The following is a 95833-nucleotide window of genomic DNA, read 5'->3' on the forward strand; positions in this document are numbered from 1 at the left end:
TACTGTCCGAATTTGCGGTAAGGGTCAACAAATGTTTACCACCTTTTTCAAAAATATCAACTTTTTTTGGTGAAGCCCCCAAATTGATTTGGGCGGCATCTCCCACAACGGAATCTTGTACAAAAATGGTTTCGAGTTCACTCACTTTGGAGGTATTGGTCAAGGGACCAACACTGGTTTCGGTAATCAGGAATGTGGTATCCTTTTGGCACGATTGCATTACGGCCAAACCACAGATGAGGGCAAAGGCCCAATTTCTCTTTTTCATATAATTAGCTATCGGATCACTTTTTTTAGAACACCCAGAACTCCACGTATAAATGTGGCACTGGTCAAGACTTTCACAACAGGGTTCATTCGGGTGCTGCGCCTGCTCGAAGAGCTTCGGGTTGTTCTTTTTTCTTCTTTTTCTTTCTCGGCCTCTTTTTCGGCCCTTTCAATTTTTTCCGTCAGGATTTCGTAAGCACTTTCGCGGTCGATTTCCTCATTGTATTTTTTGATGAGCTTGGAATTGTCCAGAACCTCTTTAATTTCATTATCCGTCAAAATGTCCATACGGCTCATGGGCGCACGCATCATCGTGGCGGCTAATGGTGTGGGTCGGCCTTTTTCGTCCAGGGCGGAAACCAATGCTTCTCCAGTACCTAGAGAGGTAAGTACTTCGGCGGTATCGTAAAATTCCGTGATGGGATAATTTTGGGCCGTTAGTTTGATCGCTTTTCGGTCCTTTGCCGTAAAGGCCCTCAGTGCATGTTGGATTTTGAGTCCCAACTGGGCCAGCACATCGTCCGGCACATCGGTGGGATTTTGGGTCACAAAGTAAAGCCCGATTCCTTTGGAACGTATTAGTTTTACGATGCTTTCAATTTGATCGAGCAGTGCTTTGCTGGCATTGTCAAAAATCAAATGGGCCTCATCAATGAACAATACCAACTCGGGGCGTTCGCTGTCGCCCTGCTCCTGGAAGGTGGAATAGATTTCAGCCAAAAGACTTAGCATAAAGGTGGAAAATAGTTTGGGTCGGTCTTGAATATCGGTCAAACGGATAATATTGATGTACCCTCTGCCATTTTCATCAATGCGCACCAAATCGTCCACATCAAAGGACTTCTCCCCAAAAAAAAGGTCGGCACCCTGTTGTTCCAATTCAATGATTTTCCTTAAAATAGTTCCCGTGGAGCTTGTGGAAATGCGACCGTATGCTTTTTGAAACTCATCCTTGCCTTCTCCCGTGGCGTACTGCAGCACTTTTTTGAAGTCCTTAAGATCTAAAAGCGGCAGCTTGTTATCGTCACAATATTTGAATACCACGGCAACAATACCTTCTTGCGTAACGCTCAGGTCGAGAATCCGTGAAAGCAGTACAGGTCCAAATTCAGAGACCGTGGCCCGTAAGCGGACACCATTTTGCTCGGAGAGCGATAAAATTTCAACAGGAAACCCCTTGGCTTCGAACGGGAGTCCAATTTTTGCATGGCGTTCATCGATTTTGGGGTGTCCGGGACTTGGTTGGGCTATACCACTAAGATCACCTTTAAGGTCCATTAGCAGTACAGGTATGCCTTTGTCAGACAGATTTTCGGCCAATACCTGCAAGGTCTTGGTCTTTCCTGTACCCGTAGCCCCTGCAATAAGTCCATGGCGATTCATGGTTTTGAGCGGAATCTTGACAAATGCGTTGGTCATGGTTTCCCCATCGAGCATTCCGGCGCCCACGGTGATAAAATCACCTTTGGTGGCGTACCCTTGGTCGATATGTTCGATGAACTGTTCTTTGTTGCCCATGCTGTTCAATTTCCGATAAAAATAGGGTAATTTTAAGCAAAACTAAAAACTGGATTATGAAACCTTTTCGATATGTTATTTTGATTTTTCTGCTGGGAGGCTCTATCTCAACCGCTTGTGCCCAAGAAGATACTGAACTGATTTTTCACCCATCACACGAGCCCAAAAAGCAAAGTGCTCCTTTTAGCGATGTGGTGCAGGCAGGAAACCTGTATTTTTTGGCCGGACAAATAGGTATGGACCACAGCACACGTACTTTGGTTTCTGGAGGGATTCAGGCGGAGACCCAACAGGCGATTCAAAATATTTCGGAGGTTTTGGCCCAGCATGGTTTAACCTTGGACCATGTGGTGAAATGCACGGTCATTTTGGCCAATATCGAAGATTTTTCGGCCTTCAATGAAATTTATACCCAATACTTTACCCGAAAACCGGCCCGGACCACCTTTGCCGCAAAGGACATTGCTGCCAATGGGCAAATCGAAATTGATGTGATTGCAGTAAAATAAGTGGTACAATTGATTTATCGAAGATATGGGGCAATCGGCTTTAAAATTGAAGCCATTCCTTAAACTGTAAATATCTTCATGGATTCAGAAATTAAGGAATGCCGGAACGCTATTTTTTAAAACATATTTGTAAGGAAACCAGAAGAAAGCTTGGTCTTTTCATCTGTTTCCTATGTTTTGTTCCATATGTGCTGTGCTCCCAAACCAATGTGGCACCTGAGGTAAATGCAACGGGGGACCAAATTTATTGTCCGCTGACTTCAATTCGGGTTGCGACTGCATTTACGATTACAGACCCGGACGATACGGAAATAGACGCTTTTTATATTCAGATATCAACAGGCTATGAACGGGGATTGGATACCTTGCGTTTGGAAAATAATCACCCAAATGTGGCAGCAACATGGAACAGTCAGGAAGGAAAGCTCACACTTACCGGGGTATCAGGGGGTGCAGTTGCCTATGTTGATTTAATTGCCGCGGTAAATGACGTTGTGTTCGAGAGCAGTTCCACATCGCCAACCGAAGAAAAGTTCTTTTCATTTACCATAGGTAGTGCCAACTATTTGCCCGAAACGGGGCATTATTATGAATACATTGAAGCTTTTGGGATACGATGGGACGATGCTAGGGCAGCGGCAGAAAACAGGAGCTTTTTTGGACTCCAAGGCTATTTGGCCACCATAACCTCCGATGCGGAAGCCCAACTTACAGGAGAGCAGGCATCGGGTACAGGTTGGATTGGCGGAACGGACAGTATGAACGAAGGAGTTTGGAGGTGGGCCACTGGTCCTGAGGCAGGAACCATTTTTTGGAATGGAGATGCCAATGGCACTTCCTCAAATTTCGCATTTTGGAACACCAATGAACCCAATAACCTTAATGACGAGGATTACGCGCATATCACCGCTCCGGGAGTTGGAATCTCGGGGTCGTGGAACGATTTGTCCATAACTGGAGACCCTACGGGCGATTATCAACCTAAGGGATATATCGTAGAATATGGTGGGATGCCCGGAGATCCGACGTTAACACTTTCGGCAAGTACCAAAATAACTACTCCAAAAATCTTCACTGCCAACCCAGCGGTTATTTGCGGTGCCGGAACCATAACGCTGAGCGCAGAGCCAACTTTGGGAGAGGTAGTTTGGTTTGATGAGCCAACAGGTGGCAACCCTGTGGCCACAGGCAATGTTTTTACTGCCGACATAACTTCCAGCACCACATTTTATGCGATAGCTTCCTACGATGGATGCCTCAACGGCGAACGAATTCCCGTTGATGCCCAAGTGCAAATTAAACCACAGGTGAACAGTGATTTTACGGTGGCCAATTGTGGTTCAGGACAAGATGTGTTTTTCAATCTGCCACAATACAACAGCTTGATAATCGCGAATTCCGATAATTACACCATAACATTCCATCTTTCGGAAAATGATGCAGAAAACAACACCAACCCTTTGGATAACGAAATGTTTAGTATTTCCATTGCTGATGAGGTGTTTTTTCGGGTTGAGGGGACAAGCGATTTCTGTTATTCGGTCGGAAGGATGTTTTTGGAGGAAAGCACTACCTCTTTGCCTGCAAATTACGTATTTGAACAAGAAAAATGTGATGAAGGAGCAATGGACGGTATCGCTTCCTTTGACTTGCAAGAGGCTAGCAATGCCATTCTTTCGGAGTTTCCCACAAATCAAAATCTGTCCGTCTCGTTTTATGTCAGTGAGGGTGATGCTTACCTTAGCCGGAACGCCATATCTCAAAGTGCTAATTATACCAATGCCACACCTTTTGCCGAAACACTCTTTGTAAGGGTAGAGGACAATACTTCAGGGACTTGCTTTGGGGTAGGTCCAAACGTATTGCTCAGTGTGAATCCCATTCCGTCCTTTTCTGTGGAGGACGACTATATCTATTGTACCGGAGAGAGCGTATTGGTGGAACCATTTGCTGCCAACGGCGATTACACGTACGAGTGGTTCAATGAAGCAGGTCAGGTGGTCGGAACAACAGCGAGGATACGTATTTCAAAACAAGGAATGTATAGTGTTATCGCCACCTCGGAATCAGGTTGTGTGGGAGAGCGGCAATCGTTTCAGGTGACCGAATCTGGACCTCCTGCCTTGTCGCCTCAGTTTATTCAAGTTGAGGATGACGGCGAAACGGGAACTATCACCGTGAATCATCAAGATGGGCAATTGGGTATTGGGGAATATGTTTTTGCCTTGGATGACCCTAACAATGTGCAGCAGGAAGGTGTTTTTACCAATGTAACCCCCGGGCTCCATACCTTATATGCCATGGATTCGAACGGTTGTGGCATGGATGAAATTAGCGTTGGTGTTATTGGTGTCTCCAAATTCCTGACCCCAAATAATGATGGCATCAACGATACGGTGAAAATTTTAGGGGTCACCACAGCATTTTATGAGCAAGGCACTTTTTATGTGTTTGATCGCTATGGTCGATTGCTCGCCCAAACCAACCCTTTAGTGGCTGGCTGGAACGGCTTTTTTGATGGCCAACCAATGCCTCCATCCGATTATTGGTATGCATTGGAACTTAGGGATGTAAATGGCAAGGTGCATCTTAAAAAGGGACACTTTACCTTGAAGCAATAATTGCCAAGTTTCACGATCATACAATTTCTTCGTAGTATCTTTGCACCATGGTTGAAGAAAACGTGATGGATTTGGTAGAAAAGGGCCTGATGCTGCCTCTGATGGAAGAGTTTTACACCATTCAAGGAGAGGGCTTCCACAAAGGAGCAGCCGCTTATTTTATAAGGGTAGGTGGCTGTGATGTAGGATGCCATTGGTGCGACGTAAAAGAAAGTTGGAACGCCGAAACCCATCCACCAACGCATATTGATAGCATTGTGGCCAATGCCGAAAAGTATTCCAATACCATAGTGATTACCGGTGGGGAACCGCTCACTTGGGATATGGGACCGCTAACAGAAGGATTGAAGGCCAAGAACATGAACATCCATATCGAAACCTCTGGTGCTTATCCGTTGACCGGGGTTTGGGATTGGATTTGCCTGTCCCCGAAAAAGAACAAATTACCCGTGGGCGAAATCCACAAAAAAGCCCATGAACTCAAGGTAATCGTTTACAATAAGCATGATTTTATCTTTGCCGAAGAACAAGCTGCACAAGTGAGTGAGGATTGCATCCTGTATCTACAGCCCGAATGGAGCGTGCGGGACAAAATTATGCCGCTTATTGTGGATTATGTCATGAAACATCCTAAATGGAAAGTTTCCTTGCAGACCCACAAATACTTGAATATTCCTTAGAAAAAGAGGCTTATCGACCTCCGTATTTCTGAAGGTCCAAAATGCATTCAGCATCCAAGTTGGGAATGGTAGCCAGTCCTTTGGAGGCATTACTTTCCATTTGCTTCAATAACGAAGAACCAAATTCCAGTTCGGAACGCATCAAACAGCCATCAACATTACAATGGTTATTGCCTTCTTCCACACCTTCCTCATTAACGGTGGTCTCTTCGTGGTCGTTCACCGACTGTGTAGAAAGGTTCACCAAGCCGAACAAATGCCCAAATTCATGTATCAAAGTCGCTGTTTCCACATCTTCGGTGCTGACAGCTGTACTGCTATTGGCAATCTCTTGGATGGTGGATTCATAAATGACCATGGAGGTGTTCCGGTACACCGCACCAAGGGTCACTAGATTGTTTTCTTCGTCATCGGTTTCGGCAGGTGCATCGGCAAAATAAATGTGTACCGTAATGGTAGACCCGCTGTTATATTCGTCCCTATTCTCCCTTTCCAGCTCTACCACCTCTTCGAGGGTCAGGGTTTGTTCATTGGGAGAAGCTAATGCGGTATATATAAATTCAATATCTTCCTTAAAGGTGTGATGCCTTAAAAATTCTTCAAAATTGGCGATAGCCTCTGCGGTTGGGGCGAACCCGGTTACGTAATCAATTTCGATCAAAAGTTTATCGTAAACGTCGTTAGAAAGTAAGTCCCTGGCCGAAGCACCTGTAGATAAAAGGTTTCCCGCCCTCAGATTGGCGTTGGAATCCGTGGATGTCGGGGTCGAATCCTTGGAGCAACCCATAAGTAACCCAAGGCCAAACAAAGTGTATAGCGCAATTTTTTTCATAGCAATCAGTATAAACAAAAAACGTTCCTTGCCGGAATCTATTATGTTTTTAAGGTCAGCTTTGCTAAATAGTCGAAATGCTCGCCAGAAATTACAAGCTCGCAATTGAAACCATTTGACTCGCAGGCGTTTTGCAAGGTATCAAAATCTACGTAAACCCAATCAAAAGGTTCACTTTTTTGCCCCTTATATTCCATTTCAAATTGGACTTCACCATAATACGTCCCATCATTGGGAATCCAATAGCCACCATCTTCATCCTGTTCAAACATGTAAATGATATCGCTGGAGTCCAGTAATATTTGACCATTAGGCCGCAATAATGAGGCTAAATGCGGAAAAAAACCACTCAAATTTTTAAGTTGGCCCGCCAATCCAATACCGTTCATCAGTAAAAGGAGGGTGTCATATCTTTCTTCGGAATAATCCAAAATAGGACTGCATATGGTTGATGCTACCCCACGTGCTTGGCAGACTTCGATACAGCCTTTGGAACTATCCAAAGCAGTTACCTCCAATCCTTTGTTCTGTAGGTAGAGTGAATGACTTCCTGCACCCGCACCTACATCCAACACTTTTCCGCGCGCCAATTGCAACGCTTTTTGCTCAATTTGGGGCATTTCACTAAATGTTCGGAACAAATAGGGCAAAGGGATGACGTCCTCCTCATCCAAAGAGGAGTAGGTTTTGATATCCTCGGTGTATTGCCCTTTTTGATAATCCTGCAATGCCTTTCCAAAAATGTCGGCCATATGGGGAATGTTTTTGCAAAGGTGTGACTTTAATTGTTAAAATGGATAAGTTTGTGCATTATGGATGAACAACTCCGGGAATTGCCCCAAAAAGCAAGGGAAAAGCATTCCGAGAATAAAAAATTCTTTGCCAAGTTAAAAAAACGCCCTCCCAAGGATTTGGATTACACTATGCAACAACTGCATAATGCCGAATTCGAGCGGACGGACTGTCTTTCTTGTGCCAATTGTTGCAAGACCACAGGCCCCTTGTTCACCAACGCGGATATTGAACGGATTGCCAAACATTTTAGGATGAAGCCTTCCCAATTTATCGATGCCTTTTTACGAGTCGATGAGGAGAATGACTACGTGCTTCAGTCTGTGCCCTGTACATTTTTGGGCGAGGACAATTACTGTTCCATTTATGATGTACGCCCCAAAGCTTGCCGGGAGTTTCCGCATACGGATAGAAAAAAGTTCCAGCAAATCTCCAATCTCACCTTAAAGAATGTAGCAATCTGCCCAGCGGCCTTTAACATCGTGGAGGAAATGAAAAAGGCAATAAAATTTTGACGATTTATTATATTTGGGAGTATGGAGCAGCTTATTTCATATTTCGAGACCATTCCTTCCTGGCACCGTAGTTTGATCTTGGTGGGAGGAATAACTTTTTTCTGGATTTTGGAAGGAATTGTACCCTTGTTCAACGTGCCCTACAAAAAATGGAGGCATTCGGTTCCCAATTTCTTTTTTACAATGACCACGATCATCGTTAACTTTCCGCTGGCGTTCTTGCTGCTCAAGTCATCGGATTGGGCGGTTGCCAACGATTTTGGTATTATCAATTGGCTGCCGGAGATGCCACTTTGGCTTTATGTGGTACTAGGGGTCATGTTTTTGGATTTGATAGGGGCTTACACAGCACATTGGGTAGAGCACAAGGTAAAACCCCTTTGGATGGTCCATTTGGTACATCATTCCGACCATAATGTGGATACCACAACGGCCAACCGCCACCATCCATTGGAAAGTTTGATACGTTATTTCTTTACCTTGGTAGGGGTTATCATAGTTGGTGCGCCTATTGGCATCATCATGCTGTACCAGAGTTTGTCGGTGGTGTTTTCACAATTCAACCATGCCAATATCCGTTTGCCGAGAAAGGTGGACAACGCGCTAAGTTGGATTATCGTGAGCCCGGACATGCACAAAGTGCATCACCATTATCAATTGCCCTATACCGATTCCAATTACGGGAATATTTTCTCCATTTGGGACCGATTGTTCGGTACTTATATGTCCATGGACCCCAAAAATATCGTTTATGGAGTCGATACGTTTCCTGATGAAAAAGAAAACAGTAGCATCAAAGGACTGCTAAAACAACCTTTTCATAAATATAGAAGGCCTACAACGGAGGGATAAGGTGTCTTAAAATAAGTGGGCATTAAGAAGTTAACCATTAACAAATAACCAAATCCTCCAAAAGTCAAAGTCGAGATTCAATAAAAAAGACATCAGACAACAAGCAAACATTAACAGTTGCCAATTGTCAGTTCGAGCGCAGTCGAGAACCTTTTGCCATTGATTTTTCCCCCTTCACCTATCAACCAAATACAAATAACCGAACAGCTCAAACTATTCAAAGATTAATCATAAATCAAATACTTTTCCCGAATTTTCTTGAAGCGGGCCAAATCATCCTGCCAAGATTCCTTTATTTCATCATTGGTCATGCCCTGTTCAATCTGTTGTTGTAATAGCGGTGTTCCGGCGTGTTTGGTAAATCCGTCCGTTAAAAAGAATTTGGATTTGTCCAAGGTATTCTTGTAGGCGTCGATGACCCATTCCATGGAAACTTCGCTCATTCGTGGCACATGGGACAAATCACGCCCATAGCAAGTTTTTCCTTCCTCCTTTGGGTATTTGGACCCAAAGTTGGGTTCGGGGACATAGCTAAAATCATACTTGGTACTGTCCATAAACGAAGCGCCATATCGTTGGAACTGAAATTCAGTACCACGCCCAGCGTTTACATTAGTGCCTTCGAACAGCCCTAAACTCGGATATAGGTTGATGGACGTATCATTGGGTAAATTGGGAGAAGGACGTATGGGGAGGTGATACTCGGATTTATGGGTGTAGTTCTCCAACGGAATCACGGTCAAATCTGCTTTGTTTCCACTCTCCAACCATCCTTCGCCGTTGAGCATTTGGGCGTATTCGCCCATGGTCATCCCATATACCAAAGGAATGGTGTTCATGCCCAAATAGCTGGTATGTTCCTTTAGCATCGTGGGGCCATCCACATAGTGTCCGTTTGGATTGGGTCGGTCCAAAACGATTATCGGTTTGTTGTTTTCGGCGCAGGCCTCCATCACCAACTGCAAAGTGGCAATGTAAGTGTAAAAGCGAACCCCCACATCCTGAATATCAAAAACAATAATATCCAGATCGTTTAATTGCTCCCCCGAAGGTTTTCGGTTTTTGCCATAAAGCGAGATAATGGGAAGCCCGGTCTGGGTGTCCACACCATCTTTCACATGCTCTCCCGCATCGGCCGTACCTCGAAATCCGTGTTCTGGGGCAAAGACTTTTTTCACTTGAATCCCGGAGGTGAGCAAGGAGTCCACCAAATGGGTGTATCCTTTTTTATGGAAGACAACAGTGGTCGGATTGGCCACCACGCCTACGTTTTTCCCTTGTAAGTGGGGTAGGTAAGCTGCTGTCCTATTGGCGGCAACGATAATCGGTGCTGGTGCATCTGTTTCGGCCAGTGGGGTGGTCTCGGCATCTTTTTGTTGTCCCTTGCAAGCGGAAAACACCAAAAACAACAATAAAACTGTACTTTTGAACTTAGATAAAATGGGCATTCGTTGAATTTAGAATTGTTTATAGCCAAACGCCTGGTGACAGGGAAGGAACATAAAATTAGTATTTCCGCCCCGATAATAAAAATTGCCATCGCCGCGATCGCCATCGGTGTGGTAATGATGCTTATTGCCATTGCCACTGGTGTTGGCCTCAAGAACAAAATTCGCGAAAAAGTTGCTGCCTTCAACGGCCATATCCAAATTTCCAATTTCGATAATAATAATTCCGAAGTCTCCCTCACCCCGATTTCCATCAACCAAGATTTCTATCCTGAGTTTAAAAATGTGGAAGGGGTAAGGCATGTGCAGGCAGTGGCCACCAAAGGTGGGATCATTCGAACTGCAGATACGTTTGAGGGCATGCTCGCCAAAGGAGTGGGTACCGATTACGATTGGAGCACTTTTGAGGAATATTTGGTGGACGGTAGGTTGCCCGATTATAGCGGTAAGTTGAATGAGGAAGTACTCATATCCAGTTTAATGGCCAACAGGCTGAGGTTGAAGGTGGGCGATAGCTTTTTTTCCTTTTTTCTAAGGGATGGCGACGCCTCTAAACCCCCGAACAACCGTAGGTTCGAAATCGTGGGCATCTATGATAGCGGTTTTGAGGAATTTGATGAAACCTATGTGTTTGTGGATATTCGTCACATCCAATTGATGAACCGATGGGAGGACAATCAAATTGGAAACTTTGAGGTGTTTATTGATGATTTTGACCAGTTGGAGGAAAAAAGCAATGAAATCTATGGGAAAACGGTATCCGTTTTGGATACGCAGAATATCAAAAACAAATATTTCCGCATTTTTGAATGGATAGGCCTTTTTGATTTCAATATTGCCCTGATTATTGGGATTATGATTATTGTAGGCGGCATCAACATGATTACCGCCCTGCTGGTCCTGATTTTGGAACGTACCCAAATGATAGGAATCCTTAAGGCTCTGGGATCTGCGAACTGGAGCATCCGAAAGGTGTTTTTATACAACGCTGCCTATTTGATTGCCATTGGGCTATTTTGGGGAAACCTGATTGGGTTGGGCGTCATCTTTCTGCAGGATAAGTACCGCATGTTCAAATTCCCAAACCCGGAAGAATATTATATCGATTACATCCCTGTGCACATGGATTTGATTACGATTTTACTCTTGAATTTGGGAGTGATGTTGCTCTGCTTGTTGATGTTGTTGGTGCCCTCTTACATCATCACTAAAATAACTCCGGTAAAGGCCATTCAATTTGAGTAGGGTTGCGAAGGAATCATGATTTATCATTCTAAATTGATACCTTGTAGCACAAAATAACCAACCATGATTTTCAAATATTACATGACTTTAATAGCTGTATTGCTTACAGCTTCCATTTCAGCACAAAAACTTTCCAGAACCGAAAAAAAGATTGTTTCCACCATCGAAAAGAACAATGCCGAGGCCATTGATTTCTTGGAACAGGTGGTCAATATCAATAGTGGTACCCTTAATGCCAAAGGGGTTAAGGAAGTGGGAATGGTGTTTAAGGATGCCTTTGATAATATTGGATTTGAGACCAAATGGATAGAGATGCCCGAAGAAATGAACCGTGCAGGTCACCTTTTTGCCGAAACCAGCGGGACCAAGGGAAAAAAGTTATTGCTGATCGGTCACTTGGATACCGTTTTTGAAGAGGACAGTCCATTCCAGACCTTTGAAATGGTAAACGATAGCGTTGCCCATGCCCCGGGCGGAAATGACATGAAGGGAGGGGATGTCATCGTGCTATATGCGCTCAAGGCACTTTCGGATAACGGCTTGTTGGATGATGCCCAAATTATTGTGGCCTTTACCGGGGATGAGGAAAGTACGGGTAAACCCTTGTCGATAAGTAGAAAAGACTTGATCGATGCCGCCAAGCGAAGCGATATTGCGTTGGGCTTTGAAACATCAACAGGGTTCAACTATGCAACCGTGGCCCGAAGAGGCGCTTCGGGCTGGGCAGTGGAAGTGGAAGGAAAACGGGCCCATTCCTCAGGTGTGTTCAGCGAGCGTACCGGTGCTGGTGCCATTTTTGAAATGTCCCGAATCCTACATCAATTTTATACCGATGTAAAAGGGGAAGATTTGCTGACCTTTAACCCTGGCGTTTTGCTTGGAGGCACCTTTGTCAATTTTGATGAAAAGACCAGCAAGGGCGATGCCTTTGGAAAAACCAATGTTGTGGCCCAAAAAGCGGTGGTAAAGGGAGGACTTCGATTTATATCGGAGGAACAAAAAGAACGGGCAAGGGCCAAAATGAGGGAAATCGTGGCCAATAATTTACCACAGACCTCGGCCACCATCAGTTTTACGGATAGCTACCCTGCCATGCAGCCCACGGAAGGAAACCTTGCTCTATTGGGTACTTTGAACCAGGTGAGTTTAGATTTAAATCAAGGTGAAGTCTTGGCTTATGACCCTGGAAGACGCGGGGCGGCAGACGTATCTTTTGTAGCTGAATATGTAGATGGTTTGGACGGATTGGGAACCATGGGCTCCGGTGCACATACGCCGCAGGAGACCGTTAACCTGAATACCATCGAGGCTTTGACCAAACGCACGGCCATCTTAATTTATCGATTGATCAACACTAACTAATGGTAATACTACATAACAAAAACGCCACCGTAAAGATTGACGCGGGCGAACTGGTGGGCTATCAAGTGGATGGACATGAATTTATCCACCAAAAGGGAAGCCCGGGATGGAGCAGCGCCGATACTGAAATGTTTCCTATTATCGGCCCGGTCAACGAGGCTGGTTTTCGTGTAAAAACTCCGAAAGGAGAGGCCGTGCAAGACCAACATGGACATTTGCGCCAAATGGAATATCAGCTGACGGAACAAACAGAAACCGCTGCCGCTTTTGTGAAGCAATACCATTCGGGCACTGAGGTAAACAATTCCAAGTTTCCCGAAAAATCTACGGAAGAAGCCCTTACCTGGCCTTATGACTTTCGGTTTGAGAAAACTTTTTTGTTGACCGATTCCAGTCTGGAAATCAATTTCAAAATTACCGGTGAAGAGGGAATGCCGTTTATGCTCGGGTACCATCCTGCCTTTAAACTCCATACGGAATCTCCTGTTATTTTGGTCAATGGCAAAAAGATTTTGCTGGATGAGGTCTTGGCGGTGGGCAGTAGGGCACTCCAAATTTCAGATTGTACCTCCGTTACACTAAAAGATGAGAAGGAAATCACCATCGAAACCGAAGGTTTTGGCAACTTTATGTGTTGGACGGAAGTAAGAAACATGGTTTGTATCGAACCGATTTCATTTTACCCGTATGCCGTAAAACAATCGGATTTGCACCAAGGCTTTGAAAAGCTAAAGAATACGGCCGAATTTAAAGTCGTTTTAAAGCCAGAAGTATAAACTGCCTTTAGGATTACACGAGCACCTTACTCTTGTTTTGTTTGAGAAAATACTGTGTCAAAATACTTTCTGTTTCCAAAGTATGTTTTTGTGGGGTGATAAAGGCCTCCACATCTTCAAGATTGGATAGCTGCGTCTCGGTATCGACAAAACCAAAACCCTTGTAAATGCCATCGGCAATCAAAATGATAGCATGTTCATTTTCATTTCGGCCTTTTTCTTGGATAACCCTGATTTCCGAGGAGAGCATTTTCATGTGGGCGATGGCCTCTTCGACTTTTTGGTTATAAGCGTCTATTTTCTCCTCCCCCCGGCAGATACCTTCGCAGCTATTTATTTCGTGATGGGAACAGGCCGATGCGGTCTGTTGCAAATGACAGTAACGGGGACAGAGCAAGAATAACCTGCATACCTCTTCTAAATACGCCCGGCATTCCGTTTGGTTGTGGAGTATTTTTAACGGGTTTGGTATCCCTTTGATGGTATTGTAGGCCAGGTGGGTAATCCCATTTCTATCTTCGTAGGCAAAAATGGCGTACTGCTTGGCCATTCTTTTTTGGGCGCGGTTATAGGGTGGGAACAACCGTTTGATTTCTGCGGATTCCATCAAAAGTGCGACCAATTCGCTGCCAGAGAGTTTGAAATCAATGTTGGCCGTCTCGCTGCACATTTGGATTTCCTTTCTGCTCTTGTCGTAAAAATGGCCCAACACCCGTTTTTTTAGGTTGATGGCCTTTCCCACATAAATAATCTCCCCTTTTTGATTCATAAAATAATAGATGCCCGGTTTTTGGGGAATACGGTCAAATACTGATTTGGGCAAATGGGGTGGAAGGGTAGCTTCTTGGCTTCTGGCGTTCAAAAACTTTTTGAAAATGGTATCAGCCTCAGGCTGTTCCAACAACTTCTCAAACAAAAGTACGGTGGCATGGGCATCACCTCGGGCACGGTGCCGGTCCACCAAAGGAATCTGTATGGCCGAGCAGAGTTTTCCCAAGCTGTACGAACGCAGTCCGGGAATCAATTTTCGGGACAGCCTTACCGTACACAGCTTCTTTCGGTTAAAATCAACCCCGATTTGTCGAAATTCCTCCTTGATCACGCCATAATCAAAATTGACGGAGTGCGCCACAAAAATACACCCCTCGGTAATGCGTTGGACCGCATCGGCAATCTCGTGGAATACGGGAGCATTTTGCACCATGTGGTCATCGATGCCCGTTAGTCCCGTAATAAAATAGGGGATGGGACATTGTGGATTGACAAGGGATGTGAATTCGTCCACAATTTGATTGCCATCATATTTAAAAATGGAAATCTCGGTAATCTTGTTGCCCTTGATTCCGTTGCCCGTGGTCTCTATGTCGATGATGGTGTACAAACGCTGTGCGGCTTAGTAGGATTGAAATTATGGATAAACGGCCCGACATCCAAGTGCTTTGCCCAGATATATCAAAATTGATGGCGGTATTGCGTTGGCGTGCAGTGCTTGAATTCCTTGAACTTGCGGTTAAAGTTGGCAATATTGTTGAAACCGCACTGTTCAGAAATCGAAGCAATGGAGCGTTCGGGATTTTTTAAGAGGAGCTTACAGGCATTTTCAATGCGTATTTCGATTAAAAATTGGAAAAATGTCTTGTTGGTCCTTTTTTTAAAGTATCTACAGAACGCATTCTTCGTCATGTTGGCCTTTTCTGCAATTTCTTCCAAAGTGATGGGCTCCCTGTACCGTTCCATCGCATAATCGTATACCTTGCTCATCCGTTTGCCCTCATCATCCGTGAACGATTTGCGATACACAAAAGCGGAAAGCGGTACTGTCTTGGATTTGTTGATTTGGTCGATGATCAGCAGCAAGGATGCAATTTGCTCCACTTTGTTTTGTGCTGAAAGCGCATGGAACAATGGAACGATCTTGCTTTGTCTTGAAGTGATGCGCATTCCAAACTCTGCCTTTTTAAAGAATTGTTGGATGGAAGAAAGGTCTGCCAGTTGGAAGAATCCTTTTCCAAAGGAATCTTGGTCAAAAAACAAGGTGTGCATCAACGATTCTTCCTTGATTCGGGTGTCGCTTCGGAATACATGCGGGACAAAACTACCAATGACCAGAATGTCGCCAGCCTTGTATTCATTGATGCTGTCCCCTACAATCAGTGTCCCGGCACCTTTTTCCACATAACTGATCTGAATTTCCGCATGTTGGTGCAACTGATCGTAAAATACCTGCTCGCGGTCAATTTGGTACACCAGCGCCTCATGCTGTGGTTTTGGAATTTTAAAAGGGAGCACCTTCATGGATACGCCTAAATTATTTAAAAAATTGATTTTGCAGCTAATTTAGGGTAATATACTATCATAATAGGCTAATAATCGAGCAAAAGAAAAAAGGGCTCCCTTCGTAATTTTAGAAAGGAAAAAATTAAGCTTACATTATGGTAAAATGGGAAGGCGTAATGCCAGCGGTAACTACAAAGTTTACCAGCGACGATACCTTGGACCTTGAAATGTTTGAAAAAAACATACGAGCACAAATCGATGCAGGGGTACACGGGATTATTCTAGGGGGTACCTTGGGAGAGGCGAGCACCTTGGAACAAGAAGAAAAGGAGACCTTGATCAAAACGTCGATTGCTTTGGCCGACGGAAAAATTCCGGTGATAATGAATGTGGCGGAACAAAGCACCAAAGGTGCTATTAAAGCCGCCCAGACTGCGGAAAAAGTGGGTGCCCAAGGATTAATGTTGTTGCCGCCCATGCGCTACAAGGCTACCGATTATGAAACGGTCGCCTATTTTAAGGCAGTGGCCAAAAACACCTCTTTGCCGATTATGCTGTACAATAATCCAGTAGATTATAAGATCGAGGTGACTTTGGATATGTTGGAGGAATTGATTGCGTGCGACAATATCCAAGCCATTAAAGAATCTACCCGGGATATTACCAACGTGATCCGAATCCAGAATAGGTTTGGCGATCGTGTAAAGGTTTTCACGGGAGTGGATACCTTGGGATTGGAAAGTTTGGTCATAGGCGCCGTAGGTTGGGTGGCCGGACTGGTTTGTGCCTATCCTGCCGAAACGGTTGCCATTTATGAGTTGGTGAAAGTTGGCAGGATTGAGGAAGCCCTGAAGATATATCGATGGTTTATGCCCTTGTTGGAGTTGGACATTAGTTCGCAATTGGTACAAAACATCAAACTGGCCGAAGTGGCCACAGGAATTGGCACCGAACATGTGCGAGCACCCCGATTGCCCTTGCAAGGCGCTGAACGGGAACGTGTTTTACAAGTGATTGAAACCGCAATGAAACATAGACCGGAGCTTCCGGACTATAAAAACATAAATAACGAAGTATGATGACAGGTAAAAACTGTATTGGAGGACAGTTTAAGGCAGATGGTTCCGTAGAATTCAGAACGGTAGACCCCAAAAAAAACGTTCAGAACCCGACGGTATTCGTAGAAGCCACTAAAGATGAAATAGATACGGCCGTGGATATGGCTTGGGAGGCTTTTAAGGTATTCCGAACGATGCAAGGCAAACAACGGGCTGATTTTTTAAATACCATTGCTGATGAAATGTTGGCCTTGGACCAAGAATTGATCGATACCTACATGTTGGAGTCGGGTTTGCCCGAGGGCAGGGCCATTGGCGAACGGGGACGAACTGTTTTTCAGTTGCGTTCGTTTGCCGAACTGGTTGCCAACGACGATTGGCGCGAAAATACATTTGATGCGGCCCAGCCCGATAGAAAACCGCAGCCTAAACCGGATTTGCGAAAAACCATGATTCCCTTGGGACCAGTGGCCGTTTTTGGAGCCAGTAATTTTCCGTTGGCGTATTCCACTGCAGGAGGCGATACAGCAAGTGTCTTGGCGGCAGGTTGCCCCGTGATTGTAAAGTCCCATCCCATGCATGCGGGAACCAATGAGTTGGTAGCTTCGGCCATTGTTAAGGCCGCCGAAAAAACGGGAATGCCCAAAGGTGTTTTTTCAAGCATCAATGGTTCGGTACAGGCCGGAATCGATTTGGTGAACCATCCAAAAGTGAAAGCGGTTGGTTTTACGGGAAGCATCGGAGGAGGCAGGGCACTGTTCGATTTGGCAGCCAAAAGAGAGGAACCTATTCCTGTTTTTGCCGAAATGGGCAGTATCAATCCTGTGATCATGACCGCGAGTGCCATTTCGAAAAGAGGAAGTGAACTCGCCAAAACTTACGCAGGGTCCATTACCTTGGGTACGGGACAGTTTTGTACCAATCCAGGGCTTTTGTTGACGGTAAAGTGTGAGGATACCCATAGTTTTATTCAAGAGTTGGCCAAAGAAACCGTCTCCATAGCCCCGCAAACCATGTTGCACCCCAATATCAAAAAAGGGTACATCTCCAAAGGAGATGCGGTAACAGGGCAAGAAGGTGTTGAGGTGGTGGCAACCTACGATGGGAATTTGGATGCCAATGAAGCTGCTGCGACCATTGCCACTGTTTCAGGTAGGGCATTTTTGGATAATCCGAAGATGCACCAAGAGGTTTTTGGTCCCTTTTCCATGGTGGTACAATGTGAGGACGAAGCGGAATTGATTCAGATTATCGAGGGGTTGGAGGGACAATTGACCGGCACCCTCATCGCAGAAAAGAATGATACATTGAATTTGTCAAAATTGGTTGATGCGTTGCAGCACCGTGTGGGACGAATCATTTATAATGGTGTGCCTACCGGGGTGGAGGTATGTGCGTCCATGCAACATGGGGGACCTTACCCGGCGTCTACCGATTCTAGGTTTACCGCAGTTGGGGTGCACTCCATCAAGCGTTGGGTGCGCCCGATCAGTTATCAATCATTTCCTATGGAATTGTTGCCAGATCATTTAAAAAAATAGCGAGTGGCCAGAAAAACATTTTTTTGTGTGGATGCCCACACCTGCGGAAATCCAGTACGGGTTGTAGCAGGGGGAGGCCCTAATTTGATGGGCAAGGACATGAGCGAGAAGCGCCAGCATTTTTTAAGGGATTACGATTGGATTCGAAGGGGGTTGATGTTTGAACCAAGGGGACATGATATGATGAGCGGAAGTATTTTGATGGCACCCCATGATCCAGAGAACGATTTTGCCATTCTGTTTATAGAAACATCAGGTTGCCTGCCCATGTGTGGTCATGGTACCATCGGAACCATTACAGTGGCCATAGAAGAAGGCCTCATCGTACCCAAAACACCCGGAAAAATACGGATGGAGGCACCTGCAGGCTTGGTGGAGATCGAATACCAATTGACAGGAAAAAAGGTGGAATGGGTAAAGTTGGTCAACGTAAAATCCTACTTGGCCGCAGCAAATTTGTCCATTGACTGCCCGGGTCTTGGTGAAATCCATTTTGATGTGGCCTATGGGGGTAATTATTATGCCATTGTGGATCCACAGGAACATTATACGGGATTGGAGGACTTTACCGCTGGACAGATCATCCAGTTTTCACAAGTGGTGCGTAAGGCCATCAACGAGAAATATCCCGATTACTTTGTGCATCCGGAAAACCCAACCATACGGGATGTGAGTCACATGATGTGGACAGGAAAACCTTTGGATGCCACTTCATCCGGACGAAATGCGGTGTTTTATGGCGATAAGGCCATCGACCGTTCTCCCTGTGGAACAGGAACCTCTGCCCGCATGGCCCAATTATATGCGAAAGAAGCCTTGAAGGTAGGAGAACCTTTTGTGCATGAAAGCATTATCGGGAGCAAGTTTGTGGGGAAAGTAGAGGCTGAAACCACCTTGGACGCAAAACAGGCCATCATCCCCAGTATTCAAGGATGGGCACAGGTTACGGGTTACAACAATATCATCATAGATGACGACGACCCCTACGCACATGGATTTCAGGTGCTTTAGAAGGCATCAGAATTTGAATGGGCGAGGTGCAAAATAGAATGAGATAACCAATCATTACCTTTAGGTACTGAAAACTAAATACAGCAATATGGGCTTACAGAAATTAAGCATCGCTCTGGTTGCCATAATAAGTACATGGGCTACGGCACAGCATAGTCAATTGGCGGATATGGTCACCGAATTTGAAATGGATAACTGGGCATTGGAACGCACCTACACAGTCGACGAGTCAGAAGAGTATTACCAACGGTTTTTGAGGTTTTACTCGAACTGGGAAGATAAAATGGATGCCGTTGACTTCGCTTCCCTTTCACAACAAGGAAAGGTAGATTATGTACTGCTGAAGAACCAAGTAGCCAAAGGCAATTACTTTTTGAATCAAGACTATAGCGCGTATAAAGGAGTAAAGGAAGTGGGTGATTTCGCGAAAGCTATTTTCCCTTTTATACAAGAACGAAGAAGGGGCAAACAACCCGATGCAAAACAATTGGCCCAATTGTTTCAGAATGCTACCGAAGCGATTGCTACCGAGATGGAAACTTGGAAATCCAAATCCTTTAAGGATTGGCAAACGGCTGAAAAGGCTTCGGAAGTGGTTACCTCATTCCAAAAAGCGTTAAAGGAGTCCTATGAATTTTACTATGGCTACGACCCGGATTTTACATGGTGGATGGAAAAGCCCTATCAAAAACTAAACGAAAAGCTCACTGCCTATGCCGAATTCCTGAAGGAAAATTATGCTGAGGATAGTGTAAAGGATGATGGTAGCGGCATTATTGGAAAACCTATCGGGGAGGAGGCGCTGAAAGAAAGTTTGGCCTTGGAATTTATTCCCTACACGTCTGCTGAACTCATCAAAACAGCGGAAGAACAATTTGAATGGTGCAAAAATGAAATGATAAAGGCCTCAAGGGAGCTGGGCTATGGAGATGACTGGAAAAAGGCTCTGGAGCACGTGAAGAACACCTATGTTCCTGCGGGACAGCAACCACAGGCCATCATGGACCTATATTCCCATTCCGTGGATTTTATTGAAGAAAGGGATTTGATCACGATACCCGAATTGGCCAAGGAGACCTGGGGCATGAAAATGATGAGTCCCGAACGGCAAAAGATTAGTCCCTTCTTTTTGGGAGGTCGCGATATTATTATTTCATACCCTACCATGGAGATGGACCATAACGACAAGTTGATGAGCATGCGGGGGAATAACCCCAACTTTTCCTTTCCGACGGTGCAGCATGAATTGTTGCCGGGACATAATTTGCAGTATTTTATGACGAGTCGCCACAAAAGCTATCGCCGTCCGTTTTCCACACCGTTTTGGACCGAGGGATGGGCCTTGTATTGGGAAATCATCCTCTGGAACAAGGAGTTTCCCCAAACACCGGAACAAAAATTGGGCATGTTGTTCTGGAGAATCCATCGATGTGCGAGAATCATTTTTTCCCTAAAGTTCCATTTGGGAGAGATGACTCCTCAGGAATGTATCGACCTTTTGGTGGATGAGGTCGGCCACGAATACGCCAATGCCGAGGCGGAGGTGAGAAGGTCCTTCACCACAAGCTATCCGCCGTTATATCAACTGGCCTATATGATGGGAGGACTTCAGTTTTATGCCTTGCGCAATGAAATGATGGCTCAAGGTTGGACAGAAAAACAATTTCATGACCGGGTGATGGTTGAGGGTAGAATGCCAGTGGAACTGTTGCGAAGCCTGCTGCAGGAATTGCCCCTCAACAAAAACTATAAAACCAAATGGAAGTTCTCCACGGATTTTAAGGATTGATGTAGTTTCTCGATAACAAAGCGGTGAAAGTAGGGGGCGGGTCTATATTTTGAAGATGAACCCGTCTTCCTCTACTTTTTTTCGATATTTCTCCTTGTCAAAAACATAGAGGTATGCCCCTTTTCGGGAAACGCTCATATCTTTTTCGTCCAATTTGATGAGTACGTCTAGTGAGTTGATTTTATTGATGAAGTTGCGCTTGTCCAGCTCCTTGTCCAAAATGGACTCGTACAAGTTTTGTAATTGCCGCATGGTAAATTTTTCGGGAAGCAGCTCAAAACCAATGGGCTGGCTCAGTGCTCTCCTTCGTAAACGCACCTTTGCCTTTTCCACCATTTCGTTATGGTCAAAAATCAAGCTGGGGGCTTCCTTGATATCAAACCATTGGGCCGTATCTAGCTGTACCCCATCGAATTGATGGCTGTCCACATCGATCAGGGCATAATAGGCCACGGAGATGGTACGCTGTCCAGGGTCTCGGTCAATTTTACTATAAGTGTGGATTTGTTCTAGATAAATATCGCTCAAACCTGTTAGGTTTTCCAAAACTCTTGCCGCAGCTTGGTCCAAATCTTCGTTTTTTTTGAGGAACCCACCGATGAGGGACCATTTTCCCTTTTCGGGCTCAATAGGTCTTTTGATCAATAATATGTTGAGATTTTTCTTGTCGAACCCAAAGATGATGCAGTCGACCGCCAAAAGTACCTGATCTTCTTTTTGATAAAAATTGAGTTGTTGGTTGGGGGGTGATGCGACTTTTATGTTATTTTCTGCCATGGTATAGGATGCAATTTCAAGGATAAAAATAGATAAACTATTCCCTAAAATATCCATATCCATTTTATAATTGGTTTATCGTCAATTAAAAAATTAGGAAGGCACGACTAAAATTGGTTCCACATTTGGCCTTTTCATATTGACCAAAATCATTTTCTAGCCATTTGCATCCCATTATATTTGGAAAAAGTGTTTTGTGATGAAAACCATATTGATTCCCACCGATTTTTCTAAAAATGCCCTACATGCCCTAACCTATGCCAAAGAATTGTACAAGTGCGAGCGGGCTTGTTTTTTTGTGCTACACGCCTATGGTGAGGAGGTGTACGGACACTATAAAACAACTCCGAAAGAGGAGCTCGAAAAAATGAAGGAGGAAAAACGGGAGGAAACCCAAAAGAAATTGGATGCCCTCATCGATTTGGTAGTGGGCGAACCCCCCAACCCTTTGCACAATTTTGAGACGGTGGCCAAATTGGACAATCTAGTGGATGCCGTGAATGATTTTGTGGACGAGATGAACATTGATTTGGTAATCATGGGTACCAAAGGCGAAACCAGCGATCATAAGACCACCTTTGGGAGCTATACCATTGAGATTTTCAAATATGTAAAATGTCCGGTTTTGGCCATTCCCGAAGGTTTTGAGTATAGGCAACCCAAGGCCATCCTTTTTCCAACAGACTATATGTTGCCCTACAAGCGAAGGGAATTGAAGCTTTTGGGCGATTTGGCGGGCAAGTTCAAGTCCAAGATACATTGTTTGTACATCACCGATTTCGACGAGCTCAGTCCACGGCAGGAGGACAACAAGTTGTTTTTGGAAGGCACTTTGACCAAACCTTATTTAAGTTTTGAGACCGCTCCCGTTAAGAACAAGGCGGAAATCATACTGGAACAGATTGAGCAAAAGGAGGCCGGTATGTTGGTAATGATGAACTCCAGACATTCCTTTTTTGAGGATATGCTCTACCGGTCGACAGTGGATTTACTGGGGCTCAAGATCAAAATACCGTTTATGGTGATGCAAAACATAAAACGATGATGTTATGAAAAGGAAACGAATCATATTACCGACAGATTTTTCCAAAAATGCTTGGAATGCCATTGTATATGCCTTGACAGTTTTTAAGGACGACCCTTGTGATTTCTTTATCTTGAATTCATTTCAGGTGGGTGCTTCCGGACTTTCCACAAAAATGGCGAGATATAATGATACCCGTTTGTACAATTTGATGAAAGAACAATCGGAACGCGATTTGAAAAGGGAGCTGGAAAAAATCAACGCATTGGACAAAAACCCCAATCATAATTTTATTGCCCGTTCTGAGCAAGCTACTCTGGTAAATGCCATCGGAAAAACGGTTTACAAGGAAGAGATTGATTATGTCATCATGGGAACCAAAGGGGTTTCTGGCTTAAAAGAGGTCTTTATGGGGAGCAATACTTTTCAAATCATCAAGGAAATCGACTTTTGTCCCATTATCGCAGTTCCTGAGGATTATCAGACGGACGGAGAACTGGATTCACTGATGCTGGCCACAGGCTACGAGCACCTTTTTGAAAACTATGAACTACAGCCCTTGTTGCACCTTCCAGTCAACTTTAAGGCCAAATTGCGGATTGTTTACGTAGGCAACCCAGCGGATTTGAACGAGGCACAAAAAAAGTCCAAGGAAGCACTGGAAAAGCGATTGGACTCCATTGAGCACGAGTTTGTGGAGGTCGAAAAGGATGGGTCGGTCACCAATACCATTCAAAAAATGGTACAGCAGGACGACACCATCGATATGTTGGTGATGATCCATCAGGACCATTCATTCTTCGAAAAATTGACCAGGGAACCAGTAATCAAAAAAGTGGCCTTCGCCACCCGCGTACCCTTTATGGTTGTTCATCTATTTGAATGATGCTACAAGAAGGATTTGGCCAATTGAACCAATTCTTGTTTTTGAAGTACGCCCGATTTTCTCCAGAGCTGTTTTCCGTTTTTGAAGAAAATTAAGGTAGGAACGCCCCTTACCTGGTACGTATTGGCCAAATTTTGGTTTTTGTCCACGTCTATTTTTACGATTTTCAAATCTTCGCCCATCTCATCCTTGACTTGCTTTAAAATGGGAGCCAACATTTTACAAGGTCCGCACCATTCTGCCGAAAAGTCGATAAGCGTTAATTGGTCGCTATTGATCAAAGCTGCAAAATTTCCTTTCATCGTTTCCAAAAATTAGTGCCTGCAATGTACAAACACTGTTGTTTTTGCAAAGTGACCTAAGTCACCTTTTGGAACCAAGGCCTCAATAAGTTTAAGGGGCATGGTCGGATTCTTTTGCTATCTTTATTCGCTGCACAACTAAACAAAACTGATTGCACATGCAAAAAATTATCACTGGATGTATGCTGACACTTTTCCTATTGGCATCCTGTAAAAACGAGAAGAAAAAAGATGTTGCCGAGACGTGGCGTACCAAAAAGGCTGCTGTTGAGAATGCCGTACACAATCAGTTGTTGGAGGTGGAAAGGGAAGCAGGCTGGGAGTTGCTGTTTGATGGGGAAACCATGAACGGTTGGCATTTGTACAACGATGCCGGTTCGCAATCTGTTTGGGAAGTGGTGGATGGTACCTTGCACAGCAACCCCAATGATGAATCCTTGACGGCAGGTGATCTGGTGACCGACAAGGCCTATGAAAATTATGAGCTATCCCTGGAATGGAAAGTTATTGGGAATGGCAATAGTGGCATCTTCATCAATGTGCAGGAATTGCCCCATGTTCCTACGGCTTGGCAGAGCGGTCCAGAGTATCAAATATTGGGTGCTGACCACATGGACTACGATGTGCCCGAGAAAAGACCGGGTTGTCTTTATGTTTTCCTGCCCCAACAAAACAATGTGGAAATCAAGCAAGGGGATTGGAACAAAACAACCATCAAACAAAAAGATGGTAAAATTGAGTTCTACCTCAATGGTGAGCTTACCGCAGAGGAGGATTTAACGACTCCGGAATGGAAAAACAAAGTAGCTGCATCCCATTTTTCCAACTATCCAGAGTTTGGAAAAACAACCGCAGGGCAAATTGCGCTGCAATATTGGTATTTTGAAACCTGGTTTCGGAATATCAAGATCCGTGAATTGTAGTATATCGTTAATTGATCAAATTATCCGATGGATAAACTACATCTAATCGGATTTGCTGATTTTTTCCAGTAAACCTTCCAGAATCTCATCCGTTTCATCCAATAAGTGATCTTTGATGAAGATATCCGGGACAACGCCCTCTTCTTTGGTGCTTCCACTTACCCGGACCATTTTTCCTTTGGAAACACTTACCGGAATTTGTGTATTGGGTAGTTTAAATTCGAACATGGAGGCGTAAAGTGAGGCATATTCCCCAGTTTCTTCGCCAACAATGGTTCCGAAGCCGTAATCTTGTATTTGCGCAGCGGTAACCGTGGCTTGTGAGTGTGACTGTCTGTTGACCAACACATAAACGTTGCCAGAAAATCGTTTGGATGGTGGTTGTGGTTGATAATCGCCAAAATCGTAGTTATAAATTTCTCCGTTTTCACGTGAAAGTGCTTCTTTCCAGAAAGTAGAAGTGGTGTCGTAGTGTTGTCTGGCGTGTTCCTTTAAGAATTGACTCGTTTTCAGTTGGTAACTGGAATTCCATCGAAATGTATTGTCAGCAATATAAGAAACCAGATAGTCGCTGAACGCATTGTGGCCCCCGCCATTGTTTCTTAAATCAATGATCAGGTTCTTGCTCCTTCGCTCCTTAATTTGTGCAAACGCCGAATCAACAAAACTCTTGAACTTTGTTTCATCACCACTAAAATCACCTGTGACAAGGTATGCTGATTCTCCTATAAATTGAAGCGACCTTTCCTGATTGAACAATTCGGTTCGCTTCATTTCGTAGCCCTCAATCAAATCCACTGCGCTAACCGTTTGGGTTTTTATAATGTTATTGGACTTAAACTTGATTTCAAAACTTTCTTGCTTCCCGTATAGCTGCCAGTAAAGTCGAGGGAAGGAGTACAGTTCAATCTTCGCATTTTTAAAATAAGGGCGTTCAGCGGAAATCAGGGTGTGCATTTCAGCTAGGATTTTTGAAATGGGAATGTCATTAATGCTCAGTACTTCAGCTCCTATGGGGATGTCGTTGCCCGACCAATTTTTACGGACCAATGCTTTGCCCTGTTCGAGCGCAAGTTCCAAAGGAAATAGTGTCCCACCATTGTAGGCATAGTTGCCATAGGATTTTCCGGGGAACCCGATTTCAGTATGGCCATTGTCCGCCTTTGAAATCACTTTTTGAAAGATGGAAGTCGCCTCCAGTAGACTTAAACTGTCCTGAGTAATGGAATTTTTGACTTGGAGATAATTTTTTTCAAATTCTGCCTTAGATGTATAGGCATACAAATTGTAATGAGCCTCTTCCAAAGATGACCAGAGAAACGCCATATCCTCCAACATTTCATTTTTGGTGAAATAGTCTTGGGCATGCAGCAAGGTGCCGGATAAACTGGTCATCAAGCAAATTTGGAATAGAAGGACTCTAGGGTTGAAAACAGCTTTCATCAAGTTTAAATTTTCCGCAAAACTAAGCGTGCTCGTCCTATGAAACGACCGACTGCTTCCTTTCGGACTTATTTTTGAGCTGCTTCGCGTATTGACTTGGGGTTTTTCCGGTTGATTTTTTGAAGACATCGTTAAACGTGGACTTGGAGTTAAAACCACATTCAAACGCCAGACCGAGCAGGGTCAATTTTTTGTTTTCCGGTTGGGCCACCAATTCTTTAAAAGCTTCGATGCGGTAGCTGTTCACATATTCGTAAAAATTTTTGGAGAAGCTTCGGTTGATGGTTTGGGATACCTGTTTTGGACTTACTTCCAGCAGCTCCGCCAAGGTATTGAGGTCTAAATCGGAATTGAGATAAGGCTTCTTTTTTTCCATTAATTCTGTGAGTTGCTTTGCCAAATCTGGATTTAGGTCATCCAAAGAGGGTTTTGGCTTTTGTGAGGCATAGCCAGAGGTTTCCTTTTGGGTTTTTAGATATCCCTGAAAACCAATCCAACACGTTACAATGGCCAATCCTACGAAGGTGGGAAGGATGTAATACTCCTTCAGGGATTTGTCAAAAAAGTACTTGTCCACCTCTGCAAAGAAATTCCAACCAATCCAAAACAGCGCATAAATGATAATGGGAAGTTGCAACCATCTCAGCGATTTATGCTCCAGATTGGAATAACGCTGTTTTAGCCAAGATTGATACTGGAACAGCAGCCATAGCGATATGATGGCATAGCTCATAATCGAAAAACTGCCGAGCCATTGTTCCGCCAAGTAAATCTTGGTATACGGATGCGTCGGTGTTTGATAGAGCCCGTCCGCACCCAAGCGGTAAAATGCCGTTCTGTAAAAAATAAACTCCAGTACCACCGGAACAAAATGGATAGCATCGCTTTTTGAAAAGACGAATTCCTTATCGGTCACACTTTTGGTGTAGAAATACAGCGCAGGGCCAATACCGTAAAGGAGCTCCAATTGCATATACCGAAAAACGTCTATCATGCCACGGCTCCACAGTATGTTCACCAAACCAATGTTGAGCGCCATCAGTGCAAAAAAGAATATGAGAAGCGATAGGAATATGTTGGACTGTTTTCGTGGCCGTTTGGTCACCAACAAAACCCCAAGCAGGATCGCTTGAAAGGCAAAAACAAAGATGATGGTGGACAATATGGGGTTGGGCGAAGTCATGGCAATGCGAATTTAGCTAATTTCAGAATAGTCCTTTTACCCATCGGCATTTGGCGCATCCTTTCAAGAGGTTTTTACAGGTCGGTCATCAACGAATTCCATTTTAGGGAAGAAACCTTAATTTTCATTGTCTTGGACTTTGTTCAAAAGTTGGGAAAAGGTAGTATCTTAAGGCACCTTAACGCTATGAAATTATGATGAGGTACACACTTTGTTTGCTTTTATTCTTTTCACAATGGCTTTTGAGTCAGGAACTACCGCCAATTCAGAACTACACTCCTTCGGACTATCAGGCTGAAAATCAAAACTGGGCTCTTTCGCAGGCCGATGATAAGGTGATGTATATAGCCAATAACAAAGGCCTTCTGCAATTTAATGGGGCCGATTGGACCTTGTTCCCATCACCGAACGAGTCCATTATGCGTTCGGTAAAGGTGGTAGGGGACCGGATTTATACGGGCTGTTACATGGAGTTTGGTTATTGGGTGCGCGATGGTCAAGGAATGCTTCGCTATACTTCCCTATCTGCCGATATGCAAGAAGATTTGTTGGAGGACGAGGAGTTTTGGGGCATTTTTAATTTGGAGGATTGGATCGTGTTCCAATCCCTAAAACGCATTTACATTTACAATATTCAAACGGAATCCATCAACAGTATTGATACGGAGGATACCCTTTTCCGAATGTTCAAGGTATCCAATGAGATTTATTTTCAGGAAAATGGCAAGGGAGTTTTCAAAATAGACAATGGCAAGTCGAAACTGGTTTACGATGATGAGGTGGTGCTCACGGATGAAATCATCAATATATTTCAGGAAGATGAAGAACTCTACATGCTCACCAAGCATAACGGCTTTTATAGGGACAACAACGGTGTATTGGACAAATTCCCTACGGGTCTGGATGATTTGCCCAAAAAAATAACGGTGTATAGTGCCATTAGATTGAATGATGGCAGCTATGCTTTGGGTACCATTTCCAACGGTCTTGTTCTTTTGGATGCGGATGCGGCCTTGCTCAACCATATTGATCAAATCAAGGGCCTGCGCAACAACACGATTCTTTCCTTAATGGAGGATATGGACAACAATATTTGGTTGGGGCTCGATAATGGGGTCAGTTATGTGAACCTAAAATCACCTATAAAGGTATATCGTGATAATAAAGGGGTGGTAGGCAGTATTTATGCAGCGGTGGTAAAGGATGGCATCCTGTATCTGGGGACCAATCAAGGCTTGTTCCATAAGGAGTTGGACAGTGACTCCGATTTTACATTGATCGAAGGTACCCAGGGCCAAGTTTGGTCGCTCCAGGAAATTGACGGCACCCTTTTTTGTTGTCATCATTCGGGCACCTACATTGTGGAAGGCAACGCGGCAAAAAGGATTACCGATGTGGAAGGAGCCTGGAAAATCAGCCCTTTGCCCAAGCATCAGGATTTGCTGTTGCAAGGTAATTATGATGGTCTTTATGTGCTGGAAAAAGTCGAGGGCAATTGGAAGCTTCGAAATAAGATAGATGGTTTTGGAAATTCCTCACGCTACTTTGAAACATTGGGAAACAAAGTTTTTGTGAACCACGAGTACAAGGGCATCTTCAAGTTGGATGTGGACAATGATTTCTCCCATGTGAATACAATTTCCATGGACACCTTGATCAAAGGTTCGGAATCGGGTATCATTAAATATCGCGACAATGTGTTCTATGCATATCGGGAAGGGGTATACAAATATCAGTTGGAGTCGGATGCTTTTGTTAAGGACAGCTTATTGAGCAGTATTTACAATCAAGATGAGTACGTTTCTGGAAAAATGGTCTTGGACCAAAACGAAGAGAATTTGTGGCTGTTTACCAATTCCAATATCAGTTTGCTATCGGAAGGCTCTTTGGCGGATACTTTATTGGTAAAGCCCATTCCATTGACGGAAGATATGAGGGATGGCATTGTTGGCTACGAGAACATTGCGAATCTGGGTGAGGAGGGCAAGTACCTTTTGGGGACTACTTCGGGCTACATTACCTTGGATGTCAATGGGTTCAAGAATAAGAATTTTCGAGTTCAGATTGGGAGGATTGAAAAATCCGATAAGCAGAGTCGGCAGTGGGCCTTGGTGGGAACTTCATCAAACGCCGAATTTGACAGTGCCGATAACCATGTTCGCTTTTCGTTTTTTACGCCAGAGTATTATAAGTTGTTCAAGCCCCAATATCAATATCAATTGGAGGGCATTTACAACAATTGGAGCAATTGGTCCGAGTCATATACCACAACTTTCGAAAATTTGCCCCATGGTGACTACACGTTTCGGGTCAGGGCTAAAATTGGCGACCAGATTTCCAACAATGTTTCAACCTTTACATTTTCCATAGCCCGGCCATGGTACATTTCCAATGTAATGTTGGGACTTTATCTCTTGGCATTTATCTTGGGTTCATTTCTGATACATCAGGCTTATCGACGTTACTACCACAAACGACAGCACAAGCTCATTGAAAAGAACAAAAGGGATATGGAATTGGCCAAGGCCCAGAATGAAAAGGAAATCATCAAAATAAAGAATGAGCAATTGCAGGAAGAGTTCAGGAGCAAGAGCAATGAACTTGCCGCATCTACCTTGAGCATCATCCGAAAGAACGAGCTGTTGTCCAAGGTAAAAGATCAACTATTGTCAAGTGTCGATGATACGAGTTCCATAAAGCCTATCATCAAGGTCATTGATAAGAACATTACGCAGAACGATGATTGGGAACTCTTCAAGGAAGCATTCAATAATGCCGACCGTAAGTTCCTGAAAAAGCTCAAAAAGGCACATCCAAACCTGTCTCCCAACGATGTTCGATTATGTGCCTACCTACGTTTGAATTTATCTTCCAAGGAGATAGCCCCGCTCTTTAATATTTCGGTGAGAAGTGTGGAGATCAAGCGGTACCGTCTTCGAAAAAAAATGGATTTATCCCACGATGACAACCTTGTTGATTACATCTTGAAACTATAATCCTATACGAAACTAGTTTTATACCTCAACATTACCTCAACATTTATACACAACACTTCTAATATACCGATTTAACATACTTTGGTGAAGTCACTGTTTTAGCGGATTAAATAAAGATTTGCTAATTATTGACACATTATTTTACAATGTATATTTTTTGTTGAGGCAGTTTTTAAGGAATTCACATTTTGTTAAGTTAAGTTTAACCTTCTGCAAAAAGCAGCTATCACAAAATGCACTTTGTGCGCATACCTGAACCAAAAGAATTTTGGTGATGTGGTAGGGTTTGATGTAGGACTCAACTAAAACTAAACAACACTATGAAAAACTGGCTGCACGCACTGTTCCTTTTATGCTTTGTTTTTGGGGCAACTGCCCAAACGCCTAAGGTAACCGTAGAAAGCAACGAGGCAGGAATGAAATTGGTCGTGAACGGAGAGGACTTCATGATCAATGGTATGAACTGGGATTACATACCCATTGGAACCAATACGGTAAACGCACAATTCTGGGAAAAATCCGATGAAATCATTAAAGCGGGTCTCGATACCGAGATGTCGCTTTTAAAGAACATGGGGGTTAATGTAATCCGACAATATACTGGTGTTCCAGCCAGATGGATACGGTACATCTACGAAGAATATGGCATCTACACCATGTTGAACCACTCTTTTGGGCGATATGGGCTTACCATTGACGGGGTTTGGACACCCGTTACCATCTATGATGAGCCAAAGACCCAAGCACTTTTGATGTCAGAATTGGAAAATTTGGTACGGGAGTACAAGAATACCCCCGGTCTATTAATGTATCTCTTAGGAAATGAAAACAACTACGGTCTGTTTTGGGCCGGAGCGGAAACCGAAGACTTCCCGGATGATCAGCAGCGGATAGACTATATCGGGGAGAGCCGCGGACGACCTATGTATCGCCTGATGAACGAGGCTGCCAAAATGATGAAGGAGATGGATGCCTCCCACCCCGTAGCCATTTGCAACGGGGATGTACTTTTTATCGACATCATCGCCGAAGAATGTCCGGACGTGGACATCTACGGAACCAATACCTATAGGGGTGTCTCCTTTGGAGATATGTTCCAAGTGGTAAAGGATAAACTGAACAAGCCGGTCATGTTCACTGAATTTGGAGCGGATGCCTTCAACGCCATCGATAACAGGGAAGATCAGTTTTCCCAAGCTTACTATATGGTGGGAAATTGGGAAGAAATCTATGAAAATGCTGCAGGACTGGGAAAAGCGGGCAACTCTATCGGAGGATTTACCTTTCAATTTAGTGACGGATGGTGGAAGTACGGTTTTGATGACCGCGAAAATGCCGATATACACGATACCAACGCCTCTTGGTCCAATGGCGGATATTCGAGAGACTTGGCCGAGCCCGGTGCAAACAATATGAACGAAGAATGGTTTGGGATATGTGCCAAAGGTGCCACCGATCCAAGAGGGCTCTACGAACTATATCCAAGGGCTGCTTACTATGCCTTGCAACAGGCCCATCAACTGGACCCTTACGCCGATGGTGTGGACTTGAATTTTGTCCAGAATCATTTTGATAATATTCAAATCATGGATGCGGTACTCAAGGCAAGGGGGGATAAGGCGGCCTTGCAGGGCGAACAAAGCAATTTGCTCCGCATCAGTAATCTAACGGCGAAATTCTCCACTTTTAGCACGGGAGGTAGTTTGATCACTACACCAGAAAACGCAGATCCCGATGATCCCAATACCTTTCCGAACCAATTGGGCTTTGACCATATGCAATCCTATTTTGTGGGAGTGGAAGGTAATCCTGCACCCAACATGCGTGCCGAGGTCAATTTTAACGTGGTCGGTAATGTGGCCCAAAACCCGATCAATGAAATCTTCTACGAAAACAATTCACGTCCCATTGAAGTCAACACGGACCAGGGCAATGTATTGGTTCAGGATGTGAACCGTATTCGGGTTTACCAAGCGGAATTTGAATGGAAAGCCAAACAATTTGATTTAAAAGGATTTTACAGGACCGGACATTACCATTGGGGCTACGAAGGGGATTTCTTCGGGTTCTATCCGGAAGCTAACTACGGACCAAACTTGGATATTTACAATGGTGAGATACTGGGTATGGAAATAGACGGTAAGGGCATGTTTGACGGTTTGAAAGTGGCAATAGGACCACAATTGTGGTGGGGGGCCAACCCAACAATGTTGTTTAAGTACAGAAAAAATATAGCCAACTTCAATATTACCGGTATTTATCATAGGGATTTTCAAACTGATATTGTATTGGATGAAAATGGACGTCGAGTTTTAGATATCAACCAAGTTCGTAGTGGTGTGATACCACCCTGGCCAACCGAGAGAGCGGCCATTGCCATAGAGCGCGAAGTTGGAAAATTTGGATTTGAAGTAGGAGGAATATGGTCAGGAAGTCCGCTCAATGGAATTTCCTTCCAGGATGTGAGGGGTACTCCGGGCAACTATGTGGTATTTGAGGATAGAATTCAAGCCAGTGATAATTGGGGAGGAAAATTCAAGGTCACCTACGAGGGAGGAAAATTTAATTGGTATGGTCAAACCGCGGCCATGGGATTGATCGCAAATGGTGGTGCCGATCAGACGTTGACCTTTACCGGCTGGAAACTTAGGGATACCGGAAGCGGTAACCAAGTCAATTTTTTAACGGGATTCACCTATTCTTTTGACAATTTTCAGATAGCCCCCAACTTTATGTGGCAAGAGCCGTTGGTAGACGCGATGCCCAATGATGTGGGAGGTCCCGGACGATTGAGAAATATTATAGACGATCCTTTTGCCGTAAGGGCGAACAGGAAAACTACTGCAGGTGAAATTCTATTGACCTATGATCCTACCCCGGGTACCTGGATGTACGAGTGGGACAACGATAGGGCAGAAGACGCCAAATTCGCCATGAATTTGGGCTTTGTATACCGCCGTCTACCCACAAGGATGGATGCGCATATCGGTTTTAATGCCAATCGGGAATTTTTTGCATTTCCTAATTCTGCACCAGCGGAAGATCTTTGGGAAGTACACTCACGAATGGTTTCCAAGCTTGGACCGGATTTGGGCATCATTGGTAATTTCTACTATGGAAATGGACAAGGTAATGGTGATTCCGATCGTTTGATCCGGCGTTTTGGAGGTGATGTGAGGATGCTTTACAAGAATTTCAAAATACAGTACACGCAAAAAATAAACGATTGGGGTCCTTATGATTACCACAGGGATTTCAACCTCACTTTCCCCGTACAGTTGATGCTGGATATTTCTACCACATTGGGCAAACCCGATTGGTTCATTCTTCCAAGCACACAAGTTGGAATTCGTGGAATTTGGAGATCCTTGAACGAATTCTCACCACGATATCTGCCCAACGTGGCGCAGGAATTTGCCAATGAGCCTATTTTGAGTCCAGTTGGTTTCGACAACGGACATGAATGGGAGATTATGACTTATGTGCACATTAATATCGGGAAATAAAAAGATTGAGCAATGAAAAACTACAAGACAATAAATTTCCGTTCCATACTTCTTTTGAGCCTTGCATGTACACTTATGATGGGCTGCGAAAGAGAGTTTTCAGAGGATGTAGAATTCGCATCCTTCCCGCCCAATGGCGATGTGTTTCTCGATACCTTTTCTGCCGGGCTCAACTATTTCCCATTTGTGGATGCAGGGGCAGACCCAGAAGCTTTTAGTGTAGACACCAATGAGGCTTTCGAAGGAGAAGCTTCCATGCGATTCGATGTGCCAGCTTTTGGTAACGGTTTCGTAGGAGCTACCTTCAATACCACAGCTAGGCGAGATCTTTCAGGTTTCGATGCCCTGACATTTTACGCGAAGGCCTCGCAGGCAGCAAGTATTAATTCCATAGGGTATGGTATCTCTGGAGAGACCAATAACAAATTTCAGGTGACGGCCAATAATTTGAATGTAAGTACGCGATGGGAGAAATATGTGATTCCCATCCCGGACCCTTCAAAACTGATTAATGAAACAGGATTGTTCTGGATTGCAGAAGGGGCTTCTTTTGAGGGAGACGAAGGCGGCTACGTGCTCTGGCTGGACGAAATAAAGTTCGAAAAGTTGGGAACCGTTGCACAGCCACAACCTGCCATATTGGGAGGTGAAGCAATCTCCGAACAAACCTTTATCGGTTCCAGCATTACCTTGAACGGACTTACCCAGACCTTTAATCTAGCTGATGGGACCAATCAAACCGTAAGTATTGCACCATCCTACTTCAATTTTGAATCATCGGATATTGGAGTAGCAACTGTAAACGAACTTGGACGAATAAATGTTTTAGGTGAGGGTACTGCTAACATTACCGCTATTTTGGCTGGGGTACGTGCAGAGGGTTCTTTAGAAATCGTATCAAATGGTGTCTTGCAGCCCGCCCCCACACCAACACAGCCACAGGCAAACGTGGCATCGATATTTAGCGATGCCTATGCGAATGCCACTGAGAGCAATTTTTCACCTGGTTTTGGTGGGTCTACCACAGAAACTTCAATTGCAACACTTAATGATAATGCTGTGGTGTCCTACGTGAACAACAATTTTACAGGAATCATATTTAATAGTCCTGTAGATGCCTCTGGTCTATCCTTTTTACATATCGATGTGTATGTTCAACAATCGGGCACCGAAGTAGGCATTCAAATCAGGGATGTAGGAGCCAATCAAACTATTGAAACAGATGTAAACACTGGACTTCCCATAGGCGATGATAGGGACTTGAGATTTGACCTGACCAATCTCGCTGTTGGACAATGGACCTCGTTCGATATACCACTCGGTGGAGATTTGGCAACTCAAAAAAATAATTTGGGAGCACTGATTTTGGTGGGCGGTCCCAATTTCATCCTGGATAATATTTATTTCTACACAGAATAACAATGTCCTACCATCAACTAAAAAAAAATGACAATGAATACGAAACATAAGCACCTTCAATCCAGTAGTCATGTATTTTTCAAATACACCTTGCTGGTCTTTGCCATTGCTTTATTAGGTTGTGAAACCGACGACCAACAGACCGTGGCCAGATTTACCGAATTGACGCTCTCCGAAGAGTTTGATACGGACGGACAACCAAACCCTTCCATTTGGGGATACGAAATCGGCACCGGCGAAAATGGTTGGGGCAATCAAGAATTGCAGTACTACACCGATAGGTCCGATAATGTAACGGTCCAGAATGGTGTATTGCTCATTACAGCAAGAGAGGAATCCTTCGAGGGCTCCGCTTACACTTCGGCCAGACTGATAACAAAGGATAAGTTCGAGCAACGTTACGGCCGTTTTGAGGCGAGAATCCGTTTGCCTTACGGTCAGGGCATATGGCCTGCATTTTGGATGCTGGGCGCCGATATTGATGAAAATCCATGGCCCGGAGCTGGAGAAATAGATATTATGGAGTATCGCGGTCAAGAGCCAACCGTTTTGATCGGTAGCATGCACGGCCCGGGATATTCAGCAGGGGAAGCCATTTCAAAGGAATACGAACTGACCAATGACCGATTCGATACAGGCTTTCACATTTTCGGTATCGAATGGGGACCGGAATACGTCAATTTTTATGTGGACGATGTCCTCTACAATCAAATCACCCCGGAGGACGTACCAGGGCCTTGGGTGTTCAATAAGCCATTTTACATCTTGATGAACGTTGCTGTTGGGGGCACTTTCGTAGGCTCACCCGATGAAGAGACCGTATTTCCACAAACCATGTTGGTGGACTACGTAAGAGTATATAAAGAACTAGAAATAAACTAAACTAACTATTGATTATGAAGCAGTTAACAACCAAATTCAAGCTGGTATCCGTGTTTGTACTGGCCTTGTTGCTCGGGTGTGAGTCGGACGACAGTACCCTTTTGCCGACCATACTGTCCAATTTTACCTTTACGCTCGATGAAGATACCGGAACGGTGGAATTCATCAACATTTCGGAAAAGGCAACCTCTTATCAATGGGATTTTGGCGATGGCGATACGTCCACCGAGATTAATCCGATTAAGACCTATACGGCCAGTGGAACCTATACCGTGGTTTTAACGGCCAGCAATACGGCAGGGGCAACTTCCACCTTTGAAGATGAAATCACTATCGTAATCAAAGAACCTATTACCCTGCCCATAACCTTTGACAACAACAATGTAAACTATGACTTGGGGGTGAGCACATTCAATGGTGCCGCTTTCGAAATTTTGGATAATCCTGATGTATCCGGAACCAATGACAAGAGCTCAAAGGTTGGAAAGATAACCAATAGCGGAGCAGCTTTTGAAGGCATCTTTTTTGACTTGGGAACACCGGTCGATTTATCCACAGAACAAACCATAACCGCAAATTTCTGGTCAGAGGAGCCCATCGATGTCTTGATGAAATTGGAGCTTGGAACAGGAAGCGATACCGAAGTATCGGCAAGCCATGGTGGAACAGGTTGGGAAACGGTTTCCTTCAATTTTGCTTCTACGGAGAGCTACTCCAGAATAACATTGTTTGTTGACGGCCCCGGAACCACCGCAGGTGATTTCTTTATTGATGATGTGCAACAGGTCGAAACCGCTACAACGCCAAGTGGATGTGTGGACACACCAGTGGCCGCGACAGCACTTCCTGTGGACTTTGAAGGTTGTGAAACTTTTCTTTCTTCGGAAAACTTTGGTGATGGTATCACTTCAGGCTTGGCCGAAAACCCTTCCAAAGCTGGCATAAATACTTCAGATTTTGTCTTACAAGTCGACAAACCTTCAGGTTCCAGTTTCTTTGCAGGGATTCAAAATACCTTTGAAAACAATTTTGACCTTACCACTACAGATGTCTTTAAACTAAAAGTGTACTCTACCAAGGCCAATGTGGTCTTCCGTTTTGAGCTGGCACTGAACCCACAAACCGATCCGGTTACTGGAAACCCTGCGCCTGTATTTGTGACAATACCCAACGCAAATGAATGGACAGAAGTAGAGTTCACCTTTACCAACCTGCCTGGAGGACCAACGGCTTATAACCAATTGGTCATTAAGCCCGACAACGATGAGGTGGATAGCGCAATCACCGAGGGAGGAACATATTACATAGACGACCTTACTCTAGGTACTTCCGGAGGAGGAAGTGGCGGTAGTGGATTTGATGATGGATTGTTGACCAATGGTGACTTCGAGAACGGAAGCGCCCCATGGATCTTGGGTGTGGACGATGCCGCTGCGGCACCTGTCACCACCGAAGGTGGTAACTCTTTTTACTCCGTGAACGTCACGACTCCAGACCCGGGTCAACCCTTTTTGGTGAATTTGAGCCAAAAATTGGAAATTATACAAGATGAGACCTACACCTTGACATTTGATGCGTGGTCCGATACCGACCGTCCCATCATTGCCGGGATTGGTTTAAGTGGTGGTAGCTTTGCGAACACTACAGAGACTGTCAACATCAACACAACGAGACAGACCTATTCAGTCGTACTGACTGCTTCAGGCTTTGGTGCCCCGGATGCACGTGTACTATTTGATTTGAACGGAGCAGCCGGCTTGGTGAACATTGACAACGTTTCACTGGTTGTGGGAGGAACAGCAGCAGAAGATACCACCCCGCCGGTGATTACCCTTAATGGAGACGCCACCGTAGATTTAAATGTGGGCGATAGCTATACAGAGGCAGGGGCAACCGCCACCGATGATACCGATGGGGACATCTCGGGTAACATTGTGGTAGGTGGAGATACAGTGGATACCAGCGTTGCAGGCACCTATATCGTGACCTATAACGTAAGCGATGCAGCAGGTAATGCTGCAACCGAAGTAACCAGAACAGTAAATGTAATTGCCTTTGATGATGGACTGTTGACCAACGGAGACTTTGAGAACGGAAGTGCCCCTTGGATATTGGGCGTGGATGATGCTGCTGCGGCACCTGTGACCACGGAAAACGGAAATTCATTTTACTCCGTAAACGTAACCACCCCAGACCCTGGTCAACCATTCTTGGTTAACCTAAGTCAGAAATTGGAAATCATCCAAGATGAAACCTATACATTGTCATTTGACGCATGGTCGGATACCGATAGGCCTATCATAGCCGGGATTGGCTTGAGCGGGGGCAGTTTTGCCAACACTACCGAGACGGTGAACATCAATACAACCAGACAGACCTATTCAGTTGTCTTGACAGCGACGGGCTTTGGTGCCCCAGACGCACGAGTGCTCTTTGATTTGAATGGAGCAGCTGGATTGGTGAATATTGATAATGTCTCTCTAGTTGTAGGAGGTTCAGGCGGTGGTGGCGGTGCCACAAGTGGCTGTACCGGAACTCCCGTGGCGGCAACCTCATTGCCTTTGGATTTTGAAGGTTGTGAAACCTTTTTGAGCGCCTTCTCCAGCATCGGTGATGGTGGTGTGGTGCCTAGTTTGGCAGTAAATCCCGATCCATCTGGTATCAATACATCCGACAATGTGTTGCAGGTGGTACGTGCCAGTGGTATCAATCGTTGGGGCGGAGTTCAAAATTCCTTCCCTGCTGGAACCATCGATATCACTACCCAAACCTTTAAGGTGATGGTGTATTCCAGTGTGCCGGACGTCACTTATCGATTTGAATTGGCGCTCGACCCACAAACCGATCCCGTGACAGGTAATCCTCCACCAACCTTTGTACAGGTTTCGGGAGGAGCGAACAGTTGGACGGAAATAGAATTTACGTTTACGGGTCTACCCGCCTCACCAACAACCTACAATCAACTGGTCATCAAACCGGATAACCCTACGGGGTCAGATGGCGAGTTGACCACGGAGGAACGTATTTTCTACTTTGACAATTTAAGACTGGACTAAAAGTTTCGGATTGAGAAGGAAAGGCTGGCAAAACCATTTTTACTTGCCAGCTTTTCTACATATATCAGAACTAATAAAGGTGTGATGGATTTATGGACCAAAAGGATATGTACATAGCAGGAACAAAATTAAAAACGGAAGCTAAAGCTGTGGAAGGTTCATCGGTGACCTTGGGTGATGAGGCTTACTATAAAATTTCCAACTGCGACGCAATGCGCCCATTTTTTATGAGCATTGTGAGCCATTCCGATCACTGGATGTTTATTTCCAGCAATGGTGCACTTACGGCAGGACGCAAGAATGCCGAATCGGCCCTTTTTCCATATTACACAGACGATAAAATCACCGAATCCGCTGCCATCACAGGAAGCAAAACCATCATACGGGTTCGGTCAGAATCAAAAAAATACCTCTGGGAACCGTTTTCCAACTGTTTTTCAGGTCAATACCAAATCCAAAGAAACCTTTACAAGAGCAACTATGGGAATAAAATCCTTTTTGAGGAAATCAATAACGATTTAGGGCTTACGTTCCGATATCAATGGAGCTTTAGTGAGACCTATGGATTTGTAAAGAAATCACATTTGATCAACCATGGAGACCACGAGTTGTCCTGTGAGTTGTTGGACGGTATCCAAAATATATTGCCCTACGGTGTGCCTTCTGCCACCCAAAATGGCAGTAGTAATTTGGTCGATGCCTATAAGAGGAACCAACTGGAACCTGACGTTGGGTTGGGGATTTTTGCCCTGAGTGCCATCATTGTCGATAAGGCGGAGCCCAGTGAAGCATTGAAAGCCACAACGGTTTGGTCCGTAGGATTGGACAAGCCAAAGCATCTGGTTTCTTCACTCCAATTGGATGCCTTTAGAAATGGAATGCCCTTGGAAGAGGAAACCGATGTAAAAGCAGAGAAAGGGGCTTACTTTGTGAACACGGATATTCATTTACATCCCAAAGAGGAGAAGCAATGGATGTTGGTTGCAGAGGTCAACCAATCCCGAATGGATGTAAGTGTTATTAAACAAGACCTAAAAAAGGAAAGCAAGCTCTTCGACAAAATAGAAGCCGACATTGATAAAGGAACGCAACAGCTCCTGCAATTGGCAGGCGCATCCGATGCCATTCAGTGTACGTCTGATAGTATGCGGGATGCCCGTCATTTCTCCAATACGCTGTTCAATATCATGCGGGGCGGTATTTTTGATAACGGTTACCAAATGGAACGTGACGATTTTAGTTCCTATATCCGCAAAGCCAATAAGCCGCTTTTTGACCTTAAAAAGGAATTGCTGGAGCGTTTTCCCGAAGAATTTTCATTGGCCTTTTTACGGGAAAAGGTCGGTACGGATGACAACCCCGATTTTAAGAGGTTGGCCATGGAATACTTGCCGCTCAAATTTAGTAGACGGCATGGTGACCCGAGTAGGCCATGGAACAAGTTTTCCATCAATACCCGCGGGGATGATGGTAAAAAACTCCTGGATTATGAGGGCAACTGGAGGGACATTTTCCAAAACTGGGAGGCCTTGGCCGTTTCTTACCCCGGCTTTTTGGAAAGCATGATCTATAAATTTTTGAACGCTTCCACCTTTGATGGTTATAATCCCTATCGGGTAACCAAGGACGGTTTTGATTGGGAGATCATTGAACCGGACGACCCTTGGTCCTATATTGGATATTGGGGCGACCATCAAATCATCTATTTGCTCAAATTATTGGAGTTGATGGAAAGCCATTATCCACAGACCCTTGGAAAATCTTTTAGCGAAAAAATCTTTGTGTATGCCAATGTGCCCTACAAAATCAAATCGTACGAAGAGATTTTGAAGAACCCGAAGGATACCATCGTATTTGATGAGGATTTGGACCATCACATCAACAAGGAGCGAGAAAGGATTGGAGCCGATGCGGCCTTGCTAATGGGTAAAGAAGATAACATCTACCACGTGAATCTGCTTGAGAAAGTATTGGCGACCGTACTTTCCAAAATGTCAAACTTTGTTCCAGAAGCGGGTATTTGGATGAATACCCAACGACCGGAGTGGAACGATGCCAACAATGCCTTGGTGGGCAATGGGGTATCTATGGTAACACTGTATTATTTGAGACGTTTCTTGAAGTTTTTCCAAGGAATGGTTGCCAATCTTGAAGAAGCGGAATTCAGCGTTTCGGAAGAACTTGTAGTTTTCTTTGAATCCGTGACCCAGACCCTGTTGCAAGGCCACAACAAACTGAAAGCTAACCTAAGCGATACAGATAGAAGGGCGATAATGGATGGGTTGGGCATTGCAGGAAGCAGATTCCGAAGTGCCGTCTACAACAATGGATTTCAACAAAAGAACAAACCAATTGATAAGGCCAAACTCGGGACCTTCATAGAAGTATCCTTGGAATATTTGGAGCATAGCATACAGGCCAATCAACGGGAAGATAAGTTGTACCACGCCTACAATTTGATAACCATCAAAAATGATAAGGAGGTTTCCATTTCCTATCTGTCTGAAATGTTGGAAGGGCAGGTCGCTGTGCTCAGTTCGGGCTATCTTGATGGAAAAGCATCCCTTCAGGTGCTGGATGCCTTAAAAAGCAGCGCGCTTTTTCGGGAAGACCAATACAGTTACCTGCTTTATCCTAACAAGGAACTGCCCCGATTCTGCGAAAAAAACACCATTCCGCCGGAAAAAGTCAAACAATCTGATCTCCTGCAGAAACTGGTGGAGGATGAAAACACAGCGGTCATCGGCAAAAGTGTGGAGGGAACTTATCATTTTAATGGAGGTTTCAACAATGCTGAAAGCCTTAAAGCAGCCTTGGCAGCGTTGCCTGAAGAAGCATATGGGCACTTGATCCAAAAAGACCGTCAAAAAATATTGGATCTATTCGAGGAGTTATTTGACCACAAGTCCTTTACAGGTAGATCAGGAACATTTTATGGCTATGAAGGACTAGGTTCCATTTACTGGCACATGGTTTCCAAATTGCTGTTGAGCGTGGAGGAAACCTGTCTGCGGGCTATCAGAAACAATAATGATGCGGTCACCGTTGGCAAGTTGTTGGAGCATTTTTATGAGATTATGGAGGGAATAGGGGTCCATAAGCCACCCAAACTTTATGGGGCATTTCCAACCGATCCCTATTCACACACACCGGCAGGTAAGGGAGCACAACAGCCTGGAATGACAGGTCAAGTGAAGGAAGATATTTTGAGCCGTTTTGGGGAGTTGGGTGTTTTTGTTTCCGATGGACAACTATTTTTTGACCCTTGCATGCTTCGAAAGACGGAATTTTTGGAACAGCCTGCAGATTTTGAATATGTGGATTTGGACGGGAGTACGGCGCATATCCAACTTGAAAAAAACTCGTTGGGCTTTACCTATTGCCAAGTTCCAATCCAATATGTTATTGCGGAAAAGGAAGAAGTGCAATTGGTGTTCAGAGATGATTCACAAATGAAACTTGACGGTTTGACTTTGGATAAAGAACATAGTTCGGAACTATTCGGCAGGACTGGGCACATCAAATTGATCAAGGTGGGCATCACTGAAAAGCGATTAAAATAGCAACATCATCCATTAACTATAAAAATATGATTTCATGGGAAGACAATTAAAAACAGGCAGTTTGATATTGATGGTTTTATTGTGCTTCGCATGTAAAGATCAAACCAAAACAGCAGATAAAGACAATACAGTGAACCAAGAAACAAAACTGACCGCAGCGGATATTCTGGGAAACCCTGATTATACGGCCATTTCGTATGGTGGCTATCGCAAAACTACAAGGGAAGCCCAGCCTACCGTGGCAGAGCTTAAGGAGGATATGAAAATATTGGCCGCTATGGGCATCGGAATAATCCGTACCTATAATGTGCAACTGCCGCACGCCTCCAATGTACTCAAAGCTATTCGAGAACTCAAACAAGAAGATTCCAACTTTGAAATGTATGTGATGTTGGGTGCTTGGATCGATTGCAAAAACGCTTGGACAGGGCAAGAGCCCGACCACAATGTGGAAAGCGAAGCCAACGCTGCCGAAATTGAACGGGCGGTGAATTTGGCCAATCAGTATCCGGATATCGTCAAAGTATTGGCTGTGGGCAATGAGGCCATGGTCAAATGGGCAACAAGCTACTACGTGCAGCCCGATGTGATCTTAAAATGGGTCAATTACTTGCAAGAACTTAAAGCCAAGGGTAAACTTTCCAAGGATTTATGGATTACCAGCTCCGACGATTTTGCATCATGGGGTGGTGGTGATGCAGCATATCATACCCCCGACCTAGAGGCGTTGATCAAGGCGGTGGATTACATTTCCATGCATACCTACCCATATCACAATACCCATTACAATCCTGAATTTTGGTTGCAGGACGAGCAGCACTCCGAACTTTCTGAAAAGGAGCAAGTGGACGCGGCCATGCAACGTGCCCTCGAATTTGCCCAAAAACAATATGACAGTGTTTCCAGCTACATGAAAAGCTTGGGCGTGGATAAACCCATACATATCGGTGAAACAGGTTGGGCCTCGGTTTCCAATGGTTTTTATGGGCCAAAAGGTTCCAGGGCGACGGACGAATACAAACAGGCCATGTACCATAAGTTGATGCGCGACTGGACCACAGAAGCCAACATATCCTGTTTTTATTTCGAAGCCTTCAACGAACCATGGAAAGATGCACAAAATCCGAATGGATCGGAGAATCATTTCGGGTTGTTCACGGTTGATGGAAAAGCGAAGTATCCGCTTTGGGATATGGTGGACCAAGGCGTTTTTAAAGGGCTCACTCGAAATGGCAACCCTATTGTCAAAACCTATGATGGCAATTTGGAAGCTTTAATGGAAACCGTTTCTGTGCCGCCAACAAAGGCAGAGATGGAGTCACATTAAAATCAAGTTATGGAATTGGGAAAACACTACATATGGGCGGTTATGATAGCACTTGTACTGAGTTGTGGAGAGAATAAGAAGCCTTTGGAGGTAGAGATTATCGAAACCTCGGCCAATGGAAATAAGCTAGCTGCGGTTTCCATGGATGAGGTAGTTGAACCCAATGCACAGATCCGCATTCTTCCCGAAGAGAAGTATCAGACCATAACCGGTTTTGGAGGTTCTTTTACGGAAGCCTCGGCCCATTTGTTGAACCGTATGGGAACAGATAATAGAAAGAAAATCTTGGAAGCTTATTTTGGCGAAAACGGGGCAAGATACTCATTGACCCGAACCCACATCAATTCCTGTGATTTTTCCCTTGGCAATTATGCCTACGCCAATGTCCCAGATGATGTAAACTTGGAGCATTTTTCCATTGATGAGGATAGGGACGACCTCGTGCCCATGATCAAAGAGGCCATGTCCATCTCTAAAGATGGATTCAAGATTATCGCCTCACCATGGACGGCACCGCCTTGGATGAAGGACAACAACGATTGGAGAGGGGGAAAGTTGCTGCCCGAATACAGAAGCACTTGGGCACTTTACTTTTCAAAATATGTGGAGGCTTATGCCATGGAAGGCATCCCTATCTGGGGAATTACCGTGGAGAACGAACCCTTGGGCAACGATAACAACTGGGAGAGTATGCATTTTAGCCCAGATGAAATGACCGCATTTGTAAGGGATTATTTAGGGCCACAATTGGAAAAGGATGGACATCAGGTCAAAATATTGGGGTATGATCAGAATAGGGAGCATTTGGATACTTGGGTAGACAGTATGTATCGTGACGAATCCACTTCCAAATATTTTGATGGGACCGCCATACATTGGTATGCCAGTACCTACGAAGTGTTTCCAGATGCATTGCAATATGCCCATCAAAAGGCACCTGATAAGCATTTGATTCAAACCGAGGCCTGCGTGGATGCCGAAGTTCCCAAATGGAAAGACGATGCCTGGTATTGGAGCAAGGAGGCAACGGATTGGGGTTGGGATTGGGCCCCAGAAAGCGAAAAGCATTTACATCCCAAATACGTTCCGGTATTTCGCTACGCCCGGGATATAATCGGCTGCCTGAACAATTGGGTGGACGGTTGGGTAGATTGGAACATGGTTTTGGATAGGCAAGGAGGTCCCAATTGGTTCGAAAATTGGTGTGTGGCCCCTGTTATTGTAGATCCTGACCAAGATGAGGTTTATTTTACGCCCCTGTTCCATACGCTACAACATTTTAGTAGGTATATCCGTCCCGGAGCCTTCCGTATTGGGTTTGAGAATTCCGATGAAACCTTACAAGTAACAGCAGCACAGAATCCTGATGGGTCTATCGTTGCTATAGTACTCAACCAAACTTCCGAGGAGAAGCGGTTTGCGTTATCCTTAAACGGAGCGAGCAAAAATATACGTATTTCAGCCAATGCTATACAAACACTGACCATCAATACAAAACCACAGACAAGCACAAAAACTGACTAAACCAAACAATCATGGAAATCGTAAAAAAACTTTCAAAGGACAAAGTCCCGGTAGGGCAAAAGGCCGCTTTCGGGGCAGGTCATTTCATCTTGAATATCCTACCGGGTACGCTAGGAGTGTTCATACAGTTCTTTTTGTTGACCGCGTGGGGGGTAGACCCCTTATGGGCCGGACTTTTAGGAGGTCTACCGCGAATTTTTGATGCGATTACCGACCCTATTATGGGATTCATTTCGGACAATACAAAATCAAAATATGGAAGACGCCGGCCTTATATTTTCTTAGGAGCCATCATCAGTGGTGTGCTTTTCTTTTTAATGTGGCAGTTGGATGATAATGCCTCCCAAACGTACATAATCTGGCATGTTATGGTCATTCAAATACTGTTTTTGGTTGGAAATACCATGTTTGCTACCCCACTGGTGGGTCTGGGCTATGAAATGACCTCCGATTACAACGAACGCACGAGGTTAATGAGTTTTGCCAACAGTATGGGTCAGATTGCATGGATGATTGTTCCATGGCTTTATGTCATCATTCCTGACTCCAATACCTTCAATACACAGACAGAGGGCGTAAGGACCATGGCATTGATAGTGGGGACCATGTGTGTGGTGTTCGGCATCCTGCCCGCTTTGTTCTGTAAGGGGATTGATGCGGCCCACATGGAAAACAGAAAAGAAATCAATTTTAAAACCTTGTGGTCCAATATGAAAGAACTGTTCAGGGGTATAGTGCAGGTTTCGAAAAACAAGCCCTTTATGAAGTTGTGCGGTGCCACATTCTTGGTTTTTAACGGTTTCCAATTGGTAGCCGCCTTTGGGGTTTTTATCATCGTGTTCTACATGTACAGTGGGAGCTACGAAATGGCAGGCACTTGGCCAGCTTGGTTCAATACCATTAATGCGATGATCACGGCGTTTTTGGTGATACCCATTATCACTAAAATGTCCAACAAATGGGGTAAAAAGAGAGCTTTCATTATTTCTACCGCATTGTCGGTTGTTGGCTATCTTTTAAAGTGGTGGGGATTTGATAAAGAACTGAACAATCAATTCAATGAAACAGGCTTTGGTAAAAGCTTGACTGCGGGAGTAGGGTCACTTTTTGAGTACCTAAACCCTATATTGAACGATGTAGGAATGTCTTGGTTCTCCATCAACCCCGATAACGATATCCCATGGCTCATCTTTGTACCCATACCTTTATTTGCCTTCGGAATGGGGGGACTCTTTACCTTGATGATGTCCATGACCGCCGATGTATGCGATTTGGATGAATTGGAAAATGGTATGCCACGTAAGGAAGGCACCTTTGGTGCCATTTATTGGTGGATGGTGAAACTCGGACAGGCCATTGCCCTAGTGTTGGGCGGTGTTATCCTAAAAATCGTGGGCTTTGACCCGAATATTACAGAACAGACTTTGGAAACCATGAACCGACTGAGGATTGCCGACATCATTATACCGTCATCCACGGCCGCACTTGCCATTTGGGTGATGTTGAAGTACAGTTTATCCGAACAGAGAGCCAAGGAAATCAAGGAGCAGCTTGTAGCCCGCAGAGGCGAACTCTAATCAAAAAATAGCATATGTCATACAGAAAGGAACATCAATTTTCGTTGTCCAAAGCCGGGTATACCGACGGTTTGGGACTGGATTTGGATAAAATAACCGAAAAGGAGCTTAGGGAGCTGTGGTTGGAAACAGTGCAGAGCGGAATGCACGGGCTTTGCTTCAGTATCTACGAGGACGGACAAAGTCCCGGTGATATTATTTCCAAGGAACAGGTTAAACGGAGGATGCAGATCATAAGGCCATATACCCAATGGGTACGCTCGTTTTCCTGTATTGAAGGGAATGAGCATGTTCCCGTAGTGGCCAAAGAATTGGGCATGAAAACCTTGGTGGGCGCCTGGTTGGGCTCGGATATGGAATTGAACGCCAAAGAAGTGGAAGGTCTCATTAAACTGGCCAAGGAAGGTAACGTGGATATCGCTGCAGTAGGCAACGAGGTCATGTATCGAGGTGATTTGACGGAGGAGCAATTGCTGGAATACATCCACACGGTAAAAGAGGCACTCCCGGATGTCACCGTGGGTTATGTGGATGCCTACTACGAGTTTTCCCACAGACCGAACATTACCAACGCCTGCGATGTCATTCTTTCCAATTGCTACCCCTATTGGGAAGGCTGCCCCATTGAATATTCCTTGAACCACATGCAACAAATGTATGGTCAGGCCTCGGATGCAGGTCAGGGAAAAAAAGTGATTATTACCGAAACAGGATGGCCCAGTCAAGGTGAAGGACTCAAGGGAGCGCAACCCTCCGCGGCAAATGCCATGAAGTATTTTATTGACACCCAAGTCTGGTCACAAAAAAACAATATCGAGGTCTTCTATTTTTCTTCTTTTGATGAAGCTTGGAAAATTGGTGACGAAGGTGATGTGGGTGCGTATTGGGGTTTGTGGGACAAGGACGGGAAACTTAAATTCTAATTGGGATAGTACTCGGTTTAGCGGTCCAAAATTCCAAAGTATCTTTGTCTGAGAAAAGGATTTCAATCGATTGGTGAGATCATATGGCCAAGAAATAATGGTGGTCGTCAATCCGAAATCGTCAAACAAAAAGGATGCAGTATTCAAATAAAGATATTTTGGAGCTGGACCGAGTGGTTCGTCTCAAGATCATTAATTCCATAACAGGAATCAAACCCGCCAATCTTATTGGTACCATGGATGGAAATCAAACGACCAACTTGGCCGTTTTCAGTTCGGTGGTGCATTTGGGAAGTCAGCCGCCTCTATTGGGTTTTGTGGCCAGGCCAAAAACTGAAGATTCTGGGCATACGCTTCGGAATATTGAAGAAAATGGCATGTACACCATTAACCATATCCATCCAGATTTTATCGAACAGGCCCATTATACTTCCGCCAAATTTGATCGCGCTGTTTCCGAGTTCGAGCGATGTGGATTTACGGAGGAATATATTGAAAATTTCGGTGCTCCCTTTGTGAAGGAAAGCACAATTAAAATGGGAATGCGCTTAAAGGATATGATTCCTATTCCCATGAACGGGACAACCTTGGTTATTGGTGAGATAGCCCATCTTATTTTGCCAGATGCAGCTATGGAATCTGGTGACATTGATCTGGAACAACTACAGAGCACCGGTATTTCGGGTCTTAACAGCTATTACCAACTTAAAAAAGTGGCGCAATATCCGTATGTAAGGGTAGAAGAGGTGCCCAATTTCAAAAAATAAAAAACCTGTAAATCAGTAATTTACAGGTTTAATGTGTTGTTTTGATAATGATTTAGTGGAGCCGGAGGGATTCGAACCCTCGTCCAAACAAGCAATAACCATGCTTTCTACATGCTTAGTATCTGCTTCATTTTCGATGCATACCTGACCAGATACGGCCTAATATACACTTAGCTTCTTTGGTTTTAGAGGTGTCGCCAAAGCGAACGAACACCCTTTTGTTGACTTTTTTGGTGCTCCTAAACGAATCGCCGTCAACAAGGGCTATTCAGGAACATCTCGCTTCCCTACCTTGTAGGGACGAGGCATATCTTACTATAATTCAGATTATGCGGCAAGAGCGTAATTATTTTCGCCAATTAAAAGTGTGAAATATGAGATTAACGAGCTATATCCCAGCGCTCGGCATGCTTACATCGCCATTGGTCTTGCTGTCAAAACCGGTCGGCCCCGTAATGAGATAGCAAATTTCTAATTTGCGTTATCGAATTATGCCCTGAGTACTTCGTCTACGCTCAGCATAAACTACGTCGAAGGGCCAATAATCCTAAATTAAACTCACCTTTTTATCAAAGAACTCTGTTCCTACCGAACATATATAATTTTTGGGCGTTACCCAAATTGGGCAAAGCCACATTTGGGTCGGGCTATCAGCTTTATCTTTTTCTGTCATTTCGAGCGCAGTCGAGAAACAGAAAGTAGTCGAATAACAAAAAAAGGATATCGCCTCTATCCCTAACGCGGTCGGCAAAGGTAATGCATAACCATCAAACCATAAAAAGTTTGCTTGCCCAACCTTTTCCCCTTATTTTGGTCAACAATTATACCAAAAATACCATATGAAGTTCGGAATCATCAGGGAGCGCAAAAACCCGCCCGATCGTAGGGTGGTCCTGTCACCAGCAGAATGCCAAAATGTCCTTTCCAAATACCCGGCCGCCGAAATTAACGTGGAATCTTCCCCGATTCGGGTGTTTTCGGACAGTGAATATACCGAAAAAGGTATCCTGGTGGTAACCGATATGGATTCCTGCGATGTGCTGCTCGGCGTAAAGGAAGTTCCTATCGATGCACTGATTCCCAACAAAAAATACTTTTTCTTTTCCCATACCATCAAAAAACAACCCTATAATCGGGACTTGCTAAGAGCCATTTTGGAAAAGAACATCGAATTGTACGACCACGAGGTCATCACCAATTCCAAGGGGGCAAGATTGGTGGCCTTTGGCCGGTATGCCGGTATCGTTGGTGCCTACAACGGATTTAGGGCTTATGGTCTAAAATACGATTGCTACCAATTGCCCAAGGCCGAATCACTTTTGGACCAACAAGCGCTGATTGCGGAACTCAAGAAAATACAACTGCCCAACATCAAAATATTGCTTACCGGAAGAGGACGCGTGGGCAACGGCGCCAAAGAAATGTTGGACGCCATGGGATTGAGGGAGGTTTCTTCGAACGAATACCTCACAACTAATTTTCAAGAACCCGTGTACTGCCAAATCGATGTTTCTTACTACGTGAAACGCAAGGATGGGATAAAAGGTAACAAAGCCGATTTTTTTCAAAATCCGGGAGAGTATCAGTCCGATTTTTTTCGCTACGCCAAGGTTACCGATTTTTATATTGCGGGGCATTTTTATGGGGATGGCGCACCCTACCTGTACACACGCGAAGATGCCAAACATCCCGATTTTAAGATAAAAGTAGTGGCCGATATCAGTTGCGATATCGATGGTCCCGTGGCCAGTACCATTCGTCCCTCTACCATAGCGGAGCCCATTTACGGCTATGACCCAGAAACCGAATCGGAAACAGATTTTAAGGCAGATAATGCCATTGCCGTAATGGCCGTGGACAACCTTCCCTGCGAGTTGCCACGGGATGCCAGCGTTGGTTTTGGAGAAGCCTTCTCCAAACACGTTATCCCTTCCTTTTTTAACAGCGATAAGGATGGCATTCTCCATAGGGCCCGTATGACCCAAAATGGCAAGCTGACCCCCCGCTACGCCTACCTTCAGGATTATGTGGACGGACAAGAGTGATCGTATATCCAAAAACATTCCCGAAAAGTTGGTAATGGGTTGTTTTTTAGTATATTGTATCTCTTAAACTTTTTAAAGGCACGTGAAGTTCAATTGGGTATTTTCTGGGGACGACAGTCCTGCAATGCAACGGACCTGTATCGATATGGAATACAGCCTGCGGCCAAAAATCACAAGGTTTTTGTTGTCCCGTTTGGATGTGGATACCGACTTTACCAGTTTTCATTTTGATGTGAACGTGGATAAAAAATGGGTGTATATCTCCGAAAAAACACCCATCGAATACATTCGCCAACTGCTGCCCGAATTTGATATGGTCATCAATGGAGGTCCTTTCTCCTCGGTGGCGTAAATCACCATGGGCCGATTCTAAAATCACAATTAGTAAATATTTAAGGGTTTTGAGAGGGCAGGTTAGCTTAAACCTGAATATTTTTGCAAGTTCTAAACCTGTACAACTTGCATATCGATTTACTCATAGCGGCACTTTGGAGCCTTTCCCCATTCGGAGAGGCAAAAGTTGGTATTCCCTACGGGATTTACCAAGGTGCCAATGAATATCTGGTGTTTATCGTTTGCTTTGGAGCCAATGTGCTGGTGTTTCCCCTCATGATGTTCTTTCTGGAATACATCAACCTTCACTTGATCAAATGGCGATTTTATAAAAAGTCGGCCGTTTTTGTTGGGCAACGCGCCAAAAAGGGCTCTGGAAAAAAGATACAGCGCTTTGGTTTTTTGGGTATCGTACTTTTTGTGATGATACCTTTGCCTGGAACCGGAGTCTATGCCGGGAGTATCGCTGCCTATCTTTTTAAAATGAAGAAGCGCGAAGCCTTTGCAGCCAATACCATCGGAATCTTCTTTTCTTCCTTGATCATTTGGGCAGCCACTTTGTTGTCCATGGAAGGCGCTTAAATCCATAAGTTTCTTATTTTTTAAGATATCCCATACAGTTTGTTAGTGAGGTATTTGTTTATTTTGTCTTCAAAGAAGACGAATACACTAACCATTAAATATTACTATGGCTTCTGGATTTTTTGCAGTATTGGATGATATCTCCGCCCTCATGGACGATGTGGCGACCATGAGCAAGGTGGCGACCAAAAAAACAGCGGGCATTTTGGGCGACGACCTGGCCGTAAATGCAGAGAAAGCGACCGGATTTTTGGCCAGCAGGGAGATTCCCGTGCTTTGGGCCATAACAAAGGGCTCTTTTTTGAACAAATTGATCATTCTCCCCGTGGCTTTTTTGCTTAGTGCCTATTTGCCCACAGCCATCACCATCATTCTTATCCTTGGCGGTATTTATTTGGCTTATGAAGGAGCGGAAAAGGTATACGAGTACCTGTTCCATCGAAAGGAGGAAGAGCAGTATGACGACCCCACGGAAGTTCCAGAGGAGGAATTGCCCGAGCTGGAAAAGAAAAAAATCAAACAGGCCATCATTACAGATTTTATCCTCTCCGTGGAAATTGTCATAATTGCATTGAGTACCGTGGTCAATGAAACCCTGACCATACAAATCGTGACGGTTTCCGTGGTGGCGCTGTTGGCCACTGTTGGCGTATACGGTATCGTGGCATTGATCGTCAGAATGGATGATTATGGGTATCGACTCATCAACCTAAACGAGCGAACGGATAGTTTTTCGGATAAGGTAGGCCTAGTGTTGGTCAATGCACTTCCCAAGATCATTAAAGGATTGTCCGTTGTAGGTACCTTGGCCTTGCTCTTGGTATCGGGTGGAATTTTTAACCATAACATCGACTTTTTCCATCATTTAGTTCCTTCATGGCCCACCATGTTAAAGGAATTTGTACTGGGATTGGCGATTGGTCTTGTGGCCGTGCTGTTGATGCAGTTGGTGAAGAAATTGTTCAAACGTAAGTAAAGGTGTACTAGTTGACGATTATGAATCCAGCCGAAGACTATATTATCAACCAAAAAGAACCTTTTAGAAGCATTTTATTGCACCTAAAAGCGGTTATCGAATCGGTAGTGCCTCAAGTGGACATGAAGTATAAATGGAATATTCCTTGTTTTTATGTGGGGAAGCAGCCCATTTGCTACTTGAATGTATCCCAAAAAAAACGCTATGTGGACATCGCATTTTGGAACTCGGCTCATTTGACCCTGCATTTGGACAAAATGGTCACGGAGAACCGAAAAGTGGTCAAATCCCTACGGTACACCACCTTGGAAGAAATTGACCAAGAGGTGTTGGTGGACGTATTGCAGGAATGTTACGCCCAAAAACACAAAGGTTTTTATAAACGATAAAGGGTTACAGTGAATTAATGGTCTTTCGGATGGCCGTTAAATCGGTCAATAATTTTTCCAATAAACTTAAATCCAGCATATTGGCGCCGTCACTCTTCGCATTGGCCGGGTCAAAATGGGTTTCCATAAAAAGACCGTCCACACCCGCTGCAATGCCCGCGCGGGCCATGGTGCCAATGAGTGCTGGCCTACCGCCCGTAACCCCGGAAGATTGGTTGGGCTGTTGCAAGGAATGGGTCACATCCAACACCACGGGAGCATATTGTTTCATGGTAGGAACACCGCGAAAATCCACGATCATATCCTGATATCCGAACATGGTGCCCCGGTCCGTTATCCAAACCTGTTCGTTGCCCGAGTCAATGACTTTGGCCACGGCATGTTTCATGCTTTCGGGGCTCATAAATTGCCCTTTCTTTAAATTGACCACCTTGCCCGTTTCGGCAGCGGCCACCACCAAATCCGTCTGTCGCACCAAAAAGGCAGGAATCTGGAGCACGTCCACATATTCCGCCGCCATGGCCGCATCGGAAATTTCGTGGATATCGGTAATGGTAGGAACACCAAAGGTGTCCGATACCTTTTTCAAAATCTTTAAGGCCTTTTCATCACCAATTCCGGTAAAGGAATCAATCCGGCTCCGGTTAGCTTTCTTAAAACTTCCTTTGAACACATAAGGGATTTGCAGCTTGTCCGTAATGGCGACCGCTTTTTCCGCTATGCGCATAGCCATATCTTCGCCCTCTATGGCACAGGGGCCCGCCAACAAGAAAAAGTTATTGCTGTCCGTATGTTTGAGTTGTGGGATTTTAGTGATGTCCATTTCTTAAAGTTTGCACAAAGATAGCATTAAACCGTGGCATCCTTTTTAGATTTATCAAGATAAACCATTACCTATGAAATACAGGATTATATTGTTGGCCTTTTGTTTGATTCCGTTCTTGTCACACGCCCAATGGCAGGAGCGGGGAGGCACCTTTGATTTGGTGCGCTTGGAACGGCACCAGTTTCAATTGAATCTGTTAAGCCCCGGATTCACCTACGAATTGGGACTTTTTAAGAACCAAAGTGTTTCCTCCAACCTAGGTTTTGGTTTGGCCACATATGAAGAAGGTTATGTGTTCGGATTGGCCATGAACAACCGCTACCGATACTACCATAATTTTAATCGAAGGGCAAGGCTGGACAAAAACACTTCGGGCAATTCGGGCAACTACATTGCCGCTGCTCAGGCGATTTTCTTTTCACAATTGCAGATTTCGACAAATGTTGACGCTGTAGGTGACTTTAATCTCGGATTCTTTGGGATGGTGTACGGCATTCAACGTACTTACGAAAAGGGCTTTAATTTTAACGTGGAGCTTGGTGCCGGGTATTATCGGGGCGATGGTGTACCGAGCGGCTATGGGCCGTTGATCAATGTGACTTTGGGCTGGGTGGCTACCAAACGGAAGAAAAAGAATCGATTTTAAGGGTAAAACTGCCCCCAATCATACTTTTTTAGCGAACTTGAGGTTATACTAGTACCAAATTAACCTACATGCGCCGATTCCTACTTTTGGCTTGGCTCTTCGCAAGCTGTTTTGCAAACGCCCAATACGGGACCAATTGCGAGGTCCGTCAGTTTAAGCTCAATGCCTTTAACCCTGGTATCGAGTACGAAATGGCTCTTGGGGTCAACAGCACCTTGGATATTCGGGTGGCATATCAGGCTGCCTTGGAACCCGCAAGCTCCCAGCCCTTGGAGGATTTCGACTTTTTTCCGGCCATCACCGTTCAGAACAGATACTACCACAACTTAAATAGTCGGCAAAGAAGAAGAAGGTCCATTTACGGCAATTCTGGAAACTACATTGCGCCATCTGCTGCTATTTTCTCACCAGGTAGTCGAGTGGTCGAAGGCCGTTTGGTGGAAGGCGTGCATGGCTACGGTGGACTGGTATATGGCATACAGCGCAGTTTTGATTCCGGCTTTAGTTTCTCCATCGATGCCGGTGCAGGGTACTACGTCGGACCCTTTAAAGGCAGTATTCAGCCCGTAGTCAACCTCAGTATCGGCTGGATTATCAGCGAAAAGCGATGGTGTGTGGGTCTATAAGTTTGGAACTCCCACAAAATCAATAAGATAAAAATAACATTTGGGTGTATTGCCCAATGAAAAATAGGAGTATCTTTGCGGGCTTAAAATTTAGGTTATGTCCAAAATTAAAAACATTGCAATCATTGCTCACGTAGACCATGGTAAGACTACCTTGGTCGATAAAATTATGTACCACTGCCAATTGTTCCGTGAAAATGAGAACAAAGGCGACCTTATTTTGGACAACAACGACCTGGAAAGGGAGCGTGGGATCACTATCGTATCCAAAAACGTTTCCGTTGTTTACAAAGACACTAAAATCAACATTATAGATACCCCTGGTCACGCCGATTTTGGTGGTGAGGTTGAACGTGTTTTGAACATGGCCGATGGGGTTTTGTTGTTGGTGGATGCCTTCGAAGGGCCTATGCCACAGACCCGTTTTGTGCTTCAAAAGGCGATTGACCTTGGTTTGAAGCCTTGTGTGGTGATCAATAAAGTGGACAAGGAAAACTGTACGCCAGAAGAAGTACACGAAAAAGTATTCGATTTGATGTTCGAATTGGGCGCCGAAGAGTGGCAGCTCGATTTCCCAACGGTATACGGTTCCGCTAAAAACAACTGGATGGGCGAGGACTGGAAAAAACCGACCGACAGCATTGAACCTTTATTGGATATGGTGATTGAGCACGTTCCTGAGTTTGAACCCCAGGAAGGCTCTACACAAATGTTGATTACTTCGTTGGACTATTCTTCTTTTACGGGACGAATCGCCATTGGAAGATTGCAGCGTGGAACCCTACGTGAAGGGCAACAGGTTTCTTTGGTCAAGCGAGATGGTTCGGTAGTCAAGTCAAGAATCAAGGAGCTCTACACTTTTGAAGGATTGGGCCGTTTGCGCGTTGAAGAAGTGAAGGCCGGTGATATCTGCGCCATTGTAGGAATGGAAGGGTTTGAAATCGGCGATACCGTTGCCGATATCGAGAACCCGGAAAAACTAAAGACCATCGCCATTGATGAGCCTACCATGAGTATGCTGTTCACTATCAACGATAGTCCGTTTTTTGGCAAGGATGGTAAGTTTGTTACTTCCCGTCACATCAAGGAGCGTTTGGACAAGGAATTGGAGAAAAACTTGGCACTTCGGGTTCAACAAACCGATAGCGCGGACAAGTTTTTGGTGTTTGGCCGTGGAGTACTGCACCTTTCTGTATTGATCGAAACCATGCGTAGGGAAGGGTATGAGCTTCAAATAGGACAGCCGCAAGTTATTATCAAGGAGATTGATGGAGTGAAATGTGAGCCCGTGGAGCATTTGACCATCGATTTGCCTGAAGAAGTATCTGGAAAAGCGGTAGAGATGGTATCCATCCGGAAAGGGGAGATGACCAGTATGGAAGCCCGTGGTTCCCGAATGGTGTGTGAATTCATCATTCCATCGAGGGGCATCATCGGACTAAGAAACCAATTGTTGACCGCTACGGCTGGTGAGGCCATTATGGCCCACCGATTCTTTGAATATCAACCTTTGAAAGGAAATATCGCCCAGCGTTTGAACGGGTCGTTGGTTTCCATGGAAAATGGAACCGCAATTCCGTATTCTATTGATAAGCTTCAGGAAAGAGGAAAGTTCTTTATCGACCCGGGAGAGGAAATTTATGAAGGGCAGGTAATCGGGGAAAACTCCCGTCAAGACGATATGACCGTGAACGTGACCAAGACCAAAAAGTTGTCGAACGTGCGTTCGTCCGGTGCCGATGAAAAGGCAAAAATCGTTCCGGCAATCAAGTTTTCATTGGAAGAAGCCTTGGAATACATCCAAAAGGATGAATATGTAGAGGTAACGCCAAACCACTTGAGGATTCGAAAAATCTATCTAAAAGAGGTGGACAGAAAAAGGAATAAAGTGGTCTAAATTGTAAATCACTTTTGAGCATAAAAAAAGCGAGTGAGGAGCATTCTTCATTCGCTTTTTTGTTTTAGATAAAGTGGTTGTCATTCCGTGCCTTGACACGGAATCCATTTTTCTAGTTTATCTGCCATTCCTGAGGTCCAGAACCCAAAGACTAATGCAGATGCCCGTGGTGCTGTTCGCGCAAACACGCTACCGCAGCGCCGATGATACCTGCGTGGTTCATCAACTCGGCTTTGACCACTTCTGTATCAATTTTGATGCGATGACTGAATTCCTCCCAATTTTTGGAGGTTCCCCCACCTACAATAATCAAATCTGGACAAACAATAAGCTCTACGAGTTCCAAAAATTTGTTGAAACGCTTACCCCATTTTTTAAAGCTCAAATCTTCGCGTTCCTTGGCAGAGGCAGCGGCCCACTTTTCAATTTTTTTGAATTTCTTATAGGGGATCTGGCCCAATTCAAAGTTTGGAATCAAAACGCCATTATAGAAGGCACCACTACCAAGACCGGTACCTATGGTAATCATTACCACAAAGCCATCCTTTCCTTTGCCCACGCCGTAGTTCATGGAGGCGTAGCCTGCCGCATCGGCATCGTTGAGTACGGTAAATTCATGTCCGGTATATTCGGTAAACAGCTCGTCGATATTGACACCTACCCAACTTGGGTCCAAGTTTCCAGGGGATTTGCATACCCCATTTTTGACTATGGATGGAAATCCACACCCAACAGGACCTTCATAATTAAAGTGGTCCACAATTTTGGCCACTACTTTGGCCATATCTTTGGGTTTTTTGGATTTTGGGGTTGGGATTCGGAAACGCTCTGTCAACATTTCTCCGGTTTCGGCGTTTACGAGGGCACCTTTAATGCCCGATCCGCCAATATCAATTCCAAGAATTTCCATATATGGGAAGCAAAATTAGTTTAGACAAAGTAACAAAAACTTTTGCGCATCCCGTAATTGTTTTGGAAATCGTCTGACAAGCAATGAAATAGCCCGCTAAACAGCCTTTTGGATGACTTCAAACACCTTGCTGCCATCACATTTTAGGGTTTTGTGCGGATATTTGAGGATCAAGGCGTAGTCGTGCGTGGCCATAATAATAGTGCGTCCGTTCTGGTTGATATCCTGTAGCACCTTCATTACCTCTACGCTGGTCTGAGGGTCCAGGTTTCCAGTAGGCTCATCGGCCAGAATGAGTTCGGGGTCGTTTAGAAGGGCCCTTGCAATGGCGATACGTTGTTGTTCTCCTCCGGAAAGTTCGTGGGGAAATTTAAAACCTTTGGTTTTCATACCCACCTTGTTCAACACCTCCTCGATCTTATCGTCCATCTTTTTGGGGTCTTTCCACCCGGTTGCCTTCAGCACAAACTTTAAGTTGTTGTTCACGTTTCGGTCGGGAAGCAACTTAAAATCCTGAAAAACAATCCCTAGCTTTCGCCTTAAAAAAGGGATGTCGCGTTCCTTTAGGGTTTTTAAATCAAAATCGACCACCTGCCCTGTTCCTTGCCTAAGCGGCAGATCGGCATAGAGGGTTTTCATAAAACTACTTTTCCCGCTCCCCGTTTTTCCGATCACATAGACAAACTCGCCCTTTTTTACCTCTAAATCAATGTGGTTAAGGACTAGGTTCTCGTTTTGGAATACGGCAACGTCTTGTAATTTTACGATGGTCTCGGGCATATTTTCATTTCAATGGTTGTACAAAAGTATTTGAAAATATGGTACGCCCTATCAAAATGTAACCTTTATCCATAATTTTAATTGGAAGCTACCGGAGTGTCGGCGTTCCAGATATTCCTATTGAGGTTTAGGTCTTCCACAATGCCCACCGCCGTGGTGATGTCTTCGTACAGTATGCCAAACACATCTGTTTCGGTTAGGTTTTTTTTCTTGTCCAAGCTCAAAAAACCATGGGCATGTCGCACCCCCATATACAATTTGCTTTTGTGAAACGATAGCAGGATGGGTTTGTTTATTTTCTGATAAAGTTGTGTTATCCTTTGCATCAGTGAGGGTGAAAGGAGGTAGCGCGCTTCAATTTGGTCCGTACCGTAGACTACAAAATGCTTTTCAAATTCAGGATCCTCCATCTTCACCAGTTGGCCTCTGGTCAGGTTGAGACTTTGGAGGGTTTGGGCTACATATCCAACCCGTTTCTCTAAGGTGTCGGGTAGGATTACGGTATGGCCCTTGAATTTTTTGGGGAAATCCACCACGGCAAACATCCCCACAAAATGGCTTCCGAAATAATCTGTGGAACGGTGTTTAGAAAACAACGGCCTTACTAAATTATAAGTGACCAATAAGTGCGGGAGCAAGGGAATGAACATGAGATAGGAATTGTAAATCCCTTGGTTGATGATGTTGACATCTCCCATCAGGATAGAAGAATTGCCGACTTTTCCCCGTAGTACTCCAAAGTTGAGGTTGTGAAGGCTGGGCAACTTTTCATTCCTCTTTGCTGGGGTAAAACTAGGAAGCAACTTGCTCTCGGCAATTTGTTGTGGGGGGATTTGTTTATGTGAGTCAAATTTGAATTCGGGAGCGATGTCATCCAAAGCTATTTTTAGAATCTCCCGTTCGGCTTGTTTGAACTTGTTTTTGAAGCGATAGGCGGCTATCATCAAAACAAAGAACAGAAGCCAATAGGCAATCATGGCAAATTGCATGATACCAAAATTTTGAGCAGGCATAACCCGTGCCATCCATCTGCTGAAACCGATATTGTTAAAGAAAACCATCAAGACCAAACTCAGCATGCCCAGTAAGAACAAGAGGATTAGCTTGTTGTAAACTCCTTGGTAAAATCGATACTTTTTTCTGACAATCTCAGCTTTTTGGAGCAAAGGAGCGACTCTGTCCAACAATTTCTGTTTGTTTTCCACCATCTCTTGTTTTAGAACGATACTTCAGGGGCCTTGGCATCGGAAGGTTCGATGGTGAAAAGTGTCCTGTTGGTATAGCCCATCAGTTTTGCAACGATATTGGAAGGGAACATCTCCATACCATTGTTAAATGAATTCACCGCCGCGTTGTAGGCACGCCTAGCTGCGGACAATTGTTCTTCCATTTCGTTAAGATTGTTTTGTAGCAGCGCAAAATTCTGATTGGCCTTGAGTTCAGGATAAGCTTCTGCCCGTAGCTGTATGTTTCCCAAAAGTTTTCCCAGTTGGTTTTCCATCGTAAACCGGTCATTGGGCGAAGTATCCTTGTTCAAGAGTTTTTCCCGTAGCTTGGTGAGTTCGGTAAGCGTTTCCCGCTCGTGCTGCATGGCGCCTTTCACCGTATTTACCAAGCGTGGAATCAAGTCCGTTCTTTTTTTAAGCATCACATCAATGCCACTATACGCTTCTTCGACCTTGTTTTTTTTGCTGATGAGATTGTTGAACAGTAGAATTCCCAGCAACAAAATCAGCATGGGGAGGGCAATCAAATATGTCATTTCAACCAAATTAAAGTTAAACAGTTGGACAACGCCCAAAGGCATGTCCATTTTTCTTTCCGACCCTGTTGGGCCCTAGTATGTTGAGGTTGAAATCGCTGTGAGAAGCAAGATTTATTCACAGACCAATCAAAAGTACCAATTCGGCCTGATTCGTCCAACAGCGCATCGTAAATTTCGTCAAATGACATTAAAAATATACTTTGGCCTTAATTTTGACGTTATGAGTACAGTCAATCGAGAAGAGCGTAGAACACTATGAATCGAAAAAACCTCCTACTGTTTCCCATTTTAATGGGAACTTTTTTTGTGCTTTCCGCACAGGAAACCAAAATATACACCCACGAAAACAAAGCGTATCAAGATGCATTGGCCCTGTACAACAATGGTCAGTATCAAGCTGCACAAAATATTTTCGAATCGGTCAAGGCCAGCACCAAAGATGGCGAAACCGAGGCCAATAGTGCCTACTATGCTGCCAATGCCGCTATTCGTTTGAACCAGCGTGGTGCCGACAAAATGATGGAGGATTTTGTGGAGCGTTATCCTACATCCACCAAGCGGAATTCCGCCTTTTTGGATGTGGCCGACTATTATTTTGAAACCGGAAAATATCCCTACGCGCTCAAATGGTACAAAAAGGTGGATGAGAATTCCATGCCCTACTCGGAGCGGGACCGCTTTAACTTCAACAATGGCTACGCGCTCTATGCATCCAAACGTCCGCAGGAGGCCGAGCGTTATTTGAACAAGGTCACGACTTCCCAAAAATATGGCTCACAGGCCAAATATTATTTAGGGTATATTGCCTACGAACAGGACGATTACAATTCGGCAAGCGCACGTTTCGATCAAATTCAGGACCCGGAGTTGCTCAATGAAAAGCTTTCGTACTATCAGGCCGACCTGAATTTTAAGCTGGGCAAGTTTGAGGAAGCCATCGCCATGGCCAAAAAGCAACTGCCCAAATCGAACCGCGAAGAGGTTTCTGAACTCAATAAAATTATTGGTGAGAGCTATTTCAACCTGGAACAATACGCAGAAGCCATTCCCTACTTGGAAGAATACAGGGGCAAACGCGGCAAATGGAACAATACCGATTATTATTTGTTGGGATATAGCCACTACAAATTGGGCGACTACGAAAAGGCCATTCAGCAATTCAATAAAATTATTGGCGGAAACAATGCCGTTTCCCAAAACGCCTACTATCATTTGGCGGAATGCTATTTAAAGCTCGATAAAAAGTCCGAGGCCTTGAATGCGTTCCGAAATGCTTCACAAATGGACTACAGCCCCGAAATCCAGAAAGATGCTTGGTTGAACTATGCCCGTTTGAGCTACGAAATCGGTAATGCCTACGAACCCGTTCCGCAAGTGTTGACCACTTATTTGGAAACTTATCCGAAGGATGAGCACCAAATGGAAATTCAGGAACTGTTGGTGGATTCGTACATCACCTCCTGGAATTTTGAAGGTGCGATGCAGTTGTTGGAAGAAAACCAGAACTACGCCAGCAAGGAAACCTATCAAAAAGTAGCCTACTATCGTGGGGTGGAACTTTTTATTGACGGCGACTACGAAGCTGCTTGGGAGCGTTTTGACAAATCTGTCAAAAGTGCTGCCAATCCTAATTTTGAGGCACGTGCGCTGTACTGGAAGGCGGAATCAGCCTATCGTTTGAACCGTTTTGAGGAAGCTTTGGTGGATTTTGTGCGGTTCCAGAAAGCTCCAGCGGCCAAATCGCTTTCGGAATATGAGCAACTGGATTATAATTTGGGGTATACCTATTTCAAATTGAAAGATTACAACAATGCCATTTCCTATTTTCAGAATGTGGTAGGTTCCAATGCCATTGATGATCAACGTAAAAATGATGGTTATCTGCGGTTGGGCGACAGCTATTTTGTGAACAGTAAATACCAACTGGCCAGAAAGGCGTACGATACATCATCAAAGATGAATGGCCCAGAACGGGATTACGCGGCATTCCAAAAAACGCTGTGTGATGGCTTTTTGGGCAACAATACTGCCAAAATTGATGGTCTCAACGAATTTTTGACCATGTTCCCGACCTCTTCTTTACGGGATGATGTCTTGTTTGAACTGGGTAATTCCTATATCAACAATAATCAAGAAAGTTTGGGGTTGCAGACCTACGACCGTATCGTGGAGGAGTACTCGGGCAGCAAGTTCGCGCCCCGTGGATTGTTGCGTTCCGGTTTGGTCTACTACAACTCCAATCGCAACCAACAAGCGTTGGATAAGTTGAAGGAAGTCGTACAAAAATATCCCAACACCCAAGAGGCCAAACAAGCCGTGGCTACGGCCAAATTGGTTTATGTGGATGAGGGAAGGGTGAGCGAATATGCCGCATGGGCCCGAAACCTCGATTTTGTGGAGGTGACCGATACGGAGCTGGACAACGCCAGTTTTGAATCCGCCGAACGAAAACAAATTGAAGGCAAGACCGCTGCTGCCATTCGTGGATATGAGGATTACCTTAAAGAGTTCCCGAACGGACTGCATGCCCAAAATGCCAATTTTGCACTGGCACAACTCTACTTTGCCAACGGAGAAAAGAGCAGGGCATTGCCCAAATACAAAGCTGTTGCCGATGGCGGAAATGGAGAGTACACCGAACAGGCCCTGACCCGTGTGTGTGAAATTTATGTGGAACAACAAGATTACACCAATGCCATTCCCTATTTGAAACGATTGGAAAGCACTGCTGATATCTCGGAGAACAAAACCTTTGCACAGTCCAATTTGATGAAAGGTTTTTACGGTCAGAAGGATTATGCACAGACCATCGCCTATGCCGAAAAGGTGTTGAATGCACCCAAAATAGACAATCGCATCAAAAGTGATGCTCAAGTCATGATTGCACGATCTGCCATTGCCACGGGTAATGAAGAATTGGCCAAAACAGCTTATCAGGATGTGAAACAAATCGCATCGGGAGAGCTCGCAGCCGAAGCGTGGTACTACGATGCCTATTTTAAAAATAAGGAACAGGATTTTGAGGCATCCAATGAATCCGTGCAAAAGTTGGCCAAGGATTACGCTGCTTACAAGGAGTGGGCTGGTAAAGGGTTGGTGATCATGGCCAAGAACTTCTACCGTTTGGGAGATGCTTTCCAGGCTACCTACATTTTGGAAAGCGTGATTTCCAATTTTTCCGAGTTTGAGGAAATCGTTTCGGATGCAGAAACAGAGCTGGCCACGATCAAGGCCAAAGAAGCCGAGAGCAATTCATCCGTAGATCCCAACCAAAACTAAACGAGACACAACATGCAAAAGAGAACCTATTATATATTTTCACTAGTTGTTTTGAGCCTTTGCGGAGTGGGTATTGCCCAAGAAGAGGATAATATCGGTACGGAAACGGTAACGGTGGTAAAACCATATTCCCCAACCGTTTCTGATGCCTTTAAGATCAAATCGTCGCCCAGTTTGAACGATTCCATTGTGCTACAAAAGAAAAAAATCAATTACAGCATATTCTCTGTGCCCGTAGCATCCACCTTTACCCCGGCGAAAGGAAAAGCATCGGGAGTGGAAAAAACACCACCACCCACCTTGTACAATTCATACGCATCGGTAGGTTTGGGCAATTACAACAACGCTTTGGTGGATTTTTACACCAGTAGGGAGTTCAATCGTGGCGAAGATTTGTTGGATTTTGGACTTACCCATAACTCATCACGTGGCGATTTGGATTCAACCCCTCTGGATACGGAATTTTACGATACCAAGTTAAACGCATCCTACGCTAAAAAAGACAGGTACATGGATTGGGGAGCGGACATCGGTTTGCAGCACCAACTGTACAATTGGTACGGAATCCAGAGTGAATTCTTTACCGAGGATGAGATCAATGCGATGGACGAGCAGCAAAATTATTTCAATGCGGAGGTCAAAGCACACTTCAACATGGAAGATTCTTATTTCAAAAGTGGCAATGTGTTGTTGAGACGATTTTGGGACGCTACGGAATCTGCGGAGAACCGGGCTGTTATCAACCCAACCTTTGAACTTCCTATTACGCAGGAGTTGCTTACCATCGGAGCAAAGGTCGATTATGTAGGCGGCAGTTTTGAAAATGGCTCGATTACCGAAGCGACCAATGAAGGACAGAAAAACTATAGCCATCTGCAAGCAGGAGTCACACCAAGTTTGTTGGTTCTTCGGGATGACCTGACCTTGAATTTGGGGGCCAACATCGTCTACGGACTGGATATGGAAAACAGCGAGAGCAACTTTTATATCTACCCAGCGGTTACCGCATCATATCGTGTATTGGATGAAAATGTGATTGCCTACGGGGGTATTGAAGGGGAGTTGGCTCAAAATTCCTATCACGATTTTGTAAATGAGAACCCTTTTGTTTCGCCAACTTTGGATATTACCCCTACCGATCGACAGTACGAGGGCTATTTGGGATTGAAGGGCCAGTTGACTTCCAATGTGGGATACAATATCAAAGGGTCGTATATGGCAGAGAACAGGAAACCATTGTTCATTCACAACCCAATCAACACCTTAAGGGACGATGAGAAAAGCTATACGTTCGGTAATTCCTTTCAGGTGTTTTATGATGATGTAAAAACTTTGGGCGTTTTTGGTGAAATCAATGTGGATGTGAACCGTAATTTTTCCTTGGGCGTGAATGCCGAATTTTACGATTATGACACCGAAACGGACAATCCTGCGTGGAACTTGCCTTCCATTAAAGGTTCCGTTTTTATGGACTACCAAATTAGCGAACAGTGGTATATGGGGGCCAATTTGTTTTATGTGGGCGAAAGGGAAGACTTGCTGTCTCAAATTGACCCGCTTAACTCGCAATTACAATTTGATCAAGTCACCCTCGATGGATTTTTTGATGCCAATGCACACGTAGGATATCGATTCAACGACCAGCTTTCCATTTTTGTGAAAGCTTCCAATATCGCCAACAACAATTATCAACGTTGGGCCAATTTTAGGGTGCAAGGGTTCCAGGCTTTGGCAGGTGTGTCCTACAAGTTTGATTTCTAACCTGTAGGGAAATACGCAATAAATTGTTAAAAATACCGTTCATTATTTTCGGTCAATTTATTGATTGTTCAGTAGTTGACCGTTCCCATTGAAACGGAAACCATGCAACCACGACCATTACAAAACCTATTTTTATGCCTTGTTTTAACGAGTTTGTCGTTGGGGTTTGGCCAGAATTTGGTGCAGAATGGTGGGTTTGAGGACTATGTATCATGTCCCGTTAAAATGAGCAATCTTAACAAGGATGCCGAGTATTGGAGCGCCCCAACCTTGGGAACCACAGATTATTTTAACGAATGTAGTCGTACCAAGTTGGGCGTTCCCATGAACTTTAAAGGAAGGCAGGAGCCTTATGAGGGAGCAGGATACGCTGGGATGTACCTTTACGCGCCTAGAGATTACCGGGAATATATCCAGGTTCCCCTAACGGAAACTCTTCAAAAAGGAAGTCGGTACAGACTCACCTTGTACATCAGTCTTTCGGAAAAATCAGATGGAGCCGTAATGGATATAGGCGCAGTATTTGCCGAAAAATTACTTTCCGTACATACCAAACGCGAACTTTCCCAAGGTGAACTTTTGGCATCTACTGTCCAAACCACTCCCATCAAACAGTTTCCGGTCACAGGGTACTATCAGGATAAACAAGAATGGATGGCACTCAGTTTTGATATGGTGGCCAAGGGTTTTGAACGCTATCTGATTTTAGGAAATTTCAAAAGTAATGCCGGGACCAACTACTTGGACAATACCGATGCATCCAAACCAAACGAGGGCTATGCCTACTACTATCTGGACGATATCTCATTGACCTACCTTGGTCCAGAATACCAAACGGACGAGGTATACGTGCTGGACCACGTTAACTTCAACTTTGACCGTTTTGATTTGCAGCCCAAAGCGGAGCAAAGCCTTCGGGATATTTATGAATATTTGATGAAAAATCCGGAATTAAAGGTCGCCATTAGCGGACATACCGATGATTTAGGTTCCGATGCCTACAATGATATCCTTTCACGGGAGCGCGCGAGCAGCGTAGCGCAGTATCTTATTGATCTTGGACTGGACAAAAATCGGATTACATCCAAAGGGTACGGAGACAGTAAACCTTTGGACACTACCTTAACCGACGAAGCCCGAAGAAAGAACCGTCGCGTAGAGTTTGTGATGACAAAGTTTGAGGATAATTAGTCATCCGTCAATTCAAACAGGTCATCCATCAGATCAGAAGGGGCATTGATCAATTGGTGAAGATAAAAACAATTCGATAACCTATTTTAGAGGTTAAAGCATTTTCACCATGAGGTTATTTGTTACCTGTATCATTGTTTTGGGCGCTTTTTTATCGTTAAATGCACAAGCTTATCCGCATCCACAGCACGGATCTAATTTTTATTCTTCTGAGTCATATTCCGTAGCTACCTATGATTTCGAAAAATATGGGTTTTTACCAGATTCAACCCTAACTTACAATAAAGAGGAACATTCGGTTTATCTTTTGAAAGAACAGGACACTATCAATGAAATAGGCAGTTTTCCGATTTCCGAATTGCATTATTCTGATTTTTATGTTTGGATAAACGAGTCTCCAGGAATAAATGGCGTTGAAAGAGTCATTCTTGTAGACCATCTTTTTTCTGACTGTGGAGATTCTTTAAACTCATACTATTTTCTAGAAATGTCTGACGGGTCATTCGATTGGTTACCAACTTTAACAACCATGAACTTAGGTGATGAGTTACATTATTATCAATACCGATTTCCAAATGAAAAGTTTGGTGTAAAAGATAAAGTTGTACAAGGTTTTTTGGATTTGACACAGGCGAATGAATTTAAGTCATTTGAAAAAGAAACGGTATTTTTATGGGATGGTAAAAAACTAATCCCAGAACAATGAAAAAATTTACACTGCTGTTCGTTATTCCTCTACTCTTTTCATGTAAGACCAAAGAAGAGGTGGACCTGATTGTCACCAACGCAAATGTCTACACCGTAGATGCCAATTTTTCCAAAGCGAACAGCTTTGCCGTCAGGGATGGAAAGTTTGTTGCTGTAGGTGATTCCGAAGAAATTACACAAAAATATGATGCTGCCGAACAGTTGGATGCCGAGGGCAAGACCATAGTTCCGGGCCTTATTGATGCCCATTGCCATTTTTATGGATTGGGACAAAACCAACAGGTAGTGGATTTGGTGGGTACCCAAAGCTTTGACGAAGTTGTGGAACGGGTTGTGGCATTTCAAAAAGAACGGCCTTCAAATTTTATCCGAGGTAGGGGTTGGGACCAAAACGATTGGGAAGTGAAGGAATTCCCGACCAAGGATAAGTTGGATGAATTGTTCCCAGACACTCCCGTAGCCCTGGAGCGCGTTGATGGTCATGCCTATTTGGTCAATCAAAAAGCATTGGATATGGCAGGGATTACAACCGAGACCCAAACCGAGGGCGGGGAAATTGTAAAAGAAAATGGTGTGATTACAGGTGTATTGGTGGATAACCCTATGGCTTTGGTGGATAGGGTGATTCCCGAAGCCAGCTTGGAACAAAAAATACAGGCACTAAAAGATGCTGAGAAAATAGCGTTGGACTACGGACTGACCACCGTAAACGATGCAGGTTTGCCTCGGGATATCATCGAGCTTATCGATAGCTTACAGCAAGCCGATGAGTTGTCGATTCGGGTGTACGCCATGGTATCCAACTACCCAGAAAACCTGGATTATTTCCTGAACAAGGGCATTATTAAAACCGATGAATTGAATGTTCGTTCTGTAAAAGTGTATGGCGATGGGGCCTTGGGTTCACGGGGAGCGGCCTTGAGAGCGCCATATTCCGATAAACCGGGACATTTTGGGGCGATGGTCACCCCGGTAGATCAAATTGAAGCCTTGGCAGAGCGCATTGCGGCCACCGATTACCAGATGAATACCCATGCCATCGGCGATTCTGCCAATATCGTGGTGCTTCGTGCCTACAATAAAGCCTTGGAGGGCAAAAGCGACCGTAGATGGAAAGTGGAACATGCCCAGGTGATTACGCCCTCCGATTTTGATTATTTTGAAAATGGAATCATACCCTCCGTGCAACCTACCCACGCTACCAGCGATATGTATTGGGCTGAGGATAGATTGGGCGAGGAGCGCGTTAAAGGAGCCTACGCCTTTAAGGATTTGCTCGACAAAGCCGGACTGGTAGCCTTGGGAACCGATTTTCCAGTGGAACAAGTGAGTCCATTTTTAACCTTTTACGCAGCGGTGGCTCGTCAGGATTTGGAGCAATATCCCGAAGGTGGTTTTCAAATGGAAAACGCCTTAAGCAGGGAGGAAACCTTGAAGGGAATGACGATTTGGGCGGCCTATTCCAATTTTGAGGAAGATGAAAAGGGTAGCATTGAACCAGGGAAGTTCGCAGACTTTGTGGTGTTGAGCGATGATTTGATGACCATTCCATCGGAAGAGATTCCCAACATAACCGCTGAACAGGTTTTCTTGGGAGGGGTTCAGAAGAAATAGGAGAACTATTTAAGAAAGAACAATAAAAAAGCCCCAATCTGGGGCTTTTCTTATTTGACATCCTACTAGATTAGTAGCTGATAGGCAAGGTAACCCTAGTGGTTCCCCATCCCATAACCAAGTTTCCATCGTCATCAAAAGCAATTCCGAAGGCCTCCAATTCCTCGCTGTCCATGGAAGGAGTGGCCATAGCGCGTACCACATCGGCATCGCTATCATAGGAGTAAGCACCCCACTGGTGTAGGTTGTTGTTCAAGATAACGGTCCATTCATCTTCCCCAGGTATGGTGAACAAGGAATAAGAACCTGCCTTGATGGTTTTTCCCCCGATCATGGCATCTGTATAAAATGTGATTTCGGTGGCCTCATTGGCTCCGGTTCTCCAAACTTTTCCCACAGGGGCCAATTCGGCAAGACTACGTCCCTTTAATTGTGGACGGCTGTAAATAACACGTGCCATTTTGTTTGCTTCCCTTGAGCTCGCTGGGTAATAGGCAATATCGGCCGGACTTTTGTCCAATCCGCTAAATTTCTGTGCCGTGGCATCGGTGGTAAATACCAAAATGGTGCAGAGCACTACTAATAATACGGTTAATTTCTTCATGATTGTGATTTAAGTTCCTAGTTTAAGGAGTTGATTAAATGATATTCAAATATACAGACGAGAAAATTAAGCAACCTTACAATGCGTTCGGAATAAAAGCATAAAAGCAAATATGGATTACAATTAACAATAAATTAGTAGTTTAATATATTATAATATAAGTCAAAATGAATATATACTTTTGTTTTCTAATGTTTAAATTCATTTTTGTTTTAAAATTGTTACAAATTATAATGGTATGTGTGGAATTGTATGCGCATTTGATGTGAAGGAAAGTACGGAAGTGCTTAGGCCCCAATTGTTGGAGATGTCGAAGAAGGTTAGACACCGTGGGCCGGATTGGAGTGGGATTTACTCTGATGAAAAAGCCATTTTGGCCCATGAGCGATTGGCTATTGTGGACCCAGCTTCGGGCAAGCAGCCGCTATTGAGTGCGGATGGCAAATTGGTATTGGCCGCCAATGGTGAAATCTATAACCATCAAGAGTTGAGAAAACAGTTCGAAGGAGAATATCAATTTCAAACTCAATCGGATTGCGAAGTAATTTTGGCCCTTTATAAGGAAAAAGGTGTTCACTTCATCGACGAAATGAACGGAATTTTTGGTTTTGCCATTTATGATTCCGAAAAGGACGAATATTTTATTGCCCGCGACCATATGGGCATCATTCCCTTATATATTGGGTGGGATAAGAATGGTACGTTTTACGTTGCCTCCGAGCTAAAGGCCCTGGAAGGCACTTGCTCCAAGATACAGTTGTTCCCTCCGGGACACTATCTGCACAGTTCCGATGGGGAATTTGTGAGATGGTACAAACGCGATTGGATGGAATATGATGCCGTTAAGGAGAATGAAACCAGTATCCAAAAAATCAAGGATGCCTTGGAAGCTGCAGTACACCGTCAGTTAATGTCCGATGTGCCTTACGGTGTATTGTTGTCCGGAGGGTTGGATTCTTCGGTAACATCGGCCATTGCCAAAAAATATTCCCAAAAACGAATCGAGTCTGGTGACACTGCCGATGCATGGTGGCCACAACTCCATTCGTTCTCCGTGGGACTGGAAGGTTCCCCGGATTTAGCCGCGGCCCAAAAAGTGGCAGACCATATTGGAACCGTGCACCATGAGATCAAATTTACCATCCAAGAAGGGCTCGATGCCATAAAAGATGTTGTATATAATCTAGAAACTTACGATATTACGACAATAAGAGCCTCGACACCAATGTATTTAATGGCAAGGGTCATTAAATCCATGGGGATAAAGATGGTCTTATCCGGGGAAGGAGCAGATGAACTTTTTGGAGGATATCTGTACTTCCATAAGGCGCCAAGCCCAAAGGATTTTCATGAGGAGACCGTGCGGAAATTGGATAAACTTCACATGTACGACTGTCTCCGAGCCAACAAATCTTTGGCTGCATGGGGCATAGAAGGCCGAGTGCCTTTCTTGGATAAAGAGTTTATGGATGTAGCAATGAGCATCAACCCAAAAGATAAAATGATCAATGGAGAACGCATGGAAAAATGGGTGGTGCGAAAGGCTTTTGAGGACTATTTGCCAGAAAGTGTGGTATGGAGACAAAAAGAGCAGTTTTCGGATGGCGTTGGATATAGTTGGATAGATACCTTAAAAGCTTTGGTGGAGGAGGAGATTTCGGATGAGCAGTTGCAAAACGCCCATTTCAAGTTTCCAATTCAAACGCCAACATCAAAGGAAGAATATTATTATCGTTCCATTTTTGAAAGCCATTTTCCTTCGGATGCAGCGGCACTGAGCGTTCCACAGGAACCATCGGTGGCCTGCAGTACAAAGATTGCCTTGGAGTGGGACGAAGCGTTTAAAAACATGAATGATCCATCGGGAAGAGCAGTGGCTAAGGTTCATACCGATGCATATGTGAAATAGCCCCCTTTACCAACCAACGATATGGAGCAGTAAATCTTACTTGTTTCATTTTTTAATTAGTCCGAAAAGCCCCTTATCCAAGGGGCTTTTTTAATTTTAAGAAGGTATTGGCTACAAGGGTTTACAACCACCCCGTTTTCCACAGTTTTTGTTGATAACTTAGAGGGTTGTGAATGGGGTTTTGCCCCAATTACACGGGCTATTCACTATATTTGTAAGATTTGAAATTTTGAGCCAAATACCTATAAATATATGAGCGAAGAAGCAAACAAGAAACAATACTCGGCGGATAGCATTCAGGCCCTTGAGGGCATGGAGCACGTGCGTATGAGACCTTCCATGTATATTGGAGATGTAGGAGTCCGTGGATTGCACCATTTGGTGTATGAAGTAGTGGATAACTCCATAGATGAGGCCATGGCAGGGCACTGCGACAGGATAGATGTTATCATCAATGAAGATAATTCCATCACCACGCAAGACAACGGAAGGGGTATTCCCGTAGACCTTCACAAAAAAGAGGGCGTTTCCGCTCTGGAGGTGGTCATGACAAAGATTGGTGCCGGTGGTAAGTTCGATAAAGATTCTTATAAAGTCTCAGGAGGACTTCACGGAGTTGGTGTTTCTTGTGTAAATGCCTTGTCTTCCCACTTAAAAGCCACCGTTTACCGCGATGGGAAAATTTGGGAACAGGAATACGAAAGGGGAAAAACCCTATATCCTGTCAAAAGTGTAGGAGAGAGTTCAGAAACGGGTACCATTGTCACCTTTATTCCTGATAACACCATATTTACCCAAACTACAGAGTATAGTTACGAAACCCTCGCCAACCGAATGAGGGAACTATCATATCTTAACAAAGGGGTTACCATCACCTTGACGGATAAAAGGCGGAAGGACGAAAAAGGAGAATTTATTTCCGAAACGTTCCATTCAGATGAGGGTCTTAAAGAATTTATCAAGTTTTTGGATGGCACAAGAGAGCCTTTGATTCAGAATGTCATCTCGATGGAAGGCGAAAAGAACGGTATCCCCGTAGAAGTAGCCATGGTGTACAATACAGGCTACACTGAGAATTTACACTCCTACGTGAACAACATTAATACCCACGAGGGAGGTACGCACTTATCTGGTTTTAGAAGGGGATTGACCACAACTTTGAAAAAATATGCGGACAACTCCGGGATGTTGGATAAGCTTAAGTTTGAAATATCTGGAGATGATTTCCGGGAAGGACTTACCGCTATCGTTTCCGTTAAAGTCGCAGAACCGCAGTTCGAAGGTCAGACCAAGACCAAGTTGGGGAATCGTGAGGTGACCAGTGCTGTGAGTCAAGCTGTTTCCGAGATGTTGACCGATTATTTGGAAGAGAATCCAGATGACGCCAAACAAATCGTGGAAAAGGTAAAACTAGCTGCCCAAGCAAGACATGCGGCCGCAAAGGCCCGTGAAATGGTTCAACGTAAGAACCCTATGAGCGTGGGCGGTCTGCCAGGAAAACTTTCCGACTGTTCCGAGCAAGACCCAACCAAATGCGAAGTGTTCCTGGTAGAGGGGGATTCCGCAGGGGGAACGGCCAAACAAGGAAGAGACCGGAATTTTCAGGCGATTCTTCCATTGCGAGGTAAAATCCTGAATGTGGAAAAAGCCATGCAGCACAAGGTGTTTGAAAATGAGGAAATCAAGAATATCTACACTGCGCTGGGAGTTACCATCGGAACGGAGGAAGATAGCAAGGCCTTGAACTTGGAGAAACTACGTTACCACAAAGTGGTTATCATGTGTGATGCGGATGTCGATGGTAGCCACATTGAAACCCTTATTTTGACTTTCTTCTTCCGTTACATGAGGGAGTTGATAGAAGGTGGGCACGTTTACATTGCCACGCCACCACTTTATCTATTGAAAAAAGGTAGTAAAAAGCGTTACGCTTGGAATGACAAGGAGCGCGATGCCATAAACGCAGAAATGAATGGCGGAGCAAGCATCCAAAGATATAAAGGTCTCGGTGAGATGAACGCAGAACAGCTTTGGGACACAACAATGAACCCCGAGTTCAGGACATTACGCCAGGTGAGCATTGATAATGCTACGGAATCCGACCGTATATTCTCCATGTTGATGGGGGATGAGGTACCACCAAGACGTGAATTTATAGAGAAAAATGCTGTCTATGCCAATATAGATGTATAGATAAGTAAGGTTTCACAACAAAAACTCGCCCCTAACAGGCGAGTTTTTTAGTTTTGGATAAAACTTCAATAGTATGAAAAAAGCAATATTAGGCTTAGCATTGGTTTCCATGACCATGGCGAAGGCCCAAGACCTAAACGATATTTTTGTATCGGGCGTGGAAGATGCAGAGCGTTTTGCCAATGCCTATCTTTCACCCGTTTCCGAAGCAACCCTTTACAGTATTTCCACTGGATGGTACAATACCGCTGATGCCAAACCCTTAGGAGGATTTGAAATCTCCCTTGTTGGAAATCTCACTGGTTTTAAAAACAAGGATGATAAAAAAGCATTCCTTTTAGATCCGGCAGATTACGAAAATCTAGATTTTGTGAACAATCCAGGTCAACCTCGTTTGGTTTCTACCGCACTGGGAGACATCAATGGAGTACAAGTATTTGTAGAGGATGAAAGCGGTTTTTTTCGGGAAGAATTTGAGCTCCCCTCCGGACTTTCGGGCGAGAATCTGAATTTTATCCCTTCAGGGTATATTCAGGCTAGTGTGGGATTGATTAAAGGTTTGGAAGTAAAGGCACGTTTTTTACCACAAATCAAGTTTGAGGACGATGCCAGAATTGGACTTTTTGGTGCAGGATTGCAGTATGATTTCACCAAGATGCTACCGGCAGACAAAGTGTTGCCTGTTGCCATTTCAGCAGTTATTGGCTATACCAATTTAAATGGAGAGTACGATTTTACGGATTCTTCTACCATTCAAGGTTCCGATCAACGTTTGGATGCTTCCTTCAAAACATGGAATTTCAGTGCTGTAGTGTCAACCAAAAATATACCTGTCATTAACTTTTATGGTGGCTTGGGCTATATCACAGGAAAATCAGATATCGATTTATTGGGAACCTATGAGGCCAATGGACCTTTCTTCACCGAAACCGTAACAGACCCTTTTTCGGTGTCGCAAAACGCAAGTGGCGTTAACGCCAATCTGGGTACGAAGATAAAATTGGGCTTTTTTAGGCTCAATGCCGAATACAATATTGCCGAATTCAGCACCTTCACCTTTGGTGTCAACTTTGGATTCAGGTAGCGAGCAACCTAACTGACCGACCAAAAATAAAGAAGGCCCCGCTCCCGGGGCCTCCTATTTTCATATATGTAGCCTTCACGTTACTCCCTGGTGGCGAAGACCGAGCCATTGTCCAAGGTTAAGATTTCTGGTTTTTTGGCTTTTTCCAAGCTTACAGTGATATCTTTCACTTGAGGGTCGCCATATATAATGGTGTAGGTTCCGTTTTCTTCGGACCATTTAAAATCGGTGTAAAAAGTCAATTTGGAATTGGAGTAGGTCTGGTACCTACCTAAATAAACATCGTTAAAAATCCACTCTTCGCGAGTAGTGTTGGTTCCCTTGCCTTCAAGGGTAGCAGATTCAGTTTTTGACCAGATGCCCAAGATAGGGTCGTGGTTCTCGGGTACCCGAGTACAGTTGCTGATGGCGATGATGCCAACAATCGACAACAATGAAAAGAGCTTTTTCATAGGTCAAGTAGGTTACGTTAAATTTGGGACTATTAGAACGTCGGTTTGTGACAATGTATTGTATGAAAAATGGAAAATAGTTGCATTTGGTTTTGGACAATGATGTAGGTCATATTGGAGCAGACAATCCAAATTGATGGGAACAAGCTGCCATTTGTACAAAAGAAGCCCCTAAAACTGGTAAAAGTCAGCTTTTTTCTGATGCAAATGCCTTATTTTTGAGGACTAAAATTTAAATCTATACACATGAAAGTTACCGTAGTTGGAGCTGGTGCAGTGGGAGCAAGCTGCGCTGAATACATAGCGATGAAAAATTTTGCGTCAGAAGTTGTTTTATTGGATATCAAAGAAGGTTATGCCGAAGGAAAGGCCATGGATTTGATGCAAACCGCCTCGTTGAACGGATTTGATACCAAAATTACAGGAAGCACCAACGATTATGGCAAAACTGCGAACAGCGATATCGCAGTGATTACCTCTGGAATACCACGTAAACCGGGCATGACCCGTGAGGAATTGATCGGAATCAATGCTGGAATTGTAAAAACGGTATCCACCAGTCTTTTGGAGCATTCTCCAAACGTGACCATTATTGTGGTAAGCAACCCTATGGACACCATGACCTATTTGGTGCACAAGGCCACAGGCTTGCCAAAAAACCGAATCATCGGTATGGGAGGTGCCTTGGACAGTGCACGCTTTAAATACAGATTGGCCGAAGCCTTGGGAGCACCTATTTCCGATGTAGACGGTATGGTAATCGGTGGGCACAGCGATACCGGAATGGTCCCCTTGATTGGGCATGCTACCCGTAATAGTGTAAAGGTTTCCGAATTCCTATCCGAAGAAAAAATGAACTGGGTCGTGGAAGAGACCAAGGTAGGAGGGGCCACATTGACCAAATTGCTCGGAACCAGTGCTTGGTACGCACCTGGAGCCGCTGTTTCTGGTTTGGTGCAGGCCATTGCATGTGACCAAAAGAAAATGTTCCCATGCTCTACCATGTTGGAAGGCGAGTACGGTTTGAACGATATCTGTATTGGAGTTCCCGTAATCTTGGGCAAGAACGGTATCGAAAAAATCGTGGAAATCGAATTATCTGATGCCGAAAAGGCAAAAATGCAAGAGAGTGCCGAAGGTGTTAAAAAAACCAACGGACTGCTAGACGTGTAGCCTATTTCGAAATAAGTTACTGAATTGCCATTTCTGACGTAACCCCTAAGGAAATTGCCCATCGGTTTTTGGGAGATTCCAAGGTTTGTCGGGAATGGCAATTTCTTTTTTGGCGCATAACCATCAACAGGAATTGCAATTACATCAAATTCTATTGTCAAATCTTATCGGAAATGATATATTTGCACGCTGTTTAAGAAAACTTCTATAAAATTAACAATCAATGCAGAATAAAGGACTTATAAGGCTTTTCGCTATCCTTTTTGGCTTGGTGAGCATCTATCAGTTGTCTTATACTTTCATCACTAACAAGTTGGAGGGAGATGCTGAAGCTTACGCAGTTAGCCAAATTTCGGAGGCTGAGGAAGACTATGTTGCAAAGCGTGAAGCTTTAGAGGCATCGTATTTGGACTCCATCAGTGACAACACTGTTTTGGGCTATACGAGCTACGGGGAAGCCAAGACGAAAGAGTTGAACAAGGGATTGGACCTTAAGGGGGGTATTAACGTGACCTTGCAGATTTCCGTGAAGGATATCTTGAAAGGCCTTGCCAACAATACCAAAAATCCGGTCTTCAACAAAGCATTGGCCGATGCCGACCAAGCTTCTACCAGTAGTGATGCCACCTATTTGGAATTGTTTTTTGATGCTTTTGACAATATCAAAGGAGATACAAAACTTGCATCGCCCGATATTTTTGCCAACAAAGGACTTAGCGACGATATCAATTTCCAAATGGGAGATGAGGAGGTAAAGCCCATCATCCGAAGAAAAATTGATGAATCCATTGTTTCTGCATTTGAGGTACTCCGTGAGCGTATTGACGGTTTCGGGGTTACACAACCTAATATTCAAAGAGAAGGAAATTCGGGAAGAATCGTAGTTGAGCTTCCTGGAGCGAAGGACATCGCCCGTGCCCAAGAATTGTTGTCCAGTACGGCACAATTGGAGTTCTGGGAAACCTATCCGCAGAGCAACCAAAGTTTGGGTACTTTCTTTGTAAATGCCAATGAGCGTTTAAAAGAGATTTTGGAGCCATCGACTTCCGAAGAAGAAGTGGCAAAACCTGAATCCGAGATCGATTCCCTACTTTCCGATGTGGCTCAGGATTCATTGGATATGACCGCAGAGGCCAATCCACTATTGGGGAAATTGCTTCCAGCAAATCCTGGCAGCCACGCCATTGCACGCGCCATGGTTTCCGATACGGCCGAGTTGGGTAGCTACCTGAGAATGCCCGAGATTAAAAGATTGTTGCCAAACGATATCCAATTCACCAAATTCCTATGGGAAAGACCAGCTCAAGATGTAGAGGTGGTTGATCTGTATGCGTTGAAGTCTAATAGGGAAGGAACCCCAAGAATCAGTGGCGATGTGGTTTCTGACGCACAGGATACCTTTGACCAGTTCAACAAACCTGCTGTTAGCATGACGATGAATACCCGTGGTGCCAAGGAGTGGGAAGAATTGACCGGTGATGCCTACAACAACCAGACAGGGATAGCCATTGTTCTGGATAATAAAGTATATACAGCGCCTGGAGTTTCCTCTGGACCCATTTCCGGTGGCCGTTCAGAGATTACAGGTACGTTTACGGTAAACGAAACCAAGGATATCGCCAACGTATTGCGAGCAGGTAAATTGCCGGCTTCTGCTGAAATTATTGATTCTTTCGTAGTAGGACCATCTTTGGGTCAGGAAGCCATCGACAGTGGTTTGATGTCCTTCGTGATTGCCATGCTATTCGTTTTGGTATGGATGATTTTCTATTATGGTAGAGCAGGTGTCTTTGCCGATATCGCTCTTTTGTTCAATATCCTTTTGATTTTTGGTGTATTGACGAGCCTTGGTGCGGTATTGACCTTGCCCGGTATTGCAGGTATCGTATTGACCATTGGTATGTCGGTGGATGCCAACGTACTTATTTTTGAAAGGGTCAAGGAAGAACTGGATAGAGGAAAAGGAAAGGCCCAAGCCATCGCCGATGGTTTTGGAAACGCACTATCTTCTATTTTGGATGCCAATATCACTACAGGACTTACAGCGATTATTCTCTTTATTTTTGGATCAGGACCGATTAAAGGTTTTGCTACCACCTTGATGATCGGTATTGTGACCTCCTTGTTCACCGCTATTTTTGTAACGCGATTGATGATCGAAGCCTACACCAGTAAAAAAGGTCGTCGATTGGATTTCTGCACAGGAATCACCAAGAACTTGTTCAAGAACTTGAGTATCGATTTCTTGTCCAAGCGCAAAATATCATACATTGTTTCTGGAATCCTTGTTGCGGTGAGCGTGTTCTCTTTAGCAACCAAGGGACTTCAACAAGGAGTTGATTTTGTAGGGGGACGTTCTTATCAAATTCGATTTGAAGATCCCGTGAATCCATCAGAAATTGCCGGAGATCTGACCTCTGTTTTTGGAAGTGGAACCAATGCAAAGACCTTTGGTGCCGCCAATCAGATTATCATCACCACCAATTACAGATTTGAAGAAAACGGTCCAGAAGTGGATACCGAGATCCTGAACGAAATGTTTACCCAAATCCAAAAATATTTCCCTGATGGTACCACCTATGACGACTTTAAGCCAGGAGGTACAGCAGAAGATTTAGGGGTGTTGAAATATCGAAAGGTAGGTCCTACCATTGCGGATGATATCAAGAAAGGCGCTATTTTGGCCATTATTGCCTCCTTGGCAGTGGTGTTCCTTTATATCCTTTTGCGATTCAGAAAATGGCAATTCTCCTTGGGAGCCGTTGTTGCGGTTTTCCACGATGTTATGGTGGTATTGGGTATTTTCTCTTTGACAGGAAGTATTATGCCTTTCAATATGGAAATTGACCAAGCCTTCATTGCGGCCATACTTACGGTAATCGGTTACTCGCTTAACGATACGGTGGTCGTTTTTGACCGTATCCGTGAAATCACTGGTTTGAAAGGATTTAACAACGGGGAAAATATCAACTCCGCTTTGAACAGTACCTTGAGCCGAACATTGAATACCTCCCTTACTACATTAATTGTATTGTTGGCCATCTTCATTTTTGGAGGTGAAAGCCTAAGAGGATTTATGTTTGCAATGATCGTTGGTGTGATTGTGGGTACCTATTCCTCCGTATTTATCGCAACACCAATTATGTTCGATTCTTTGAAGAAGAAAATTGCTGCTGCTACAGGAGCATAGTTTTTCGTTTTTTATATTACACTTTACAATAAAGGCCCTTTTTTAAGGGCCTTTGTTTTTATATTCTGTTGGCGGACAATGTTCCTAACCAGGACAGTAACTGACTGAACAGGGTGAAATTCTGTATGACCCTTAATTGTCCATTAAAACCCCATTTGTCCCGCTCCTTGGGATGATTGAGCATATAGGCCATGGTTTTCGCCAAACTATCAATATCCGTAGGGTCAGGGTTAATTTGACCGGTCTTGTTATGCACCACTTGATATTTGAGTCCCGCAGCATTGGATACCAACACAGGTTTTCTTTTCCACATGGCTTCTGTGGCCGTAAGTCCAAATCCTTCTTGAATGGAATTTTGTGCAATAATGCTCGAGGTGCGCTGGAGCGCATTTACAATGAGCGCATTTTGTTTGGGATTGTCCAAGGGCAGCAATAGAATGGCAATATCGTTTTGCATGCTAGGGTCCACCTGTTTGTAGGTTTCTGTGAGTTCCTGGAGCACTTCTTTGCCTTCAGGATCATCCGATACAAAGGCCGGGTCGGGTCCTCCCATCACCAATAAGGTCATTTCAATCCGCTTATATTCCAAACTATCCGGATCGCCGTGTTCTCTGTTGTCCAGTTTCATTTTGATGAAAGCCTCCATCAACTCCTTGAAACCTTTGAGGCGATCCCAGCGCGATATTTCCGTGATAATCGGCCGGTAGATCAAATCCAAGTTCTGACCTGAATCCAACACATCGAAAGAGCCGTCGGGCATCACCTTGCGAACCAAATGTTCGTAGCGGTGGTACAAAATCGCCTTGTGATCGTCCAGTACACCGGATTGATACAGAATACCAATACACTTGTGCAATTGTAGTTCCCGGTTTTTATGGCTCAAGGGGTCGATTGCCGGAGGGATAATGGAGGTACGGTTTTTCAAAGGCTTGGGGACGTAAGAGGGCAGACTGAACACAAAATGATCATAATCGTCCGTGTAAGGTTCCAAAAATTTCCATACGGCATCGGTCACTTTGGTATCTTCCTCCAAACCAATATGACATCGCCAAATAATGGAAACCTGTTTCTCTTTTTTGATCATGGCCGCCAGGGGCATGGGTTGTGGGTCGTGCACCACCACAATGTCACCATCCTTGATGAGTTCCAATGCCTTTGCGAGATTGTTTCGGTTGACTTCTTCGTATATCTTACGGTCTTCCCCGGTAAAAGCACCGGTTCCACTTCCGTGTATGGCATTGTGTATGCGCTTGGTCAGATCAAAAAAGGCCTCTTTTTTGGCTTCGATGACCAGCCATTCGATAGATACGCCAAGTTCGCGCAATATCCGCATTTGACTCGGGAGCATTTCGGCCACCCCACCGCCAATGGCCGTGGAGTTGATCATCCAAATGGTGCTGCCTTTAAGGGATTCGATAGGGTCTTGGGCCTGTTCCATAAAGTCCAGAACAGAAGAATAGAGCGAGCCGTACGCCTTGTAGTCTACAAGTTTGGCGCCTGGCTTTACATTGATTTTTTGCATGTAAGGGAAGGGTTACTGTTTGATTTCCTTATAAGATAACAAAAAATCGGGTGAGGTTGCTAAAGTGTTGTTTATGAGATTCTTATAATTGAACCTGAGTCCCTTTTGAACCCTTTTCACCAAGGGATAGTTCGTAAATGAACGTTGGTTCCAGTTGGGGCTCTTTGCGATGGGAAACAAAAACAATGGCTGTTTCACTTTCTTTGGCGATTTTGTTCACCAAGGCTACAAAGAGTGAGGCACTGGCATCGTCCAGACCGGCTGTGGGCTCGTCTAGAATCAATAAGGGTGGATGTTTCACCATGGCACGTGCCATCATGACCAAACGTTTATCCCCGTCGGATAGGTCCCTGAAATGTTCTTTTTTTCTTTCTTCCAATTGTAAAAGTTGGAGCCACTGGCGGGCAAGCTTGATTTCACTGTCCGTAGGCTGCACGTAAAGCCCAATGGAATCGTGTAGCCCAGAGATGATCATGTGCTCCAAGCTATGGTAGCCGCGAAATTTATCGGTAATGGCCGGCGTGTAGTATCCAATTTTCTGCTTCAGGTCCCAAACACTTTCACCGCTTCCCTTTTTTTGTCCAAAAATGGTGAGATCTTGTCCGTACCCTTTATGGCTGTCACCGGTAATCATAGAGAGGAGGGTAGATTTTCCACTGCCGTTAGGTCCAATCAGTTGCCAAAATTCACCGCTCTTAATAGTCCAGTTAATCTGATCGAGCACAGATTTACCATCGAAACTCACGGATACTCCTCTAAAACGGACCATTTCATGATGGTCTACCTCTATGGGCTTCAACGGTGATGGGATGTTTCCCTGAAAGGGGTCTGATGCCAATTGGGTATCGTTCCAAAAATCATCTGGGGATGGGTAGGGCAGAAGTTGCTCCCCTTCCAATTTGAAAAAGTGGGTTGTACATGGGAGAATATCATCCAATCGACTAACGACCTGCACTAGCGTTTTGGTTTTGGAGATTTCCAATAATTGATTCTTAAGCTTGTCTTGGGTAGCAACATCCAAATTATCAAACGGATTCACCAATACCATAAAGTCGGGGTTTTGTTGGAGCAAATAGTTGAGCAGGGCCTTTTTTTGCTCCCCACTGCTCATGGTCTTGAGCGGTTGATCGCCATTCTTGGTCAAAATTTTGATATCGTGCCGATCTTCCTCATTCATGTACCGATGGATTTCAGAACGGGAAAATAGCAGCCCATTTAAGCCCTGCAGTTCCGTCAGTCCTTTTACGGCCTTGTTTTGAAGCAACCGCTGCACCAAAGGCTCGGTATTGGAATTGTTTTGTATGAGAATCGCGTAGCTTTTGGTCGGCTTCATTTGGGTAAAGGTCTTTTCCCAAAATTACGATTATCCGTCAGTTTGGACTATAATCTTGAAAAACTGATGCTATCCCCGACCTGTAGCCCCAGTTGGTCGGAAAGGCCAGCATTGATTTCGAGCACATATTTCGCAGGAACATTGGATGGCAAAGTGTTCTCATTGAACGGCTGCGCATTTTTCTGGAAGCTTACAATTTTCATCCCTGAGTTGATGTAAATTATATCCAAAGGAATTTCCGTGTTCTTCATGTAAAAGTATTGCAAGGCCTCAGTGGGTTGCACAAATAACATCCCCCGGTCGGTTTTCATCGATTTTCGGTACATGAGACCGGTTTGGGTCTCATATTCCGTTTCGGCAATCTCAATATCAAAATTGGCCTTGATGGAGTCCGTTTCGGTGGACAATACCTTGAGTTCCCCTTCTTTGGTAAAAGAAATGGTCTCGGTTTTTATGGCACTTTTTGACTCGGTTTTGCACGAGGCAAAACCAAATATAAATACCAATAATCCGATGCTTTTAAGGTAAGCCATAATTTAAATTTCTACTGGAGTGGGTTTTGCCATAAAATAGAAACCGATGATGATCATGGGAAGGCTCAACCATTGTCCGGTGGACAACAATCCCAGCGATTCCTCGAAGCCACCTTGGCTTTTTTTGTAAAATTCCACAAAGAAACGGACCACAAACAAGAGCACCAAAAAGAGTCCGAAAAGGAATCCTGACTTGTTTTTCCAATCCGTTTTCCAGTAGAGCAGATAGAGTCCCAAGAAAATCAAAATATAACCAAACGCCTCGTAGAGTTGTGCGGGATGTCGATACGGGATGGCCTCCAAAATATTAGCGTATTCAGGATTATGCTGAATGGCTTTGTAAGCGGCATTTGGAGTTTCTTCCTTCGTCAGGGCCATGGCTTTATAGGCTGGCATATCGTCGGAGTCGCGGATAAATCGGGTGGCCAAAAAATAGGATTCATCCACCTTTCTTCCGTTGATTTCGGAGTTGAAAAAGTTTCCGAACCGCACAAAGGCGGCACCAATGGCCGAAGGGATTACCAATCGGTCCAACAACCAGAGCATTTTCATGTCCTTCCATTTTAAGGAGTACAATCCAATTCCTATAATGGCAGCAATGGTGGCCCCGTGACTGGCGAGACCTGTAAAACCTGTGAACTCATACCCATTTATAAGGCCAAAAAGGGAGCTGTTGGCACTTTCACGTATCGGTAAAAGGATTTCCGCCAAATGGTCTTGGTAGTACTCCCAATCATAAAAAAATACATGTCCCAATCGAGCTCCCAGCATAATGGAAACCACGGTGTAGATGAAAAGGGAATCCAGTTTTTCCATGGACTTCTTTTCGTTCAGGAATATTTTTTTCATGATGAACCAGCCCAGGACAAAGGCCGCTATCCAGAGCAGATTGTAGTATTTTATCTGTATGAAACCCAGTTTAAAAAGGGTTCCTTCGGGGTTCCAGTCAAATCCTAGAAAGTACATGTGCATAAATTTTAGGGACTAATATAACTACTTTGAGCGGTTGCTCGACGTTATTTAAACTTCAATTTTTTAAGGTACAGGATCGTATCCGCTTCCACCCCATGGATTACAGCTGGCGATTCGTTTGATGGAGAGCCATCCGCCCTTGAACAAACCGTGCTTTTTTAAGGCCTCCAAGGTATATTGGGAACACGTAGGGGAATAGCGGCATGTGGAGGGGAGCATGGGAGAGATAAAAAGTTGGTAAAAACGCACCAATAAAACAAACGGTGCTATCAAAATTTTCTTCATGGCATCTTCGACTGATACGAAGGAACAAGGTAACAAAAAGCCCCGATAAAATCGGGGCTTGCTTTAAACTTCTTCGCCAGATTGCACAGGTTCCAGATGGTCCCGTTCTTCATCCGTGTAGAGTCGAGACTTGATGACAAAACGGATTCCCAATGGAATTTCCAAGCTAAAACTGGCACCTCTTCCAGTGGTTACATCCACCGTAAGCTGTGTGTGCTTCCAGTATTCGAACTGGTCCTTGCTCATAAAAAAATCGCAACCGTGAATGGTGCCCAATTTCACATCGTTCTCGTTGAGCATTAATTCACCTTTGGGAAAGCACATGGGCGAAGAACCGTCGCAACAGCCCCCACTTTGGTGGAACATTAGCTCACCATGGCGTTCCCTGAGTTGGTCAATGATTTTTATGGCATTGTCCGAAACCAATACACGTTTTATCAACTGCTCCATCCTAGAAAAAGCCCAGTTTGTTCTTGTCATAAGAAATCAACATGTTCTTGGTCTGTCTGTAATGGTTGAGCATCATTTTATGGGTTTCCCTTCCGATACCTGATTTCTTATAACCACCAAACGGAGCATGTGCAGGATAAGCATGGTAACAATTTACCCAGACCCTGCCAGCTTGTATCTGTCGTGAAATTTTGTAGGCCTGGTGCATATCGCGGGTCCAAACCCCGGCACCCAATCCATAAAGGGTATCATTGGCAATTTCCAAGGCTTCAGCTTCGTCCTTAAAGGTGGTAACACAGACCACGGGACCAAAAATCTCTTCTTGGAACACCCGCATCTTGTTGTTTCCTTTCAATATGGTGGGTTGGATGTAGTATCCACCTTCAAGTCCTTCATTGTAGGCAGCTTCGCCGCCGGCAAGGACTTCGCAGCCTTCTTCCTTACCAATTTGGATGTAATTAAGTATTTTTTCGTACTGGTCATTTGAAGCCTGTGCGCCCATCATGGTATTTGGGTCCAAAGGATGTCCTAGCTTAATGGCCTTTGTGCGTTCCACCACTCGTTCAATAAAGGCATCAAAAATGCTTTCCTGCACTAATATCCGGGATGGACAAGTACACACTTCGCCTTGGTTCAATGCGAACATCACAGCACCTTCCAAACACTTGTCAAAGAATTCGTCATCGGCCTCCATAATGCTCTCAAAGAATACATTTGGGGATTTTCCTCCCAATTCCAAGGTGACGGGAATAATATTTTTGGATGCGTATTGCATGATCAATTGTCCGGTAGTGGTCTCCCCGGTAAAGGCAATTTTGTTGATTCTTGGACTGGACGCCAAGGGCTTTCCTGCTTCCAAACCAAATCCGTTGACGATATTGAGCACCCCAGCTGGAAGAATGTCCTCAATCAGTTCCATTAAAATCAAAATACCTACAGGTGTTTGCTCAGCAGGTTTTAGAACAACACAGTTGCCTGCTGCCAAGGCCGGTGCTATTTTCCAAGCGGCCATTAAGATTGGGAAGTTCCAAGGAATGATTTGTCCCACGACCCCCAGTGGTTCCAATATATTCATGGAAACCGTGTTGGCATCCAATTCGCTTACGGAGCCTTCTTCGGCACGGATAACCCCTGCAAAATATCTGAAGTGGTCAATGGCCAAGGGCATGTCGGCCGCGCGGGTTTCGCGAAGGGCCTTACCATTGTCCCAAGTTTCGGCCCGGGCCAAAACTTCCAAATTGTTTTCCATCACATCTGCAATCTTCAATAACAGGTTGCTACGGTAAGTGGCGGAGGAATTGTTCCATTCTGGAGCTGCTGCCCAGGCGGCATCAATGGCCTTGTCCACATCTTCTGAGGTAGACCTGGCTATCTTGGTGAAAGCGTTTCCGTCTACAGGGGATACGTTGTCAAAATATTCTCCCTTGGTAGGAAGGGTCCATTTGCCACCAATGTAATTTTCATATTGGTCCTTAAACTTAGGTTTTTCCAGAACGTTTCGTTCCGTAGTTTGTACATTGCTCATAATACACGTTGTTTTAGTTAATTGTTATGTGCACCATCACTTTTTAAGTGACTGATTCTAAAAGTATTGATTTTGAGCGCCGTACATCTGACGTATTCTATTAATGACATGACCAATCCTCTTTGAATTTATATTTTTAACAAAAAACACCATTGTATTTTTTATATTTAATAAGTTTTTGTTTAAAATATTAAGGAGTAAGCACTGAGTATGCAGTTATCCGAACGATTTTTTAAGGAAAGAAAATTGGAGCATTTGGTAGAAAACCAAACGTCCTACACGCTGAACAATGCTGCGATGCATGTTTTTGAAACGCATTTGCAGGCAGAAAAGGTATTGCTGCAATTTGACCAACCCGTGTTGGCTTCCATGTTGATCGGAAAAAAGGTGATGCACTTGCGCGACAAGAATTCTTTTGATTTTTTGCCAGGTGAATCCCTGATCTTGCCCTCTAACGAAGTAATGTGTATCGATTTCCCTGAGGCCAACCAAGAGAATCCGACCCGTTGTCTCGCCATGGCGATTTCTGATGAAAAAATCAACAAGGTCATCAACCTAATGAATGAATCCATGCCAAAGCATGATGGTTCCGAATGGGCCTTGATGGATTACAACTACCACTTTACCAACGATGCCAGCATTTATGGAATCATTCAGCGGCTTTTGTATTTATTTACCGAAAACCACCCTTCCAAGGACTTTTTTGTGGATAATATGCTCCAAGAGTTGATCATCCGTATTTTGCAGGGCAACCGACGTGAAAATTATATCCAAAATGCATCCAAGTTGAGCTCCAACAATCGCTTGGCCTATGTGGTGGAGTATATTGCCAATCATTTGCACGAACCGATATCCGTAAGTGACCTGAGCAAAAGAGCCTGCATGAGCGAATCCCATTTTCATAAAACCTTTAAGGAGGAGTTGGGGATTACACCCATTGACTACATCAATAGTGAGCGCATTAAAATGGCCATCAAGTTATTGAAGGACCCTGATAAAAAAATAAAGGAGATCTATCTGGAATGCGGTTTCGAGAACCGTTCCTATTTCAACCGATTGTTCAAACGAAAAATCCATGTTTCGCCCGGAGAGTACCAGTCAAAATTTATGAAAAACGCCTAATTAACGCTGAAGGTCGTCCCGTCCTTGCCATCCTTAATCTGAATTCCCAAGGCGACCAGTTGATCTCGGATTTTATCGGAGGTGGCAAAATCCTTTTTCGCACGAGCTTCGTTCCTGATATCGATCAACAATTCCATGACACCGTTCAAGGTGTTGGAGTCATCTTTCGCCATGGATTGATTTTCTATGCCCAGTACGTCGTAAACAAAGGCCTCTAATGATTTCTTCAATTCCTCCTTGTCTTCGGCAGAAAGGGTTTCCTTGTCCTCTTTGATCAGGTTGATGTGCTTCACGGCCTCGAACAAATGAGCGATTAGTATCGGGGTATTAAAATCGTCATTCATGGCATCATAGCATTTCTGCTTCCATACGGTTACGTCAAAATCCGATTTCGCCCCTGTTTTTAAAGTATCGATACTGTCTAAGGCATCCATCAAGCGGTTATAGCCCTTTTCGGAAGCTTGCAAGGCTTCATCGCTAAGATCTAAAATGCTGGTATAATGGGCCTGCATCATAAAAAAGCGAACCACTGCTGGGGTGTAGGGCTTGCTTAAAATGTTGTTGTCACCACTGAAGATTTCCGCAGGATAAATATTGTTGTCCGTGGATTTGGACATTTTTTTGCCGTTCAGGGTCAGCATATTGGCGTGCATCCAATAGTTTACGGGCGATTTGCCAGTGCTGGCTTCTGCCTGGGCTATTTCGCATTCATGATGCGGAAACTTAAGGTCCATTCCGCCGCCATGGATATCAAAGGTTTCGCCCAGATATTTGGTGCTCATGGCCGTGCATTCCAAGTGCCAACCGGGAAAACCATCGCCCCAAGGGGACGGCCAGCGCATGATGTGCTGTGGTTCGGCTTTTTTCCAAAGCGCAAAATCCTGTGGGTTTCTTTTTTCGTCCTGGGCCGTTAGCTCGCGGGTGTTGGTGATCATATCTTCCAACTTTCTGCCGCTCAATTTTCCGTAATCGTGATCTTTGTTGAACTTGATCACATCAAAATAGACCGAACCGTTGGCTTCGTAGGCATAGCCTTTTTCAAGAATATCCTTGATGATTTCTATCTGCTCTATGATGTGTCCCGTAGCGGTAGGCTCAATACTTGGTGGCAACAGGTTGAACAACTGCAAGGTGTTGTGAAAATCCACGGTGTAGCGTTGCACTACCTCCATGGGTTCAATCTGCTCCAATTTGGCCTTTTTTGCAATTTTGTCCTCACCCTCATCTGCATCGTTTTCCAAATGTCCGGCATCGGTGATGTTCCGAACATAACGGACTTTGTATCCCAAATGCTTGAAATACCGAAAAATCATGTCGAAGGACATGAAGGTGCGACAGTTCCCCAAGTGCACATTGCTGTATACCGTTGGACCACAAACATACATGCCCACGTGGGCTTCGTTTATGGGCTGGAACACGTCTTTTTTTCCAGTAAGCGAGTTATGGATGCGTAAGGTTTGGTCTTTGTACAATTGCATTTAAACGGTTGGTGTTTAAAATTCGGTATCGAGGTTGATGTAGTCCAAAAATTCCCTTCTTGTGGCCTCTTCCTTGAATTTGCCGCCATACTCTGCGGTTACGGTGCTACTATCAATATCGCGGATGCCCCTGGAATTGACACAAAGGTGTTTTGCATCGATAACGCAGGCCACGTCTTCTGTGCCCAACACTTTTTGAAGCTCCTTGACGATTTGGATGTTCATTCGCTCTTGTACCTGTGGACGCTTGGCAAAATAATCCACAATTCGGTTCATTTTGGAAAGTCCCACAACGGTCCCGTTGGAGATGTAGGCAATATGTGCCCGCCCAACAATGGGCAGCAAGTGGTGTTCGCAGGTGGAATACACTACGATATTTTTTTCGACCAACATTTCGCCGTACTTGTACTTATTGTCAAAAGTGGACGATTTTGGTTTTCTGTCCGGATGCAATCCTCCAAAAATTTCCTGTACGTACATTTTGGCCACCCTTTTTGGGGTACCTTTCAGACTGTCATCATCTAGGTCAAGACCCAGCGTAAGCATAATTTCCCTGACGCTTTTTTGTATTCTTTCGATTTTTTCTTCGTCGCTCAATACAAAAGCATCCTCTCGTAAAGGAGTATCCGATGAGGAACCTACGTGGTCGTTCCCTCTTTCTTCATATTGTTCTTCCAATGCCTGCTCTAATTTCATAGGTACTACTTGTGGAGGGCAAAGATATACATTAATGAACGATTTAACATCTGGTATCTGGGGTTTGACAACATAAATTATTGTTAAGGCAAGGCGTGCGGTACTTTTATAATGCCCAAACCTACAGTCTTTTATGTGGAAACCTATTTTAAGGACCTTATTGTTTTTACTGTTCTGGCAAACTGCACAAGGGCAGGTGTCCCAAGATTGCTCCCAGGCCATTCCCATTTGTAGCAATACCCCAATAAATGGCGGAACCAATGGTTTTGGTGCCGATGACTTCAATGGCGCCTCCTCCAGCGGTTGCTTGGAGCAGACCACCACAGGAGCCATAGAATCCAATTCGGCTTGGTACCGTTTTAGAACGGCCGAAGCTGGTCAATTAGGCTTCAATATTGGGCATAACAGCAATGAGGATTGGGATTTTGCGCTCTACCGTGCTACCGATTGCAACAATTTGGGCGACCCCGTTCGATGTAATTTTTTCGACAATAGCGAGAATACCAGTTTTATTGGGGTGGGAGAGGACCCTACGGGCGATGAAGATTCCGTACACTATGAAGACTGGCTACAGGTAGAGGCTGGGGAGGATTATTATCTCTTTATCAATAATTTTAGCAATATCAATTCTGGTTTTTCCATTCAGTTCACCGGAAATGTATGGGTAGATTATCCCAACAGTGCTTTGGATTGTTCCATTGTCAGCAATTTGTTGGGTCCGCCCATTACCGTTTGCGAAGGTGAAACCGTAGTCTTGGATGCCACAACTTCTGGAGCTTCGGGTTACGAGTGGTATCGTGATGGTGGGAATGGCTTTCAGTTGATATCAGGTGCTGCTGGTGCTACGTATACCGTTCCGGATTCGGGCATGTACCGCGTTGTGGTCCTTACTTCAGCAGAAAATATAGTAAGTGATGTCCAAGTCGGATTTAATGAAGTACCTGTTGCGGGGATGTTGACAGATGAGACCCTCTGTTTTGAACCGGATATGACCTTTGATTTGAATGTCAAAAATGCAGAAGCCATTGGAGGAATGGATGCTGATGCTGTTATTGTGAGTTATCATGGTACCCAGGCCGATGCAAATGCCGGCGTAGCCCCTCTAGAGCGGAATCATTTGCTGTCCGCCGGCTCGGAAACCATTTACGTAAGGACAACCTCATTGGCAAACCCAGATTGCTACGATGCCTCCCAAAGCTTTGCCATCAATGCCATAACCACTCCAGTTTTAACTTTTGATGAGCAGGTTGTCATCTGTGAAGCCGTCGGAACTCTGGAAATCGGGGAAACGCAGCCCAATGCTGATTACACTTACCAATGGAGTTCGGGAGAGCAAACCCCGTCTATTTTGGTATCCGAAGCCGGAGAATATGTCTTAACAGCAACCCATCAATCCAATGGAATTGTTTGTGAGGCTACCAGAACGGTGGTGGTCGAGATATCGACTATGCCCCAAATCTCCAGTATCGATATAGCCGATATGAGCGTCAATAATTCGGTTACCATCAATACGGAGAGCGATGGAACGTATGAATTTAGTCTGGATGGTACAGATTTTCAAAGCAGCAATGTGTTCCAAGGTGTTCCTCCCGGTTTGCATACAGTTCGCATGCGCGACCTGTATGGCTGTGGTGAGGTAGAAGAAGAAATTGTGGTCGTGGGCTTTCTTTCCGCTTTTTCGCCCAATGGCGATGTGCTCAATGAGACTTGGCAGATTGAGGGACTTTCTACTTTAAACTCTCCTATTGTTACCATTTATGACCGCTATGGTAAACTCATCAAGCAGATGAACGAGTTTGACGCAGGTTGGGATGGCAATTTTCAAGGAAAGCCGCTGCCATCAACCGATTATTGGTTCAAATTGTCCTACATTGATGCAGATGGTAACCGTACCGTTGCCAAATATTTGCAAAGCCATTTTTCCTTAAGGCGATAGCTAAGTGTTACCGTTTGTCGATTAACGGTAAATTTCTTCGATGACCGTATACTAAAACGGTAGGTTAGCGAGTTATACTGCTAATAAGCAGCATAATCAATAGCCCCAAAATTCTATGAGAGCTCTATTCAGCGCTATCTGTTTTTTTCTTGTATGCCAGTTGGTCAGCGCGCAAAACTCCCCAGATTGTAGAACAGCGATTCCTGTTTGTGCCGATGCTCCCATTTTGGGAACCACGGACGGAGGTGGGGACATTGACGATTTCGACCCTGAGGTCATCACCCAGACGGGCTGCTTGGAAAAGGGAAGTGTAAGTTCGGCCAATATCGAAAACAACACTGCTTGGTATGTGTTTAGGGCGGGCACCGACGGACAAATCGGTTTTGATATTGAGGCTCTTCCCGTTACCCCGGGAAGTCCAATTACCGCCGAATGGGATTTTGCGTTATACGGTCCTTTTGATGAAACTTCCAATGAGAATTTTTGCACCATAGTTGGGGATGGGACTGCCCAGCCCATTCGCTGCAATTACGAATACAACGAAACAGGGTTCACGGGGATTGGGGTCAATCCCGTAAATGGCAGGGAAGGAGCCCCGTTCGTAAAAGGGAGTCAAAACACCTATGATGAATGGCTAAATGTAAGACAAGGTGAAATCTACTACCTCTACATCAACAATTACAACACCAATTTTGATGATGAACCAGAGGACTTTATCCTCACTTTCACGGGAACTTCTGTAGATGAAGACCAAAATACCGCACTGGACTGTAGCTTGCGCGATGAGTTTTTAGGCTTTGATATCGTTGCCTGCGAAGGCGACCCGGATATTGTTTTATCTGCCCTTAATTCACCTGCAGGTCCCAATATCGCCAATGTTACTTGGAGCGTCGATTTTGATGATAACGGTGTTATCGACCAAATTTTGGCGAATGGAGCTACGGAGACAGAGTTGACCGTTTCAAGTCCTAATTCCGGACGTTATTTTGTTTCCATTGAAACCAATCAGGCGACCATTATAACGGATGATGTATTGATTACCTTTTACGGCACTCCCGAATTGGATGAGGTTCGGGTCATCGACGATTTGGTCAACAGCGACCAGACGGACCCTTATAATATTGAAATTGTTCCCGTAGGAGACGGAAATTATGAATATGCCATCAACGGAGGGGAATATCAGGACGACCCTGTGTTTTTGGATGTGCCCCCTGGAATAAACACCGTGGTCATCAACGATAAGAATGGCTGTGGGACCACTGAACCTATCGAATTTTTGGTCGTGGGCTATCCCAAATTTTTTACGCCCAATAGTGATGGTGCCCACGATAATTGGACCGTGTACGGGGTAGAGGAGTTGGGGAATCCTGTGGTGTATATTTTCGACCGTTACGGAAAGTTACTAAAGCAGATTGATGTAAACGTCGGTTGGGACGGTACGTTTAATGGAAGGGATATGCCTTCATCCGACTATTGGTTCCGACTGGAATATGAGCGCAACGATGAAAATGTTATTGTTGCCAGGTCCGTGCGAAGACATTTTTCGCTGGTACGATAGATAAAAAAAGGCCGGAATTTCTTCCGACCTTATCGCATTATATTTTCTTTTTCTAGAATTTAAAGGTATAGCCCAAGGCAATATTCGTGTTGACACGATTAATGAGGGCGGCACTGTCCACACCACCATCAAAAAAGAAGGAATTGGTATCCTGCTCAGTGCGGCTATAGGCCAAATCCAAACGGTTGGCACCGAAGGTATATCCAATACCTGCTGAAAATCCGTTAAGGTCGCCCACAAAATCAGTATCCTCATAAGGGCTTTGCTCATACCGGTAACCAGCTCTAAGGCTTACTTGCTCAATTCGGTATTCCCCGCCCAAACGGAATGCATTCACCGCTCCCAAGGTGTTGCCTATGAATTCGTTTTCATCGGCAAAGCTTGGGTCGGAAGTAGGTCGCAGTTCAGCTTTGGACATATCTTGATAGGAGTAGTCAAAGCTTATCAATCCATCCTGACCAAATACCAAAGCCAAACTTCCCGTGTATTTTTCAGGAGTCTTTATGCGATATTCTTCATACAAATTCACAATATTGAAATTTATAAAGTCGATGTCGGGAACCGCTAAATTGGAATTGATGCGCTGCGAGGTATCGTCTGCAAGCCTATACCAAGTAGGGGATTGATAACTGGCACCCACTCGTACGGTTTGATTCAATTTTGCAATCGCGCCCAGGCTAAAGGAGAATCCGTTTCCCTCTGTACGTAGGAGGTTGTCAAACGCAATGGTCTGTATAGGGGAATCTGCATCGTAACCTTGTTCGTCCAAAAGGCTAACTCTTTCATAGAGTACATTGTGGAAATTTAATGAGGCCCCCAAGTATAGATTGTCCTCATATTGAGTGGCAAAATTGGCCGTGAATTTACTGTTGAATCCAGAAGTGCTCTGTTGATACCGCTGATTAACCGTGCCGTATTGGGCATTGGAGAAATAGTCTGTGTTTTGGTCGACATCATCTACGGGTTCAATGATACCGGCTTGGAAACCCAAGAAAGCCTGCTGGGCCGAGTACCCTAAATTGGCTCCGATATCCAGATAAGCATCTTCCACAAATTCACCTTCCTGTGTGCGCAAGGGACCTAATGGTTCGCCTTGTGCAAAGTTGAGAAAATAATTATCGACACCAACAGCGGTACTGCCCGATGCAAAATAAGTGTTGTCAAAATTTCGGGCCAAATCATAATTAAAGGCCAATGCTATTTTTTTCCAAGGGCTATCGTTGGACGAATTAAATACAAGTACACCTCCGACCTGATTAAATTCCAAGGAATTATCCGTGGTGTTGGTTAGGGTACCACCGTATAGGGCATCGTTGTTCCTATGATAGTTGGAACCCGTAATGCTGATTTCACTAAAGTTGAACACGGCTGAACCTGCTGGGTTCACGTTAAGGGCGGACAAATCGCCACCTAAGGCTCCAAACGCTCCGCCCATAGCCTGAAACCTTGCGGTTCCCTGTAGGTTCTCGGTGCTATAGCGTACCACATCATCAATGGTCTGTGCGCTTGCAAAAGTGCATGCCAATACCATGATGAAAGTTGAGATTCTTTTCATTTCTTGTGATTTAGATTAATCGATAAATTTATGGAATGATTATGGTCTTCCGCCACCGCGTCCGCCTCTACTACCGCCAGAAGAACGTGAGGCTCCTCCAGAGGAACGTGAACCTCCCGATGATCTGCTAACGCCGGAACTTCTAGAGCTGCTTCCAGAGCTGCGGTAGCTTCCGCTAGACCTACTGCTCCTAGAGTATCCACTGCTACGATAGCTTCGGGAGCTCGCACCGCTCGAAGAACGATTGTAGCTTCTGCTGGGCGAGTAGCCTCTTGAAGACCGTGTTCCGGAACTTCTGTTATAGCTTCGGGTCGCATTACTGCCATTATAGCTTCGGTTGCTTCTAGTGGAAGGCGATGTTCCGTACCTATTATTATATGATCTTGAACTTCTATTGTAGCCGGGCGATGTTCGTGTACTTCTACTGGTTCTGTAATTGCGGTTTCTGGCCAAGGCATCGGCACTTACCGTTCTCCGCACATTGGAGCGATTACTGTAGCCACGGGCACTGCGACTTGCCAGATTATTGCTTCGACCAACGGTTCTGTTGGAACGGCCGCTATTATATCTAAATCCATCAGTATATCTTCTGTTGGTGCGCGAAGCTATGGTAGTTCCAGGTAGATAGGAATACCCACGTCTGCCCGAGATGCGAGCGTAATTTCTGCCGTAATATCCTCTTCCAACGAACGGACGGTTCCAATATCCGCCCCAGCCCCAGCCGGCATTCCAGCCCCAACCAAGGCCTCCCCAGCCCCAGCCAG

75 protein-coding genes, 1 other RNA gene and 1 pseudogene (1 of these 77 running past the window's edge) are annotated in these 95833 nt (G+C 44.5%); 47 read left to right on the top strand and 30 right to left on the bottom strand.

What is annotated here, in order from left to right; translation table 11 throughout:
• Both RBB12_RS14945 and RBB12_RS14950 read right to left on the bottom strand, forming a co-directional pair.
• Positions 1–268: the 5' end (the start) of a hypothetical protein gene (locus RBB12_RS14945; RefSeq protein WP_306014489.1), read on the bottom strand. 281 nt of this gene lie to the left of the window's left edge; only the first 268 of its 549 coding nucleotides appear in the window; the start codon lies at positions 266–268; its stop codon lies off the left edge, out of view.
• A gap of 8 nt (positions 269–276) precedes the next feature.
• Positions 277–1785, bottom strand: coding sequence for a helicase HerA-like domain-containing protein (locus tag RBB12_RS14950; protein WP_306014488.1), 1509 nt, complete (start codon positions 1783–1785; stop codon positions 277–279).
• Between the two features lie 56 nt (positions 1786–1841).
• Here RBB12_RS14950 and RBB12_RS14955 point away from each other — a divergent pair, with 56 nt between their 5' ends.
• The 3 genes from RBB12_RS14955 (at position 1842) to RBB12_RS14965 (ending at position 5595) form a co-directional block, all read left to right on the top strand.
• The gene (locus RBB12_RS14955) at positions 1842–2294 is read left to right on the top strand and encodes a RidA family protein (RefSeq protein ID WP_306014487.1); all 453 of its coding nucleotides are present in this window, start codon (positions 1842–1844) and stop codon (positions 2292–2294) included.
• Positions 2295–2392: 98 nt separating this feature from the next.
• Complete coding sequence (locus tag RBB12_RS14960) at positions 2393–4915, top strand: T9SS type B sorting domain-containing protein (protein ID WP_306014486.1); 2523 nt, start codon at positions 2393–2395, stop codon at positions 4913–4915.
• 47 nt (positions 4916–4962) lie between these two features.
• Positions 4963–5595, top strand: a complete 633-nt coding sequence (locus tag RBB12_RS14965; RefSeq protein WP_306014485.1) for a 7-carboxy-7-deazaguanine synthase QueE — start codon at positions 4963–4965, stop codon at positions 5593–5595.
• A gap of 10 nt (positions 5596–5605) precedes the next feature.
• Here RBB12_RS14965 and RBB12_RS14970 read toward each other — a convergent pair whose 3' ends face one another.
• Entirely contained in the window at positions 5606–6427 is an 822-nt protein-coding gene (locus RBB12_RS14970; RefSeq protein ID WP_306014484.1) for a hypothetical protein, read from the bottom strand.
• 41 nt (positions 6428–6468) lie between these two features.
• Positions 6469–7179, bottom strand: coding sequence for a class I SAM-dependent methyltransferase (locus RBB12_RS14975; RefSeq protein ID WP_306014483.1), 711 nt, complete (start codon positions 7177–7179; stop codon positions 6469–6471).
• A 60-nt stretch (positions 7180–7239) separates the two neighbouring features.
• Here RBB12_RS14975 and RBB12_RS14980 point away from each other — a divergent pair, with 60 nt between their 5' ends.
• Both RBB12_RS14980 and RBB12_RS14985 read left to right on the top strand, forming a co-directional pair.
• Positions 7240–7734, top strand: coding sequence for a YkgJ family cysteine cluster protein (locus RBB12_RS14980; protein WP_179384438.1), 495 nt, complete (start codon positions 7240–7242; stop codon positions 7732–7734).
• A gap of 21 nt (positions 7735–7755) precedes the next feature.
• Entirely contained in the window at positions 7756–8586 is an 831-nt protein-coding gene (locus RBB12_RS14985) for a sterol desaturase family protein (protein ID WP_293287142.1), read from the top strand.
• A gap of 224 nt (positions 8587–8810) precedes the next feature.
• Here RBB12_RS14985 and RBB12_RS14990 read toward each other — a convergent pair whose 3' ends face one another.
• The gene (locus RBB12_RS14990; RefSeq protein ID WP_306014482.1) at positions 8811–10034 is read right to left on the bottom strand and encodes a DUF1343 domain-containing protein; all 1224 of its coding nucleotides are present in this window, start codon (positions 10032–10034) and stop codon (positions 8811–8813) included.
• 3 nt (positions 10035–10037) lie between these two features.
• Here RBB12_RS14990 and RBB12_RS14995 point away from each other — a divergent pair, with 3 nt between their 5' ends.
• The 3 genes from RBB12_RS14995 to RBB12_RS15005 all read left to right on the top strand — a co-directional run bounded on the left by RBB12_RS14995 (position 10038) and on the right by RBB12_RS15005 (position 13417).
• A complete protein-coding gene (locus tag RBB12_RS14995) occupies positions 10038–11279 on the top strand; it encodes an ABC transporter permease (RefSeq protein WP_306014481.1) in 1242 nt (413 codons plus the stop codon).
• A gap of 63 nt (positions 11280–11342) precedes the next feature.
• A complete protein-coding gene (locus RBB12_RS15000; RefSeq protein WP_306014480.1) occupies positions 11343–12641 on the top strand; it encodes a M20/M25/M40 family metallo-hydrolase in 1299 nt (432 codons plus the stop codon).
• Entirely contained in the window at positions 12641–13417 is a 777-nt protein-coding gene (locus tag RBB12_RS15005) for an aldose 1-epimerase (protein ID WP_306014479.1), read from the top strand. The genes RBB12_RS15000 and RBB12_RS15005 overlap by 1 nt, the downstream gene beginning before the upstream one ends.
• Positions 13418–13430: 13 nt before the next feature.
• On the opposite strand, the gene RBB12_RS15010 is transcribed toward RBB12_RS15005, so the two are convergent.
• Positions 13431–14798, bottom strand: coding sequence for an exonuclease domain-containing protein (locus tag RBB12_RS15010; RefSeq protein WP_306014478.1), 1368 nt, complete (start codon positions 14796–14798; stop codon positions 13431–13433).
• A gap of 71 nt (positions 14799–14869) precedes the next feature.
• Positions 14870–15712, bottom strand: coding sequence for an AraC family transcriptional regulator (locus RBB12_RS15015; protein WP_293282903.1), 843 nt, complete (start codon positions 15710–15712; stop codon positions 14870–14872).
• 137 nt (positions 15713–15849) lie between these two features.
• On the opposite strand from RBB12_RS15015, the gene RBB12_RS15020 reads away from it, so the two are divergent.
• The 4 genes from RBB12_RS15020 to RBB12_RS15035 all read left to right on the top strand — a co-directional run bounded on the left by RBB12_RS15020 (position 15850) and on the right by RBB12_RS15035 (position 21093).
• Complete coding sequence (locus RBB12_RS15020) at positions 15850–16773, top strand: dihydrodipicolinate synthase family protein (RefSeq protein ID WP_409557910.1); 924 nt, start codon at positions 15850–15852, stop codon at positions 16771–16773.
• Positions 16770–18293, top strand: coding sequence for an aldehyde dehydrogenase (NADP(+)) (locus RBB12_RS15025; protein WP_306014477.1), 1524 nt, complete (start codon positions 16770–16772; stop codon positions 18291–18293). Before RBB12_RS15020 ends, RBB12_RS15025 begins: the two co-directional genes overlap by 4 nt.
• 3 nt (positions 18294–18296) lie before the next feature.
• Positions 18297–19304, top strand: a complete 1008-nt coding sequence (locus tag RBB12_RS15030) for a 4-hydroxyproline epimerase (protein ID WP_306014476.1) — start codon at positions 18297–18299, stop codon at positions 19302–19304.
• Between the two features lie 88 nt (positions 19305–19392).
• Positions 19393–21093: a DUF885 family protein gene (locus RBB12_RS15035; protein WP_306014475.1), complete on the top strand. Its 1701-nt coding sequence runs from the start codon at positions 19393–19395 to the stop codon at positions 21091–21093.
• 42 nt (positions 21094–21135) lie between these two features.
• Here the strand turns inward: RBB12_RS15035 and RBB12_RS15040 are convergent, their stop codons facing one another.
• On the bottom strand, positions 21136–21870 hold the full coding sequence (locus RBB12_RS15040; protein ID WP_306014540.1) for an NUDIX hydrolase: 735 nt from the start codon (positions 21868–21870) through the stop codon (positions 21136–21138).
• 199 nt (positions 21871–22069) lie between these two features.
• Here RBB12_RS15040 and RBB12_RS15045 point away from each other — a divergent pair, with 199 nt between their 5' ends.
• Complete coding sequence (locus RBB12_RS15045; protein WP_306014474.1) at positions 22070–22915, top strand: universal stress protein; 846 nt, start codon at positions 22070–22072, stop codon at positions 22913–22915.
• Between the two features lie 4 nt (positions 22916–22919).
• Positions 22920–23780 (top strand): universal stress protein, encoded by an 861-nt coding sequence (locus RBB12_RS15050; RefSeq protein WP_293282913.1) that lies wholly within the window; start codon positions 22920–22922, stop codon positions 23778–23780.
• Between the two features lie 2 nt (positions 23781–23782).
• Here RBB12_RS15050 and trxA read toward each other — a convergent pair whose 3' ends face one another.
• Positions 23783–24082 (bottom strand): thioredoxin, encoded by a 300-nt coding sequence (gene trxA, locus RBB12_RS15055; protein WP_179384425.1) that lies wholly within the window; start codon positions 24080–24082, stop codon positions 23783–23785.
• Positions 24083–24240: 158 nt separating this feature from the next.
• Here trxA and RBB12_RS15060 point away from each other — a divergent pair, with 158 nt between their 5' ends.
• Positions 24241–25005 carry a DUF1080 domain-containing protein gene (locus RBB12_RS15060; RefSeq protein WP_306014473.1) on the top strand — a complete coding sequence of 255 codons (765 nt, stop codon included), beginning with the start codon at positions 24241–24243 and terminating at the stop codon, positions 25003–25005.
• Between the two features lie 42 nt (positions 25006–25047).
• On the opposite strand, the gene RBB12_RS15065 is transcribed toward RBB12_RS15060, so the two are convergent.
• Positions 25048–26400 carry a S41 family peptidase gene (locus RBB12_RS15065; RefSeq protein ID WP_306014472.1) on the bottom strand — a complete coding sequence of 451 codons (1353 nt, stop codon included), beginning with the start codon at positions 26398–26400 and terminating at the stop codon, positions 25048–25050.
• 85 nt (positions 26401–26485) lie between these two features.
• Positions 26486–27631 carry a helix-turn-helix domain-containing protein gene (locus RBB12_RS15070; protein ID WP_306014471.1) on the bottom strand — a complete coding sequence of 382 codons (1146 nt, stop codon included), beginning with the start codon at positions 27629–27631 and terminating at the stop codon, positions 26486–26488.
• 194 nt (positions 27632–27825) lie between these two features.
• Here RBB12_RS15070 and RBB12_RS15075 point away from each other — a divergent pair, with 194 nt between their 5' ends.
• From RBB12_RS15075 to RBB12_RS15125, 11 genes are all read left to right on the top strand, one after another.
• Positions 27826–30627, top strand: coding sequence for a triple tyrosine motif-containing protein (locus tag RBB12_RS15075; protein WP_306026665.1), 2802 nt, complete (start codon positions 27826–27828; stop codon positions 30625–30627).
• Positions 30628–30947: 320 nt separating this feature from the next.
• A complete protein-coding gene (locus RBB12_RS15080) occupies positions 30948–34133 on the top strand; it encodes a glycoside hydrolase family 2 TIM barrel-domain containing protein (protein WP_179384420.1) in 3186 nt (1061 codons plus the stop codon).
• 12 nt (positions 34134–34145) lie between these two features.
• Positions 34146–35552: a glycosyl hydrolase family 16 gene (locus RBB12_RS15085; RefSeq protein WP_306014469.1), complete on the top strand. Its 1407-nt coding sequence runs from the start codon at positions 34146–34148 to the stop codon at positions 35550–35552.
• Between the two features lie 33 nt (positions 35553–35585).
• Complete coding sequence (locus tag RBB12_RS15090; RefSeq protein ID WP_293282929.1) at positions 35586–36434, top strand: glycoside hydrolase family 16 protein; 849 nt, start codon at positions 35586–35588, stop codon at positions 36432–36434.
• A gap of 14 nt (positions 36435–36448) precedes the next feature.
• A complete protein-coding gene (locus RBB12_RS15095; protein ID WP_306014468.1) occupies positions 36449–39490 on the top strand; it encodes a carbohydrate binding domain-containing protein in 3042 nt (1013 codons plus the stop codon).
• Positions 39491–39582: 92 nt separating this feature from the next.
• Complete coding sequence (locus RBB12_RS15100; RefSeq protein WP_306014467.1) at positions 39583–43053, top strand: hypothetical protein; 3471 nt, start codon at positions 39583–39585, stop codon at positions 43051–43053.
• Positions 43054–43087: 34 nt separating this feature from the next.
• Positions 43088–44380 carry a glycosyl hydrolase family 17 protein gene (locus RBB12_RS15105; RefSeq protein ID WP_306014466.1) on the top strand — a complete coding sequence of 431 codons (1293 nt, stop codon included), beginning with the start codon at positions 43088–43090 and terminating at the stop codon, positions 44378–44380.
• 9 nt (positions 44381–44389) lie between these two features.
• Positions 44390–45904, top strand: coding sequence for a glycoside hydrolase family 30 protein (locus RBB12_RS15110; protein ID WP_306026720.1), 1515 nt, complete (start codon positions 44390–44392; stop codon positions 45902–45904).
• Between the two features lie 11 nt (positions 45905–45915).
• The gene (locus RBB12_RS15115) at positions 45916–47481 is read left to right on the top strand and encodes an MFS transporter (RefSeq protein WP_306014464.1); all 1566 of its coding nucleotides are present in this window, start codon (positions 45916–45918) and stop codon (positions 47479–47481) included.
• A 14-nt stretch (positions 47482–47495) separates the two neighbouring features.
• Positions 47496–48404 (top strand): glycosyl hydrolase family 17 protein, encoded by a 909-nt coding sequence (locus tag RBB12_RS15120; RefSeq protein WP_306014463.1) that lies wholly within the window; start codon positions 47496–47498, stop codon positions 48402–48404.
• Between the two features lie 134 nt (positions 48405–48538).
• Positions 48539–49171 carry a flavin reductase family protein gene (locus RBB12_RS15125; RefSeq protein ID WP_306014462.1) on the top strand — a complete coding sequence of 211 codons (633 nt, stop codon included), beginning with the start codon at positions 48539–48541 and terminating at the stop codon, positions 49169–49171.
• Positions 49172–49224: 53 nt separating this feature from the next.
• Here RBB12_RS15125 and ssrA read toward each other — a convergent pair.
• Positions 49225–49623: a transfer-messenger RNA gene (ssrA, locus tag RBB12_RS15130) on the bottom strand.
• A gap of 387 nt (positions 49624–50010) precedes the next feature.
• Here ssrA and RBB12_RS15135 point away from each other — a divergent pair.
• From RBB12_RS15135 to RBB12_RS15155, 5 genes are all read left to right on the top strand, one after another.
• Entirely contained in the window at positions 50011–51216 is a 1206-nt protein-coding gene (locus RBB12_RS15135) for an NAD(P)-dependent oxidoreductase (RefSeq protein WP_306014461.1), read from the top strand.
• Positions 51217–51298: 82 nt separating this feature from the next.
• Entirely contained in the window at positions 51299–51568 is a 270-nt protein-coding gene (locus tag RBB12_RS15140; protein ID WP_293287199.1) for a hypothetical protein, read from the top strand.
• A gap of 83 nt (positions 51569–51651) precedes the next feature.
• A complete protein-coding gene (locus RBB12_RS15145) occupies positions 51652–52131 on the top strand; it encodes a COG2426 family protein (RefSeq protein ID WP_409557909.1) in 480 nt (159 codons plus the stop codon).
• 106 nt (positions 52132–52237) lie between these two features.
• Positions 52238–53107, top strand: coding sequence for a DUF808 domain-containing protein (locus RBB12_RS15150; RefSeq protein ID WP_306014460.1), 870 nt, complete (start codon positions 52238–52240; stop codon positions 53105–53107).
• 20 nt (positions 53108–53127) lie between these two features.
• Complete coding sequence (locus RBB12_RS15155; protein ID WP_306014459.1) at positions 53128–53496, top strand: DUF1801 domain-containing protein; 369 nt, start codon at positions 53128–53130, stop codon at positions 53494–53496.
• Between the two features lie 4 nt (positions 53497–53500).
• Here RBB12_RS15155 and kdsA read toward each other — a convergent pair whose 3' ends face one another.
• Entirely contained in the window at positions 53501–54319 is an 819-nt protein-coding gene (gene kdsA / locus RBB12_RS15160; protein WP_306014458.1) for a 3-deoxy-8-phosphooctulonate synthase, read from the bottom strand.
• 73 nt (positions 54320–54392) lie between these two features.
• Here kdsA and RBB12_RS15165 point away from each other — a divergent pair, with 73 nt between their 5' ends.
• The 3 genes from RBB12_RS15165 (at position 54393) to typA (ending at position 57491) form a co-directional block, all read left to right on the top strand.
• A complete protein-coding gene (locus tag RBB12_RS15165; RefSeq protein WP_306014457.1) occupies positions 54393–54968 on the top strand; it encodes a hypothetical protein in 576 nt (191 codons plus the stop codon).
• Positions 54969–55036: 68 nt separating this feature from the next.
• On the top strand, positions 55037–55594 hold the full coding sequence (locus tag RBB12_RS15170) for a hypothetical protein (RefSeq protein ID WP_293287205.1): 558 nt from the start codon (positions 55037–55039) through the stop codon (positions 55592–55594).
• Between the two features lie 97 nt (positions 55595–55691).
• Positions 55692–57491, top strand: coding sequence for a translational GTPase TypA (gene typA / locus RBB12_RS15175; protein ID WP_306014456.1), 1800 nt, complete (start codon positions 55692–55694; stop codon positions 57489–57491).
• A 151-nt stretch (positions 57492–57642) separates the two neighbouring features.
• Here the strand turns inward: typA and ppgK are convergent, their stop codons facing one another.
• From ppgK to RBB12_RS15195, 4 genes are all read right to left on the bottom strand, one after another.
• Entirely contained in the window at positions 57643–58401 is a 759-nt protein-coding gene (gene ppgK, locus RBB12_RS15180) for a polyphosphate--glucose phosphotransferase (protein ID WP_179384398.1), read from the bottom strand.
• Between the two features lie 96 nt (positions 58402–58497).
• Entirely contained in the window at positions 58498–59181 is a 684-nt protein-coding gene (locus tag RBB12_RS15185; RefSeq protein WP_179384397.1) for a cell division ATP-binding protein FtsE, read from the bottom strand.
• A 77-nt stretch (positions 59182–59258) separates the two neighbouring features.
• The gene (locus RBB12_RS15190; RefSeq protein WP_306014455.1) at positions 59259–60386 is read right to left on the bottom strand and encodes a DUF3137 domain-containing protein; all 1128 of its coding nucleotides are present in this window, start codon (positions 60384–60386) and stop codon (positions 59259–59261) included.
• Between the two features lie 11 nt (positions 60387–60397).
• Positions 60398–60943 (bottom strand): LemA family protein, encoded by a 546-nt coding sequence (locus tag RBB12_RS15195; protein WP_306014454.1) that lies wholly within the window; start codon positions 60941–60943, stop codon positions 60398–60400.
• A 258-nt stretch (positions 60944–61201) separates the two neighbouring features.
• On the opposite strand from RBB12_RS15195, the gene RBB12_RS15200 reads away from it, so the two are divergent.
• From RBB12_RS15200 to RBB12_RS15220, 5 genes are all read left to right on the top strand, one after another.
• Positions 61202–64225 (top strand): tetratricopeptide repeat protein, encoded by a 3024-nt coding sequence (locus RBB12_RS15200; RefSeq protein WP_306014453.1) that lies wholly within the window; start codon positions 61202–61204, stop codon positions 64223–64225.
• 12 nt (positions 64226–64237) lie between these two features.
• Positions 64238–65986, top strand: a complete 1749-nt coding sequence (locus tag RBB12_RS15205; RefSeq protein WP_306014452.1) for a TonB-dependent receptor — start codon at positions 64238–64240, stop codon at positions 65984–65986.
• Positions 65987–66211: 225 nt separating this feature from the next.
• Positions 66212–67177, top strand: coding sequence for an OmpA family protein (locus tag RBB12_RS15210; RefSeq protein ID WP_306014451.1), 966 nt, complete (start codon positions 66212–66214; stop codon positions 67175–67177).
• Between the two features lie 109 nt (positions 67178–67286).
• A complete protein-coding gene (locus RBB12_RS15215) occupies positions 67287–67883 on the top strand; it encodes a hypothetical protein (RefSeq protein WP_306014450.1) in 597 nt (198 codons plus the stop codon).
• Entirely contained in the window at positions 67880–69499 is a 1620-nt protein-coding gene (locus RBB12_RS15220; RefSeq protein ID WP_306014449.1) for an amidohydrolase, read from the top strand. Before RBB12_RS15215 ends, RBB12_RS15220 begins: the two co-directional genes overlap by 4 nt.
• Positions 69500–69569: 70 nt before the next feature.
• Here RBB12_RS15220 and RBB12_RS15225 read toward each other — a convergent pair whose 3' ends face one another.
• A complete protein-coding gene (locus RBB12_RS15225) occupies positions 69570–70103 on the bottom strand; it encodes a DUF2911 domain-containing protein (RefSeq protein ID WP_306014448.1) in 534 nt (177 codons plus the stop codon).
• A gap of 238 nt (positions 70104–70341) precedes the next feature.
• Between RBB12_RS15225 and asnB the strand changes: the two genes are divergently transcribed.
• The 3 genes from asnB (at position 70342) to RBB12_RS15240 (ending at position 75289) form a co-directional block, all read left to right on the top strand.
• On the top strand, positions 70342–72012 hold the full coding sequence (gene asnB / locus RBB12_RS15230) for an asparagine synthase B (RefSeq protein ID WP_306014447.1): 1671 nt from the start codon (positions 70342–70344) through the stop codon (positions 72010–72012).
• A 252-nt stretch (positions 72013–72264) separates the two neighbouring features.
• Entirely contained in the window at positions 72265–74205 is a 1941-nt protein-coding gene (gyrB, locus tag RBB12_RS15235) for a DNA topoisomerase (ATP-hydrolyzing) subunit B (RefSeq protein WP_306014446.1), read from the top strand.
• Between the two features lie 73 nt (positions 74206–74278).
• Positions 74279–75289 carry a DUF6588 family protein gene (locus RBB12_RS15240; protein ID WP_306014445.1) on the top strand — a complete coding sequence of 337 codons (1011 nt, stop codon included), beginning with the start codon at positions 74279–74281 and terminating at the stop codon, positions 75287–75289.
• Positions 75290–75369: 80 nt separating this feature from the next.
• Here RBB12_RS15240 and RBB12_RS15245 read toward each other — a convergent pair whose 3' ends face one another.
• A complete protein-coding gene (locus tag RBB12_RS15245) occupies positions 75370–75741 on the bottom strand; it encodes a hypothetical protein (RefSeq protein WP_179384384.1) in 372 nt (123 codons plus the stop codon).
• Positions 75742–75987: 246 nt separating this feature from the next.
• Here RBB12_RS15245 and mdh point away from each other — a divergent pair, with 246 nt between their 5' ends.
• A complete protein-coding gene (gene mdh, locus RBB12_RS15250; RefSeq protein ID WP_179384383.1) occupies positions 75988–76914 on the top strand; it encodes a malate dehydrogenase in 927 nt (308 codons plus the stop codon).
• 223 nt (positions 76915–77137) lie between these two features.
• A complete protein-coding gene (gene secDF, locus RBB12_RS15255) occupies positions 77138–80104 on the top strand; it encodes a protein translocase subunit SecDF (protein ID WP_306014444.1) in 2967 nt (988 codons plus the stop codon).
• Positions 80105–80162: 58 nt separating this feature from the next.
• On the opposite strand, the gene RBB12_RS15260 is transcribed toward secDF, so the two are convergent.
• From RBB12_RS15260 to RBB12_RS15290, 7 genes are all read right to left on the bottom strand, one after another.
• On the bottom strand, positions 80163–81626 hold the full coding sequence (locus RBB12_RS15260; protein ID WP_306014443.1) for a glycosyltransferase: 1464 nt from the start codon (positions 81624–81626) through the stop codon (positions 80163–80165).
• Between the two features lie 82 nt (positions 81627–81708).
• Positions 81709–82959 carry an ATP-binding cassette domain-containing protein gene (locus tag RBB12_RS15265; protein WP_306014442.1) on the bottom strand — a complete coding sequence of 417 codons (1251 nt, stop codon included), beginning with the start codon at positions 82957–82959 and terminating at the stop codon, positions 81709–81711.
• A 47-nt stretch (positions 82960–83006) separates the two neighbouring features.
• Complete coding sequence (locus RBB12_RS15270) at positions 83007–83492, bottom strand: DUF192 domain-containing protein (RefSeq protein WP_306014441.1); 486 nt, start codon at positions 83490–83492, stop codon at positions 83007–83009.
• Positions 83493–83495: 3 nt separating this feature from the next.
• The gene (lgt, locus tag RBB12_RS15275; protein ID WP_179384378.1) at positions 83496–84458 is read right to left on the bottom strand and encodes a prolipoprotein diacylglyceryl transferase; all 963 of its coding nucleotides are present in this window, start codon (positions 84456–84458) and stop codon (positions 83496–83498) included.
• Positions 84459–84527: 69 nt separating this feature from the next.
• Entirely contained in the window at positions 84528–84749 is a 222-nt protein-coding gene (gene yidD / locus RBB12_RS15280; protein WP_166248910.1) for a membrane protein insertion efficiency factor YidD, read from the bottom strand.
• A gap of 63 nt (positions 84750–84812) precedes the next feature.
• Positions 84813–85199, bottom strand: coding sequence for a DUF779 domain-containing protein (locus RBB12_RS15285; protein WP_257023973.1), 387 nt, complete (start codon positions 85197–85199; stop codon positions 84813–84815).
• A 1-nt stretch (position 85200) separates the two neighbouring features.
• A complete protein-coding gene (locus tag RBB12_RS15290) occupies positions 85201–86724 on the bottom strand; it encodes an aldehyde dehydrogenase family protein (protein WP_306014440.1) in 1524 nt (507 codons plus the stop codon).
• Between the two features lie 210 nt (positions 86725–86934).
• On the opposite strand from RBB12_RS15290, the gene RBB12_RS15295 reads away from it, so the two are divergent.
• On the top strand, positions 86935–87846 hold the full coding sequence (locus RBB12_RS15295; RefSeq protein ID WP_306014439.1) for an AraC family transcriptional regulator: 912 nt from the start codon (positions 86935–86937) through the stop codon (positions 87844–87846).
• Here the strand turns inward: RBB12_RS15295 and cysS are convergent.
• Positions 87843–89324 (bottom strand): cysteine--tRNA ligase, encoded by a 1482-nt coding sequence (cysS, locus tag RBB12_RS15300; RefSeq protein WP_306014438.1) that lies wholly within the window; start codon positions 89322–89324, stop codon positions 87843–87845. The genes RBB12_RS15295 and cysS overlap by 4 nt on opposite strands.
• Before the next feature lie 15 nt (positions 89325–89339).
• A complete protein-coding gene (gene folE, locus RBB12_RS15305) occupies positions 89340–90020 on the bottom strand; it encodes a GTP cyclohydrolase I FolE (RefSeq protein ID WP_179384373.1) in 681 nt (226 codons plus the stop codon).
• 133 nt (positions 90021–90153) lie between these two features.
• Between folE and RBB12_RS15310 the strand changes: the two genes are divergently transcribed.
• The gene (locus tag RBB12_RS15310) at positions 90154–91956 is read left to right on the top strand and encodes a T9SS type B sorting domain-containing protein (protein ID WP_306014437.1); all 1803 of its coding nucleotides are present in this window, start codon (positions 90154–90156) and stop codon (positions 91954–91956) included.
• Between the two features lie 115 nt (positions 91957–92071).
• The gene (locus RBB12_RS15315) at positions 92072–93514 is read left to right on the top strand and encodes a T9SS type B sorting domain-containing protein (RefSeq protein WP_306014436.1); all 1443 of its coding nucleotides are present in this window, start codon (positions 92072–92074) and stop codon (positions 93512–93514) included.
• A 52-nt stretch (positions 93515–93566) separates the two neighbouring features.
• On the opposite strand, the gene RBB12_RS15320 is transcribed toward RBB12_RS15315, so the two are convergent.
• Positions 93567–95069, bottom strand: coding sequence for an OmpP1/FadL family transporter (locus RBB12_RS15320; RefSeq protein ID WP_179384370.1), 1503 nt, complete (start codon positions 95067–95069; stop codon positions 93567–93569).
• Positions 95070–95108: 39 nt separating this feature from the next.
• Positions 95109–95833, bottom strand: a pseudogene (locus RBB12_RS15325) (hypothetical protein); the annotation flags it as partial.

Origin of the sequence: Allomuricauda sp. MMSF_3307 (assembly GCF_030733585.1) — a bacterium.
GTDB lineage: Bacteria > Bacteroidota > Bacteroidia > Flavobacteriales > Flavobacteriaceae > Flagellimonas.

Coding starts and splice junctions, on each gene's coding strand:
- RBB12_RS14950 (WP_306014488.1), bottom strand. CDS start 1,785: ATGGGCAACAAAGAACAGTTCATCGAACATATCGACCAAGGGTACGCC.
- RBB12_RS14955 (WP_306014487.1), top strand. CDS start 1,842: ATGAAACCTTTTCGATATGTTATTTTGATTTTTCTGCTGGGAGGCTCT.
- RBB12_RS14960 (WP_306014486.1), top strand. CDS start 2,393: ATGCCGGAACGCTATTTTTTAAAACATATTTGTAAGGAAACCAGAAGA.
- RBB12_RS14965 (WP_306014485.1), top strand. CDS start 4,963: ATGGTTGAAGAAAACGTGATGGATTTGGTAGAAAAGGGCCTGATGCTG.
- RBB12_RS14970 (WP_306014484.1), bottom strand. CDS start 6,427: ATGAAAAAAATTGCGCTATACACTTTGTTTGGCCTTGGGTTACTTATG.
- RBB12_RS14975 (WP_306014483.1), bottom strand. CDS start 7,179: ATGGCCGACATTTTTGGAAAGGCATTGCAGGATTATCAAAAAGGGCAA.
- RBB12_RS14980 (WP_179384438.1), top strand. CDS start 7,240: ATGGATGAACAACTCCGGGAATTGCCCCAAAAAGCAAGGGAAAAGCAT.
- RBB12_RS14985 (WP_293287142.1), top strand. CDS start 7,756: ATGGAGCAGCTTATTTCATATTTCGAGACCATTCCTTCCTGGCACCGT.
- RBB12_RS14990 (WP_306014482.1), bottom strand. CDS start 10,034: ATGCCCATTTTATCTAAGTTCAAAAGTACAGTTTTATTGTTGTTTTTG.
- RBB12_RS15000 (WP_306014480.1), top strand. CDS start 11,343: ATGATTTTCAAATATTACATGACTTTAATAGCTGTATTGCTTACAGCT.
- RBB12_RS15005 (WP_306014479.1), top strand. CDS start 12,641: ATGGTAATACTACATAACAAAAACGCCACCGTAAAGATTGACGCGGGC.
- RBB12_RS15015 (WP_293282903.1), bottom strand. CDS start 15,712: ATGAAGGTGCTCCCTTTTAAAATTCCAAAACCACAGCATGAGGCGCTG.
- RBB12_RS15020 (WP_409557910.1), top strand. CDS start 15,850: ATGGTAAAATGGGAAGGCGTAATGCCAGCGGTAACTACAAAGTTTACC.
- RBB12_RS15025 (WP_306014477.1), top strand. CDS start 16,770: ATGATGACAGGTAAAAACTGTATTGGAGGACAGTTTAAGGCAGATGGT.
- RBB12_RS15035 (WP_306014475.1), top strand. CDS start 19,393: ATGGGCTTACAGAAATTAAGCATCGCTCTGGTTGCCATAATAAGTACA.
- RBB12_RS15040 (WP_306014540.1), bottom strand. CDS start 21,870: ATGGCAGAAAATAACATAAAAGTCGCATCACCCCCCAACCAACAACTC.
- RBB12_RS15045 (WP_306014474.1), top strand. CDS start 22,070: ATGAAAACCATATTGATTCCCACCGATTTTTCTAAAAATGCCCTACAT.
- RBB12_RS15050 (WP_293282913.1), top strand. CDS start 22,920: ATGAAAAGGAAACGAATCATATTACCGACAGATTTTTCCAAAAATGCT.
- trxA (WP_179384425.1), bottom strand. CDS start 24,082: ATGAAAGGAAATTTTGCAGCTTTGATCAATAGCGACCAATTAACGCTT.
- RBB12_RS15060 (WP_306014473.1), top strand. CDS start 24,241: ATGCAAAAAATTATCACTGGATGTATGCTGACACTTTTCCTATTGGCA.
- RBB12_RS15065 (WP_306014472.1), bottom strand. CDS start 26,400: ATGACCAGTTTATCCGGCACCTTGCTGCATGCCCAAGACTATTTCACC.
- RBB12_RS15070 (WP_306014471.1), bottom strand. CDS start 27,631: ATGACTTCGCCCAACCCCATATTGTCCACCATCATCTTTGTTTTTGCC.
- RBB12_RS15075 (WP_306026665.1), top strand. CDS start 27,826: ATGATGAGGTACACACTTTGTTTGCTTTTATTCTTTTCACAATGGCTT.
- RBB12_RS15080 (WP_179384420.1), top strand. CDS start 30,948: ATGAAAAACTGGCTGCACGCACTGTTCCTTTTATGCTTTGTTTTTGGG.
- RBB12_RS15085 (WP_306014469.1), top strand. CDS start 34,146: ATGAAAAACTACAAGACAATAAATTTCCGTTCCATACTTCTTTTGAGC.
- RBB12_RS15090 (WP_293282929.1), top strand. CDS start 35,586: ATGAATACGAAACATAAGCACCTTCAATCCAGTAGTCATGTATTTTTC.
- RBB12_RS15095 (WP_306014468.1), top strand. CDS start 36,449: ATGAAGCAGTTAACAACCAAATTCAAGCTGGTATCCGTGTTTGTACTG.
- RBB12_RS15100 (WP_306014467.1), top strand. CDS start 39,583: ATGGACCAAAAGGATATGTACATAGCAGGAACAAAATTAAAAACGGAA.
- RBB12_RS15105 (WP_306014466.1), top strand. CDS start 43,088: ATGGGAAGACAATTAAAAACAGGCAGTTTGATATTGATGGTTTTATTG.
- RBB12_RS15110 (WP_306026720.1), top strand. CDS start 44,390: ATGGAATTGGGAAAACACTACATATGGGCGGTTATGATAGCACTTGTA.
- RBB12_RS15115 (WP_306014464.1), top strand. CDS start 45,916: ATGGAAATCGTAAAAAAACTTTCAAAGGACAAAGTCCCGGTAGGGCAA.
- RBB12_RS15120 (WP_306014463.1), top strand. CDS start 47,496: ATGTCATACAGAAAGGAACATCAATTTTCGTTGTCCAAAGCCGGGTAT.
- RBB12_RS15125 (WP_306014462.1), top strand. CDS start 48,539: ATGCAGTATTCAAATAAAGATATTTTGGAGCTGGACCGAGTGGTTCGT.
- RBB12_RS15135 (WP_306014461.1), top strand. CDS start 50,011: ATGAAGTTCGGAATCATCAGGGAGCGCAAAAACCCGCCCGATCGTAGG.
- RBB12_RS15150 (WP_306014460.1), top strand. CDS start 52,238: ATGGCTTCTGGATTTTTTGCAGTATTGGATGATATCTCCGCCCTCATG.
- RBB12_RS15155 (WP_306014459.1), top strand. CDS start 53,128: ATGAATCCAGCCGAAGACTATATTATCAACCAAAAAGAACCTTTTAGA.
- kdsA (WP_306014458.1), bottom strand. CDS start 54,319: ATGGACATCACTAAAATCCCACAACTCAAACATACGGACAGCAATAAC.
- RBB12_RS15165 (WP_306014457.1), top strand. CDS start 54,393: ATGAAATACAGGATTATATTGTTGGCCTTTTGTTTGATTCCGTTCTTG.
- RBB12_RS15170 (WP_293287205.1), top strand. CDS start 55,037: ATGCGCCGATTCCTACTTTTGGCTTGGCTCTTCGCAAGCTGTTTTGCA.
- typA (WP_306014456.1), top strand. CDS start 55,692: ATGTCCAAAATTAAAAACATTGCAATCATTGCTCACGTAGACCATGGT.
- ppgK (WP_179384398.1), bottom strand. CDS start 58,401: ATGGAAATTCTTGGAATTGATATTGGCGGATCGGGCATTAAAGGTGCC.
- RBB12_RS15185 (WP_179384397.1), bottom strand. CDS start 59,181: ATGCCCGAGACCATCGTAAAATTACAAGACGTTGCCGTATTCCAAAAC.
- RBB12_RS15195 (WP_306014454.1), bottom strand. CDS start 60,943: ATGACATATTTGATTGCCCTCCCCATGCTGATTTTGTTGCTGGGAATT.
- RBB12_RS15200 (WP_306014453.1), top strand. CDS start 61,202: ATGAATCGAAAAAACCTCCTACTGTTTCCCATTTTAATGGGAACTTTT.
- RBB12_RS15205 (WP_306014452.1), top strand. CDS start 64,238: ATGCAAAAGAGAACCTATTATATATTTTCACTAGTTGTTTTGAGCCTT.
- RBB12_RS15210 (WP_306014451.1), top strand. CDS start 66,212: ATGAGCAATCTTAACAAGGATGCCGAGTATTGGAGCGCCCCAACCTTG.
- RBB12_RS15215 (WP_306014450.1), top strand. CDS start 67,287: ATGAGGTTATTTGTTACCTGTATCATTGTTTTGGGCGCTTTTTTATCG.
- RBB12_RS15220 (WP_306014449.1), top strand. CDS start 67,880: ATGAAAAAATTTACACTGCTGTTCGTTATTCCTCTACTCTTTTCATGT.
- RBB12_RS15225 (WP_306014448.1), bottom strand. CDS start 70,103: ATGAAGAAATTAACCGTATTATTAGTAGTGCTCTGCACCATTTTGGTA.
- asnB (WP_306014447.1), top strand. CDS start 70,342: ATGTGTGGAATTGTATGCGCATTTGATGTGAAGGAAAGTACGGAAGTG.
- gyrB (WP_306014446.1), top strand. CDS start 72,265: ATGAGCGAAGAAGCAAACAAGAAACAATACTCGGCGGATAGCATTCAG.
- RBB12_RS15240 (WP_306014445.1), top strand. CDS start 74,279: ATGAAAAAAGCAATATTAGGCTTAGCATTGGTTTCCATGACCATGGCG.
- RBB12_RS15245 (WP_179384384.1), bottom strand. CDS start 75,741: ATGAAAAAGCTCTTTTCATTGTTGTCGATTGTTGGCATCATCGCCATC.
- mdh (WP_179384383.1), top strand. CDS start 75,988: ATGAAAGTTACCGTAGTTGGAGCTGGTGCAGTGGGAGCAAGCTGCGCT.
- secDF (WP_306014444.1), top strand. CDS start 77,138: ATGCAGAATAAAGGACTTATAAGGCTTTTCGCTATCCTTTTTGGCTTG.
- RBB12_RS15260 (WP_306014443.1), bottom strand. CDS start 81,626: ATGCAAAAAATCAATGTAAAGCCAGGCGCCAAACTTGTAGACTACAAG.
- RBB12_RS15265 (WP_306014442.1), bottom strand. CDS start 82,959: ATGAAGCCGACCAAAAGCTACGCGATTCTCATACAAAACAATTCCAAT.
- RBB12_RS15270 (WP_306014441.1), bottom strand. CDS start 83,492: ATGGCTTACCTTAAAAGCATCGGATTATTGGTATTTATATTTGGTTTT.
- lgt (WP_179384378.1), bottom strand. CDS start 84,458: ATGTACTTTCTAGGATTTGACTGGAACCCCGAAGGAACCCTTTTTAAA.
- yidD (WP_166248910.1), bottom strand. CDS start 84,749: ATGAAGAAAATTTTGATAGCACCGTTTGTTTTATTGGTGCGTTTTTAC.
- RBB12_RS15285 (WP_257023973.1), bottom strand. CDS start 85,199: ATGGAGCAGTTGATAAAACGTGTATTGGTTTCGGACAATGCCATAAAA.
- RBB12_RS15290 (WP_306014440.1), bottom strand. CDS start 86,724: ATGAGCAATGTACAAACTACGGAACGAAACGTTCTGGAAAAACCTAAG.
- RBB12_RS15295 (WP_306014439.1), top strand. CDS start 86,935: ATGCAGTTATCCGAACGATTTTTTAAGGAAAGAAAATTGGAGCATTTG.
- cysS (WP_306014438.1), bottom strand. CDS start 89,324: ATGCAATTGTACAAAGACCAAACCTTACGCATCCATAACTCGCTTACT.
- folE (WP_179384373.1), bottom strand. CDS start 90,020: ATGAAATTAGAGCAGGCATTGGAAGAACAATATGAAGAAAGAGGGAAC.
- RBB12_RS15310 (WP_306014437.1), top strand. CDS start 90,154: ATGTGGAAACCTATTTTAAGGACCTTATTGTTTTTACTGTTCTGGCAA.
- RBB12_RS15315 (WP_306014436.1), top strand. CDS start 92,072: ATGAGAGCTCTATTCAGCGCTATCTGTTTTTTTCTTGTATGCCAGTTG.
- RBB12_RS15320 (WP_179384370.1), bottom strand. CDS start 95,069: ATGAAAAGAATCTCAACTTTCATCATGGTATTGGCATGCACTTTTGCA.